The sequence below is a fragment of the Chthonomonas calidirosea T49 genome (genome assembly GCF_000427095.1).
Taxonomy (GTDB): Bacteria; Armatimonadota; Chthonomonadetes; order Chthonomonadales; family Chthonomonadaceae; genus Chthonomonas; species Chthonomonas calidirosea.
This window is the reverse complement of sequence record NC_021487.1, coordinates 1,516,616-1,631,958: the sequence shown is the minus strand read 5'-3', so window position 1 is coordinate 1,631,958 and position 115,343 is coordinate 1,516,616. Positions and strand designations below refer to the sequence as shown.

The 115,343-nt window shown below is 54.0% G+C and carries 93 protein-coding genes, 1 tRNA gene and 1 pseudogene (2 of these 95 running past the window's edge); 49 read left to right on the top strand and 46 right to left on the bottom strand.

Annotation, left to right across the window (positions count from 1 at the left end):
* A protein-coding gene (locus CCALI_RS06800) for an MFS transporter (RefSeq protein ID WP_044948962.1) crosses the window boundary here: on the top strand, positions 1-520 show its 3' end. 1,955 nt of this gene lie to the left of the window's left edge; the window shows 520 of its 2,475 coding nt (coding positions 1,956-2,475); its start codon lies beyond the left edge, outside the window; it ends in the stop codon at positions 518-520.
* Here CCALI_RS06800 and CCALI_RS06795 read toward each other — a convergent pair.
* The gene (locus CCALI_RS06795) at positions 517-1,005 is read right to left on the bottom strand and encodes a DUF1854 domain-containing protein (protein WP_016482734.1); all 489 of its coding nucleotides are present in this window, start codon (positions 1,003-1,005) and stop codon (positions 517-519) included. The genes CCALI_RS06800 and CCALI_RS06795 overlap by 4 nt on opposite strands.
* A 9-nt stretch (positions 1,006-1,014) precedes the next feature.
* Positions 1,015-3,204: an ABC transporter ATP-binding protein gene (locus CCALI_RS06790; RefSeq protein WP_016482733.1), complete on the bottom strand. Its 2,190-nt coding sequence runs from the start codon at positions 3,202-3,204 to the stop codon at positions 1,015-1,017.
* Positions 3,205-3,736: 532 nt separating this feature from the next.
* Between CCALI_RS06790 and CCALI_RS06785 the strand changes: the two genes are divergently transcribed.
* On the top strand, positions 3,737-4,651 hold the full coding sequence (locus CCALI_RS06785) for a nucleoside hydrolase (protein WP_016482732.1): 915 nt from the start codon (positions 3,737-3,739) through the stop codon (positions 4,649-4,651).
* Positions 4,652-4,852: 201 nt separating this feature from the next.
* Here CCALI_RS06785 and CCALI_RS06780 read toward each other — a convergent pair whose 3' ends face one another.
* Complete coding sequence (locus CCALI_RS06780; RefSeq protein ID WP_016482731.1) at positions 4,853-5,884, bottom strand: 6-phosphofructokinase; 1,032 nt, start codon at positions 5,882-5,884, stop codon at positions 4,853-4,855.
* 316 nt (positions 5,885-6,200) lie between these two features.
* On the opposite strand from CCALI_RS06780, the gene CCALI_RS06775 reads away from it, so the two are divergent.
* On the top strand, positions 6,201-7,568 hold the full coding sequence (locus CCALI_RS06775) for a Gfo/Idh/MocA family protein (RefSeq protein WP_016482730.1): 1,368 nt from the start codon (positions 6,201-6,203) through the stop codon (positions 7,566-7,568).
* Positions 7,569-7,710: 142 nt separating this feature from the next.
* Here the strand turns inward: CCALI_RS06775 and CCALI_RS06770 are convergent, their stop codons facing one another.
* Positions 7,711-10,149 (bottom strand): alpha-L-arabinofuranosidase C-terminal domain-containing protein, encoded by a 2,439-nt coding sequence (locus CCALI_RS06770; protein WP_016482729.1) that lies wholly within the window; start codon positions 10,147-10,149, stop codon positions 7,711-7,713.
* 104 nt (positions 10,150-10,253) lie between these two features.
* Positions 10,254-10,325: transfer RNA gene (locus CCALI_RS06765), tRNA-Glu, on the bottom strand.
* Between the two features lie 262 nt (positions 10,326-10,587).
* On the opposite strand from CCALI_RS06765, the gene CCALI_RS06760 reads away from it, so the two are divergent.
* The 6 genes from CCALI_RS06760 (at position 10,588) to CCALI_RS15070 (ending at position 14,768) form a co-directional block, all read left to right on the top strand.
* Positions 10,588-11,295: a hypothetical protein gene (locus CCALI_RS06760; protein ID WP_016482728.1), complete on the top strand. Its 708-nt coding sequence runs from the start codon at positions 10,588-10,590 to the stop codon at positions 11,293-11,295.
* Between the two features lie 3 nt (positions 11,296-11,298).
* Complete coding sequence (locus CCALI_RS06755; protein WP_016482727.1) at positions 11,299-12,054, top strand: SDR family NAD(P)-dependent oxidoreductase; 756 nt, start codon at positions 11,299-11,301, stop codon at positions 12,052-12,054.
* 93 nt (positions 12,055-12,147) lie between these two features.
* The gene (locus CCALI_RS06750; RefSeq protein ID WP_016482726.1) at positions 12,148-12,969 is read left to right on the top strand and encodes a hypothetical protein; all 822 of its coding nucleotides are present in this window, start codon (positions 12,148-12,150) and stop codon (positions 12,967-12,969) included.
* Between the two features lie 186 nt (positions 12,970-13,155).
* Entirely contained in the window at positions 13,156-14,043 is an 888-nt protein-coding gene (locus tag CCALI_RS06745; RefSeq protein WP_016482725.1) for a DNA-methyltransferase, read from the top strand.
* The gene (locus CCALI_RS16920; RefSeq protein ID WP_052572350.1) at positions 14,036-14,332 is read left to right on the top strand and encodes a PmeII family type II restriction endonuclease; all 297 of its coding nucleotides are present in this window, start codon (positions 14,036-14,038) and stop codon (positions 14,330-14,332) included. Before CCALI_RS06745 ends, CCALI_RS16920 begins: the two co-directional genes overlap by 8 nt.
* Positions 14,271-14,768 (top strand): PmeII family type II restriction endonuclease, encoded by a 498-nt coding sequence (locus CCALI_RS15070; RefSeq protein WP_081648302.1) that lies wholly within the window; start codon positions 14,271-14,273, stop codon positions 14,766-14,768. The genes CCALI_RS16920 and CCALI_RS15070 overlap by 62 nt, the downstream gene beginning before the upstream one ends.
* An 81-nt stretch (positions 14,769-14,849) precedes the next feature.
* Here CCALI_RS15070 and CCALI_RS06735 read toward each other — a convergent pair whose 3' ends face one another.
* Positions 14,850-15,293: a hypothetical protein gene (locus CCALI_RS06735; RefSeq protein ID WP_016482724.1), complete on the bottom strand. Its 444-nt coding sequence runs from the start codon at positions 15,291-15,293 to the stop codon at positions 14,850-14,852.
* A 541-nt stretch (positions 15,294-15,834) separates the two neighbouring features.
* Between CCALI_RS06735 and CCALI_RS06730 the strand changes: the two genes are divergently transcribed.
* Positions 15,835-16,017 carry a hypothetical protein gene (locus CCALI_RS06730; protein ID WP_016482723.1) on the top strand — a complete coding sequence of 61 codons (183 nt, stop codon included), beginning with the start codon at positions 15,835-15,837 and terminating at the stop codon, positions 16,015-16,017.
* 346 nt (positions 16,018-16,363) lie between these two features.
* Positions 16,364-17,764, top strand: a complete 1,401-nt coding sequence (locus CCALI_RS06725) for an Nramp family divalent metal transporter (protein WP_016482722.1) — start codon at positions 16,364-16,366, stop codon at positions 17,762-17,764.
* Here CCALI_RS06725 and CCALI_RS06720 read toward each other — a convergent pair.
* Positions 17,745-18,815: a diacylglycerol/lipid kinase family protein gene (locus CCALI_RS06720; protein ID WP_016482721.1), complete on the bottom strand. Its 1,071-nt coding sequence runs from the start codon at positions 18,813-18,815 to the stop codon at positions 17,745-17,747. The genes CCALI_RS06725 and CCALI_RS06720 overlap by 20 nt on opposite strands.
* Before the next feature lie 120 nt (positions 18,816-18,935).
* The gene (locus tag CCALI_RS06715) at positions 18,936-20,015 is read right to left on the bottom strand and encodes a glycoside hydrolase family 99-like domain-containing protein (RefSeq protein WP_016482720.1); all 1,080 of its coding nucleotides are present in this window, start codon (positions 20,013-20,015) and stop codon (positions 18,936-18,938) included.
* Between the two features lie 342 nt (positions 20,016-20,357).
* Here CCALI_RS06715 and CCALI_RS06710 point away from each other — a divergent pair, with 342 nt between their 5' ends.
* The 6 genes from CCALI_RS06710 to aroA all read left to right on the top strand — a co-directional run bounded on the left by CCALI_RS06710 (position 20,358) and on the right by aroA (position 31,118).
* Entirely contained in the window at positions 20,358-21,131 is a 774-nt protein-coding gene (locus tag CCALI_RS06710) for a phytanoyl-CoA dioxygenase family protein (protein ID WP_016482719.1), read from the top strand.
* A complete protein-coding gene (locus CCALI_RS06705) occupies positions 21,131-21,568 on the top strand; it encodes a GNAT family N-acetyltransferase (RefSeq protein ID WP_016482718.1) in 438 nt (145 codons plus the stop codon). The genes CCALI_RS06710 and CCALI_RS06705 overlap by 1 nt, the downstream gene beginning before the upstream one ends.
* Before the next feature lie 653 nt (positions 21,569-22,221).
* Positions 22,222-25,485 carry an efflux RND transporter permease subunit gene (locus CCALI_RS06700; protein ID WP_016482716.1) on the top strand — a complete coding sequence of 1,088 codons (3,264 nt, stop codon included), beginning with the start codon at positions 22,222-22,224 and terminating at the stop codon, positions 25,483-25,485.
* Positions 25,486-25,546: 61 nt separating this feature from the next.
* A complete protein-coding gene (locus CCALI_RS15065) occupies positions 25,547-27,235 on the top strand; it encodes an efflux RND transporter periplasmic adaptor subunit (protein WP_016482715.1) in 1,689 nt (562 codons plus the stop codon).
* Between the two features lie 159 nt (positions 27,236-27,394).
* Positions 27,395-29,815 (top strand): FAD-dependent oxidoreductase, encoded by a 2,421-nt coding sequence (locus CCALI_RS06690; RefSeq protein ID WP_044948957.1) that lies wholly within the window; start codon positions 27,395-27,397, stop codon positions 29,813-29,815.
* A complete protein-coding gene (aroA, locus tag CCALI_RS06685; RefSeq protein WP_016482713.1) occupies positions 29,808-31,118 on the top strand; it encodes a 3-phosphoshikimate 1-carboxyvinyltransferase in 1,311 nt (436 codons plus the stop codon). The genes CCALI_RS06690 and aroA overlap by 8 nt, the downstream gene beginning before the upstream one ends.
* Here the strand turns inward: aroA and CCALI_RS06680 are convergent.
* The 16 genes and pseudogenes from CCALI_RS06680 to CCALI_RS06605 all read right to left on the bottom strand — a co-directional run bounded on the left by CCALI_RS06680 (position 31,115) and on the right by CCALI_RS06605 (position 48,025).
* Entirely contained in the window at positions 31,115-32,614 is a 1,500-nt protein-coding gene (locus CCALI_RS06680) for a hypothetical protein (protein ID WP_016482712.1), read from the bottom strand. The genes aroA and CCALI_RS06680 overlap by 4 nt on opposite strands.
* A gap of 45 nt (positions 32,615-32,659) precedes the next feature.
* Complete coding sequence (locus CCALI_RS06675; RefSeq protein WP_044948956.1) at positions 32,660-34,069, bottom strand: hypothetical protein; 1,410 nt, start codon at positions 34,067-34,069, stop codon at positions 32,660-32,662.
* A 63-nt stretch (positions 34,070-34,132) separates the two neighbouring features.
* Positions 34,133-35,230 carry a bifunctional phosphoglucose/phosphomannose isomerase gene (locus tag CCALI_RS06670; protein WP_016482710.1) on the bottom strand — a complete coding sequence of 366 codons (1,098 nt, stop codon included), beginning with the start codon at positions 35,228-35,230 and terminating at the stop codon, positions 34,133-34,135.
* A gap of 87 nt (positions 35,231-35,317) precedes the next feature.
* On the bottom strand, positions 35,318-35,521 hold the full coding sequence (gene rpsR / locus CCALI_RS16615) for a 30S ribosomal protein S18 (RefSeq protein ID WP_044949990.1): 204 nt from the start codon (positions 35,519-35,521) through the stop codon (positions 35,318-35,320).
* A gap of 193 nt (positions 35,522-35,714) precedes the next feature.
* Positions 35,715-36,176, bottom strand: coding sequence for a single-stranded DNA-binding protein (locus CCALI_RS06660; protein ID WP_016482708.1), 462 nt, complete (start codon positions 36,174-36,176; stop codon positions 35,715-35,717).
* 134 nt (positions 36,177-36,310) lie between these two features.
* Positions 36,311-36,613 (bottom strand): 30S ribosomal protein S6, encoded by a 303-nt coding sequence (rpsF, locus tag CCALI_RS06655; protein ID WP_016482707.1) that lies wholly within the window; start codon positions 36,611-36,613, stop codon positions 36,311-36,313.
* Positions 36,614-36,763: 150 nt separating this feature from the next.
* Positions 36,764-38,734: a TonB-dependent receptor plug domain-containing protein gene (locus CCALI_RS06650; RefSeq protein WP_016482706.1), complete on the bottom strand. Its 1,971-nt coding sequence runs from the start codon at positions 38,732-38,734 to the stop codon at positions 36,764-36,766.
* 125 nt (positions 38,735-38,859) lie between these two features.
* Entirely contained in the window at positions 38,860-40,266 is a 1,407-nt protein-coding gene (locus tag CCALI_RS16320; protein WP_242396611.1) for a TonB-dependent receptor plug domain-containing protein, read from the bottom strand.
* Between the two features lie 126 nt (positions 40,267-40,392).
* Positions 40,393-40,793 (bottom strand): annotated as a pseudogene (locus tag CCALI_RS06640) (TonB-dependent receptor); the annotation flags it as partial.
* 427 nt (positions 40,794-41,220) lie between these two features.
* Complete coding sequence (locus CCALI_RS06635; RefSeq protein WP_016482703.1) at positions 41,221-42,219, bottom strand: DHH family phosphoesterase; 999 nt, start codon at positions 42,217-42,219, stop codon at positions 41,221-41,223.
* Positions 42,216-42,626: a 30S ribosome-binding factor RbfA gene (gene rbfA / locus CCALI_RS06630; RefSeq protein WP_016482702.1), complete on the bottom strand. Its 411-nt coding sequence runs from the start codon at positions 42,624-42,626 to the stop codon at positions 42,216-42,218. The genes CCALI_RS06635 and rbfA overlap by 4 nt, the downstream gene beginning before the upstream one ends.
* 119 nt (positions 42,627-42,745) lie before the next feature.
* Entirely contained in the window at positions 42,746-43,027 is a 282-nt protein-coding gene (locus CCALI_RS06625) for a DUF503 domain-containing protein (protein ID WP_016482701.1), read from the bottom strand.
* Positions 43,028-43,045: 18 nt separating this feature from the next.
* Positions 43,046-45,013 (bottom strand): translation initiation factor IF-2, encoded by a 1,968-nt coding sequence (gene infB / locus CCALI_RS06620; RefSeq protein ID WP_016482700.1) that lies wholly within the window; start codon positions 45,011-45,013, stop codon positions 43,046-43,048.
* Between the two features lie 20 nt (positions 45,014-45,033).
* Complete coding sequence (gene rnpM, locus CCALI_RS06615; RefSeq protein WP_016482699.1) at positions 45,034-45,339, bottom strand: RNase P modulator RnpM; 306 nt, start codon at positions 45,337-45,339, stop codon at positions 45,034-45,036.
* Between the two features lie 259 nt (positions 45,340-45,598).
* Positions 45,599-46,780 (bottom strand): transcription termination factor NusA, encoded by a 1,182-nt coding sequence (gene nusA / locus CCALI_RS06610; protein WP_016482698.1) that lies wholly within the window; start codon positions 46,778-46,780, stop codon positions 45,599-45,601.
* Positions 46,781-47,053: 273 nt separating this feature from the next.
* A complete protein-coding gene (locus CCALI_RS06605; protein WP_016482697.1) occupies positions 47,054-48,025 on the bottom strand; it encodes a ribose-phosphate diphosphokinase in 972 nt (323 codons plus the stop codon).
* A gap of 276 nt (positions 48,026-48,301) precedes the next feature.
* Here CCALI_RS06605 and CCALI_RS06600 point away from each other — a divergent pair, with 276 nt between their 5' ends.
* Both CCALI_RS06600 and CCALI_RS06595 read left to right on the top strand, forming a co-directional pair.
* Positions 48,302-51,631 carry an ATP-binding protein gene (locus tag CCALI_RS06600; RefSeq protein ID WP_016482696.1) on the top strand — a complete coding sequence of 1,110 codons (3,330 nt, stop codon included), beginning with the start codon at positions 48,302-48,304 and terminating at the stop codon, positions 51,629-51,631.
* Between the two features lie 123 nt (positions 51,632-51,754).
* The gene (locus CCALI_RS06595; protein WP_016482695.1) at positions 51,755-52,093 is read left to right on the top strand and encodes an FmdB family zinc ribbon protein; all 339 of its coding nucleotides are present in this window, start codon (positions 51,755-51,757) and stop codon (positions 52,091-52,093) included.
* Positions 52,094-52,106: 13 nt separating this feature from the next.
* On the opposite strand, the gene CCALI_RS06590 is transcribed toward CCALI_RS06595, so the two are convergent.
* The 3 genes from CCALI_RS06590 to CCALI_RS06580 all read right to left on the bottom strand — a co-directional run bounded on the left by CCALI_RS06590 (position 52,107) and on the right by CCALI_RS06580 (position 54,687).
* Entirely contained in the window at positions 52,107-53,234 is a 1,128-nt protein-coding gene (locus CCALI_RS06590) for an endo-1,4-beta-xylanase (RefSeq protein WP_016482694.1), read from the bottom strand.
* A gap of 180 nt (positions 53,235-53,414) precedes the next feature.
* Entirely contained in the window at positions 53,415-53,849 is a 435-nt protein-coding gene (locus CCALI_RS06585) for a DUF1634 domain-containing protein (RefSeq protein ID WP_016482693.1), read from the bottom strand.
* A 1-nt stretch (position 53,850) separates the two neighbouring features.
* Positions 53,851-54,687 carry a sulfite exporter TauE/SafE family protein gene (locus tag CCALI_RS06580; RefSeq protein WP_044949986.1) on the bottom strand — a complete coding sequence of 279 codons (837 nt, stop codon included), beginning with the start codon at positions 54,685-54,687 and terminating at the stop codon, positions 53,851-53,853.
* A gap of 168 nt (positions 54,688-54,855) precedes the next feature.
* On the opposite strand from CCALI_RS06580, the gene CCALI_RS06575 reads away from it, so the two are divergent.
* Both CCALI_RS06575 and solA read left to right on the top strand, forming a co-directional pair.
* Positions 54,856-56,463: an alkaline phosphatase family protein gene (locus CCALI_RS06575; RefSeq protein ID WP_016482691.1), complete on the top strand. Its 1,608-nt coding sequence runs from the start codon at positions 54,856-54,858 to the stop codon at positions 56,461-56,463.
* A gap of 16 nt (positions 56,464-56,479) precedes the next feature.
* Positions 56,480-57,634 carry an N-methyl-L-tryptophan oxidase gene (solA, locus tag CCALI_RS06570; RefSeq protein ID WP_016482690.1) on the top strand — a complete coding sequence of 385 codons (1,155 nt, stop codon included), beginning with the start codon at positions 56,480-56,482 and terminating at the stop codon, positions 57,632-57,634.
* Between the two features lie 82 nt (positions 57,635-57,716).
* On the opposite strand, the gene CCALI_RS06565 is transcribed toward solA, so the two are convergent.
* Positions 57,717-57,908, bottom strand: a complete 192-nt coding sequence (locus tag CCALI_RS06565) for a hypothetical protein (protein ID WP_016482689.1) — start codon at positions 57,906-57,908, stop codon at positions 57,717-57,719.
* An 18-nt stretch (positions 57,909-57,926) separates the two neighbouring features.
* The gene (locus tag CCALI_RS15060) at positions 57,927-58,685 is read right to left on the bottom strand and encodes a DUF1559 family PulG-like putative transporter (protein WP_016482688.1); all 759 of its coding nucleotides are present in this window, start codon (positions 58,683-58,685) and stop codon (positions 57,927-57,929) included.
* A 405-nt stretch (positions 58,686-59,090) separates the two neighbouring features.
* Between CCALI_RS15060 and CCALI_RS06555 the strand changes: the two genes are divergently transcribed.
* Complete coding sequence (locus tag CCALI_RS06555) at positions 59,091-59,888, top strand: bestrophin-like domain (protein WP_016482687.1); 798 nt, start codon at positions 59,091-59,093, stop codon at positions 59,886-59,888.
* A gap of 190 nt (positions 59,889-60,078) precedes the next feature.
* Here the strand turns inward: CCALI_RS06555 and CCALI_RS16025 are convergent, their stop codons facing one another.
* Entirely contained in the window at positions 60,079-60,237 is a 159-nt protein-coding gene (locus tag CCALI_RS16025) for a hypothetical protein (protein ID WP_155850492.1), read from the bottom strand.
* A 103-nt stretch (positions 60,238-60,340) separates the two neighbouring features.
* On the opposite strand from CCALI_RS16025, the gene CCALI_RS06550 reads away from it, so the two are divergent.
* The 3 genes from CCALI_RS06550 to CCALI_RS06540 are packed head-to-tail and all read left to right on the top strand — an operon-like array spanning position 60,341 to position 63,905.
* Positions 60,341-62,743: an alpha-L-rhamnosidase-related protein gene (locus CCALI_RS06550; RefSeq protein ID WP_016482686.1), complete on the top strand. Its 2,403-nt coding sequence runs from the start codon at positions 60,341-60,343 to the stop codon at positions 62,741-62,743.
* Positions 62,744-62,769: 26 nt separating this feature from the next.
* Entirely contained in the window at positions 62,770-63,336 is a 567-nt protein-coding gene (locus CCALI_RS15705) for an FG-GAP-like repeat-containing protein (protein ID WP_081648300.1), read from the top strand.
* On the top strand, positions 63,222-63,905 hold the full coding sequence (locus CCALI_RS06540) for an FG-GAP repeat domain-containing protein (protein ID WP_044948951.1): 684 nt from the start codon (positions 63,222-63,224) through the stop codon (positions 63,903-63,905). The genes CCALI_RS15705 and CCALI_RS06540 overlap by 115 nt, the downstream gene beginning before the upstream one ends.
* A 4-nt stretch (positions 63,906-63,909) precedes the next feature.
* On the opposite strand, the gene CCALI_RS06535 is transcribed toward CCALI_RS06540, so the two are convergent.
* Together CCALI_RS06535 and CCALI_RS06530 are read right to left on the bottom strand one after the other, a co-directional pair.
* Positions 63,910-64,260, bottom strand: coding sequence for a YbjQ family protein (locus CCALI_RS06535; protein ID WP_016482685.1), 351 nt, complete (start codon positions 64,258-64,260; stop codon positions 63,910-63,912).
* Positions 64,261-64,297: 37 nt separating this feature from the next.
* Positions 64,298-67,243 carry a UPF0182 family membrane protein gene (locus tag CCALI_RS06530; protein WP_016482684.1) on the bottom strand — a complete coding sequence of 982 codons (2,946 nt, stop codon included), beginning with the start codon at positions 67,241-67,243 and terminating at the stop codon, positions 64,298-64,300.
* 225 nt (positions 67,244-67,468) lie between these two features.
* Between CCALI_RS06530 and CCALI_RS06525 the strand changes: the two genes are divergently transcribed.
* The 7 genes from CCALI_RS06525 (at position 67,469) to CCALI_RS06495 (ending at position 75,080) form a co-directional block, all read left to right on the top strand.
* Entirely contained in the window at positions 67,469-68,284 is an 816-nt protein-coding gene (locus tag CCALI_RS06525; protein ID WP_016482683.1) for an MlaE family ABC transporter permease, read from the top strand.
* A complete protein-coding gene (locus CCALI_RS06520) occupies positions 68,281-69,048 on the top strand; it encodes an ABC transporter ATP-binding protein (protein WP_016482682.1) in 768 nt (255 codons plus the stop codon). Before CCALI_RS06525 ends, CCALI_RS06520 begins: the two co-directional genes overlap by 4 nt.
* Before the next feature lie 44 nt (positions 69,049-69,092).
* Positions 69,093-70,559, top strand: coding sequence for an MlaD family protein (locus tag CCALI_RS06515; RefSeq protein ID WP_016482681.1), 1,467 nt, complete (start codon positions 69,093-69,095; stop codon positions 70,557-70,559).
* A 135-nt stretch (positions 70,560-70,694) separates the two neighbouring features.
* Positions 70,695-71,225, top strand: coding sequence for a 50S ribosomal protein L9 (rplI, locus tag CCALI_RS06510; RefSeq protein ID WP_016482680.1), 531 nt, complete (start codon positions 70,695-70,697; stop codon positions 71,223-71,225).
* Between the two features lie 80 nt (positions 71,226-71,305).
* Positions 71,306-72,682 carry a replicative DNA helicase gene (dnaB, locus tag CCALI_RS16020; RefSeq protein WP_016482679.1) on the top strand — a complete coding sequence of 459 codons (1,377 nt, stop codon included), beginning with the start codon at positions 71,306-71,308 and terminating at the stop codon, positions 72,680-72,682.
* A 6-nt stretch (positions 72,683-72,688) separates the two neighbouring features.
* Complete coding sequence (purD, locus tag CCALI_RS16015) at positions 72,689-73,972, top strand: phosphoribosylamine--glycine ligase (protein WP_016482678.1); 1,284 nt, start codon at positions 72,689-72,691, stop codon at positions 73,970-73,972.
* A 1-nt stretch (position 73,973) separates the two neighbouring features.
* On the top strand, positions 73,974-75,080 hold the full coding sequence (locus tag CCALI_RS06495; RefSeq protein WP_016482677.1) for a DNA polymerase III subunit: 1,107 nt from the start codon (positions 73,974-73,976) through the stop codon (positions 75,078-75,080).
* A 58-nt stretch (positions 75,081-75,138) separates the two neighbouring features.
* On the opposite strand, the gene CCALI_RS15055 is transcribed toward CCALI_RS06495, so the two are convergent.
* Both CCALI_RS15055 and hpnE read right to left on the bottom strand, forming a co-directional pair.
* On the bottom strand, positions 75,139-75,939 hold the full coding sequence (locus CCALI_RS15055; RefSeq protein WP_016482676.1) for an ankyrin repeat domain-containing protein: 801 nt from the start codon (positions 75,937-75,939) through the stop codon (positions 75,139-75,141).
* Between the two features lie 280 nt (positions 75,940-76,219).
* Positions 76,220-77,665 carry a hydroxysqualene dehydroxylase HpnE gene (gene hpnE, locus CCALI_RS06485; protein ID WP_016482675.1) on the bottom strand — a complete coding sequence of 482 codons (1,446 nt, stop codon included), beginning with the start codon at positions 77,663-77,665 and terminating at the stop codon, positions 76,220-76,222.
* A gap of 400 nt (positions 77,666-78,065) precedes the next feature.
* Here hpnE and CCALI_RS06475 point away from each other — a divergent pair, with 400 nt between their 5' ends.
* Complete coding sequence (locus CCALI_RS06475; RefSeq protein WP_016482673.1) at positions 78,066-79,931, top strand: CRTAC1 family protein; 1,866 nt, start codon at positions 78,066-78,068, stop codon at positions 79,929-79,931.
* A gap of 3 nt (positions 79,932-79,934) precedes the next feature.
* The gene (locus CCALI_RS06470) at positions 79,935-80,855 is read left to right on the top strand and encodes an RnfABCDGE type electron transport complex subunit D (RefSeq protein ID WP_016482672.1); all 921 of its coding nucleotides are present in this window, start codon (positions 79,935-79,937) and stop codon (positions 80,853-80,855) included.
* Positions 80,856-81,084: 229 nt separating this feature from the next.
* On the opposite strand, the gene CCALI_RS06465 is transcribed toward CCALI_RS06470, so the two are convergent.
* The 3 genes from CCALI_RS06465 to CCALI_RS06455 form a co-directional block, all read right to left on the bottom strand.
* A complete protein-coding gene (locus tag CCALI_RS06465) occupies positions 81,085-82,140 on the bottom strand; it encodes a Gfo/Idh/MocA family protein (RefSeq protein ID WP_016482671.1) in 1,056 nt (351 codons plus the stop codon).
* Positions 82,141-82,353: 213 nt separating this feature from the next.
* Positions 82,354-84,630 (bottom strand): 3-hydroxyacyl-CoA dehydrogenase/enoyl-CoA hydratase family protein, encoded by a 2,277-nt coding sequence (locus CCALI_RS06460; RefSeq protein ID WP_016482670.1) that lies wholly within the window; start codon positions 84,628-84,630, stop codon positions 82,354-82,356.
* Between the two features lie 8 nt (positions 84,631-84,638).
* Complete coding sequence (locus CCALI_RS06455) at positions 84,639-85,916, bottom strand: citrate/2-methylcitrate synthase (protein ID WP_016482669.1); 1,278 nt, start codon at positions 85,914-85,916, stop codon at positions 84,639-84,641.
* A gap of 81 nt (positions 85,917-85,997) precedes the next feature.
* Between CCALI_RS06455 and CCALI_RS06450 the strand changes: the two genes are divergently transcribed.
* The 10 genes from CCALI_RS06450 (at position 85,998) to CCALI_RS06405 (ending at position 98,762) form a co-directional block, all read left to right on the top strand.
* On the top strand, positions 85,998-87,518 hold the full coding sequence (locus tag CCALI_RS06450; RefSeq protein ID WP_016482668.1) for a fumarate hydratase: 1,521 nt from the start codon (positions 85,998-86,000) through the stop codon (positions 87,516-87,518).
* Positions 87,515-88,003, top strand: a complete 489-nt coding sequence (locus CCALI_RS15050; protein WP_016482667.1) for a sirohydrochlorin chelatase — start codon at positions 87,515-87,517, stop codon at positions 88,001-88,003. The genes CCALI_RS06450 and CCALI_RS15050 overlap by 4 nt, the downstream gene beginning before the upstream one ends.
* Positions 87,996-88,373: a sirohydrochlorin chelatase gene (locus CCALI_RS06440; RefSeq protein WP_016482666.1), complete on the top strand. Its 378-nt coding sequence runs from the start codon at positions 87,996-87,998 to the stop codon at positions 88,371-88,373. Before CCALI_RS15050 ends, CCALI_RS06440 begins: the two co-directional genes overlap by 8 nt.
* 96 nt (positions 88,374-88,469) lie before the next feature.
* Positions 88,470-91,226, top strand: coding sequence for a hypothetical protein (locus CCALI_RS06435; protein ID WP_016482665.1), 2,757 nt, complete (start codon positions 88,470-88,472; stop codon positions 91,224-91,226).
* 189 nt (positions 91,227-91,415) lie between these two features.
* Positions 91,416-92,927, top strand: a complete 1,512-nt coding sequence (gene pilM, locus CCALI_RS06430; protein ID WP_016482664.1) for a type IV pilus assembly protein PilM — start codon at positions 91,416-91,418, stop codon at positions 92,925-92,927.
* A 65-nt stretch (positions 92,928-92,992) separates the two neighbouring features.
* On the top strand, positions 92,993-94,012 hold the full coding sequence (locus CCALI_RS06425; protein ID WP_016482663.1) for a PilN domain-containing protein: 1,020 nt from the start codon (positions 92,993-92,995) through the stop codon (positions 94,010-94,012).
* 10 nt (positions 94,013-94,022) lie between these two features.
* Positions 94,023-94,904 carry a hypothetical protein gene (locus CCALI_RS06420; RefSeq protein WP_016482662.1) on the top strand — a complete coding sequence of 294 codons (882 nt, stop codon included), beginning with the start codon at positions 94,023-94,025 and terminating at the stop codon, positions 94,902-94,904.
* A 35-nt stretch (positions 94,905-94,939) separates the two neighbouring features.
* Entirely contained in the window at positions 94,940-95,764 is an 825-nt protein-coding gene (locus tag CCALI_RS06415; protein ID WP_044948947.1) for a hypothetical protein, read from the top strand.
* A gap of 36 nt (positions 95,765-95,800) precedes the next feature.
* Positions 95,801-96,607 (top strand): STN domain-containing protein, encoded by an 807-nt coding sequence (locus CCALI_RS16460; RefSeq protein ID WP_016482660.1) that lies wholly within the window; start codon positions 95,801-95,803, stop codon positions 96,605-96,607.
* A gap of 280 nt (positions 96,608-96,887) precedes the next feature.
* Entirely contained in the window at positions 96,888-98,762 is a 1,875-nt protein-coding gene (locus CCALI_RS06405) for a type II secretion system protein GspD (protein WP_016482659.1), read from the top strand.
* Between the two features lie 80 nt (positions 98,763-98,842).
* Here CCALI_RS06405 and CCALI_RS06400 read toward each other — a convergent pair whose 3' ends face one another.
* Entirely contained in the window at positions 98,843-99,349 is a 507-nt protein-coding gene (locus CCALI_RS06400) for a DUF421 domain-containing protein (RefSeq protein ID WP_016482658.1), read from the bottom strand.
* Positions 99,350-99,450: 101 nt separating this feature from the next.
* Between CCALI_RS06400 and CCALI_RS06395 the strand changes: the two genes are divergently transcribed.
* On the top strand, positions 99,451-99,990 hold the full coding sequence (locus CCALI_RS06395) for a DUF421 domain-containing protein (RefSeq protein ID WP_016482657.1): 540 nt from the start codon (positions 99,451-99,453) through the stop codon (positions 99,988-99,990).
* 15 nt (positions 99,991-100,005) lie between these two features.
* On the top strand, positions 100,006-100,488 hold the full coding sequence (locus CCALI_RS06390; RefSeq protein ID WP_016482656.1) for a DUF421 domain-containing protein: 483 nt from the start codon (positions 100,006-100,008) through the stop codon (positions 100,486-100,488).
* Here the strand turns inward: CCALI_RS06390 and CCALI_RS06385 are convergent, their stop codons facing one another.
* The 7 genes from CCALI_RS06385 to CCALI_RS06355 form a co-directional block, all read right to left on the bottom strand.
* On the bottom strand, positions 100,489-101,733 hold the full coding sequence (locus CCALI_RS06385) for a competence/damage-inducible protein A (protein ID WP_016482655.1): 1,245 nt from the start codon (positions 101,731-101,733) through the stop codon (positions 100,489-100,491).
* A gap of 14 nt (positions 101,734-101,747) precedes the next feature.
* Positions 101,748-102,674: a DUF4380 domain-containing protein gene (locus CCALI_RS06380; protein WP_016482654.1), complete on the bottom strand. Its 927-nt coding sequence runs from the start codon at positions 102,672-102,674 to the stop codon at positions 101,748-101,750.
* A 100-nt stretch (positions 102,675-102,774) separates the two neighbouring features.
* Entirely contained in the window at positions 102,775-103,866 is a 1,092-nt protein-coding gene (locus CCALI_RS06375) for a sigma-70 family RNA polymerase sigma factor (RefSeq protein WP_016482653.1), read from the bottom strand.
* Positions 103,867-104,305: 439 nt separating this feature from the next.
* Positions 104,306-105,466: a cysteine desulfurase family protein gene (locus tag CCALI_RS06370; protein ID WP_016482652.1), complete on the bottom strand. Its 1,161-nt coding sequence runs from the start codon at positions 105,464-105,466 to the stop codon at positions 104,306-104,308.
* A gap of 5 nt (positions 105,467-105,471) precedes the next feature.
* On the bottom strand, positions 105,472-105,771 hold the full coding sequence (locus CCALI_RS06365) for a 4a-hydroxytetrahydrobiopterin dehydratase (protein WP_016482651.1): 300 nt from the start codon (positions 105,769-105,771) through the stop codon (positions 105,472-105,474).
* A gap of 18 nt (positions 105,772-105,789) precedes the next feature.
* Positions 105,790-106,290 (bottom strand): hypothetical protein, encoded by a 501-nt coding sequence (locus CCALI_RS06360; RefSeq protein ID WP_016482650.1) that lies wholly within the window; start codon positions 106,288-106,290, stop codon positions 105,790-105,792.
* 45 nt (positions 106,291-106,335) lie between these two features.
* Positions 106,336-107,169: a PspA/IM30 family protein gene (locus tag CCALI_RS06355; RefSeq protein WP_016482649.1), complete on the bottom strand. Its 834-nt coding sequence runs from the start codon at positions 107,167-107,169 to the stop codon at positions 106,336-106,338.
* Between the two features lie 506 nt (positions 107,170-107,675).
* On the opposite strand from CCALI_RS06355, the gene CCALI_RS16610 reads away from it, so the two are divergent.
* Positions 107,676-108,527 carry a type II secretion system protein gene (locus tag CCALI_RS16610; RefSeq protein WP_016482648.1) on the top strand — a complete coding sequence of 284 codons (852 nt, stop codon included), beginning with the start codon at positions 107,676-107,678 and terminating at the stop codon, positions 108,525-108,527.
* Positions 108,528-108,858: 331 nt separating this feature from the next.
* Here the strand turns inward: CCALI_RS16610 and CCALI_RS06345 are convergent, their stop codons facing one another.
* Positions 108,859-111,366 carry an alpha-ketoacid dehydrogenase subunit alpha/beta gene (locus CCALI_RS06345; RefSeq protein ID WP_016482646.1) on the bottom strand — a complete coding sequence of 836 codons (2,508 nt, stop codon included), beginning with the start codon at positions 111,364-111,366 and terminating at the stop codon, positions 108,859-108,861.
* A gap of 217 nt (positions 111,367-111,583) precedes the next feature.
* On the opposite strand from CCALI_RS06345, the gene CCALI_RS06340 reads away from it, so the two are divergent.
* Together CCALI_RS06340 and CCALI_RS15035 are read left to right on the top strand one after the other, a co-directional pair.
* Positions 111,584-112,555, top strand: a complete 972-nt coding sequence (locus CCALI_RS06340; protein WP_197409327.1) for a phytoene/squalene synthase family protein — start codon at positions 111,584-111,586, stop codon at positions 112,553-112,555.
* Positions 112,552-115,343, top strand: the 5' portion of a protein-coding gene (locus tag CCALI_RS15035; RefSeq protein WP_016482644.1) for a beta-galactosidase. 265 nt of this gene lie beyond the right edge of the window; the window shows 2,792 of its 3,057 coding nt (coding positions 1-2,792); the start codon lies at positions 112,552-112,554; its stop codon lies off the right edge, out of view. The genes CCALI_RS06340 and CCALI_RS15035 overlap by 4 nt, the downstream gene beginning before the upstream one ends.

Sequence of the window (115,343 nt, the reverse complement as noted above, 5' to 3'; positions counted from 1 at the left end):
AGGGGAAAAAAGCGCGCTTCCTCTCCTCCGCTCCCTGCTCGAACAGCCAGATACGGAGCCATCGCTCATTCCTATTCTTGCCGATGCGCTCGTGCGGTTAACAGATACGGGAGCGACATTTGCACTTGCCAAGCAGCTTGCGCGCCTTCCCTCTCCCGTGGCACGTCGGCAGGTAGCCCATGCCGTTGGGCGTCTGTTGGGGATAGGGGATTGCGTCTACGGCCTGCTGTCGTATGCGGAGCGTGAAGGGGAAGGGGCGCTGCTGAAGGTGATCTCCGAGCTGCCGCGAAACTTTCCCATTGCCGACATTGAGGCCGCCTTGCTTCACAACGAGAATGCGACCGCGCTTGCCCTACTTCTTGCTGCGCCGCGCCACCTCTCAAAATCCCATGTAAAATCGGAAAAGCGTGTGCTTCTCGACTTTCTTGACAAAGCCAATACCTTGCCACCCACTGCGGAGCTCGTGCCGATTGTGCTGTGTGCGCTTCGTGCCCTCCATGGCAGAAGTGTGCAGAGCTAGAGCACGCTCTCTAGCAGCATCTGGCTACGAAGGTCAAGAGCACGGATATCGGGTATTTCAAAGCGGTTGCCGTCCACATCTATGAGTTGCAGATGTGTTGGGGAGAACCAGTGCACGTTCTCCTGCAGACTCTGAGTCACGAACTCGCGCTCTCCGCGATCTGTATGAACCGACCAGTAGGTAGCTCCATACTCCACGCGCACGTTGAGAATGCATTTCACAAAGGCGGTAAGGTAGCGCCTTCGTAGCTCCATCTGCACGGCCTGCCAAGAATCGGGCGGTAGGTCACGCGGGTTTTCGATCATGACGATCTCCTCTCCTCTCGCATCAAGGAGACAGAGATAGCGCCCCGGATGCGAAAGGGGTGCCGCCCATACCGGTTTCACGGTGAGGTAGGAGCGCTCCTCATCCACGGTAAGCCGAAGCTGGTCAGCGGGAGCGTAAAACAGTCTGAGGTTCGCAACCTTTGGGGGTTCGTGTTCCATTACGGCCTCCTATACTGTGCCGATCTCGATGATTTGAGTTACTTGAGACTGCGTCTGCACGAGGTTATAGAACACGCCCTGGCGCTCCATCAGCTCGGCGTGTGTGCCCGTTTCAACGATCTCGCCTTTTTCCAGTACGATGAGCCGATCGGCGTTTCGCAGCGTGGAGAGACGATGAGCGATGGCAAAGGTTGTGCGACCTTTCACCAAACGCTGTAGGGCCTCTTGAATCTGCTTTTCTGTCTCCACATCCACAGAGGAGGTGGCCTCATCGAGGATGAGGATACGAGGGTCGTGCAGGATCGCGCGGGCGATGGCGATGCGCTGCCTCTCACCACCGGAGAGCTTGGTTCCTCGCTCTCCTATCACGGTGTCGTAGCCGTCCGGTTTGGCGAGAATGAATTGATGGGCGTTAGCCGCCTTTGCGGCCTCCACGATCTCTTCAAAACGGGCATCTGGGCGTCCATAAGAGATGTTTTCGGCGATGGTGCCGTGGAAGAGAAAAGGCTCTTGGGGAACGATGCCAATTTGGCGCCTAAGATCTTCCAGGGCGATCTCCCGATAGTCTATGCCATCTATGCGGATGACGCCCGCATCCGGCTCGTAAAAACGGCAGATGAGATTGATGGTGGTAGATTTGCCGGCGCCCGATTTGCCCACTAGGCCGATCATCTCGCCCGGCTTCGCGGTGAAGGTAAGCCCTTTTAGCACCGGGTTCGACTTATCGTAACCGAAGCGCACATCGCAGAATGCCACCTCGCCCACGATCGCATGGCGAATGCCACCGCGCGCATGCGGTTCAGGCTCGGCATCTATCACCTCAAAGATGCGCTCTGCTCCTGCCATGGCGCGTGTAAACCACTGATTAAGGTCGCCAAACCACATGAGTGGGCCATAAACGAGCCCCAACAGGGAGTTCACCATCACGAAGTTGCCCAGTGACATCTGTCCGCGATAGACCATCCAGCCCCCGTAAACCCAGTTGATCAAGCCACCGGAGGCGATGAAGAACGTCATCGCGCCGAACACGGTGTACCAGCGGGTATCGGCCTGTATACCTGCATCGCGGAGCTCTCTGTTGCACGCCTGAAATTTGGCGAACTCGGTGTTTTCACGGGTGAATGCTTTTACGATGCGAATACCGGAGATCGACTCGTTGAGGTGCGTATGGAAGCGCGCCCATTTTTGCCCTACGCGAAAGAACATCTGGCTGATCGGCTTCCAAAAGACGGCACTTAGGATGACCACAATCGGCATCGGGGCTAAAATGGCGAGAGTGAGGCGCCAGTTAATCCAAAGCAGCACGCAGGCGATGCCCAGCAGCATGAGCGCGTTGGCGATCAGGAAGGGCATGCCATCCACCAAAAACCCCCAGATGCGATCGGTGTCTTGTGTGATGCGGCTAACGATAGCTCCCACCTGTTTCTTGTCGAAGTAGCTTACCTGCAGGAACTCGACGGCGCGGTAGACGGCAGCGCGCAGATCAGCGGCGATATGCCCCGCAAGATAGGCGATGAGACGGCCATTGAGGATCTGCACGAACGTGGCCGCCACAACGACCCCAAGCCAGATGCCGGCCATCTCAAGCAGAAAGGTGTAGTTGCGGTGGGTGCTGAACACATGGTCAATGATGAGCGCTTGAAGCTTGGGCGGCACGAGATTCAGTGTGGTGGTAAGAACCCCAAGCAGGGCAAGGCCCACCGCCTGCAGACGGTAGGGACGGAGGTAGCTGGCCACACGGCGTAGGGTGCGACCCCGATGGATACACGCTGGGCAGATGCCGTCTACCTCTGGGAGAAGGCGCCCGCATTTTGCGCAGCGCAGCCGCTTCTGTTCAAGATTGATCTGCAGAGGCTCTCCGCGTGCAAGCTGTTCGATGCCTCGTGCGGCTTCCGAGAAGCGCGAGGCCAGCGTAAGCGAATAGGTGATGATGGGAACGACCTCTCCATCTCGGGTGGTGATCTCCAGTTGCCCGCCTCCCACAAGGGGCTCATTACGGGCGCTTTTGATCTCGGCGATCGGAATGTGAAACGAGACGACGCCGTCGGCCTCCCGCACACGCACATCGGTGGCGGTGACCTCTAAAAACCTTTTCCCGAACTGCCCATCGGCGGCGAAGTCGCCCTCCAAATGAATGAGCAACCGTTCCTGTGGCGTATCTTCGCCCTCAATGGTTTGCACTATTTCCCCCTTTAACATCACTACCTCCTTTCGGTAGCGCAAGCCACGGCGGAGGGGCGCTGTGTTTGCGGGATACCCAACGGCCAAAAAGTAGTCTTTTGTCTACTCGTATAGGCGATATTATGGCAAATCGGGCACTGAAAAATCAAGGGCTTTTGCTTCTCTAATGTTCTTCTCTTGCTATATCGGTTATAAGGGGCCATTTGGTAAAAAGATTAGAGCTGGAACGCATGCATCTCATGCGCTGGTTGTTTGAAACTCGAAACCGATATCTAAAAGCTACCTCCCATAAAAACGCAGGACTTTACGGGTTAGAGGCACGCCCTCTGCCTTCAGGGGGGATATCTGAGGCTTTGCCAAGGGGGAGCAGGAAAGGGGAGAGCGCGCAACGAATAAAAATCACAACATGAGCAACAAGGGCCGATCGTCTTGCAGGGTAAGTCGCCGCGAATGGTTGCGGCAGGTCAGTTGGAGTGCGATAGCGCTCGGCATGGCCTCTGTGGAATCGGGTTCTGCTTTGTGTAAAATGCAACCACAAAAGGAGAATGTAATGGAGGAGCGCGTGCCTTTGCTTTTAGATACCGACATCGGTTCCGACATTGACGATGCGGTTGCTTTGGCCTATCTGTTATGCCATCCGCAGTGCGATCTGCTGGGAATCACCACGGTTACTGGGGAGCCGGACAAGCGCGCGAGTTTGGCCGATGCCATTTGCAGAGCGGCCGGACGGAACGATGTGCCGATACATGTAGGGGCACGCCTGCCTTTTCTCGGCACTCAGCGCCAACCGGAGGCCCCACAGGCGGAGGCACTTCGTCGGTGGCCGCATCGAAGCTTTTCTCAAGAAAATACGGCGGTGGCGTTTCTCCAGGAGACGATTCGCAAGCATCCTGGCGAGATCACACTGCTCACCATAGGGCCTCTCACCAACATCGGACTGCTCTTTGCTTTGGACCCCGAAGTTCCCGCTATGCTCAAGCAGTTGGTAATGATGGGCGGGCGTTTCTTTCCCGATGCACAAGGCCGTATAGGTTCTGAGTGGAACATTGTTTGCGACGCCTGGTCGGCTGCGCGCGTATTTACCTCAGCAGTGCCACAGCTACGCGCGATAGGGCTCGATGTAACCCTGCGATGCCGTATGCCGGCCGCGGAGTGCAAGGAGCGCTTCCAGGCTATTGGAGGCCCTCTAAAGCCGGTGGCCGACATGGCCGACGTGTGGTTTCGTCATGCGGACTCCATTACTTTTCACGACCCGCTGGCTGCAGCGGTGGTTTTTGAACCAACGCTGTGCCGCTTCGAGCCTGCCGATTATGTAAAAGTGAAACTCAGCAACGACGATTCGTTTGGGGAGACATCTATAAAACCCTCTGCTCTGGACTCGCCTATTCAGGTCGCAGCAGACGTCAACCCTGATGCCTTCTTTGCCCACTATTTCGACGTGGTGGGTCATCATCGGCATGTCTAGGAAAAAACAGGGGTGTGAAAAATTTCACACCCCTGTTGTGAAATAGGTTACAGCGAGGCTGCGGTGAAATGGCGTATCTTATATCTGCATTCACGCACTGCCTTCTGAAGGCGCGCAAATGCACCTTACAATCCATCCGTACAGACGCGGCTTTTTAGGGTATCGGAGTTTGGCTCTTCTACCGATACCCAACTTTTTTGCCTACTTGTTAAAAAGCGGTACGAGACTATCGTAAAGCGCTTTCGGCACGGTGCGTAGCGTCCCCACGGCGGCTTCTAGTGGCGCCACCACAATGTCGTTCCCATGGAGCGCCACCATTTTACCGAAGTCACGTTCATACACACATTGTGCTGCACGCACACCAAGGCGCGAAGCTAACACCCGGTCGAAGGCGCTCGGCGCTCCGCCTCGTTGAATGTGGCCTGTAACAGCGGAACGGGTCTCTAACCCAGTGCGCTTTTCGATCTCTTTGGCGACCCACTCGCCCACATTGCGTTCCCCAAGGACCACGTGTCCAAACGCATCCACCTTGGTCTCCTTGTGCTCCTCTTCCGGCAGCTCCACGCCCTCTGAGGCCACCACAAGAGCATAGCCTTTACGCGCATAGGCACGCTGAACCTGTGTACAAAGCTCTTCGACGTTGAGGGGTACCTCCGGCAGCAGAATGTAGTCGGCACCGCCGGCTACCCCTGTGTACAGGGCTACCCAGCCCGCATGGCGTCCCATGACCTCCAACACAATAACGCGGCTGTGCGAGCGCGCCGTATCCCGCAGGCGATCGAGGGCTTCCACATTTACCTGCACAGCGCTATCGAAGCCAAACGTATAATCTGTTTCACTTAAATCGTTATCCATGGTCTTGGGAACGCCTACGGTGTTGATACCCTCCTTATAAAGCTTGCTAGCAACACCCAGCGTATCTTCCCCACCTAACGCCACAATGGCTTCAAAACCGTGCTTCTGGATAGTGGTTTTCACAGCCTGAAGTTGGGCAGGGTCTTTGTAGGGGTTGGTGCGTGAAGAGCGCAGCACCGTGCCCCCTTTATCGATCAGCTCTTCGACATCGGCAATGGTGAGGGGCTCTTTGTCTACGAGGTCGTTGACCAAACCCTTCCATCCTTCGCGGATGCCATAAACAGCAAACCCATAATCGAGCGCTTTCATCACGAAACCACGAATTGCCGGGTTCAACCCCGGACAGTCACCACCACCGGTTAAGATACCAACTTTCATTGTAGGTCGGCCTCCTTCTGAGTTTTTTCTCGTCCTAAACGATAAATAGTCATGGTCCCTGCCTCGGTCACTCGCACCAAATACCCGAATAAAGGCTATGCGATGCCGAAGATGGGCTTCTATTTGAAGTTTACCTCACAGCTTGCACCAAAAGCTTCTATTTCTCTATTTATGCTACAGAAAATCTTTGGACGCATCTCTCGTCAAGGTGTGTCCGTATCTAGATGAGCCCCTGCGACCGGGGAGGCAGGAGAAGAGCGGCTTGGAGCGGAAATAGTATTTGATATCTGCCTGGAGAAGAAAGGAGGTTCTTTGTATGACCCGCATCACACGCAGAGATTTTTTACGGCGTACGGGCGGTGGCCTAACCACTTTGGGGCTCGTCGCACAAGCTCCCTCCGCCTTGGCTCAGCCGCGACCTCTCTCGCGGCGCGTTGCAGCAAACGATAAGATCGTGATCGCGCTCATCGGCTGTGGAGGCATGGGCAACGTAGACCTGGGTTGGGCCATGGATGAGCCAGATGTGGAGGTGGCCGCCCTGTGCGATGTGGATGAGCACCATTTGAACAACACGCTTCAAAACGTTATCAAGAAAAACCAACAGCGCACGGCCAAGGATGGCCAAAATCGCCCGGCACCAGATACCTACAAAGATTTTCGGCGCGTTTTAGAGCGAAAAGATATTGATGCCGTCTTAATCTGCACCCCAGATCACTGGCATGCGCTACCGCTCATCTACGCCTGTGAGGCCGGTAAAGATGCCTACTGTGAGAAACCTATCAGCCACGACATACTTGAAGCGAAGGCGATGGCCGGTGCCGTAAAGCATTTTCAGCGCGTGGTACAAGTGGGCACTTGGCAAAGAAGCACGCGCGAGTTTGTGAGCGCCGTGGCTTTTGTGCGGGCTGGCAAAATCGGGCGTATTACTTCGGTGCGGGCATGGAAAACAGACGATGCCCGTCTAGGTCATCATGTGTCGGTAGGAGGTCCTCCTGCTTATTTTGATTACGATTTCTGGACTGGCCCTGCGCAGATGGTGCCCTACATCCCCGAATATACCCACTACAACTGGCGTTGGTTCTACAACTACGCCTCCGGTGAGACGGGCGACTGGGGCGTGCATATGATGGATATCGGGCTTCTGGCGATGAGCAAGGATACCGATCTCGTAATGCCTGTAGAGATCTGCGGCATGGGAGGCAAGCTCGCGCATCCAGACGACGACCGCACCACACCCGATACGGTTTATGGCCTCATGCGGTTTAAGGACCCCGATTTTGTGATGATCTGGCGCACCGAACGCGATCATCCCGATCTGCCTGACCACGGCACGCAATTCGTAGGTGAGAGGGGCGATACGGTGACCGTGTGGCGCGGAGGGTGGCGAGTGCGCGATGCGGAGGGCCGTGAGCTTCCCAAAGAGGAAGCCCCACCTACCAATAGCCATATGCGTAACTGGCTCGACTGCATCAAAACGCGCGAACAGCCCCGCTCGAATCTCGCCTCTATGGCACAGACCACGATCGTGTGCCATCTCATCAATGCCTCTTACCTTGCTGGTGGGGAGACGGTGCATTGGGACAAAGAGCGTATGGACATCGTGGGGCGTGTGGGGCGAGAGACGCAGTCCTATGAACGGCCTTATCGTAAGCCGTGGACGCTGCCTATATATAAGGGGGACTGACGTCTTCCTGGTAAACGTGTGCAAATCCAAAGAGGGAGAGACGTTCTCGCTAAGAACGTCTCTCCCTCAACTTTAGAGTGGGGCACAACCTCTGCCGGACTTCCCGTTGTTAGTGCCTCAACGGGTAAGTTCGGCGAACTGCCTATCTCTGTTCGGCGGTTGTCGGTAAGTGGGTATGGAGACGTAGGATAACAATAGACCAGGGCGGACAGGTATAGGTGAACTGATCGGAGATGTTACGCACCGGATGCTCTATCGGCACAACCGCATGAGGGTTGACAAAGCTGTTTTCAGCGTTCGGTGAAGAGGCGGTCATGACCCATGCAGAGCCATCTGGGGCGACCTGCCCCACACCGTTGAGGCGGATATGTACATCGCGCGATTCGCCTTTGAGGTTCACCATTTTAATGATCACGTCGCCCGTTTTATCTTCTCGTGTCGTCACCACTCCGAGCGTTGGCAAATTGGGCAGGCGAATGTCGTACTCCAGCTTATTATCGAGATAACAGCGCACTCGGTTGCCTTGCACCTGCACGCGTAGGTCGTACCAGCGGCCTGTTTCGATATGGTTGGGTACGTTATAGGCCAACTCGGTGCTCGCCCCACCCACGATCTCCTCAATATTATCGTGGGTGTTGCCCCAGCCACCTACGTTCCACCAGTACCAGTTGTCCTGATCGCGCACGTGGAACATGATGAGAAAACCCTCTTTTCCGCCTAGTTTCCGAGCACGTAAGGAAAAGGTGTAGTCTGTCCAGCTAGGGTCGCCTCCTACAGCGCGCAGGTTGGTGCCAAGATCGGTTTGACGCGCCGTGCCATCGGCAATTGTCCATTGGCCGGTTTGCGGGGTGAGCGGAAACGCCCCAGGCGAATTCAACGTCCAAAGCACCTTATCTCCTTGGGTAACCTTCAGATCGGTGAACTCCGCCGAAGTAGCCCATGTTGCCACGCCGATTCCGCCTCGATCAAGCACCTTGTTGCTCGACGGTGGCTCTTCGACCGTGGTAGGCAGCACGACATCGCCTCGATTGCGCGAGAACATCCATTGTGCCCAGTAGGAGGGCGTGCCGTATGCATGAAGGCTGTCGAAGAGGATGGCGTCTGGGTTCCACACCATATTGTTGACATTTGCGAAGAGAGGGGCGTAGGAGGCCATTTTAATGACATCGGAGTTGCGTTCGATAGCCGTCATGAAGTAGGCCTCACCAAGGGCCGCATTTAGGTTCCCATGTCCGGCGCCGCGTGTAACGGCAAATTCCCCTATATAGACTGGGGTTGCGTTACGAGGATAGTTATCTAGAGCGGCAGCTTGTCGCACAAAGAAAAGGGTTGAGGCGTAGTAGTGATCGTCTACAAGGTCAGCGGGGCGGCTGTTCACGCGCGTGTCGGCGATCAGTTTGATATAAGGGTAGCGCGCCTTAATGGCATCATAGAACATAGCGAAACGCGCATCATAATCGTCAAACCCATCCTCATTGCCCACCTCGATGTACTGAAGGTGGAAGGGGGCTGGGTGCCCGTCTTTAGCGCGCTGGGCTCCCCACTTGCTTGTCACCGGGCCATTAGCGTATTCGATGGCATCGAGTGCGCTTTGAATATAGGGTTGGAGCTGATCGAGCGGCACATTCTGTTTATGGCTCATCCCGCAGTTGATAACAAAAATCGGCTCGGCATGCATCTCTTCGCACCATTCCAGATACTCCAAGTAGCCCAAGCCGTTGTCGCACTGATACCCCCAGAGGTCGTCGGTGGGGGTGCGATCCATAAGCGGGCCGATAGACCCGCGCCAACGAAAGCGATGGGCGAGGATGTCGCCTTCCACAAAGCAGCCGCCGGGGAAGCGCACGAAGGAGGGTTTAAGATCGGCCACCATTTGGGCGAGGTCGGCTCTGAGGCCGTTGGTTTGATGGTCGAAGGTATCAGTGGGGAAGAGAGAGACAAAGCGGAGATCAAAGGTAGCTGGGGCTTGCGTTGTAATGGTGAGAAAAGCGTGAGCATCCTCCTTTGGGGAGCGGAAAAGGTACTCTAACGTCTGATCGTTACCGCTTGCTGCAAGTTTTGTGAAGCGATGTTCGGCGAGCACCGTTCCATCGGCAGCACGGAGTGCCACCACGAGAGGCCCAACAAGTTTGGAACTCAGTTTCACGACGATCTGGCCGCGGAAGGTCTCCCCTTTGTGCGTCCCGATGCCCCAATATCCGGTGTTAGCGACTCCGCCCCAGGCATCTCCATTTGCAGCGCCACGTTCTACGCGGACCTCAAGGTAGTGGGCGGCGCTTTGGGGATTGGAGGTCGGTAGCAAGTTAAGGTGCACCACCGCGCCATTTTCCGTCCATGGCGTCCAAGCGACGATGCCGTTGGTGAAGGCGCGATTTTGAATCTTCTCGGCGTAGAGACCACCATCCCCGGCATGGTTGATCTCTTCAAAGAACACACCATGTTGTAAGGGGCTAAGGGCAGGGCCTGGGTGGTTTGCGTCCACGGTGAGAGTCAGAGTATCGGCTTTTGCAGAGATGTTCAAGAGGCCGATGTTCCACAAACAGAGAGCGGCAAAATAGGCATAAAGCCGGCTTCGTTGCATGGTAGGGCTCCTTAGTTAGAGTCTTTAGAGACGGTTCTATAATAACACCAAACCTTTGGTATGTCAATAACCCATTAAAAGCACTCTAACCGTAGGAGCAAAAATAGGGCTACGGGGATTCGAACCCCGGTTTACGGGCTGAGAACCCGCCGTCCTGACCCCTAGACGATAGCCCCTTAAAGAGGAACGCAGGTTATGATACCTACGGGACGAGGGTTTTGTCAAGGAGGTTCCGATGTCCGTTGTGCTTTGTTAGATGACTTTACAAGCTTCTAAGACATGCAAAAGTAAGACATGCAAAAGGACATGTGAGATCGGGCACCATGAAAGAAGGATTCTTAGAACCTGCCGTTGAACAAAAAACAAGAGTGTCGAAGAAAGGATGTCGGCATTCGTCATCGAGTCCCAACAGTTCATCCCTACCTAAGGAGAGAGAAAATGCCAGGACCCATCGTCGCGCTTACCGTAGACTGCACCTGTGCACTCAACGGAAAATGCTATGTCTCCGGCATCGTGGAGGCGACCGAACAAGCCATCGTGCCCTGCACATGGCTGCTTGGTGTCAGCGAGCATGACCCTATGAGCAACGTGAAGCTTTACCATAACGAGTACTTACATCGCATCCCGGCTTGGCACGAGATCGGGCTTTACCTCAGTTTCGATACCGGCGCTTCCAACACGGTCGATCGAGGCGATCTGATTCGTGTTGGAAAAGACATTCTTAAGCAGTTCTCCATCAAACCGACGGCCTTTCGAGCAGCCAACGGCGATTTGGAAGCTGGCGATATCAAGGCGCTCGAGGATATCGGGATTCTCGTCGACTCTACGCCCGGTTCCAGCGCCGAACTGCCGAAGGACGCCCCGCGCAGTCCCTATCATCCATCCTACACACATCCTTATCAGAAGGGGGAGGCCAAGCTGTGGATTGCACCGGTAGCCCATGTGAACGGTGTGCGCGGCTACATTGATCAGGGCTTCGATGTGCTCAAGGCAGTCATAGATGCTCACCTCACTCTCTCCGATATTTTGGTTTTGGGAATGACCGACTGCGTGGATAATCGCGAAAACCTCGCCCATGTTATCGCCTATCTAAAGCAGAAGGGAGCTCGTTTTACTACGCTCACACAGTTGGTATCTGAACTGTAGCTCATGGGAAACGAGACAGCACGTAGAGTAGCCGTCGTTACGGGAGCTAGTAGCGGAATAGGTGCCGCGACGGCCACGGCCTTACATCGGGCCGGTTTTGCGCTGATTTTGGGAGCACGACGTTTGGAAAGGTTGCGGCAGGTGGGAGAGCCACTGGGCGCACGCTGTTTTTATCTGGACGTTACTGACCTTCAAAGTATTCGTGAATTCTGTAGCCAGGTGGAGCAGGTTCACCTGCTGGTCAACAACGCCGGAGGTGCTTTAGGGCTGGATCCCATTGAAGCGGCGAAGGATGAGGATTGGGAACAGATGTTCCGAACTAACGTGCTCGGTTTGATGCGCATGACCCGCGAACTGTTGCCGAAGCTCGAAGCCAGCGGTGCCGGGCACGTTATCAATATCGGCAGCATCGCTGGGCGCGAACCCTATCCGGGCGGTGCGGGCTATAATGCAGCAAAGTTTGCTGTGCGTGCTATAACGCAGGTTATGCGGATGGAATGGCTTGGACGTCCTCTGCGAGTCACTGAGATCGCTCCGGGGCTTGTGGAAACGGAGTTCAGTCTCGTGCGTTTTAAGGGGGATGCTGAACGCGCTGCACGGGTCTATCAGGGCCTAAAGCCCCTAACGGCTGAGGACGTCGCCGACGCAGTTGTCTGGGCTGCGACACGCCCACCCCATGTCAACATTGATGAGATCGTGCTCAAACCGCTCGATCAGGCGACTGCCCTCATGGTAAAAAGAAGAGACAACACGACTTAAATTTCAGATTGTCACGTAGAGCGCAACCAGGCGTTTGAGGTAGTACTTAGCAACTACTCGCTCGGAAGATTCTCTGTGTAAGGAAACACGCCAATGAAAGTTCAAACGCTTCTCCTACTTGGTCTCGCTTCCTTTCTTTCTGCACCGCTCGCTTTGGCCGATCAGGGCATTGCGGCAACCCCTACGGTGGTTGTAAAAGGGCAGACTGTCAAGCTAGAGTGGTATATCACCGGAGATAAGGTGGTGCTTTCAGGCGGCCGCTTTGGCAAAGGGGTGGTCGTTACAGGAAAAACGCAGGCTATCGATCGGCCCCTTCAGACAACACGCTATGTGCTGGATGATTATTATCATGTAAACAATCCGCTTGGGTCTGGCAAACCGGCCGTTCAAAGACTGCATACCCGCTATTCTGTGGTGGTAAAGGTGTTTACTATGCCGCCATTAGCGGTGTATCATGCCGGAAAAGATTGGACGGTAGACTATGTAAAAGGCTGGAAAGCTTATCCGATAAAAACACCGGATGGGATCCCGCATGGTCTGGTCTTTTTCCAACCTGAAGAGGATAGCCTTGAGCGCCTAGGGGTTGCCATGTTGTCCGCGTCGAATAAAACAGCGGAAACGCTTATGGAGGATGTCGAAGCCGATATCCCCCAGCACTATAAGGATGTCAAAACGATCTCACGAGACTCGATCACTTTTTGCGGGGAACCGGCTGTAAGGCTTGTCTTCGAGGCGACAGACCCAGCGGGGCGCCGCATCGAATCGATCGTGCTTGCCTTTGTGCACGATGGTATGGGCTATGTGGTGAGTGGTCGCACATCCGATTCGGAGTTCGATGTGCGCCATCTCTTACTAGATAAGCTCGTCGAGAGCTTTAAGCCTGGAGATCAAAGAACAGCCTATTCCATAAAGTGATCGTGCCATACTCCAGGCTAACAATAGAATAGCCTACGCTCTCAGCTGTTTTTTAGCGTAGATAGTAAGTAAGCTTCGCTGCCTGCGCATCTATTACCTTGCCCCTAGCCGGAGGAAGGCAGTGCCAGGTGTTGGGGAGAGTACGTGTCACACGTCTAACGGATGTTGAAGGGTATACTCTGTAGCATGCAGCGTATTGATGAAGCTCAGCCCATTCCATTTCTAAACCAGATTCTACACGGTGACTGTTGTGAGATACTAAGGCAGTTGCCTGACGAAAGTGTTGATCTCATTATTACATCGCCACCCTATGCCGATCAGCGGAAGGAAGTATATGGTGGCATTCATCCAGACCACTACGTAGAGTGGTTTCTTCCTATTGCAGCGGAGCTGAGGCGTGCTCTGAAACCAACCGGTTCCTTTATCTTGAATATTAAGGAACGTGTGGTAAACGGTGAGCGTCACACGTATGTGTTAGAACTCATTCTGGCCATGCGTCAGCAGGGCTGGCTTTGGACGGAAGAGTATATTTGGCACAAAAAGAACTGTTATCCAGGCAAATGGCCTAATCGTTTTAGAGATGCATGGGAGCGCCTCCTCCATTTTACGAAACAACGGCAGTTCAAAATGTTTCAGGAAGCCGTGACGGTGCCGATGGGAGATTGGAGGCATGAACGGCTTAAGAGGCTTGGCGAAAACGATCTCACCCGATTCACCTCGCAGGTTGGCAGTGGTTTTGGCAAACGGGTCGCTAACTGGCTCGGACGTGAGCTAGCTTATCCTGATAATGTGCTTCACATGGCAACCGAGTGCTATAATCGTTATCATGCTGCCACGTTTCCTGTGGAATTGCCTACATGGTTCATCAAACTTTTTACTGAGCCTGGAGATGTGGTATTAGACCCTTTTATCGGCTCAGGTACAACGGCAGTAGCCTGCGTTCGTTTGGATCGCCGATACATCGGGATCGAAATCAAAGAGGAGTATGTGCATCTCGCCAAAGAGCGTATAGCCAAAGAGGCAGCAGAGCCAAATCTGTATACGATGGGAGAGAGCGAAGCCATTTATGGTTGAATTAAGTGAGCTAGAAGCTCTCGTTCGTAGATGTCTTGATGATTTCTATAGTAGGCGAATTTCGAACCTATCGAATCTTCGTTTGAAGGAGCTTCTTAAGCGCAAAAATCCTTACCTCTTGCGGGCCATGGGACTGCGTACTGCGGGTGAGTTGGTAGAGCACATTTTGCTACTCCATGCTCAGGCATCTGACGAGACCATCTTCGGAGATGCATTTGTAGGAGCCTATCGTTTTTGCAGTAAGCCGTGGAAGAAAGTTCGGTGCCAAAGGGATAGATATCGAAATTGAAGAGGAAAAGACCTACAAAGCGATTACTGTGAAATCAGAACCGAATATTTTCAACGCGAGTCAGACCGCTCGGATAAACGATGAATTTCAAGAGTTGCAAAATCGTCTCCGCCAGCCTTTAAGAAATCTTGGAAAGCAGTTTGATCCTATCCTAGGTTGCTCTTATGGCAAGTGCGTGATAGAGCCTTCCGCGAAAAGGCGTTATCGCGTTATTTCCGGTCAGGCCTTTTGGCAAGAGATAACAGGAGACCCCGATTTTTATCTCAAACTAATGCGTCTCATGTATGATTATCCCGACAGGCAACGGGAACGCTATCTGCAAGAGTGGGCAAATGCAGTAAATCGTTTTACTCGTGATATATTAAACGACTTTGCACGCGCTGATGGAACGTTAGATTGGGAAAAGATCGTGCAGTTTAACTCGAGCTGCGACTAGACAAGCCCTAGAATCTATCTACGAACCAAAAATGGGATGTCACATGATTGTGACATCCCTCGTGTGTTGTTAAAGAATAGACTAGATGCCGAAGCGACTTGGGGTCGGAGCGATGCGCGGAAGAACATGTGCCACTGAGGCTGCCCACTGTTTCGCCAAAGCGGTCACGCTTGTTCCTGCGGCACGCGCGTCCTGAGGCGTTACACGCATCAGCAGATAGCCGCGCACAAGCACGGCATTTCCTACCGCTTTGACATCGGAGGCGGTCAAGGGAGGAACTTGCGTGCGCGAGAGAATTTCTACCGTGCGTGCGTCGAACAGTTCAGTGCGCATGATGGGCGTTAGACGTCCCTCGCTTTGGGTAATATACACGATCTCATAACCGGAGATAGCCCACCAAGTAGGGGACTTGTCGGAGACTTCGGGGATGTTACCTACAGGTACCACGCGTTGGGCACGGCAGACCCATGTGCCCATGGTGAGCACAAGGGCTCCACACACCGCTGTCCATAGTGTCTTCTTCATTTGTCTACTCCTTTGCTTTGTGGTTTTGAAATGGCTAGTTTTATGACGGACGAGCTGTTGGGAATTGTTCCTGAAGCCGATGTCGCAACAGAATAGGATGTTGGGGTAGCTAAAAAGCGCCGTCTTCACACTTCTACCAATGCATTATAGCCCTTTCTTTGGAGAAAATCATCTTATGTAGAAGTTCCTGAAATGTGTGCTCAGAAACGCCGACATGAGCCGTACGGGGAAAGCGCACTCTCCTTTGTCGTTGGGGGTAGAGGTGCAAGGCGTTGCGTGCCTACAGCAAAAATTTAGGCACACTAGTGGCTTGTTTGTGAAACTTTTGTGCAGGAGTATCTGCTATCGGCAATCTATACTATAAAATGCATCAAGTGTAGCTTTGTATTCAATCCCGATAAGAATGCGGAAACTCTCTAATATAGCCCTACGCTCCCTTCCCTTCAAAGCCATGGGAACATAGGAAACCAGTTCAAATAAGCATGTCGTCCACCACGTAGACACTCGTAAATAGAAGTCTCACAGTCAAAAGGAGCAACCAATGTATCGCATACTAATGTTGATTGTCTCTATCGTGATCGCGATAGTGATCTGGAAGTTGGTGGTAGGTGTGTTTGCTGGCCTAGGAGGCATCCTCTTCCTGATTATCGAGGCAGCGCTGCTTCTATGGCTCATCTTCGAAATCTACCGCTTGCTGACCAACCGTAACACGGGAACCTACTAAAAACGAGCCTTCCACCCTGCTAACGCGCTTCATGCGAGGAGTGCGTTGGCGGGGTTTTCGGCTTCTAGGAGGATTCTGCAGCCGATACTCTCCAGCACTACACCCTCTTCGGGCACATCCGCGTCGTCCGATAGGTTAGCAAAGACCTATGCGATGCGTTGGAGGATGGCATGCGACGTTAGCTCTCTCAATGGTTTTCTGGCGTCATTCCGTCTATTGTTATGTGGAGAGGGCGTAAGCTGCACAATCCATTTCGGGTGTCTGGGGCGCATCCATTGCAAATAAAGGAAAGGAGGGAAGGCGCATTCTCCCTTGCTTGAAAGCGAGGGCTCTTGCGCCGAATTCTATGAGTGAGGAGTCAGTAAACCTGCCTGATACGGGCTTATCGGCAGAGGCCGAAACCCATGAAGAGCGTATAGCAGACCAGGAGGACGTAGCGAACGCGCGCGTGGAAGAGCCGGACATTCGCGTGAAAAAACCGTTTTGGAAAAGCCTCGGTCCTGGACTGATTACCGGTGCGGCCGATAACGACCCCGCGGGCATCGGCACCTATTCGGTTGTGGGGGCCCAGTTCGGCTACAAACTACTGTGGCCTACCCTCCTATGTCTCCCGCTCATGATCGCCGTTCAAGAGATGTGTGGGCGTGTGGCGCTGCTGACGGGGAAGGGGTTGGCAGCGGTGGTTAAGGAGCACTACCCGAAGTGGCTCTTGCTAGGGTGTGTTTTCCTGCTGATGGTCACCAATATCATCAATATCTACGCCGATCTCAACATCATGGCCTCTTCCGCCCAAATGCTCTTTCACGGTGTTTTTCTCTTATGGCTTAGCATCATCGCTCTTTTCATGATGCTGACCCAGATCTTCATGCCTTATGCGCACTATGCTCGATTCCTCAAATGGCTTTGCCTAACATTTATTGCCTATGCCATTACTGCTCTGATGCCATCGGTACATAACTCCTGGAGCCTCATTTTTAAGAACCTCGTGCTGCCGACGTGGCAATGGAAAACCGACTACTTGATGGCGCTAGTTGGCTCGCTTGGTACCACCATATCCCCCTACCTTTTCTTTTGGCAGGCGGGACAGCAGGTGGAAGAGCTTATTGCACAGCACGAGGCCGACGCTCCTGGAAAACGTAAGCGCTCTCCCAATGAGGCCGAGATGCATAACTTGCGCGCCGATACGGCTGCCGGCATGCTCGTCTCGCAACTTGTGACGTTTTTCATTATTATCTGCACCGCGGCTACGCTCCACGCAAAAGGGGTGACCAACATCAATACCGCTCAAGATGCTGCGAGGGCGCTGGCACCTCTCGGCGGTAAAATCGCCTATTGGCTTTTTGCATTGGGCATTTTGGGCGCGGGACTACTTGCTGTTCCCACACTAGCCGGCTCTGCAGCCTATGCGCTCTCCGAAACTTTAAGCTGGCGACACGGATTATATCGCCGTTTTCAAAGGGCGCGTGCCTTCTATCTTACCATTGCCGGTATGGTGCTGGTGGGCTACTTGCTCAACTTCTTTCGGAAAGTGAGTCCCATTAAAGCGCTCTTCTATGCCTCTGTGCTCAACGGTGTCGTCGCAGTGCCTCTGTTGGTGGTGCTTCTCTTTATTTGTAATAACTCCAAAGTGATGAAGGCCCGCACAAATCGCCCTCTAAGCAATCTCTTGGGAGGATTGGCCGTGCTGTTGTTAGGGGTTGCATCCTTGTTCATGCTGTGGGCGCTGGTCACGGGGCACTCTGCGTAGAGTCAGGTGCAACCACACAGAGGGCTTGAGGTATGACCTTGATCTTCACGGGAGTATGAGCTGCGATATGGTCATCGGCGTGGACGGGCAGAGGACGTTGTCGGTAGCGTACGCGGCTGATCTCGACCTCTCGCGCACGTAGGCAGGTAACTTTGGGGAGTTGGAGGGTGTTGCCAAATCGAAGCGCCAAGGCAAAACGGAGCAGTTCCCACCGCGAAAGCGCACCCACCATAACAACATCGAATAACCCATCGTCTAGCTTGGCGTCGGGAGCGACGGCAAAGCGGGCGCCAAGATAGATCGAGTTGCATATCGAAACCATCGTCGCCTCTTCTGCATAGGTGTTACCATCAAGCACAAGTTGAAGACGTCGGGCAGGCGGGTTTAGAAGAAGTGGTAGAAGCAGCTTCCAATCCCTTCCAAAGCGAAAAAGGTGCGGCCCATCAGGGCCAAACAGAGAGATAATCTGAGCGAAAAGCCCCACACCTGCTGCCTCTAGAAAATACTCCTCCCCGATGCAACCCACATCCACACGTCGCACAGGAGCGGTTGCCAATACCTGCATGGCCTCAGGAAGGGAGAAAGGAAGGCCCAGCGAATGGGCAAAGTTGTTATCGGTGCCTACCGGCAGGACACCGAGAACTAATGAAGTGCCAATAAGCGCTTGCGCTATGGGGCGAACAGTTCCGTCGCCACCGGCAGCCGCAACTACCTCATACCCTTCGGCTTGGGCTGCTAGAACGCGCTGGCGGAGAGCCTCCGGAGGCGGCGTCGGCTCGATGGTGGCATTCAACCCTACCGCTTTTGCGGCCTCGTGGAGGGCAGTCGCGCTCTCCTCCGGAGAGGGAACCCCATTTTTTGTTGGCTGGGCTTTGAGGCTGCCAGCCTTTGGATTATATAAAATCAGCGTACGACGGTCTAGAATAGGTGCTTCTCCTAGAACGGAATATCGGTTTCGTAAACGTCTCTTGCCTAAGGATAGAACGCGGTGCGATAACCGTTCTCTCGCTTGTCCGATGCGCTTTAAAGGGCGGGAAAGAAAAACCATCATGTTCTCGCCCCCTCTGAAAGCAGTGGCGCTATCTAGCTTCGAGGGCGCCTTCGCACTCTATTCATACGGAGGAAACCTTGTGGCATGACACGGCTGTTAAGGAGTGAGGTGGTAAGGAGACTATTTCAAAGCGCGTTTGAGAGCATCGAGGTAGGCAAAGCGATCGCCTTTGGTGGGTACAATGTAGCTGCCTTCACCTAACTCATTCCACGCTTCCACAAACAGTAGGGGTCGATCGGGCAGGACATGCATGTTGGGGTGCGCTAGCCACCACTCGCGTGCCATACGCACAAACAGCTCGAACTCCTGAGGGGTACGTGTATACCAAAAGTTGGTTTCATGCCAGGGCCGTGGGTCCCATCCATCGGTAATCACGGGAATATAGGGCTTTCTACCGTCGTTAGCGAAATCGTCCCAAATCTGTAAACTGCCATCTATTAGCAGGGCGTAGGGGTTTTCGCCCTCGTGAGTGCCCGGCACACCCAGATAGTTGTAGCCAGAGAAGGCATCGTAGCCCTCCTGCACCAACCGATTAAGGTCGTTCCAGCCATGCTGCGGCCCCGGCGTGGCGCATGCGACCAGATATACCCCCGGCAGGTTAGCCTGGCGCGCCAGTTCACGCAAGCGTTGCCATGCCTTCGCAACCCCCTCTGCACCACCCCAGGTCTTTTCCATATCGCTCACACTGAAGACCACGAGTAAGGGTTTGCCTTCGATTTTCACGTAGTTGGCATCAGAAAAATCCTCTTTAATCCAACGCGCACACTGTGCATCCCACTCTGAAGGAGGAATACTGAAGATTCCGTTGTTGACGTAGAGCAGAGCATATCGCATACCAAGCTTATTGGGATCGCTACGAAAGAGTTTCACGGCCGAATTCAGCGATTTGCGCTCATGTGCGTTTGTATCATGTGCGAGGTAGTACCAGTCGAAAATGAAGAAGTCAATACCAGCTTGACGTGCCCAGGCCACTTGTTGATGAACGAGAGGCAGAGTGTCGTCGTACCAGCCGCTCAGTGGCTCCCTTTGCGGATAGTTTTGAGGCATGCTGTCGAGATGAAAGTTATTGGCGGAGCGATCCGCCCAGCCGTCAAAATAGTAGCAGCCTACAAGCGGGGGAGGGGTTTTTAGCCCCTTCGCATAGGCGCCCTGAAGGCATATACAGAAAAAGGCAACTAAAAGGGAGCGACAACACTTCATCAATCTTAGCATACCCTAAAATAGGGCGTTTCTCCGCTCTTCCCGCACAGAAACGCGCAGGACGCAGTTAAGTTTGAGGCAAGTGCATTCTACTGCTCTATCGTTCGTGCAGTTCTTTCCGCAGAGAGAGTTGGGCATGCCTATTTGGATAAGCGGACATATCTGTCCGTGTAGGCCCTACATGTCTCGCTTGGAGCAATAGAATATAGAAAACAGAGAAACCAACAGGCAGGAAGGAAACGCGCTTGTGATGAACTAGATCTTTAGAAATGTACAAAACCCTACGACATCCTGGACGCGACGCATCTTGCTGGCCGGGGTCTGTAGAGAGGAGGGATAAGAATGCAGTTGAGCTATTTTCAGAAGAAGCAGTTTTACGAACAGGGCTACCTGGTGATACCTGGCGTGGTGCCTCCAATAATGGTACGAGAGGCTATGCGTGCGATTAACCATAGCATCGGTGAGGGCATGCCGCCCGATCTGATGGTCAAGTTCCGCGCGCAGTCCTTCTGTCCAGAGCTACAGGGGTCAGCAGTGATCACCGACCTGTTCAACCGTACACCAGCGTTGGCTCTTGCCGAATCGGCCATTGGAGAGGGCAAAATATGCCCCATAAAGGGGGGGCAGATCGCGTTAAGGTTTCCAGGAACGCAAGACCCACCTCCTGTGCCAAGACCGCATCTCGATGGCATGCACTCTCCTACAAATGGCGTGCCGGAAGGCGAAATTCACAACTTTACCGCGCTTGTGGGCATTCTGCTCAGCGACGTTACCGAAGAGTATGCTGGTAACTTCACGGTATGGCCCGGGTCGCATCATCTTCACGAAGCCTGGTTTCGCGAAAAAGGCCCCTTATCGTTGCTGGAGGGCATGCCGAAAGTCACCTTACCGGAACCGGTACAGGTAAAGGGAAAAGCAGGCGACATGATTCTTGCCCATTATCTGCTAGCTCATGGGGTGGCTCCAAACATCTCGCCCAACGTGCGCTATGCGATCTTCTTCCGCCTCCGCCATGTGAATCATGAGGAGCAACGCTTTGAAAGCATGACGGATGCGTGGTTGCAGTGGGAAGGGATGCGAGATGTGGTAGAGGCTATACGTGCTGCTAGGTCGTGATGGAGCTACAGATCAAGCACGTCCCCTACAATAGCCCTGATTATTGGCAGATGGTGGCACTTCGTAGGGCCATTCTGCGTGCGCCTCTTGGGCTAGACTTCACTCCGGAGCAGCTAGCTGTCGAGGGAGAAGATTACCACATTGGGGCGTGGGTAGGAGAGGATCTAATCGGTTGTTTAGTGCTTGAACCGCTCGCCAATGACATCCTAAAAATGCGCCAAGTGGCGGTCAGACCAGAGTGGCAGGGACAGGGAGTAGGCACGGCTTTGGTACGCTATGCCGAGACGTTTGCACTGCAACTAGGCTATCGGAAGTTGGTGCTTCATGCACGCGAAACAGCCGTATCTTTTTATCTTCGGCTGGGGTACACTGTGGAGGGCGAACCTTTTGAGGAGGTCACCATTCCGCACCGGCTAATGTATAAATGGCTGACTTAAACCCAATGGGCTACGCAGCAAAGAAAGGGAACTTCCTTTCAATGTCTAAAGTAACTTCAAGTATGAGGAGGAGAAGGGCACGGTTTTTGCGGTTCTGGACTCTGGTACTAGCTTTCATTGTGTTGCTAGTACCTAAAGTCTGGCTCCATGTTCTCTGCCTGGAAGCCGCAGCAGCACAAACGTCATCTGCGCAAACCGCTACTGCTGCACTGACCACGTCCCACACTGCGAGTTCCTGCCCATCCCTTCATGCGAAACGTGCGTTTGGCTGCGCTTATTGTCAAAAACACTGCTGTAATCCACGCAATCGTACAGATAGTTACTCCTTTGCCGCCCTTCTCACCGTCTATCGTTTTCCTTTCATCACTGAGAAGAGAAGGGTCCAACAGTTTCTATCCGATCAGATATTTCCTATCTCCCGTACCTCTCTTTCTCCTCCAGGACGATCGCCTCCTTTGTTATCGGTCACCTCGAAAATCTAATTGTTTCTCATGAGCACGACGTTAAACGTCGAAGCTGTTGCTGCTACCCTGCTGCGCCGTTACGCTAGGCGGTGTGAAGATGCTTTCTAACCATCTATCATCGCCTAGAGATGGGTAGCAAAGCACAATCCGTTTTCATAGGTCTAGCGTCATTTTTGGGAGGAGAAGACGATGTGGCTTGTTCGCCTAGCCCTCAGTCGTCCAAAAGCGGTCGGCGTATTGGTGATTCTAATCGGCATTCTTGGGGTACTTAGTGCCATTCAGGCACCGAAGGATATCTTCCCACCGATCAATATCCCCGTGGTTAGTGTCATTTGGAGCTATGGTGGGTTAGCTCCACAAGAGATGGAACAGCGCGTGGTGAATCTTAGCGAGAGAGCGTTCACCACGACTGTGGCCAATATTGACCACATCGAATCACAATCGTATTCGGGAGTGAGCGTTATTAAGGTCTACTTCCAACCCGGGGCCGACATAGGGCGCTCCATAGCGCAGATCTCGGCCACGGCGGAAACCATCTTGCGTATTATGCCCCCAGGGATGACAGCCCCGCTTATTCTGCAGTACGATGCAACCGATGTGCCTATCGTTCAAGTAAGCCTTAGTAGTAACACCTATAGTACCTTTCAACTCTTCGACTACGCCCAGAACTTCCTGCGTCCTCAACTGATCACGATTCGCGGGGCATCTATTTCGCTGCCCTACGGTGGCGCGGGACGTCAGATTATGGTCGATCTCGACCCCAAAAAGATGCTGGCACGAGGAGTTTCGGGGCCGGATGTGGCCAACGCTCTGGCCAATCAAAACCTCATTCTACCTGCCGGCGATGCGAAGATGGGGGTGCGTGATTACCTTGTGCGCATTAACAACAGCCCTTCCAGTGTAGAGGATTTCAACAAGATTCCTATAAAAATGGTAAATGGGACTGTTGTTACTGTCGGTGATGTTGCCTACGTGCACGACGGGCATAGTGTACAGACAAATATCGTTCGGGTGAACGGCGAACCTGCGGTTCTGCTTACGGTGTTTAAAAGCGGTAACGCCTCCACACTCGACGTGCTGAACCAGATACGCGCGAAGCTGCCTCAAATTCGTGCAGCCCTTCCCCCAGGAATGGAAGTGCATCTGTTGATGGATCAATCGCTCTTCGTGCGAGCTGCCATCTACGGAGTTGTAAGGGAAGCTACTATAGCTGCTGCCCTTACAGCCCTCATGATTCTCCTCTTCTTAGGCAGTTGGCGCAGTATGCTAATTGTAGCCAGTTCCATCCCACTCTCCATTCTTAGTTCTATCGCCTTGCTTCATGCGCTGGGCTATACGCTGAACACGCTCACGCTTGGAGGGCTAGCGCTGGCGGTAGGTATGCTTGTGGACGATGCCACCGTAGAGATCGAGAACTCTACCCGCCTGCTCCGCCTCGGCTATGGCCTGCGCGAAGCTATCCTCACGAGCGCACAGCAGGTGGCACTGCCGGCATTTGCGTCTACCCTCTCCATCTGCATTGTGTTTGTACCCATCAGCATGCTCTCTGGAGTGGCGCAATCTCTTTTTGCTCCTCTCGGACTGGCGGTCGTATTAGCGATGTTGCCCTCTTACCTGCTCTCGCGTACGCTCGTCACCACTATGATGCGCTCGCTGTTGGGCAAAGAGTTGGACATCTATCAGCATGATATGCTGGCAGAGCGAGAGGGAATGGTGACCAATCACGGCGAAGATATCATGGCGCGACGCAACGTTATAGAGCGGTTCCTATGGCGCCTGCACGAGCTTTTTGAGGGCTATTTCGATTCCCTACGCGAGCACTATCACAACGCACTGGATTGGGTGCTTCACCATCGGCCAGTTATCGCCATAGGAATGCCCCTCTTCTTCGTTGCCTCCACTCTGCTGATTCCAATCATCGGGCAGGATTTCTTCCCACAGGTAGATGCCGGCCAAATCCGCCTGCATGTTCGGGCGCCAGCAGGCACCCGACTCGAAGAGACCGCCAAGCTGTTCACGCAGGTGGAGCAGGTGGTACGGCAGGTTATTCCAAAGCAAGAGCTCAGTCTGCTGATAGACAACATCGGTATTTCAGGGGGTCTCAACTTTGCCTATAGCTCGGTGAGCACCATCAGCACGGACGATGGCGAAATCTATATTAGCCTTACCGAAAAGCATCATCCGGTGGCCATGTATCAACAGGAACTGCGCAAGGTGCTTGCCCAACGGTTTCCGCAATGTACCTTCTACTTTCAACCAGCCGACCTCGTAACACAAGTACTCGACTTCGGCACCTCTGCACCGATAGACATTCAGGTTACCGGCCCGTACTTCAATCAAGCCAAAAACTTGGCGCTGGCCAAAGAGATTTTACGAAGGGTATCGAAAGTCGAGGGAGTTGTTGACCCCTACCTTTACCAAGTAACCGACGCGCCCGAGCTTCGAGTGCATGTAGATAGAACGCGGGCGATGATGGTAGGGCTTACGCAACAGCGTGTTGCTGGTAGTGTACTCGATATGCTCTCGTCGAGCAGTCTCGTTTCACCGAGCTTCTACCTCGATCCTCACAACGGCGTGCAGTATACCGTTGTGGTGCAGACCCCACAATATCGAGTCAGCTCCATTCCCGATCTGCTCTCGGTGCCGATAACCAACGGCACAACAGAGGGTCAGCCCCAACTGTTAGCCAACCTTGCCACCGTAACGCGGGATACCACACCGGAAGTCATCAGTCACTACAATATTCAGCCTGTCTACGATGTGTTAGTAAGCGTCCAGGGCAGAGACTTAGGCAGCACGGTGGCAGATATTCAACATATTCTGGATGGGCTTAAAAAGCAGATACCGCGAGGTAGTCAGGTTCACATTGTGGGGCAAGCGCAAACTATGGTCAGCTCCTTCCACCAGTTGGGTTTTGGGCTTATTTTCGCCATCGTGCTGATCTATCTGCTGCTCACGGTGAACTTCGAGTCGTGGCTCGATCCGTTTATTGTGATGATGGCCGCACCCGGCGCGCTAGCCGGTGTGGTGTGGATGCTCTATGTTACCCAGACAACCTTCAATGTTCCTTCTCTGATGGGAACGATCATGGGCATTGGGGTGGCGACGGCAAACAGCATTCTGTTGGTTACATTTGCCAACGAGCAGCGTCAGGAGGGCAAAGATCCTGTGCAGGCCGCCCTTGCGGCAGGCACAACCCGTTTCCGCCCCGTTATCATGACGGCACTTGCCATGATCATCGGTATGCTGCCGATGGCACTTGGTATGGGCGAAGGCGGAGAGATGAACGCGCCGCTAGGAAGAGCCGCCATTGGTGGGCTGCTCTTGGCAACGGTTACCACACTCTTCTTCGTTCCTACTATCTATTCGGTAATACACCTTCGCCTAGAGCGTCATCGTGAAAAGCTGGAGGATGTCTTTGCAGCGCCTACCGATCCAGAAACAAGCGCCTAGTGTTCGTGTTGAGATCGTAAGTAAGAAAGAAATGTACTTTAGGATATAGAGGATAACCATCATGAAACCGTCGTCTGAAAACGCATCGCCTAAATCGGCGCATGATGATGGAGGGCGTTTTCCTATCATCGCGCCCATAATTGTTGTGCTCATTATTGGGGTGTTGCTGGTGGTGGGTGCTTTACCGCGCCTGCATCAGCGAGCCGTTTTGGCCCAAGAGGCGCAGCAGACCCGGGAAACCGTACCTCTAGTTATGGTAGCCACTCCCCATCTCGTGCCAGAGGGAGGGTTACAACTGCCAGCCAATATCGAGCCTATTCTTGAAACCGTGATCAACGCGCGTACACAGGGCTACCTCAGTAAGCTCTATGTGGATATCGGCTCTCACGTAAAGGCGGGACAGGTGTTGGCAGAAATCGAGGCGCCGGATACCGACCTGCAGGTGACGCAAGCAGAGGCCCAGCAGTCGCAGGCCATGGCAACGGTGGGACAATCCTTAGCCGACCTCGCACGCCTTAAAGCAAACCTCCAGCAAGCCCAAACGGCAGTGGTACAACAACAGGCCGTGGTGAAGGAGGCAGAGGCCTCGCTTGCTAGCACAAAGGCAAAGCTCATGCAGGCGAAAGCGGGGGAGGCTCAGTCGGAGGCCGCATTGAGCCAGGCGCAAGAGACCCTAAAAGAGAAGCAGGCTGCCCTCGAATCGGCAGAAGCGCAGCTTGCACTGGCGCGGGCGACCAACAATCGCTACCAACAGCTTCTGCAGAAGGGCTTCGTGTCGCAGCAGGAGGCCGATCAGACCGCGGCTACCCTGAAAACCAATGAAGCCGCGGTAACCTCTGCAAAAGCAGATATCCAGGTGGCTCAAAAAGGGGTGGAAGCAGCCCAGCATGCGGTGGATTCGAGTAAAGCCGCCGTTGAGGCCGCCCAGGCGGATGTGGAGGCTGCTCAGCAGAGCGTCCAAGCCGCCAAAGCCACCTTGCAGTCGTTGGAGGTGGCCGTGCAGGGAGCTAGAGCCGATCTGCTTGCCGGCGAATCGGCCGTGCAGGCCAACAAGGATGCTCTAACCGCCAGCCAAGCCAACACGAATCGGTATCGAGTCCTTCGAGGTTTCGAGAAGGTGGTAGCGCCTTTTGACGGCGTGATCACCAGTCGAAATGTGGATGTGGGATCGCTCATTACTCCTGGCACAACTACAGCCACCTTAAGTGCCAACTCCAGCCCAATGCCTACAACCGGCATGTTCGGCATTGCGCGCACTGATGTGGTGCGCGTACAGGTAAATGTACCTCAAGCCTACATTGATGCCGTGCGTCCTGGCAGTCTTGCTACGATTCAGGTTCGTGAACTTCCCGGGCACGTGTTTGTGGGAAAGGTGGTATCTAGCTCCCATGCGCTAGATACCGACACACGTACCTTCCTTGTAGAGATACATATTCCTAACCCGCAAGGGCTTCTCGTGCCTGGTATGTATGCGGAAGTAACCATTAAACCTGCCAAGCAAGTCTATCGCTTGCAGGTGCCTGCCACGGCGCTCATTTACGATTCTAAAGGAATGCGGGTGGCCGTACTTACTCCAGACTCGCGTGTTCATTTCCAGCCTGTCCAGATCGGGCGTGACTATGGTAAGGAGGTGGAGATCTCAAGCGGCCTTGCACCGAACGACCGTATTCTCCTCAATCCGTCAGATACTCTCGTGGAGGGAATGAAGGTTAAAGCCATTAACGCGAACAGCTCGAATCTCTCGCAGTAGGGAGCGGGCATATGCCCGCTCCCTGTTCATGAATGGCGTCTATCGGGTATGATTTGCTAAATGGATTGGAAGAAGAACAGACGAGCCTTCTATTTGTCGTTCCTACTCGCGTGGGGCATAGGAGGAATCAGCATACCGGCTTCTGCGCAGAATGCGGGTATGCCTGGCTCTTTCGAGGCACTTGCAGCCTCTCCTACTCAAATCAACTGTTATTGGCTTCCTGCTAAGGGTGCAACAGGCTATAAACTGTTGCGTAACGGACAGTTGATTGCGCAACTGCCATCAACTGCCACAGAGTATCACGACACGAACCTCCAGCCAAACACAAACTACACCTATGTTGTAGAGGCCGAACACGGTGTCGAGAAACCTGTCGCGGCACCAGCCTATCTGGAGCGGACCTTCCCCGTGTTTCCTGCAGGCAAAACATTGGATTTTGATGTCGTGGTGGTGCAGGCCTCTTCTGGTGGTGTGGCCGCTGCTATCGAGGCTGCTAAACGAGGGTGGAAAGTTGCTCTTGTGGAACCAACCACACGTCCCGGTGGAATGCCGGTAAACGGCCTTTGCGCTACCGATTTGCGCCGTCCATACCATGCCTGTAACTTCTTTGTTCGGTTTCAAGAGGAGGTCAAAAAGATATACGCGGCAGAGGGCATTGAAACCAACGGACTTTCTTATGAGCCTCATGTGGCCTTGCAGGCAATGAAGTCTCTGCTCTTTTCCACGCCGAACATTACCCTCTATCGCTTAGCTACTCTGGGCAAAGTCTATTCGGAGCCCTCGGACGCGGAGGGACATCGCAAAGTAACAGCGGTTCAAATCCGAGAGCTCACGTTAGATGGTGAGCCAACTGGCCGTACGGCGATTTTGCGGGCAAAGGTGTTTATTGATGCCACCGATTGTGGAGATCTCGCTGCCGCGGCTGGAGCGCCCTTTCGGCTTGGGCGTGAACCGCGTACCCCTCAAGAGCCGCATGCGGGAGTTATTTACTACGATCGCGCCACCGATACCCTGTTGCCGGGCAGTACAGGAAAAGGGGATAAGCGCATTCAGTCGTATGCCTATCTCCTTGTGGTAAAGGATTACGGGCCAGGCACCGACCACACTATTCCCAAACCCCCAGGCTATAACGAACAGGATTATATCCATACGCCGCCCTGGAAGCAGTCGTGGGCTTTTACCTCCGGTAGAATGCCGGGGCATAAGTTTGAGTTGAACCAGCACCCTCAGGGCAACGACTGGCAGGGGATCAACTACCGCTATCCGCTAGACGACTGGAAGCAGAGAGCGCACATCGCCGAACTTTATCGCAATCATGTATTGGGCTATCTCTACTACATCCAAACAGTGCAAGGGCAGAAACAGCTCGGGCTGCCAGATGATGAGTTTCGCGATAGCGGGGGCTTCCCTCCTCTGCTCTACGTTCGTGAAGGGCGACGCATTATGGGGCAACAGCTGCCTACAGAGGCCGATATCACCTATGCGCGCCATATCATACGTCCGGAATCGATAGGCATTGGGGATTATCCTATGGATTCCCATGCGGTTGAGCCAAAGCGCAATTGGAATCGTCCCGATTTAGGCGAGGGAGAGTTTTGGCTCTATCGCTATACGCCCTGGCATGAACTGCCTTTAGGTATCATTGTGCCAAAACGACTCGATAACGTCTGGGTGGTTATTGCCGTCTCCTCAACCCATGTAAGCTATGGAACCTATCGGTTGGAGCTGGTGCGCATGGCGTTTGGAGAGGCAGCTGGCATCGGAGCGGCGCTCAGTTTGGAGTTCCACCTTAAATCGCGCGAGGTGCCCGCACGCCAAATTCAGTTAGAGATGCTACCAGACCTTACCGCTCCCTACTCCGACCCGCATGCCGTTCTTTACTACTTCCCCGACGTGCCGCCTTCCTGTAAGAACTATATGCAGATTCAGTATCTGGCGGCTCGCGGTTTTGCCAATAGCATGACCTATTTTCATCCCGATGCTCCTACCACTTGGAGCGAGCTAACTCGTTGGCTTACCCGTTTAGCAGAACGAGCCGCACCGCCTCCCAAGGTGATCGGAGAGACTACCGATTCCCAAGGACATCCGGTTCAGATCGTTAAAAAGGCTTTTGCCCCTTATATGGGGCAACCGGTGAACCTGCAGGCTTTGAAGGAGCTGCAAGAAAAACCCCAAAGCGATCTTCCCGTAACGCGTGCCGAGATGGCGCATTGGCTGGTAAAAGTTATGGGCTGGAGCGAGGCGCCCGCCTACCTTGCCGGGCGCTATGTAGACCTCACAACTGAACAGGAAAAGCGAGACGTGGCCACGCTTTATCAACACGACATCAATTCGATGATGTGGGACGGATACAATGCCATAAGGCCGGATAACAAACTTGCTTTTCAACCCGATGCCCCGATAAGCCATGCCGATATGTTTGCCGTCCTCTATGTGGCTCAAATAGGCTTGGGGCCGCTCTTTTACGACAATCCTGTAGATGGCAGGAACGGCCGAAAAGTGCCTCCCATACCGTATGAGATCGTAACCGTGCCAAAATCCAACGAGAAATCCGCACCTAACCTGAGGACCTATGACTGAAACGCCCGTATACCCGGAAAAACTGACCATAGAGCCACTTGTTCGTTCTCCTGATACGACAATAACCGTGCCAGGCTCCAAAAGCATCACGAATAGGGCACTGATCATGGCCGCTCTGGCAGAGGGCCGCTCTGTGCTTTTAAATGCCCTCGAAAGCGAGGATACCGAGGTAATGGTCGAATCTCTTCGCCGCCTTGGTGTGGGGGTACATGCTGAGGGGAACCGATTCGTTGTAGAGGGGACGGGTGGTCAAATCGCTCCGGGGCCGAAAGAGCTTTTTGTGGCCAATTCGGGCACCTCCATGCGGTTCCTCACCGCACTTTGCGCGCTTGGAGTGGGACGCTATCGTTTAGATGGCGTGGAGCGCATGCGGCAGCGCCCTCAGGGTGATCTGTTGGCCGCGTTGCAGCAGATGGGCATCAATGCCTATTCGGAACGGGGAAACGATAGCCCTCCCCTGATCGTGGAAGCGAATGGGGTGCTCGCCGGTGGACGGGTGAAAATGAACGCGGAGGCGTCCAGCCAGTTTCTCACCGCTTTATTGATGGTCGCTCCTTATGCCTTGAAAGATATCACAGTTGACGTAACCGGTGCCTTGCGTCCCTTCTATGTGGAGCTAACCTGCCGAATGGCGGCACAGTGGGGGGTTACCATAGATGCGGAGCCAGATAAGCAGCGTTTTTATGTTCGTCATGGGCAAAGGTACAAACCCCAGCAAGCCTACTATGTGGAACCCGATGCCTCCGGTGCATCCTACTTTTTTGCGGCGGCCGCACTTACGGGGGGGCAGGTATGTGTGGCGGGCTTGAAAAGCGATGCCCTTCAAGGTGACGTGCGCTTTGCCACAGAGGTGCTCGCTGCCATGGGGTGCGCTGTTGAAGAGCGGGCTGAAGGGCTTTGTGTTCAGGGCCCGCCGCCAGGGCTGTTGCGCGGTGTTGTACGCGATATGAGCGCTATTTCAGATACCGCATTAACGCTAGCTGCCATAGCCCCTTTTGCCAACAGCCCAACCACTGTCTCAAATATCGCCCACTCACGCTACCAAGAGTGCGATCGCATTCATGCCGTCTGCACAGAACTCTCGAAGCTTGGAGTGCGCGTAGACGAGCATTTTGATGGCTACACGATTTGGCCGGCCGAGAAAATCCTTCCAGGGGAGATCGAAACCTATCGCGACCATCGAGTGGCGATGAGTTTCGCTCTCATAGGGCTGCGGGTGCCTGGTATTGTCATCCGTGATCCCGCTTGCGTGGCAAAGACGTTTCCTAACTACTGGCAGTGTTTGGAACAGCTATACACCTAAGATTGGAACGGAAATCGCACAACGATCTCGGACTCGGCGGAGCTGGGGTTTAAGGCGCGCGCGCCAGGACTGGCTAGAATAAACCCTCCTTGATGAGTCTTTTGATAGCGCATGGGACGGTCGGTGAAAGGGTCTATCACTTCGTTCAAAGGTAAGCCCTGTAAATTGTTTGGAAATTGGTGATTTTGAAGGCGATATTTCAGGAGATAGAGCAGCAGTTGGCGTTGAGTACGGTAGGTTTGGAGCTGAAGCAGGTTGGATGAGAACGATGTGTTGGGAGAGGAATCGAAAGAAAAGGGAGAGGCATCGAACGAAATGAGAAAATAGTCTCGGGGAGCCTTCTTCGCGGCCTGTGCAGTGGTAGCTTCTAGCTGATGGATCGCCAAGTAGTTTCGATACGGATCTTTGGCGTAAACACGGTTTATCTGATATAGACGATGCAGGTAAAGCAGTTCTAGCCCTATCATGCGCTCCGCTTGAGAACGTGTAAACGTGCTTGAAGGCGATCTCTCTCCAAGCCGGTTCCATACCTCGGTGACGAACGAGTCGAAAGAATCGCCCGATGGATGTGACGAAGTGTTGCCAATAGGATCTAAGGCGCGTAAGACTCTGGCAGGGCCTTCCTTTTTAATCAGTTCGTCTATCGATTCTGTAGTAAGTGTCGACCCCGCAAGATAGTAATTAAGATTAGGTGGAGGCTCCAACATCCGGCTAACTTTCGCGGCATAAGCTAGCACTTTAGGATCGTTTGGGTGCGACTCCACAATGCGTAACCAAGCGCAGTGAAGCAGGGTATCCAGGCTAGATTGCATCTGGAACGCGATATCAACGGGATCCGAGCCTAAATGTTGCGACATCTTCGCTCCGAGCTCAATCTGGTGGAGTGCCTCAAGGGGTTTGTCTTGGCGATTGAACAGATAGGCGCGAAGTACCAGAAGAGTATTTAAGTCACGCATCATGTAATACTCTGGAAAAGTGAGGGAGTAGCTATGTCTCCAGTTTCTAGGGAACTTGCAGTAGGGCCGCGAGGTTGCCTTTTCGAGCAACGGAATTAGCAGTGCAGTGTTTTGCATATATTGCTGCGCTGTTTGAAGTATAAGGGCATTATTGGCAGGCCGATTGGAGAGGTAAAAAAAGACAGTTCTGGGTAACGAGGGGGCTAACCAATCGAAAACGGCCCAATAAACACCGGGTTGCAACGCCCGCCACTTTGGGTGTTGCGTCATAATCGTCATGATCTGATCGTAGACAGGCGCTGCATTCTGATTGGCTGGCGGGTTGGGCACAAAGCGATCCATTTCACTGGGAGTTAGCGGCAGACCGTCGTGACGGATAAGGGTTTTCGCATGGGCAAGCAGACGTTGAGCCCTGACCTCTGCGAGGTAGTTTCTCGCTAATTCAAGGCCAATCGGCAGCAGGCAAAAAAGTACGAAGAGCGCAACGAGGCTTGCGATAAACACAAGCTCTCGGCGGTTCGAGGCGGGCTTGGTCGGCATAGATCTCTTCCCTCTATGGAATCATCTTTGCTAAGTATAAAGAACCTAAGGCGTATTTGAGATGGCTTTTGGTCTAGCATCCAAGTGGGTAGGTGCAGGGAATAGCGCATCGCGTACCTCTGGAGGCATACCCTTTAGCAGGGATAACAGCTTAGTATCCGAAGGAGTAACACCGTATTTACAGCGATACAGCCACTTCTGGGCGAGGCTTTCGCGAGCCCACCATCGGATCTCATGGGTAAATAGATGGTCTGTGATATAGGTAAATGGAGACAGAGTGACGATCTGTTGAATTAGGTATTGGCTAGGGGCCGCTTTGGCACGTGTATCGGTCTCGTTGTCCAACTGCTGAAGCGCTCGCTTGGTCTGAAGCATATCTTGTGGGGAGCGTTTCAGGATGCCGAATACTTTATGGAAGTAATCCAGCGCACGTGCTTCCACAACATCCAGCTGTTCAGGGGTCATCTCCTCTGCGATCGGCGCTCCGCGCCCGATAAGCCGTTCCCAAAGCTGTTTCCACCAAGGAATTTTGGCGGGTGATTTGGCGATTCCCTCTTGTTGCATGAGTTCGACGGCCTCTTTGGGGTGCCTTCTTAGTTCGTTGCCAAGTGCGACAGCTGTATAGACCTCTTCACGGATAGACCAGCAGAGATCGAAAGTTCGCGGTATCACATGGTTCACTTCAAGCGCGTGCTGTAATACCACGGGGTCGTTCGGATGATGCTGAACGATACGTAACCACTCTTTATGGATAATACCATAGATTGCACAAGAAACCAAGAGGGCGTTCTCGCTTGGGTCTTCCGCCACAACTTGTTTGGCCATTTTGGCTGCTAGCTCAAGCCTGTCCAACGCCTGAATAGGTTGGCCTTCATTATCAAGCAGATAGGCATCGAGATAGAGGAGTCGGGCTAGTTGGCGAAAACGGGCGTAGAACGGTTTCGAAGCGGCAACGACCCACTTCCATTCGTAATGAAAATCGCAGTAAGGGAAGGTCACCGCTTTCTCAATAAGTTTCACTTCCGGTTCCGTAGCGCGCATATAGTCCAAAGCGGCTTGGTGCGCGAGCGCGCTGTGTGGCTTGTTAGGAAAATCCAGCGCGGCCGCTTCTAACCCTCCCCAGTTTGGATTCGCGCGATAGTCGGCAAACACCTTGAGGTAAAACCTGGCGGCATTTTGCGAGTCAGGCACTTTAAAGGGAACCAAAGAATCCACGGTGAGGGGCAAGCCGTCCCGTTGAATCTCAGCTCTAGCTTGCGCATATAGCCTATGTGCGCGGGCGATCTCGCGGCGTTGTATGCTAAAAATAAGCCCGAATATCACCCCGCACGCCACGACAACGAAAACGATTATTTTCGATGCGAAGAGACGTTTCCAGGCGCACACAACCCTCTGAATTCCACCAACGGAATTCAGAGGGTTGGCATTAAGTTGCAAAACGGTCCTTTTGGTCATTCCTGCGCACTCGCGTTTTCAACACAAAAGAGCGCGGCGCAAACTCGTCCTCTTCTACAACACCTAGCCTAGCTTTGCTAGTTCCGCTTTGAGATAGTCTATGTAGGAGATATCAGTTGGGCAAACGCCGTAGAGATAGGCCAAATACACCGAGACAAAATCAGCGATGTAGACAAGGGAGAAGAGGCGTGCCAACAGCGATTCGCCCTCTGCGAGAACCTCATAGACAGGCGCAACGCGCCTAATAAGCTCTGTCGTCACCTCCACACGTCGCACGATGCGTGGGTTCTCAAATCGCTCATTGGGGTCACGCAGAAAGATGACAGCCCAGTTAGGAGCTTGCTTTTGGGCTTGAACCCAGGCCAAAATTTCGTTATGATTCTGTTCCGGTAAGACGTTAGAGAACGCGGCAATTTTGGTGTTTTCGTTGAACTGCGATTTCCAGCGGTAGGCCACCACACCGCGATACCCTTGTGAGCCGTAGATCACGGGAATTTTTCCATAGAGCGCTCGAGCCAACTGCTTCGCGGGGTTTTGATCGGTAGGAACATCTGGCCCCAGGCGTTTAGCTAAACTTTCTAGAATGGAGAGCGTCTCTTCGATGTCGTGTTCGAACTGATGTCGAAGAAGGCTGCGATGGGCTAGATAGGTGAGTTGAGGAAAAAACATGTAGCCGGTGGCCGAGCGGGGCGGTTGACCGCCCGGCACGAGGGCATAGGCATAACTAGCTTGTTTGGCGATATCGGCTAATTTCCCACCGCTTGTTACCACCGCGATCTGGGCTTCGGCACGGCTTGCATCGCGAATGGCCTGCAAGGTCTCTTCGGTATTGCCGGAGTAAGAGGCCGCGATGACGAGAGTATTACGGTTAACCCAATGGGGCAGGTGGTAGTCACGATTTACCAAAACCGGAATCGGGCCGTATTCATCGGCGAGGCATCGCAAGAAGTCTCCCCCAATGGCGGAGCCGCCAAGCCCGGTCACCACAATCCGTCGAATCTCTACCGCCTCTGAGGCGCCGACACCGTAGTGCCATGTTATGTTTGCAGCCTCTCGGCATTGAGCAGGAAACTTTAGCACAAGATCCAGCATACCGTGCGGGTCTCGTGAAGCCCGTTGCTCTGCCGACGCTATTGAGTCGAGAACGTTCTCTTCCAACATGGCTCACTTCCTTTAGGAAGGCGCATCCGCTAAAGGTCACCGAGTTTATGGTAAACAAAAGCGATGCGCCGTATAGGGAAACCGAAGCTATTTGACGACGAAGGGCAACAGTGCCATATGGCGGGCGCGTTTAATGGCGCGCGCCACCATACGCTGATGTTTGGCGCAAAGGCCGCGTGTTCGTCGCGGTACGATACGGCCGCGCTCGGTAAGCAGAAGGCGCGCATATTTCGGCTGCCATATCTGCTTATAGTCTATGGTCTCGGCCTTTTCCACGCAAAACAGACACACCTTGCGCCGTGGGCGGCGGAATCGGTTGGTCGTCTTGGCTTTTGCCGCAGGTGCGGCGGCGACACCGTTTTCCGCCGCGGGCGCTCCTTCTTCGGTTTCTGCGGTCAATTCCGCATCCGCTTCAGGCTTGTCTATGATCTCGTCGGATATTTCAGTTATCTCCTCGTTGATCTCTGGATTGTCGTCGGACATATCACTCCTCTGCAAATGGGTCTTCCTCGTATGGGTCTACATCTTCATGGGTTGGAGGCAGATCGGCCATCGCCTCTGTGGAGACGACGGAGACGGGAACCTCTGCAGGCTCGGCTCCTTGAACGTCGGCCTCATCGGGGCGTCGATCGAGCAGCTGGACGTTCTCACCTACGATCTCTACCACCGAACGCTTCTGCCCGCTGGTCTGGTCTATCCAAGAGCGGGTCTGCAAACGCCCATCCACGGCAATGAGGCGTCCTTTCTTGGCATACTGCGACACAAACTCCGCTGTTTTCCGCCAGACCACAATGTTGAAGAAGTCAACATCGTAATCCCCTTGCTCGTTGCGCGTGAAACGATTGACGGCTAGCCCAAACTGCGTTACCGGCACACCGGAGGGAGTGTAACGCATCTCTGGATCGCGCGTTAAGCGCCCCACAAGCACCACACGATTAACGGACATGGTATCTTCTCCTTTAACTTCGCGAAAAGTCTTCTAAGAGGGAGTTGACTCCCTCCATTATAGAACTGCCGTTTTCCCCATTAAAAGCGGAAAAACTAGTAGAAAAAATTTTACCATATGGGGAAAGCGCTAGGCTATTCCTCGTGCGGGTCTTGGCGGAGCACAATATGCCGTAGCACCACATCGTCAATGCGCAAGAGACGGTCAAGCTCTTTGGGCGTTTCCGCCTCCGCTTCAAACTGCATCAGAAGGTAGATCCCCTCTGTTTTTTTGCGGATTGGGTAGGCAAGCGGGCGACGGCCTTTTTCCCACAAACCGGCTTCATGAACCGTGCCCCCTTGATCTTGTATCACTTTTTGATAGCGACTAAGCGTCGCTTCCACCTGCTCGTCGTTCAGCTCCGGCGTAAGCAGGATCATCGCTTCGTAATGACGCATTGTTTCTCCCTCGGTCTTTGGCGTCCTCCCTTAGGGGACGCGGGATAAGCAACGCTCGAATTCTACCAATGGTCGCTTTTTACAGAATACGAGCTTCTCCTATAATACCTCTACTCAGGGTCGAAAAGCAAGCATCAAAGAGGTCTTATTTTAAAACTTACCCTCTAAAGCGATGTAGACTGCGGTGCCGATAGGAGCGACTTGAGCAGGTAGACCGCTTGCAGGAGGAGGTGGCTGCTCAATATGGCGGTTCCCGAACAGATTATGCGCTATGAGCGCTAAGGTCAATGGCTCCTTGCCCCCTCGTAGTTGGTAGCCTAGTCGGAGATCCATGTTTGCGTAGGCCGGTGCGTTCGTAAACACGCCAAAGGTACTCAAACGGCTAGCACCAACCGCATGAAAACCCACGAAGGCATCCCATTTTCCACCTAGGCGCGCATCCACGGCTGCATTAAAGATATGCTTCTGGGTAAAAGTACCTTGAAAAGCGCCGTGAGAGTTGGTCTGCTGATCGAGGAAGGTATAGTTAAGGAGGCCTCTTAATCGCCTTGTGAGCTGCAGTTCGCTCTCAATCTCAACGCCGTAGAGGGTGGCGCCGCCCACGTTTTCATACATCAGTTTTGTCGGCGTGCCCGGCGGATAGGGAGGGGAAGGAGCAAAACTGATAGGCTGCAGCCCTATAAGGTTGTTGATGGAGTTATAGAAGCCGTTAACCTCTAAATAACCCTTTGACAGCTCCTTGCGCCAGTCAATCTCCAAGCCGTTTAGAGTCACGGTTTTGAGCTTGGCGTTCCCTAAACCCCAGCCAGTTAGCCCAGGAGCGAGCGGAACGGGCGTGTTAAGGTAGGTTTCAAGCAGAGTTGGCGCTTGAAAGGAAGCCCCATAGGCTACTCTCAACACTTGATCGCTTCCCAACCTCTTAAGGAGGCTGATGCGCGGCGAGAAGTTGGAGCCATAAACCGTGGCATTATCGAAGCGAACCCCCAGATAGGCCAGCCAATTTTGAGGCAGTTGCCATTCATCCTGGGCGTACACCCCGAAAAGGTCTTGAACATGTCGGCCTGGAAAGATATCGTCTCCATGAAACGTGGTATGGTTCCAAGTAAAACCATACACCAGAGTATGGTGTTTCGCGATCTGGTTTTGTTTTTGAACTTCACCTTCAAAGCTATGGGTCTGCTCGATCAGTATGCTCTGCGAAACGGCTTTGAAATTGTTGTAGCTCAATCGTAGCGAAAGCGGGTTCTTGGAGCTAGGCTCATCGTAGCGTAAAACCGTGTAGGTAGTATGTGTGTGCAGACCGATGAGATAGAGAATTTCGTAGAAATTCCCTGCATACTCCAGATCGCCCGCTTGAAGGCGCAACATGCCGGATGCCATTTTGTGCTGGGCATCGAGGCTAATGAAGGGAACGGCCTCATTATCGTGTACTCCTAAGGCTCCGCCGGCGCCGAATCCGCCGGTATGGGTGTAGCCGAAACCCAGTGTGAAAGCGTTGCCATAGCGATCGGCTGCGGAGGCCATAAGCTCATCATAGTCGCTTTTATAGCCTCCAAGCACGGTTCGAAACTGGAGGTTCGAACCAGCTTTGGCCAAGTCCTGAGGGGTTTTTGTAATAATGTTGATAACCCCATTGTAGGCGTTCGCCCCATAGAGCACCGAGCCAGGTCCGCGAACGACCTCAATGCGTTTGATCTGACTCACCAAAATAGGCACAAGTTGCCAAAACACTCCCCCAGTAAACTGCTCGTTGACCGGCCGGTTATCTATCATGACGAGTAGAGTGTTGGCGTACTGAGAATTTAGGCCACGGATAGTTACGTTGGCCACACCTGCGTTTGCCTCGGCCACATGGACTCCGGGCACATAGCGCAGCGCATCTAAAAGAGTTACAGCACCATAACTTTGCAACTGCTCTCCCGTGATAACGGTAACGACAGCAGGAGCCTGAACGAGTGGCTGTTTCGAGCGAGATGCGGTTACTACGGTTTGGTTTCCGGCAAAGAGCAGCTCGTTATTGAAGGCGTTTTGTGTGAGAGGACTAGAAGCAAAAACCTTAAATGCGGGAAGCAGTAAGATAACGCTGGTGAACGCGGGGAGTGCATGAAGCAAGCGAAGCATGGCTACTCCTCTCAGAAAAAAGAGAATATAAGGAATGCCCGTGCTGACGAGGGCACCGCCTTCCTTTCACATTATCGGTAGTTTTGCCAGTCCGTTATAGTTCGTTTTCCCTTTTATGGTTGGCTTCAGAACTTTCCTGATAGGGTGATATAGACAACGGTGCGAAGGGGAGTGACTTGCGCCGGCAAACCGTTAGTGGGAGGCGGTGGCAGCTCGATATGATGATCTGCGAAGAGATTGTGCACCACGAGAGCAAGCGTAAGGGGCTCTTTGCCCTCCCGCAGGCGGTAGCCGAGACGAATGTCCATGTTGATGTAGGCGGGGGCGGAAGTGATAACACCGTTGGAGTTCACTGAGGTTGTGCCCACCAGATGAGCTCCTAGAAACGCTTCCCAACGGCGCCCCAAGTCGGCGTCGAACGCCATGTTGAGCATATGGTTTGGGGCAAAAGCACCAGCAATGGCCACATTCTGAAGGTGCTCGTAGTTATAGGCATAGTTGAAGTGGGCATCTAGATTTCTGGCTAGTTTCAAAGCGCTATCTACCTCTAGGCCGTACGAGGTGGCATCGGAAAGGTTGACATACGAGAGCGTGGCCGGGGTTCCTGGTGGGTAGGGCGGAGATGGTTGAAAGGCAGTGGGGATAGGCCCAATGATATTAGATATGGAGTTGTAGTAGCTGTTGATCTGCACGTATCCTTTAGATAGCTCCTGGCGCCAATCTAATTCAAAACCATCTAACGTAATAGACTTTAGTTTCGGATTACCTAAAGCGCTAGCCGTCAGCCCTGGAGCGAGAGGAAAAACTGTATCTATATAGGAGTTCACGAACGGCGGCGATTGGTAGGAGGTTCCGTAAGCAAAACGCAGCGTTTGTCGGTTCCCTAAATTTTTGAGGATGCTAATGCGCGGCGAAAAACTTGTGCCCAGTAGGGTGGCATCATCTATACGGAAACCTAAATAGCCTATCCAACGCTGAGGTAACTTCCACTCATCTTGGAAATAAGCACCAAATACGTCTTGATAGTGTTCCCCAGGATAAGAGATATCGGAGTGAAGTACGGTATGGCTCCAGCTTAGCCCGTAAACAAGCGTATGCCGGTTGCCAAGATGATTTTGTTTTTGAACTTCGCCCTCAAAAGTATGCGTCTCGTCTGGAGTGGTACTCATAGAGGTAAGCTTAAAGTTGGTATAACTCATTCTCGCCATGAGAGGGTCTTGAACGTCTGGCTGCTCATAGCGTAAGGACACAGAGGAGGTAGTCACATGGCTGCCCATTAAATAGAGCACCTGAAAGAGGTTTTCCGCGCTTTGGGCGTAGTCGGCCTGGAGGCGTAGCCTGCCCTGAGCAAGTTTATGTTCGCCGTCGAAGGTAAGCAGTGTGACCGCATAGTTATCTAACATACCGGTAGCACCTGCTGTGCCAAAGCCACCCGTATGGTTGTAGCCAAATCCGAAAGCGAAGGCGTTTCCATGATCGTCCTTTCCGCTAGCGAGAAGCTCATCATAATCGCTTTTATAGCCGCCAAGCACCGTGCGAAAACTTAGATTCGATCGGGTTGTCGTGAGGGCATCCGGTGCTTTCGTAATGATATTGATCACGCCGTTATAGGCATCTGCGCCGTAGAGGGCGGAGCCGGGGCCGCGAACGATCTCAATGCGATCGATTTGAGTAAGAAGAACCGGCAGAGTTTCCCAAAAAAGCCCACCCGTAAACTGCTCGTTGATAGGGCGATTATCTATCATAATAAGTAGCGTGTTGGCGTATTGTGAGTTGAAGCCCGAAGCGTGACGTTGTAGATGTTGGCACCCGCTTCGGAAACGTTCATTCCTACCACATAGCGTAGGGCATCGGGCAGGGTCACGACTCCGTAGCGCTCCAGTTGATCGGCAGTAATGACGGTAACGGCCGCAGGGGCTTGATTGAGAGGTTGTTTTGAGCATGCAGCGGTGACGACGGTCTGAGTTCCAGCAAAAAGCAGCTCATTTCCTAGCGATGATTCGGTAAGTGATGCGGTAGGTGCTGCCCATGCACTTCCACAACAGAACCAAAAAACCATACAGAGTATACCGAATTTCATTTTAGGCACTTTTCCTCCTTGGGGTAGGCGCCCTAGGACGAGCGGCGATGAAGTGGTAAACGTTTCAGCAGGGAAACGTAACGTTTTCTCGTAGAAACATAAAGAAGTATCGGTATTTTTACCAGGTTCTGTAGATCACGTTGTAAGTGGCAAGGTATCTGTCAGGAGCGTGTTCGCTTTTTTAAAAGGAGGAGGTGTATAGGGGCGATACTAAAGGCAGCGGGAAAGCACTTAAGCTTTGTGGAAACGTGTTGCCCTCAGTCTGGAATAGCAAAAGCCCCCCTACGAAGTGGAGGGGGGCTTGCACTGTGGTGGTCAAGCAACTCTGGGAAGGGTTCTGCTTTTCGATAGGCTTCTATCGAAGCGAGCTTGACTCATTGCGGTGTTCTGCTTATGGCGCTCGTTTCTAACCTTCGCCGGCCGTCTGTTCTTTTAGCTGGCGAATGGCTTCAGCAACCACAAGCTCTTCAGCCTTTTCTAGGGGGGGCGAAAGCGAGCAACCGGCTGCAAGGCGATGCCCGCCACCGCCGAACACCTGTGCAATGCGATGGACGTCGGCGCCTTCTCGCGCACGAAGGCTTACCCGCACCTTTTTCCCGGGTATCTCGCGGAAGAGAATGCCAATGAGAACCCCTCGGATCGAACGCACATGGTTGACGATTCCTTCGGTGTCGGCATCTACGGCATGCAGCTCCTCATAGTCTTTCGCCGTTACGTGAACCCAAGCCACTTTTCCATCCGGTGAAATCTGCAAGGTGCTTAGGGCTCGGCCCAACAATTCAACGCTTTCGCGCGAGCGATTTTCAAATACAAGCTCGTTGATACGGGAAGGAGCGGCGCCGAGGCGCTGCAGCTTGGCGGCAATAAGGAACGTGCGCGGTGTTACGCTAGGAAACTGAAAAGAGCCGGTATCGGTGATAATGCCGGTAAGCAGACATTCCGCGATCGCACGGTTTGCCAAACGCTTGCCACTCACCTTCTCCAAGGCTAACACAAGTTCCCACCCAAGCTCGCAAGCCGCCGCGGCGTCGGCATCTACCAACAATAGATTTCCAAACACCCCGTCGGCAAGGTGGTGATCTACATCTACCAAGAGCGGAGCCGACAGAACGGCTTCTTGAGCCGAGCCTATTCTATCAATCCGCCCAGCATCACAGACCACCGCGACATCGAAGTCTCGACGTTCGGTGCTTATCTGGACAGCGTCGGCGCCGGGCATCCAGGTGTAAATGCAGGGCACGCCATCGGACGAGAGAACAACTACCTCTTTACCCAAGGCTTTCAGCGCGTGCATCAAGGCCAGCGTGCAGCCAAGGGTATCTCCATCAGGGTTAACGTGGGCAGCAAGGACCACGCGTTCTGTGCTACAGAGCGCTCTTGCCACAGCCAGAGCCGCTTTTCTCATGAATCGGTACTGCTATCTCCTTTCACTTCTTTAGGCCCATCACTGGTTTCAAGCTCGTGTGGTTTCAGGTCGTTTTCTACGGAACGGAGCAACTCCGCGATCTGCAGCCCGCGTTCAATGCCGTGATCAAGGCGGAATTCGAGCTCTGGGGCTACCCGCAGATGGGCTCGACGAGCAAACTCTCCGCGGAGAAGCCCGGCGGCTCCGTTAAGGGCTTTGAGACACTGCCGCTGTGCCTCCTCGTCTCCTAGAACGCTTACATAGACTTTGGCATGGCGCAGGTCTCGTGAGATTTCGGCGGCGGTGAGCGTTACAAAACCAAGACGCGGATCACGCAGCTCTTTATGGAGGATATCACTTATCTCATGCAACAGTTGCTCTTGCACTCTTTGCTGACGTACGCTCATGGTTTTTTCTCTCTTTCTATGTAGACGCGCTACGATCTAAAAAATATTCGGAAACTTTTGCTAAATCCTTATCATTTCTACTTGGCATGATATAAAACACGAACAGTTTGTACGACCACTTACCATATCTCGCGCTCGATCGGGCCTACATCAATGTTGGGGTTGGCCTCCAACGCGTTCAGAAGGCTATCGAGGACACGTTGGAGGTGCCGGTTATCGTTAGAGACGCAGGCCACTCCTAGAACCGCCTCTTGCCAGACATCAAGTCCATCAACCTCTGCAATAGATACGTTATATTTGCGTCGCATCGTGTCTATAAGGCTCTGTACGATCTGACGTTTCTCTTTTAGCGAGCGCACCTCATGAAGGTAGATGGTGAGCGTTAAAGTGGCGACATGCATGGCGCGATCTCCTCTAAGTTAGCTGCGGGCGACCTCCTGCATCTCATAGCACTCGATGATATCGTCTGGCTGAACATCGGTCCAGTTCTCGATAACCATTCCGCACTCATAGCCTTGCAACACTTCACGCACATCGTCTTTAAGGCGGCGTAGGCTTTCGATGCGGCTTGTAAAAATCTTCTCCTTGTTGCGAATGATTCGCACTTCGGCACCACGTACCACTTTACCTTCAATAACCGAACAGCCAGCGATCACCAAGCCTTTCGGAGTTTGGAAGCGTTGAAGCACACGTGCCCGACCCAGTACAACCTCTTCGTAGACTGGGGTCAACAGGCCCTTTACAGCCTTTTGCAGGTCTTCCGTAAGGTCGTAGATGATGTTGTAGAGACGGATATCCACGCCATCGCGCTCGGCGGCTTTTTGGGCGGCAGCGTCCGCACGCACGTTAAAGCCGATAATAACCGATTCGGTGGCCACTGCAAGGCTAACATCGCTTTCGGTAACGGCGCCGATGCCGCTGTGTTTCACCGACACATGAATGCCATTGCTTTGAGCCTCCTGAGCGATCTTGTTGATCTGTCCGAGCACCGCTTCGAGGCTACCCTGTACATCGGCTTTAACAATGAGGTTGAAGTCTTTCGTAGCCTCTTCAGCCACCTGGCGAGAAAGGTCTGCAAGAGAGATGCGGCGTGTGGCGCTGGTGAGGCGCTCGGCACGAACCTTCTCTTGGCGTTTTTCAGCGATCTGGCGTGCCTCTTTTTCGTTTTTCACCACTTCTACCACATCGCCGGCCATGGGGACGCTGTTCAATCCCAGTACTTCGACAGGGGTAGAAGGCGACGCTTTTTGTAGGCGCTCGCCGCGTTCGTTGGTCATCGCGCGAACTTTTCCGTAGGTTAGCCCAGCCACGATGCTATCGCCAACCCGCAGGGTTCCAGATTGAACCAGCACGGTAGTCACCGGCCCACGCCCCGGTTCAATTTTTGCCTCGATGATGGTGCCACGAACAGGGCCGTTTGGGTCGGCTTTGAGGTCATGTAGTTCGGCCAGTAACAAGATGTATTCGAGGAGGTCTTGAATGCCCTGCCCTGTTTTCGCGGAGACCTCCACCACCGGCACGTCGCCACCATACTCTTCTACCAAGAGATTATGTTCAGCAAGCTGCTGCTTCACACGGTCGGGGCGGGCATCGGGTTTGTCTATTTTATTAATAGCCACGATCAGAGGTACCTCAGCAGCTTGGGCATGGTGGATGGCCTCCACCGTTTGAGGCATCACGCCGTCGTCTGCCGCTACCACAAGAACCACAATGTCGGTGACGCTGGCCCCACGCGCGCGCATTTGGGTGAAGGCCTCATGCCCCGGGGTATCTAGAAAGGTGATGCGCGCTGGCTGCCCATTATGTTGTATCTCAACCTGATACGCGCCGATATGCTGGGTAATGCCGCCAAACTCCCCTTCGGCCACGTGGGTTTTGCGAATGGCATCTAAGAGAGAGGTCTTGCCATGGTCTACATGCCCCATAACGGTGACTACGGGCGGGCGAGGTTGTAGGGTGCCTGTACCGGGCTTATATCGTGCATTTTTCGGTGCGGAGGTCGCTGGGGCGGATGGCGGCGATTTCACGCGCAATTTAAACCCGTAGGCTGCTGCAAGTCTCTCGGCTAATGCGTTGCTAAGCCGTTGATGAGGGCCTATCAGCTCGCCAAGCTCCATCATTTTCTTCGTTGCTTCGGTGGGACTTATGCCGATGGCCTCAGCCACCTCCTTCAAGGTGGCATTGGCCGGCACCTCAATCTCACGGGCGCTGGTGACTGTTTGCCCTAGCATCTCCTGCACGGCCGTTGCGGTTTCATGATCAAGCACCGTGCTGTTGGGGTCGGAAACGGCAATACCTAAGTCCTGCAGAGCGGACGTTAGCTCCGCTACCGTAATATTTAGCGTTTTGGCAAGCTCTGTTACGCGAATTCCTCTAGCCTCTATCATTCTGTTCTCCTATTCTCCATTTACTGTGCCGGTGGTGGTTCTGCAGGCGCGTTTGCATTGTTTTGCGAAACCATTTGAAGCAGCTCTTGAAATAGTTCAGGCGCGATCCTTTCTACCTTAAGAGAGCGCTCAAGCTTTTTGTGCTTTCGTGCCTGCTCTATGCATTCTACGCGTGCGCACACATAAGCACCTCGCCCCGACATTTTGCCTTTGGCATCGTAACAGACGGTGCCGTCAGGCTGACGCACCACGCGCAAAAGAGCGCGCTTGGCGTCCGTTGTTCTGCAGGCAACACAGGTACGTATGGGCACACGGCGCGGTCTCATACCGGCTTTAAATCCTTCTTTTGCTAAGATTTGAAGGCTCTTGAGGGAACAGGAGGTTAGGAGGAGCACGCAACCGAGGAAAACACGTTGCGTTTTGGGGACGGATGAACGCACACCTATGCTCTCTTCATCGCGTCTCCTCCGTTGACAGGCTTATCGAAGCCACGTCCTGTTTTTCCTCACAGGCCTTGCGGGCATAGAATCGAGAAAACAGCCCGCTCATTTGGTAAATTTCCCGATCGTTTTCACGAGCATGCCCTCAAGATACAGGCTTTGGCGCGGCGATCGAAGCCGTGCCGGTGTTGTCTGGTTCCAGGTTATCCAAAGCGTTATGTTCCCCTAATGGAGGGCTCTGTGTAGGCTCGCTATCGCCCTCTCTCTGCTGGGCAGCTTTGGCAAGCTGCGACTCACTGCGAATGTCAATGCGCCACCCAGTAAGGCGGGCGGCCAACCGAACATTTTGGCCGGACTTGCCGATAGCTAAGGAGAGCTGGTTATCGGGCACCACCACCAGCGCGCTCTTTTTTTCGGGATCAAGTTCTACCTTTGTAACTTTAGCAGGAGAGAGCGACTCGGCGATATAGGCCGTATCGTCTGCACTCCATCGCACGATATCAATTTTCTCATTGTAAAGCTCGTTTACAATGTTCTGAACGCGAATACCCCGTGGACCAATGCAAGCCCCTTGCGCATCCACCTTCTCATCGCGGCTCATCACGGCCACTTTGGAGCGCGCGCCTGGCTCTCGCACCACGCTTTTAATGATCACCGTGCCGTCCTCAATTTCAGGAACTTCGAGCTCAAAGAGCCGACGAATAAGCCCCGGATGCGTTCGGGAAACAATGACCTGAGGGCCTCGTGGCGTCTCTCTTACTTCTAATACGTAGACCTTGATGCGATCGTTGAGATCGTAAGGCTCGGTCTCTACCTGCTCTTGAGGCGGCAAAATGGCATCTACTTTGCCTAGATGAACGATCACGTTGCGCCCTTCACGGCGCTGTACCGTGCCGGTGACTACCGTGTCTACCTTCTCTGCGAACTCCTCATAGGTCTTATGCCGTTCGGCCTCACGAATACGCTGGAGCACAACGTTTCGAGCCGTTTGAGCCGCAATGCGCCCCATCTCCTCCATAGAGCTGGGCAGATCGATCTCAATCTGGTCTCCAACGTTGACCCCTGGACGGATCTTACGGGCCTCCTGTAAAGAGATCTCGTTGGGGGAGGTCGTTGGGTGGTCTACCACCGTTTTCTCCATGTAGACCCGATAGCTCACACGATTGCCTTTTTCCTGAAGAATTTTCACCTTCACCTCGCCGCTCAAGAAATGGCTGCGACGGTAAGCTGTAGCCAAAGCAACCTCTACCATCTCAATAAGTTCTTGTAGCGGTATCTCTTTATCACGAGCTATCTGTTGTAAAACGTCTAAAAACTCCCCATTCATCACTCAATCTCCCGAAGCCACTTGGGCTTACCTCAAAGAAGTACCAACCTTTTTGAAACAAAAGAGTGGGCCTCAGCCCACTCTTTATGAGCGCCGTCTGCCTTCTTGTTTTCAAATTATACCACACCGTGCCGCAGAAGGCAAGAGAGATAAGCAAAGTTGCTATTTCTCCCCTGTTTTTTACCACCGTTGCCTAAAGAGGAAATACGTTGGTTCTCCTCAACTGATGGACGACACTCTGCGGCTCCTACACTGCCTGGAGGGCAAAGGCTGCTAATCGAAAAGCGAAGTGATCGATTCGTTGCTATTGGCTCTTCTTATCGCCTCCGCAAAGAGATTTGCTACGGAAAGCACTTTGAGTTTTGGATGGTGCTTTTCTGCGGGCAAAGCCACCGAATCGGTCACGATAAGCGCGGCGATTTCAGGACGATCGCAGATACGCGCTACCGCTGAGCCTACCAACACTCCGTGGGTGGCCGCCACATAGATTTGACGGCGACATCCATGACTTAAGAGGGCCTCCACGGCCTGTAAGATGCTGCTTCCGGTGGTTATCATATCCTCTACAATGATGGGTATTTTGTTGTTTACGTTTCCGGCAAGGTGGGTGACCTCTGGCGAGAGCGTATCGGGCCGATGTTTGTAGCCGACGGCAAGCTCTACTTGAAGCGCCTGAGCCACTTGCCGCACTTTTTTTACACGCCCCTCATCTGGTGATACAACGACAACTTCCGGTAGAAGGGGTTGTAGTTCTGAGGCGAAGTAGTCAATAAAAAGGTTTACCGCGGTAAGGTGGTCTAACGGTATGTTGAAAAACCCTTGAATGGCGTCGGCATGGAGGTCGAGGCACATAATGCGGTGGGCGCCTGCCGCGACCAACATATCCGCGACGAGTTTCGCCATGATCGGCTCTCGAGGCAAAGCTCTTTTTTCTTGGCGGGCATACCCATAGTAGGGAATAACAGGGGTAATACGTCGGGCGGAAGCGCGGCGTAGAGCATCTATGGCGGCAAGCAGCGCCATGAGATTGGTATCTACCGGCGGGCTGGTAGGTTGAATGATGTAGGCATCGGTTCCTCGCACGCTCTCTTCAAAGCGTACATAGCTCTCTCCATCGGGGAACTGCCGATAGATCATTTTCCCGGCGGGCACGCCTAACTGCTCTATCACGGCGTAGGCAAGCTCTGGGTTTCCTGGCCCAGCGAATACTTTTAACTCAAACTCGGATAGCAAAGGGTTTTGCAACGCTCTGGTCTCTCCTGGCATAAGAAGTGCGAATCGTTATACCGCTATTGGGCGCCTTATCGTCAAGAAAAAAGCAAACATACTAAAATGGAGAAGGTGCTTTTCCTAGTTGTGTTGAATAGTACATAATAAAATTCATATGAGCTTCTTGTCGGAAGGCGATTTACATCGTCTCCAACTCTAAGTTCGTTTTTAATGCGCTTCGCTTTGTAAAAACCCTCGCGGCCCTATCGAGGTCTGGAGTGGTTCGGATAGGGCTACTGGAAACTGAAAGCTATGTGGCGAATACAGATGTTTGGTGCTCTACAGGCGGAGTTTGGACGTTATCGCATAGAGCGTTTCGCCACCAAAAAAGCGAGCGTGCTTTTGGTCTATCTTGCGCTTCATGTAGGCAGCCTTTTCCCACGCGAGGAGTTGGCCACTTTGCTGTGGCCGGATGCGGATGAAGAGACGGGCCGACACAATCTCCGCATGGCGCTTAGCACGCTGCGCAAACTATTTCGTATCCCCTCTATCAGTACCGAAAGCCTTTTTATTGCCAATCGGGACTATGTGGGGCTGCGCAAACAGGCGGTTGTTACGGATGTGGCGGAGTTTGATGCCTTGCTTGCGGAAGCACAGGCCACGAAAGAGGCCGGTCGGCTTGAGCTGCTATCGCGTGCCGTAAGCCTCTACCAAGGCGACCTACTGCCCGGCTTCTATGAGGATTTTATCCTTTTGGAACGGCAACGTCTTGCCGATAAATGGCAGCAGGCCTTGCGCGAACTGATCGTGCTGCTTCAAAAACAAGAGGCGTTTGGCCAGGCCACCGAGTATGCTTATCGCGTTTTGGCCTACGACCCACTCGACGAATCGGTGCAATATCTGCTGTTACAGCTTCTAGCCGCTCAAGGACAGCACGAGCGCGCGCTCCAGCGCTATCAAGAGATAGAACGTCTCTTCCAGGAGCAGTTGCAATCTTCTCCACCCGATTCGCTCCAGAAACTGGCCGAAGATATCAAGAAGCAGCTCGCCGGCAGCTCTTTTTCAGCTCCTCCGCTGCGCGCTCTGGCTCCAACGACAACAGCTCCACTTAGCAATACGCTACCTCTCTATTTAACGAGCTTTTTCGGTCGTGAACAGGAGCTTCAAATCGCTCTTGAGCAACTCCAGCCCGATCGTCAAGCGGTGCGTTTAGTCTCGATAACAGGCCCAGGAGGGGTTGGTAAAACTCGCTTTGCTGTGGAGATCGCACATCTGTTAAGGCAGGTGTATTCCGAACAGATCGCTTTTGTGCCCCTAGCGGAGCTTTCTCGCAAAGATCAGCTTGTGGAAGCTATCCTTGCTGTGCTCAAAGTGCCCTCTGATACCTCTCTGATGGTAGAGGAACGACTCAGACTGGTTCTATCAAACCGGAAGCTGCTGTTGGTGCTCGACAATTTTGAACAAATGGAGGAAGCCTGTGCGCTCTTCTTACGTCAGCTTTTGGAATGGCATGCGAATCTTCGTTTGTTGGTTACCTCGCGCCGTCGCCTCAATCTCGAAATAGAGCACGAGATCCCTCTAAGTCCTCTACAGGTACCTGACCAGCCGGTAAACCAAGACCAGCTGCTTGAGTGCGCCGCAATTCAAACATTTTTGGAGCGTGCTAAACGCAAGAGGCCCGACTTTACACTAACGGAGCGCAATGCGGAAGCCGTTCGGCTGTTATGCCATCGTCTGGACGGTCTGCCGCTCGCCATCGAGCTGGCCGCAGCTTGGGTACCGGTAATGAGCCCATCGCAGATGCTGCCTCGCCTAGAGCACCGCTTTGAGCTATTGGTCAATCGCCAGCGAGATACGGTGCAGCGACACCGTACGCTTAAGGAGACGGTTTCCTGGAGCTATCAAATGCTACCGGAAAACCTTCAGAAACTATTGAGAAGTCTTAGCGTTTTTCGAGGAGGGTGGACTACGGAGGCAGCTACATGGGTTTGTGGAAAGGAGGCTGTAGAAGGGCTTCTTACACTGCTCGACCACTCGCTCGTTGCGAGCTACCCGGCCGGCGCGGAGATGCAGCGCTGGCGCATGCTAGAGACGATCCGCGAGTTCGCCTACGAGCAGCTCTCTCCCGAAGAACGCACCACCTTGTGCCATCGTCATGCGCTCTACTATGATGGGCTGTTAGAACAAGCAAAGGCAGACGGTTCGCCAGGTGTACCACGATGGATGCCGATTATCGAAATGGAGCGGGAAAATATACGGGCTGCCGTCGAATGGTGTTTAACAGGGAGTGAACCGCAGTTGGGGGTACGGATCGGCAAAGCGTCGGATGCGTTTTGGCGCGGTTTGGGCTATCGTTTGGAGCGGCTCCATTGGCGTGAGCTGGCCTTCCAACGTATGGCCGATCTGCCACCCGATTTACAGGCCACTGTTTTGGAGAACGTTGCCATAACAGGCCGCCCCGATGCCATCGCGTTGCTTGAAAGAGCTTTGGAGATCTACCGTGCGCTTGACGATAAAAGTGGTATCGGCGGCGTTTTTGACCTGATGGCACAGTTCTACACGGATAACGCGCAGCATGATAGGGCGATAGAGCTCTATCAGCGCGCACTGGAACTTCGAAAGCAGATAGGGGATAAGGAAAACTACCGCATCACTCTGGCCAATCTAACCGGTCATTATACTGCTTTAGGCCGCTATCACGAATCGCTTCCTCAACTTGCGCTCTGTTTACGCCTTAACGAGGAGCACAATGACGCCGGTACGGAAGCCGTGCTCCGTCGCGCTATCGGTGAGATCAAGCGGCAGCAGGGCGCTCTTACCGAAGCCTACGAGCAGCTTTCAACCGCTCAGCGGATTTTTGAAATACGTGGCGAGCACACACAGATCATCAGAAACCTCTATGCTTTGGCTTTAGTGGAAGCGATGCGGGGAGATTATGAAAGTGCGTTGGCTTGGATGGAGCAGCAGCAGCGGTTGATAAGGGAGATCGCCAAAAGGTCGCAGAGTAGGGTAAATTTTCGGTTGCGCCTCGAGTTGTTATGGCAGATGGGGCGCTGGGAAGAGTTTGCGGAGGTCTATCGAGAAGCGCGAGAACAGCAGCAGGCCTCTATTGATAGCGTCACCCCCGTGGATCAGTTCTCTCTTCTGTTTGCACAAGCCATGTTAGCAGAGAGAGAGGGGCGTGAGGAGGTAATGGTAGAACTGCTTCAAGAGATGTCGAAAATTTCACAAGATACCGAAACCGTCGTCTGGGATGAGGTCGCTCGCGCCAAAACGCTACAAGGAATGCTGCTATGGCGTTTAGGACATACCGATGCTGCGCGTGAAGCCATTCTGCATTCTATGGCCCTTTGTGACAGAAGCGGGCTTTTGCCAGAACAAGAGCGCTTGCTACGGCGTATGGGACAGCAACTCGTAAAGTTAGGTCGCTATGAAGAGGCTCATCCGCTGTTAGCGACCGCCGAAACCCTGCGCATAACCGGGGGTTGGGTGATCCCACCGATAGAGAGAGGCGATTATGACCAAGCCATCCAACGTTTAAGGGAAGCTTTAGGTCTAACATCGGTGTCACTGAAATCGGCGAACATGCCACAAGAGGATTGGCGGGAAGTATGGCACCGGTTACCGGCGCTGCTAGAGTAGAGGGCGCGATTTCCATCTATACAGGAGGCTGCGGCCCTTGACAGAGATACATTTGGTAGGTTAGAACGTGATAAGACTTGCAGCTTTCGGAAGTCTTTAGTCTTGAAGATAAGGGATGGGTTTATGCCTATTTATGAATACTTTTGCCTACAATGTCGCCGGCGCTTTCGCAAGTTGGTGGGAATGGTGGCGGGACAGACCGCTGTGGCCTGTCCCCGATGTGGTGGCTCTGAGGTTTCTCGGCTTATCAGCCGCTTCTCCCGTTTGCGGGGAGAAGATGAAACCCTCGATGCGATGGCTGAAGAGCTCGAAGGCCTCGATGAGAACGACCCCAAAGCGGTACGCCGCATGATGCGCACTCTTAGCAGAGAGATGGGAGAGGATATGGACGAAGAGGAGCTAGAGCAGGCGCTCCTTGAAGCGGAAGAGGGAGAGGCTGAGGAGGCGCCTGATATGAAGTAAAAATAATCGTGCGCTACTCTCTACCGCTTGTCGGGTGAGCGCGAATATAGGCTGCATAAGCGTGGAGAGAAGGACGGGGGCGTAAAACACCATGCCTTCCGACATGGGAGCGCACCACAGCATAAAGCCCCCAGGTATATTCCACAGGGCCGTGTGTACGACTAGGTCCGTCAAAAGGAAACGTCCAGAAAACCTTCTTTACTTGAGGGTCGGCAAAGTTTACCGCGAGGGTATCGGTTAAATATTTTGCCTGTGACTCCTCACCGTCCTTATAGCCGGCATCATTCTGTTCGGATGGTGAGGCCGGATAGGCTACTTCATCCACCCAAATTGGCAACTCTTTGCCAGCATCGCGTCGCATCACCCGATGCAGATCGACCAGCCATTTTGCCTGGGCTTTGGGCGGAATATCGTTATAGTGTAGGTTCATTATATCTATATTCTTGTAAAGTGGGTAGGTGGGGTCGGTAACGAGAGCATGGTAGTATTGGGAGTTGGGCATAGTCGCCGGATCATCCCACCACACGCAGCCCGACATGACAGCGGCATCCGGATCTTCACGGTGCACGGCTCGATATGCTAACCCAAGAGCTCTTGCATAGGTAGAGGCTGGCCATGCGCCGCCCACACGCCTATTTAACAGTACCGGCTCATTTAGAACCTTCCAAGCCATCACCATACCATGATACCGACGTGCTAATTGGGTTACATAGGCGCTCCAGTCGTTCCAATTTTGTGGAGGATAGTCCCACGGATTCAAAGCCGTAGCGGGAGCAGTGGATGCCCAACGGGGTGTGCCGCCTAATTCGGCCAACACACGCATATGGTAGCGCGCCGCTGTCTGAACGATTCGGTCGGTTTGCGTAAAATTCCACACACCCGGTTGCGGTTCAACAGCACTCCAATCTAGCCCAATACGCACATAACCAATACCGGCCTGCGAAAGCCCAGCAAGCAAAACTGGCAACTGTTTTAAGCCTAGTTCGTTGCGCACTAAAATGAGATTCATGTCCACACCATAGGGGCTATCAGGAGGAGGTGGACCGATGCGTTGCTCATGGGTTTGTGGCTGTGCATAACTATGGATTGCAGAGAGGATAAAGCCACAAAGAGCAAGAAAAAAGGAGTTGATTTTTCTCATCTTTTTCTCCTATTGTTCGTTTGTGTGTTTATAGTCGGTCAAACGATCGGATTCCTTCATAGTGACGCACAAGAGGGTACATTGTTCACATTGAAAACACACAAAATAACGGGTTTTAGAACCTAGAAAAAAGCGCTCTGCAAGTGAAAACAAAACGGATTAGGCAGGATGAGAGACGGCTTAGAAATGGCCCCAGATCAGACTGTAAAGCAGTATGGCCAAAACAATGAGCGTGACCACGACGTACAGCCTGTCTTTCTCACGGATAAAGGCATAGATCGAGAAAATAACGCGGGCGATGGGGGTGGCAACGAGAAGTAGAAGGCCGAGCTGAATGATACCACGGCCATGCCCCTGAAGAGCATAGTGGATAACGCCGGTAACGCTGCGTAGTTCCGGTGGCTCTCCCCGAAAGGTGTGATAGTGGATTTTTTGGTTACCGTACTCAAACAGGTAGATAATGCCTCCTATAAAAACGACGGCGGCGGAGAAAAGTACGCCGATCCGAAGCAGATTACCGATAACGATCTCTACCTGTTCATCGCGCCAGTCTTGGTTAGGAGCCCTGGTCTTCTCTACGGGTTTTGGTGGCAACGTTTCTTGACCCTCTTTCACGCTAAAGCCTCCCCGTAATTCCATTGAAGATCATCTCGAGCGCAAGAGCAAGGATCACCAAGCTAAAGATGGTGCGCAGCATCTTAACTCGTGCGAGCACGAGGAGACGCGCTCCCACCAGAGAACCAAGGAGCACGCCCAACATTACCGGCATTGCAAGCCCTGGATCAATGTAGCCTCGGTTGAGATAAATGCCTGCACTGGCCGCTGCGGTGACCCCAATCATAAAGTTGCTCGTGGTGGTAGAGACCTTGAAGGGAATGGCCATGGCCTGATCCATCGCCAACACTTTAACCGCTCCCGAACCAATGCCTAAAAGCCCCGAGAGCGCACCGGCCACGAACATGAGGCTAAAACCGGTCGGCACATGGTAAACGTTATAGCTTTTCATACCCTCTGGAGTGGGGTAGGTGCCGTTCATACGAAGGCGGGTAGCTAGAGGGTCAGGCGGCGCTTCCACCACATGGTCTTCTTTTGGCTTACTCGATAGATAAGAGGAGTAAAGTAGGACCAGACCGAAGATAATGGCGATAGTACTTGTGTGAACATGGGCGGCGATAAACGCTCCTACAATAGCTCCTGAAGTTGTGGCAACCTCTAGAAACATGCCGATCCGAATGTTGGAGTAACCTTCTTTAACGTAAGCTGCAGCCGCGCCAGATGAGGTTGCAATGACGGAGATAAGCGAGGCGCCTATCGCATAGCGGATGTCAACATGAAACACAAGCGCCAGAAGCGGCACGATAACGACCCCACCCCCTAAGCCGGTGAGCGCGCCGAGAAGCCCCGCGAGAAAAGAGCCGATCCAGATCAGTATGGTGAATGAAAGGACGGTCAAGGCTGTTCTATTTCTTTTATGAAGAAGAAAGAGCGTATAGCAGGGAACGAACCCCACCTTAATACGTTTCTGCACGCCGAATTGTTACCTTCATTTTAGCCTATTTTGAGGGGGGTTAGATCACCTCTGCACGCAAGAGGCCTATGGATGCCGAAAGGAGCTTGGTAAATGGGGCTAAAAGCGGATAAACTAACTACTCGACAGAACGTTGGAGAGGGAAGGCGTATGGGCTACGAAAAGGTTTGTATTCTTGGGCTTGATTGTGCGGAGCCAAGCCTGGTTTTCGATAGGTATCGTGCGGAGCTTCCTTTTCTCGCACGGCTAATGGCAAGAGGGTGCTACGGTCCTTTGGAGAGCACGGTACCTCCTATTACCGTACCTGCCTGGATGTGCATGATGACAGGCCAGGACCCTGGCACCTTGGGCATCTACGGTTTTCGGAATCGTCGTGACCGTTCTTACGAGGCTCTAGAGTTTGCCAATAGCCACATGGTACAGGCACCAGCACTATGGGATATTCTTGGAGAGTACGGTAAAGAGAGCCTTATTGTGGGGGTACCGCTAACCTACCCGCCTAAACCCCTCAAAGGGGTGCTCGTGAGCGATTTTCTAGCCCCTAGCACACAAGAGGAGTATACCTACCCACCAGAGTTCCGCCATGAGATCGCGCAGGTGGTTGGAGACTATTTGCTAGATGCACGTGGGTTTCGTGAAAAAGACCGTGATACCCTTCTTACCGAAATCTATGAGATGACCAAGAGGCGTTTTGCTCTCGCAAAGCATCTGCTTACGACGCGCCCCTGGAACCTCTTTGTGATGGTAGAGATGGGCCCCGATCGCATGCACCACGCTTTTTGGCGCTATATGGATGCGCACCATCCCTTCTATGAGCCAGGACACCGCTTTGTCAATGCCATTCGGGACTACTATCGCTATCTCGATAGCCAGATAGAGGCTTTCGTACAACTCCTCGACGGAGATACCTTGCTGTTGGTGGTATCCGACCATGGGGCCAAGCCTATGGTTGGCGGCTTCTGCTTCAATGAGTGGTTGATACGGGAGGGGTATCTTGTGCTCAAAACCGTGCCCGAGGCCCCTACCAAATTCTCCCCAAAGATGGTAGACTGGAGCCGTACACGCGCTTGGGGGGATGGCGGCTACTACGGCCGACTTTTTCTCAACGTACGTGGCCGCGAACCGCAGGGAACAGTGCCTCCTGAAGAGGTGGAGGCGTTGAAGCAGGAGCTTATTCAGCGCATCGAGGCGCTTACTGACGATAAGGGGCAACCCATGGGCAATCGCGTATTTCGGCCGGAGGAGGTCTATACATCCTGCCAAGGGGTACCCCCCGATCTTATCGTCTACTTTGGCGACCTGCATTGGCGTTCTGTTGGCAGCGTAGGGCATAACTCCTTGTGGACTCATACCAACGACACTGGCCCCGATGACGCCAATCATGCACCCTTTGGCATCTTTCTTATGGCCGATGTCAAAGCGCTTCGTGATGCCGAAGCGCCTGTAAAGACGTTCGATACGACAGATGCTCTTAAGGGCCTCTCCCTGTACGACATTGCACCCACGGTGTTAAATGCGTTTGATCTCCCCATCCCTGCAAATATGCGAGGAAAGGTCATCCAAAGGGACTGGACTGGCGCATCTCCCTCAGGCCGAGAGCAGATATCCTCTCTATCCACACCTATGCAAGCGGAACGCGCCTACACGGAGCAGGAGGAAGAGGAGTTGGCGCGTCGGCTAGAGGAGCTGGGCTACATCTGATGAAAAGGACGAGAAGATGCGTGTTGCCGTGATCGGGTTGGGCGGCACGGGAAGTGCCGCCTGTAGGTATCTGGCAAAGAGGGGCCATACGGTGGTCGGTTATGAGCAGTTTCGTGTGGGGAACGATAAGGGAAGTTCCTACGGTGAGTCGCGTGCGATCCGCTATGGCTACGCCGATTCGTTTTATACCCATCTGATGAAGCTCGCCTACCGATGTTGGGATGAGTTGGAGGCGGAGGCTAACGAAGAGCTACGAGTACGTTGTGGAAGCCTCTTCTTTGGAGAGGAGGGCAATGCCTTTCTCCGCAAAACAATCCAGGCTCTCGATGCTGAAGATATCCCCTATGAACTTCTCCATAAAGTGGAGGTGGAGAGGCGCTTTCCAGCTATTCGGCTTGCAGAAAACGAGCTGGCCTGCTATCAAGCGGAGGGTGGCTTTTTGCGTGCGACGCGGTGTGTGTTAGCCAACATTCGGTTAGCGCGAGAGTATGGGGCGCAAATTCGAGAGCATACCTCCGTTCAACGGCTTATTATGAGTCGCGAGCAACCGATAGTTGTTACTGCCCATGGAGAGGAGGCCTATGATAGGGTTATCGTTACGGCCGGGCCGTGGATAAGTAAACTCTTTCCCGAGTTACATCTGCCTTTAGAGGTAACTCGACAACAGGTGGTCTATCTTCAGATCGCACGGCACCCAGAGCGTTTCTTGCCCGGAGCGTTTCCGGTTTGGATTGATACAGATCGGTTGATCTATGGCTTTCCCCAGGACGGCCGGGTCGAAGGGGTAAAACTCGCCGATCATCATCTGGGTGAGTCGGTAGACCCCCATTCTGTAAATCGTGTGGTGGACGAGAGCTATCAGCTAGAGATGGTGGCCTATGCCCTGAAGCGCTTCCCCGATCTATGTGACCATGTCACTTACTCACAGGTATGTCTCTATACCAACACTCCAAACGAGGATTTCATTTTGGATTCGGTTCCGAACAGCCCTGCGGTCTGGTTGGTAAGCGGTTGTTCCGGACATGGCTTCAAATTTACGGCGTTATTAGGAAAACTGGTTGCCCTGCTGGCCACCGATTCGGCAGAGATAGAGCCGACCCTTGCGGCAGAGCTACGTGCGATAAGGCGTCGTTTTGCCTTGAAACGGTTTTTGAAGCCATTCAGCGAGTAATGCGATAAAGAAAAGCACTAAGGAGGTAGGACGATAGGTAAGTGCATTCCGCCTACGCTCCTTAGTTCACGTTTTTTGCTTTTTATGGAGTGCCGTACACTCTTTGTGCTCCAGCAAAAGGCTGGCCAGGCTTCTGTGTGGTCACATGCACAGCACTGGGACCGCTTCTTCCGAATGTACGCCATCCGATGAAACCGATGATAGCCAGTAAAACAACGATGACTACAATTCCTACGATAGGGTTGACATCGCTGGATTTAAGCTTATCTAGCATGACGCTTTATCTCCTCGGTTAGTTTGGACCGGTATTGGGGTCGCTAGGTGTCGGATCCCACATGGTCTCTTTGCAAAGATGCCACCAGTCCACATTGCCACCAGAGGGAATCTGAGACTGATGCATGGTCTGCTCGATGCGCATCCATTTAACATGTCCGTCCATGAGGGTCCAGTTGTATCCCCCATTATGTCGTGGAGTTTGCCCAGGACAGATAAGCCGGTCATAGTTCGTTCCCGTGTTGTTAGCACCACAGGCATATTGGCTACAACATTGGTCAGGTTCTGGCGGGCAGTACATCTCCGGCCAAGGCTCTGTGGGTTTAGACCCCTTTTCCGTGAACACGATAAACGAGGCTGGTTGTTCAACAGCAGCATCTTTACCTCCGGTGTTACCCATGGCGGATGCGCCTACGTAGAGCATGTAACTTCTCAGCAGGTTCTGGGGGTTATCTTGCGGCCATACAAAGGCAGCGCCGTAGGGATCGGAGGGGCAGCGAAAAAGGCCTTGGTTTTTGATATACGGATAGACAAAGGTAGGCCAGAAGGCCTGAGTCCACCACCATAGTGGTGGGGCGGTCTCGTCATAGTCTTGGGAGTACATCATGTAGGCGAGACCCAGTTGCTTCATGTTGCTAAGACAAGCGGCAGCACGAGCTTTTTCACGAGCTTGGGCAAAAACGGGGAATAGAATGGCTGCCAATATCGCTATTATAGCGATAACGACAAGAAGCTCGATGAGTGTGAAACCTTTGCGATGTAACGATGTGCGTTGCATTTTCCCTTTCCTTTCTATAGGTCGAAGATGCGGTTAAATTATATATCAAAAAGCGACGGTATGCAAGATAAAAAGCTAGAGATCAAATAATTCGATGCTCAGAATCAAAGTCAGCGATCGCCGCCGAATCGGGAAAAGCAGCGCTGGCTCTTGCGGCAGAGCTACGTGCGATAAGGCGTCGTTTTGCCTTGAAACGGTTTTTGAAGACCTCTACGTAAAGCACGAGAGAAGCAGAAGTCCAACTTCAAGGCTGTTGTGACTATTTGGGATAGCTATTGACGAAGGACGTTATCTCGCCTATAATAGCCCCTATACTTTTGCGCGCATAGAGATCCGTTGTCCTCATCCCTCCACGTGCTGTGTGCCGACGCTCTGAGACGCGGAAAAGAGAAAGGAGGTTCGTACGTGGAACCCCTGCTTTACAACCAGAGCATCCTCCTCATCGTGGCGATCTTAATAGGCCTTATGGGGCTAGGAGTAGAAGCGGGCTTTCGATTCGGTAGGCGATGGCAACTCGATGCCACCGAGGCGTTCAAAGCGCATGTAGGCGTGATATTGGCCTCCACAATCGGGCTTTTATCTCTTTTACTTAGCTTTACCTTTTCGTGGACCCTGCAACGCTATGAAGACCGCAGCGAGGCTCTTGTGACGGAAGCAAACGCCATTGGAACGACCTACCTTCGAACTCAACTCCTGCCAGAGGCGATGCGCGCGAAGGTTCAGTCCCTGCTAAGCCAGTATGTCAATGTGCGGCTGCAAGAGGTCAGTCTTCCTCTGGCAAACCAACAGGAGCGTCAGCGCCGAATAGAACAGGCCAACCAACTCGCTGCGCAGCTTTGGGGTGAGGCTATGTTGGCTGTGCAAAAGGATGCAAGACCGGTAACGAGCGGTCTCTTTGTTCAATCGCTCAATCAACTTATTGACTCTGCGAGCAGCACACAGGCTGCCTTTCAAAGACGTGTGCCGGAAATTGTATTTTTTACGATATTTGCCCTATCTATTCTAATAGCTATTCTGTTTGGCTATATATCGGGCCTCTCGGGACACCGTGTCCGCTCCTCAACCTTTCTGTTGTTAGGGAGCGTTGCCTTGACCATTTTTTTGATCGTTGACCTCGATAGACCACGCAGTGGGGTGATCCAAGTTAATCGGGAGACGCTGCAGAGCCTTCAAAAAGGGATCGCCCCAACAAAATTGCCTTGATCAAAGGCTAGACGCGTGGCACAAAGAGGTTTCTAATGTCCAAGCGACATTAGGTTGAAACGCCGCCACAATGTCAAAAGACACCATTACTTGGAGGCTCTATCTCTCCTAAGCTTCACTGGTTCATCATAAGGCAAGAGAGAAGCAAGAGCCAAACACCAGGGCAGTTGTCTCTCTCTTGCGAGGGCGTTTAAGGACCACCACGGTAGACACGTTTGGCTCCAGGAAACGCCTGGCCAGGTTGGGGTGGTACCACCTTAATATTTGAGGATGCCCCCGGAGAACCAAGGGTACGCCAACCGATAAAGCCCACGACGAGTAGAACTATCGCGAGCACAACTACGATCATGAACAGATACTCTGCACCTGTGACCGAAAGCGGCGACGGCAGGAATTCCTGCTCATGATATCGAAAACAGTAACAAAAGCTGCCTGGCTATAAGGAGGAAACGGTGAAAACCCTGCGACATTGCATCTGTCTGAAGCTGTGTGTGCTCGGAGGCATTCTGCAAATAACCGCCGCTCAAGCCCGGCGACCTCCGACACCCGACCCTACTTACGGTCTACCCATCCCTAAGTCCGTTCAATTTGTCTCCTCCACCACTCAGCCCGTGAAATGGATATGGACCAATCATGTGGCTGATAACCAGACTATCTACGCACGCCGCGTTTTCACTTTAGAACGCTTACCCAGAAAGGCCGTGCTCTACATAACGGCCGACGACCTCTTTACGCTTTATGTGAACGGCCAAGAGCTCGATCACTCCTCTCCACAAACCGGCGACGGTTTCGTATGGCAGCATGTCCATGCCGTCCCGCTAACATCGCACCTGCATATGGGGAAAAACGTGATCGCGGTGCGCGCTGTCAATGGAGGAGGCCCAGCAGGGCTCATCGCTATGCTCGATGCCGACGGGAAAACGCTTCTTTGTACCGATAAAAACTGGCGGGTTACCGAGCAAGCGGAATCATCAGATAACTGGACAACGCTAGATTATGACGATAGTTCTTGGTCTGCTGCCACTGTAGAAGCCTCGCTGGGAGATGCACCTTGGAACGAGCTCATCGGATGGCCTGGATACGATTCAGTAGATGTGCCCTATCTAGCGCATATCACCTTGCCCGTCGTAGGTATACTGGACGTGCAGGCGGGGGCGGGCAAGATTACGGTGGATTCGCATCATCCAGGACATATAGAAGTTGTAGCCCCTCCTCAGAATTCCGGTCGAACGCCGCCCTCGTTTGTTGTGGATTTTGGCAAAGAGGTGGCTGGACGCGTACGTCTTCTCGTGAAGGGTGATGGCATTATTGAAGTTGGAACCGGTGAGTCGGAAGACGAGGCGGTGATGAAACCGTGGGGTGGCATCCACACTTTCGATACCCGCTCCACGTCCTCTCCGCTCTACACACCCTATAGTGCCTTCCATTACGCCAAAATCACCTGCTATGCGCCTCCTGGAACCTCCGATACCCCGCTGACCGTGGACGTATCTCTCGATTTTAAGTACTATCCCGTTCAATACAAAGGCTCGTTCGACTGCTCCGACCCCCTCCTCACACGCATCTGGTATGTAGGGGCCTACACAGCCCACCTCTGCATGCAGGAGGATATTTGGGATGCTCCCAAACGCGACCGGGCGCGTTGGATGGGCGATCTGCAGGTTTCAGGCCGGGTTATTGACACCGTTTTTGCCGATAAGTTCTTGATGGAGCAGACCATGCAGCGCCTCCGCGATGATGCACAAGGAGGCAATCCACCTGCCGATCTGCCTAAAAACCACGTGAACGGTATTCCCGGCTACTCCGCCGCCTGGGTTGTGGGACTCACCGATTTCTATAAGCACATCGGTGACAAGGACTACCTGATGAAACAGCACGACCTGCTGGCTTCGATGATCGCCTATATGGAGGGCGATCTCGATGACCAAGGGCTTTTCGCAAATAAACATGGTGCATGGGATTATGTGGACTGGTCGCCCGACTTCAACGGTGATAGCCCACTCGCTCGCATCGCCACCCAGATGTACTACATCAAAGCCGCAAAAGATGCGGCCTTCCTCTTCCGCGAGATGGGCGATATGTCCAACGCTGAGCATTGCCAACAGCTCGCCGATCGGCTCACCCAAGCGGCACACCAGCATTGGCTCTCGCCACAAACCGATACGTTTGGGCTTCGGCGTCAAGAGAACGCCATGGCCATTTTCGCCGGCGCCACCACACCAGCCGAGACAACAGCCATCTATCAAGCGGTTTTCGCTCCTGAGAGCCCGGCATGGTCTTACATCGCCACACCCTATTACAATAACTATGTTATCTATGCGATGAGCCTAGCTGGTCATACCCAGGCGGCGCTTAATTTTATTCGGCGCTATTGGGGCGGCATGATCGCCGAAGGAGCCACCACCTTTTGGGAGGGCTATGACCCCTCTTGGCCTAAAAAGCACTTCCATCTCTATCTCCAGGCGGATAACGGCATGGGCACCTTTGTGAGCCTTTGTCACGGGTGGTCTTCCGGTCCAACAAGCTTTCTCACAGAGCGCGTGCTCGGCGTGCGTCCCACAGGTGCCGGCTACGCCACGGCGGTTATCGCCCCCGATCTCGCCGGCCTTCAATGGGCCGAGGGGAATGTGCCTACGCCGCATGGTCTCCTTCATATCCGGGTGCAGGCCCTCAAGAACGGAGGGGAACGCGTAGACCTCATGCTGCCACCCGACGTGAAGGCCGATGTGCAACTTCATGGGAAGGCGAGACTGGTAGGAAGTTCGATGCAGCCGCAGTTCCAGGCCGATGAGAACGTTTCTCATTTCACCCTCGATCGAGCTGGCCACTACGTCTTCGAGAGTACGGAGGGATAGATCTCCTTGCTCTATAAAGGTTAACCATGTCGTTTTTCCAACCTCGTGTCGTGAGATGGAGACATCTTTCGAGCCGTAATGGGGATCTACCTACCCCTCCAGGCTCGAATCAACAGACCGGATGCCTCGTGGCCGATTTCGATCGCGATGGGTATAAGGATTTTATCATCACTTGCAGGGGCAAGGCACCTGCCATCGCGTGGTATCGCCGGGTGATGCAGGGTTGGGCGATCTACGTGATCGAAGATGAGGCCATCCCCATTGAGGCGGGCTGTGCCTGCTACGACATTGATGGGGATGGCGATCTCGATATCGTGGCCGGTAACGATTATCAAGGCGGTGCGCTCTACTGGTGGGAGAATCCATGGCCCCACTATGCGCCGGGCACTCCGTGGAAACGCCACGTTATTAAGCCGGACGGCGCCCACCAACATCACGATCAGCTCTTTGGCGATTTCGATGGCGATGGGCAAGCCGAGTGGTTTTTTGGAACCAAGGAGCCGAAAAGCTCTACTATGCCCCTATCCCATCCGATCCCTATGTTGAGCCGTGGCCCTACTATGACATTTGGTCGGGCGCGGGAGAGGGGCTAGCTGCTGGCGATATAGATGGCGATGGCAAGCCTGAGCTTTTGGCAGGGGGCAAGTGGTTTCGCTATGAGGGCCAAAATCGGTTCTCTGCTTATGTCATTGCTGCAGATCAGACGCATCCGCGCATAGCGGTAGGCGATCTCAACGGTGACAAGCAGCTTGAAGTGGTGATGGTCAATGGTGATGCTATTGGCCAACTACGCTGGTATGCCTATCATGGCGATCCGCGTGTCACAGCAAACTGGACGGCACACGACCTCCTTGAGCGAAATGTGGTGCATGGCCACACACTCGCCGTAGCCGATTTCAACCGCGATGGCCATCTCGATATCTTTTGTGCCGAGATGGCTAAGTGGACAGAAAGCCGCACCGATCCCGATAATCCCCAATGCAAAATGTGGATTTTCTACGGAGATGGCAGAGGCGGTTTCACCAAAACCGAGATCGCTACGGGTATTGGTGTGCATGAAGGCAAAGTGGCCGATCTCGATGGCGATGGCCGACCCGATCTCGTCTGCAAGCCCTATAACTGGGATGCGCCCCGAGTGGACTTATGGCTGAACTTAGGTTAAAACGTTACGCGCTCAACGGCTCTACCACAACAGCGGTTCCATAGGCTAACACCTCGGTAATGCCTGCAGCGATCTCCGTCGCATCGTAGCGCACCCCGATCACGGCGTTGGCGCCTTTTTCTACGGCGTGCTGTATCATGATCTCATAGGCTTCCTCGCGTGCATGCTCGCAGAGATTGGTATAGAGCGTGATGTTGCCACCGAAGAAAGCCTGTATTCCCGCTCCAATGTTTCCGAGAACGCTGCGCGATCGCACGGTGATGCCGCGCACTACTCCTAGGGTGCGCACAATGCGGTGGCCGGGCAGTTCGAAGGCGGTCGTCACTAGGTTATGATCCATCAAGGCAGATGGCATCCTTTTGCTCCTTATTTTATGAAAGTCACTGTAGGCCTTAGGGAACACCCACGGTGCGCTTCAGCTGTGTCAGTGTCTCCTGCAACTGCTTCATCGTCTGGCCGTAGCCGGCAAAATCCCCCTGGCGTAACTGCTGTTGGGAGGTGTTGAAGAGAGCGCTTGCTTTCTGGATAAGTAAACGCACCTCTGGTGCAAGGTTGCCTGCTGGTTTGATAGGTGTCGTACCTGTAGATGCATTTGAGGATGGGGCAGAGGGCATGGGTCTGCTTTCCGCACTGTAGCTGGGGAAGAGAAGCGCCAACCCCTGGTCGAGGCTATTGGCCATCACCTCCTGATCGCCGTAAGCCACAACCACTTTGGCCAATTTAGGCAGGCGGTTCACGTTGCTGGTGGCTTCCACATAGAGGGGGGCAATGTAAAGCAACGAGTGGTCTATGGGAATCACTAAAAGGTTACCAAACTCCGCTGTAGAGCCCCCGGCGCGCAGCAAAGAGAGCTGAGGTGAAATAACCGGGTCGCTGTTGATGCGCTGTAAAACTTGGGTGGGGCCAAGCACCGATACCTGTTGTGGGAACCGATAGAGCACAAGCTGTCCATAGTGCGGTGGGTCGCATCGGGCGCACATCCATCCGAGAATGTTCTGGTCTTCTCTGCGAATAGGTGAAAGCGGGCTCATCAGCACAAACTCCTCACCACGAGAGGACTGCGTTGGTTTGGTAGATCGGTTGCCCGCGCCCAAGTCAGGCAGATGCATCACCACATAGTAGGGCTCCATCTCGCGCGGCTGTTGATCCATGGTGGAGAGAGGCTCGTCTGGCACCGCCCACACATCCTCACGAAGGTAGAACACGCGCGGGTCGTCCACATGATACACGGCGTAGATGGCTCGTTGAATGCGGAACAGGTCTTCCGGATAGCGCAGGTGTGCTCGCATTGCCGGCGACAGGTCGGAAAGTGGGTGGAAAATGCCAGGAAAGATGCGGCTGTAGGCCTGTGCAATGGGATCGGAGGGATCGGCTAGGTAGAGGTTCACGCGGCCGCTATAGGCATCTACCGTGGCTTTCACGCTGTTGCGAATGTAGTTCAGCGTTTCGGTGGTCAGCGGGTTGACTGCAAGCTGGCGAGGGGTGGCATAAGGGTAGCGATCGGAAAGCGTATAGCCATCAATAACCCAAACAAGATGGCCGTTGTCGGGGTCAATGACGAGGTAGGGATCGGTATCCTGCTGAAGGAAGGGAGCTACCAGCTGCACCCGCTCACGAATATCTCTTCGCCAGAGCACGCGCGTGTTCGGAGTGAGACTATGGATAAGGAGCAGATTCCAATCGTTGAGGCGGTAGGCAAAGAGCAGTTTACGAAATAGGGAATTACCGATGCGAATCCCTCCATGTCCCTGATAAAAAGCGTAGTGATCTTGGTCATCGTTTCCGGTTGCCGGATAGTCGAACTCTGGCTGTTGGGTATCTACGTAGACGGGACGATAGTCCAACATACCATAGTAGATCTGGGGATGGGCGATGGTCAATCCTGCCGCTTCTCCAGTAGCTTTAGGCGGAAATCCTTCGATGAGATAGACAGGGTCACCATCTACCGCTTGGTTGACGGGGGACATCACCACGCCATAGCCATGGGTATAGCTCAGCCGGCGATTCTGCCAAGTTTGGGCCGATTCGGGTAGGGCATCTACATCCATCTCACGGGCGGCAAGCATCACCTGGCGGAGATGCCCTTGGAAGAGATAGCGATCAATATCAATGTTGGGCACGCGGTCGCCGTTGGGCAGCAGGGCTTCGAAGCGATAGTAGGGCTTGATCGCCTGTATCTGCTGGTAAACCTTGGCAAGATATTTGTAGTCCCAAAGACGCACGTTATCGAGAGTGGCACGGTTCTTCTCTAGAACGGACGCGTTGAGGCTAAGGGCGGCAGGAAAGTTGTTCACTTGGAGCACGTGCTCTAACCCATAGGCCGAGCGAGTGAACTGGATGTTGCGTTGAATGTAGGGGCGTTCAAGACCAAACTGGTTTGGGGCTACTTGCAGCGTTTGAGCCGCCTGCGGTACCACGCCACCCAAAAGGATGGTGGCAGCGAGCCAGGCCCCACCGCTCCAAATGGCCGGCTTAAGACGCCATGTTTTCAAGGCCATCAAGCAGGTAACGGCGGTAATAATCAGCAAGACTATCTCGACATGAATGGCAAAAAGGCGGTAGTGTACGTCCACGTAGTCGGCGCCCACGAAGATGCCGTTGTCGTGCTGTAGAAGGCCATAGGCTCCGAGTTGCGTGCCAAACGCCTGGGTGAGCGCAAGTAGGGCAATAAGCACGATGGCAGGCCGTAGAGCGCTTTGCGGTAGACCCCCTTCGGGGCGGGCATTAAGCGCGCGCTCCAAGTAGCCAATGCCGATAACCGCTGCTAGCGCAACCAGAAAGGTGATCATAAAAAAGCCTTGAAGATAGCTCAAAAATGGCAGTTGGAACACATAGAAACCGATATCTTTGTGATATAACGGGTCGAGCTGATGAAACGGCATGCCGTGAGTAAACAGCAACCAATCGTTCCACTCATCCGAAGCCGATCGTCCTGCCCACAAACAGAGGATAAGAGCCACAACGAAAGCGATGCGCCGAAGGAGGCGCGGCAAAACCGGCTTCTGGCTGCTTCCGAGCCGTTGAACCAGTTGGCTCCAAAAGACGTCGGGGGTGCTATTGATCGTAACAACAACACTGGTGAAGAAGATAACAAAAAAGAGGAAGGCCGCTGCAAAGTAGAGCAGCGATTTCGAGATCACCTCGGTGAAGAAAACCTGCGGATAGCCCACCTCTCTAAACCAAAGCCAATCGGTATAGATCGGCACAAAGTTGTGCAACACGAGAAAGAGACCAAAAAGCACAAGAAAGGCGATGAGGAAGATAAGTCCGAGGCGGCGTGGGAAGGCGGAGGGCTGCTCATGTAACACTATGATCTCGGGTTCGTGCGGTCTAGCCATCGGTTCCTCCAAAGAGCAAACGCCATCGTTAGTCTTTTGTACAAAAGCACTTCGCTTTAGTATAGCATACGGAAGTGGGCGCGTTTCGGTTTAGTAAAAAATGGGGAACGACTCGTCTCCTCCGAAGCCGGTTTCCTGCTGCCACCAAACAGGCTGCTGAGGCGTAAAACTCGATAGGTGGCTTTCCAACGGCCATTGCCGCATCCTGCAGGGTATACTTGCGTCATGCAGAGGGCAATAACCAAGGAAGAGGGTACCCCAACAAAACCGTCACGCATTCTTTCTCTGTTGCAAGCAGGGCTTGCCTTTGTCGGTGACAACGCTACCCTTGCGGCCGAATCGGCGCGGGCGCTGCTAGGAGGGGGGCTTGCCTTGCGTGACCTGGTAGTGCAGATGGCCTCGCTCGGCTCCGACTCGATCTGGATCGTTGTGGTGATCGCGTCGGCCACCGGCGCCGTGTTTGCCTACTATGTGGCCAATATCTCCCTTTCTGTGGGTTATACCGGGTTTGTGGGAGGATCTATTGCCTACGCCTTCCTCAACGAGCTGGGGCCGGTGCTCGGCAGCGTGGCTTTTGCTGCTCGTGTGGGAGCTGCCATTGCCGCCGAAATTGGCACCATGGTGGTGACCGAACAGGTGGATGCACTGCGGGCCATGGCCGTTTCACCCGTGCGCTACCTTGTTTTGCCACGTTTGCTTGCTTGTATCACCATGCTGCCGTTACTAATCGTTTTCGCCGATGGGGCAGGTATCTATGGGGGGTATCTGTTCGCCGGTCTGCGTGGCGTACCTCATGTAGACTACATCAACTCGATTTATACCTACGTTAAGCCCTTTGACCTTATCAATGGCCTTATCAAATCGATCTGTTTTGGAGCCATTGTGGGGCTGGTGGCCTGCCAGCAGGGGTTGCGGACTCAAGGGGGAGCGACCGGAGTAGGGCGAGCAACCACCTCTTCGGTGGTCTGGTGCGTACTGCTCATCTTCGTGGCCGATGTGTTTCTTACTCCACTTCTTACCGGTCGTGTGCAGCTACCATGAGCGCCATCATCTTGAAAGACCTGGTCTATGAGGTGGATGGAAAGCGCATTCTCGACCAAATCCACCTAGAGGTGCCCCGAGGCGAAATTCTCTCGATTATGGGGCAGAGTGGCAGTGGAAAGACAACCCTTCTGCGCATCATGACAGGGCTGCGAAGGGCTACGAGTGGGCAAGTGCTCATTGATGGAGAGGACATCACGAAGATGCCGGAGCGTGAACTCGACCGGGTGCGATTGAAAATGGGGCTTGTGTTTCAATATGCGGCTCTCTTCGACTCGCTCACGGTGTACGACAACATCGTCTTCGGGGTAGTGCGTCATAAGAAGAGGATCTCCCGAGAAGACCTAGACGCTCTTGTGAAGGAGTTGCTAGAGGCCGTTGGGTTGGAGGAGAGCGTAAAAAACCTCTATCCTGCGCAGCTTTCCGGAGGAATGCAAAAACGTGTGGGGTTGGCAAGAGCGCTGGCGATGCGCCCCTCCTTTCTCTTCTACGACGAGCCCACCAGCGGGCTAGACCCCATTACGGCACACACCATCGATCAGCTCATCGTGCAGACATGTAAACGCAGAGGGGTTACCTCGGTGGTCGTGTCGCACCATCTTCCTTCCATCTTTACCATTTCGGATCGCATTGCCATGCTTCATGAAGGGCGTATCGTCGCCATCGGTACCCCAAACGAAATACGGCACTCGGATAACCCGGTTGTTCAGGCGTTCATTGCGCCGGAAAAAGACCTGCTGCTCAGCGCACAAGGGTTATCCTGAAGGGAAAGCAAAGACCGCTGCCAAAGGCCAGTGGGAGGATAAGAATGGAGTCGAAATCGTTAGTAAAAGTGGGATTGCTGACCCTCATTGGGCTAGCACTTGGCTTCTTGGGGCTGCTCTATCTATCTCATACCCACACCGACGTCTATCTTGTGACGGTCTATTTCGACGATACTTTAGGGCTGGCGCCACAATCTATTGTCCGCATGCAGGGCGTGCCTATCGGCGATGTCAAAAGCATCTCCATAGATACCCACCATGTGCCATTTCGTCCAAAGGTGGTTTTGGAGATAGAGCGTAAATATAGCATTCCCTCCAACTATCAGTTCGTCATTCTCTCCGGCATCCTCATCACGACCCCTCAGATCGAGGTGGTTCCCCCGCCCCAAGTGCAGGCTCTGGCCCCGCCCTTGCCGAAGGATAACACGGCCGTGGTGCAAGGCGCTCCCCCGCAAAGTCCCTTGGCCGCTCTCAGCCCACATTTTGACGAAACGCTACAAAATCTAAACAGCACCCTCACCGCCATACAAGGTCATCTTGGCAAATTAAGCGATAAACTTCAGCTTCTCATCACCGACACCGACCAGCTTGTCCGCACCTCTAATCAGACAGTGGCCTCGGCCAACCGACTTATTGGTGACCCGCGCACACAGGCCGATCTCAAACAGACGGTGGAGAACTTTCGCATTGTTTCTCAGCAGGCTGCTGTTACTGCCCAGCATGTTAGCCGGGAGCTTGAGGCGTTTATTCAGACCGGGCAGGTTAAGTTCAATGCCCTCTCCGATGCAACGACCGACCTTGTTACAAAGCTTGGCAATACCATTGATGATGCCCGTGAGGTCGTGCGAAAACTAACCGAACAGGCCAGTAGCCCCCAGCTGCAACGCTCTATTCAAGAAACGGTAGACCTTGCCCGCTCTACCCTGGCCAGCGTCCGCCAGATCACGGCCGACATTCACCAGATCGCAGGTGACCCCGAGCTCGCTGCCGGCATTCATCAGACCATCCAAAACCTCTCCGACACCACGGCCAAGGCCGACACCGCCATGCAAAAGGTCAACGATATCCTCGATAATCTTCAGGGCAAGATAAAAAAGGCTAAAACGGTGAAGTTTCCTCAAACCAGCCTGCGCATAGACGCAACGCGCGACTTTCGCCCTGGCTACACCCGTGTGGATGTGAACGGCTTTCTCAATTTGGGTCGCCATGATGTCCTAAACCTCGGTCTCTACGACTTGGGGGAGACCAATCGGCTCGATCTCCAGCTCGGTCAACGCCTTACGAGCGCCGATCTCCTACGCTACGGCATCTACGCTGGGCGACTGGGAGTAGGGTTCGACTACATGCCCAACAACCCATTTGGACTCCGTTTCGACCTTTACGATCTAAATCATACGCGGCTTGACGCCAAGGCGCTCTATCGGGTAAATAGTGACCTGTGGCTGTGGGCCGGCGCAGAGGGCATTTTCCGTCGCACGGTTCCGGCCGTTGGAATAGAGTGGAACCGGTGAGAAGTTGCCGGCGGGCAGGCAAAAGTCTGCCCGCCAACCTGTGCGTAACCGATGTAGGGTAGGTTCGAAACCTACCCCGACTGTAGATAGGTTCGGAACTATCCTTACCGATTGAATTTGAGGAGAGATTTTTCCATGAAAGTCATCTTAACACGGGACGTGCCAAAACTTGGGCAGGACGGAGACATCGTTAACGTCGCCGATGGCTATGCCCGCAACTATCTGTTTCCACGGCGCCTCGCGGTGCTAGCGCATGGGGCCGCGTTGAAACAGCATCAGGCGCGCTTAGCACGCGAGAAAGAACGCGGTGCACAGGCGTTGGAGGAGGCCAAGCGTCAAGCCGAAAAGCTGAACGGTGCGGAGCTTGAGATCATCGTAAAGACGAGCCCAAACTCGACAAGGCTCTTTGGTTCCGTTACCGAGGCCGATGTGGCCGAACAGATCCAGCAAAAATTTGGCATCACGGTGGATAAGCGCAAGATCGGCTTGGTAGACCCCATCCGCACCACGGGGCGATATGAGATCGGGGTGCGCCTACACCCTGAGGTGCGTGCCCAGTTCGTTCTTTATGTGTTGACCGAGGAGCAGCGTGCTGAGCGTGAGAAAGAACGTCAGGCTGCTGCTTCTGGCGAAACGGCCAACGCGGAAACCGCTGCCGCAAACTAGCTAAAACCCTTTAAGATACAGAGGGAGAGCGCACACCGCTTGCCCTCTGTCATCTTTTTATCAACCCTACAGGCTTCAAGATGACTCTCGACCGCATCCCTCCGAACAATTTGGAGGCCGAACAGGCTGTTCTCGGATCCATGCTCCTGGAACGTAGTGCGGTGGAGCGGGCCGCCGAGATCCTTCGGCCCGACGATTTCTATCGCGACGCGCATCGCTTTATCTTCGAGGCCATGCTTGCCCTCACCGAACGCAACGAGCCGGTAGATCTCGTCACCCTTACCGATGAACTCCGATCGCGTCAACAGCTCGATCTGGTGGGAGGGCTGCTCTATTTGCAAAACATCATGGACGCTCCAGCAACGGCGGCGAACGTAGAGCACTATGCCCGCCTCGTGGAGGAGAAGGCCGTTTTACGGCGGCTCTTGGATGCTGGAACACGGGTTCAGGGGCTGGCCTATAGCGATTTCGAGAGCATCGAGGAGCTGGTGGATCAGGCAGAGCAGATCATTTTTGAGGTGGGGCAGCGTCGAATGGGGCGCTATTTCTACGAGTTGCGCCCCCTTTTGAATGCCGAACTCGACCGCATTGAGAAGCGCTACGAAAACCGTGGAGCTCCCACCGGCCGCCTAACCCCCTTCGACGATCTAAACTACAAAACGGCAGGTCTACAGCCCTCCGATCTCATCATTATTGCGGCAAGGCCCGGCATGGGCAAAACCACGCTGAGCCTTCAACTGGCTCAGCACGTCGCTTTAGAAGAGCGCCTGCCGGTGGCCATCTTCAGCCTGGAGATGTCGAAAGAGCAGCTTGTGACTCGTCTTATCTGCTCCGAATCGCGTGTGGATGCCCATCGTTTGCGCACAGGCAACCTGCAGCCAGAGGATTGGCAGCGCGTGGGCGAGGGAATCAGTCGGCTAGCGGAGGCACCCATCTTTATTGACGATACGCCCGACATCTCCATTATCGAGATCCGCGCAAAATGCCGGCGGTTAAAGGCCGAAAGAGGCCTTGGCCTGGTGCTGATAGACTATCTACAGCTCATGCGCTCGCATCGCCGCACCGAAAACCGCAACCAGGAGATCTCCGAGATCGCCCGCGCGTGCAAAAGCCTTGCACGCGAGCTTGACGTGCCGGTTATTGCGCTCTCACAGCTCTCGAGAGCGGTGGAGTCGCGCCCTGATAAACGTCCTCTGCTCTCCGACCTGCGCGAGTCCGGTTCTATAGAGGCCGAGGCCGATATCGTGATCTTCATCTATCGTGAAGCCTACTATAAGATGCGCGAGGAGGAAGAGGAGGAGGGCCCGCGCTCGTATGGAGCCGAGCGTCAAGAGGAGGCTGAGCTGATCATCGCGAAACACCGCAGCGGCCCTACCGGTAAAGTGATCGTGGGTTTCCAGCCGCAGTACACTCGCTTTGTGAACATTGACCGGGTGCATGAAATTGAGGAGGGATAGCCTAACATGAAAGTCTTAGTGGTGGGGGGTGGGGGACGCGAACATGCCCTTGTTTGGAAACTGGCCCAAAGTCCGCGCGTGGAGAAGATCTACTGCGCCCCAGGCAATGCTGGCATTGCACAACAGGCTGAATGCGTTCCTCTAAAACCCACCGACCTCGAAGCCCTAGCCAACTTTGCGGCCGCTCAGAAGCTGGCGCTGACCGTGGTCGGGCCCGAAGCCCCTCTCATAGCCGGGATCGTTGACCTCTTTGAAGCGCGCGGCTTGCCCATTTTCGGCCCCTCAAAAGACCCCGCTCGCATTGAGGGCAGTAAAGCCTTCGCAAAGCGCCTCATGCAGACCTCCGGCATTCCTACAGCGTCCTTTTGGGTGTGCGATTCGCCCACCGTGGCGCGTGCCCGCATTGCGGATTACTATGCCCAACATGGCGCCGACGCTCGAATCGTGGTGAAGGCCGATGGCCTTGCTGCGGGTAAAGGGGTAACGGTTGCCACCTCGCGTCAGGAGGCCGAGGAGGCCGTCCACCGCCTGATGGAAGAGAAGGTTTTCGGAGAGGCCGGCGCTCATGTGATTATCGAGGAGTGCCTTACTGGGGAAGAGGCCTCCATCATGGCGATTACCGATGGCAGCCATATTGTGCCCCTTCTGCCCTCTCAGGATCATAAGCGGGTCTACGATAACGATCAAGGCCCTAACACCGGCGGCATGGGGGCTGTCTGCCCTGTGCCCATTCTTCCACCCGATCTCACTCAGCAGGCTGTAGAACGCATTTTGCGCCCGGCCATCGAGGCCATTCGCGCGCTTGGCATTCCCTATCGCGGAACGCTCTATGCCGGAGTGATGGTGACACCGGAAGGACCAAAGTGCATCGAGTTTAACTGCCGATTTGGCGACCCTGAAACCCAAGCGGTGCTGCCTCTACTTGAAAGCGATCTGCTAGATCTGCTGCTAGGCGCGGTTGAGTGTACGCTCGACCAAGTGGAAGTATGTTGGAAGCAGGGAGCAGCCGTCAATGTGGTGGCGGCCTCCGCAGGCTATCCGGGCAGCTATGAAACCGGCAAGCCCATTTACGGTATTGAGGAGGCGGAGGCCGAAGGGTGTTTAGTGTTTCATGCGGGAACGCGCAGAGAGGGAGACCAGCTCGTGACGGATGGGGGGCGTGTGCTGAGCGTTACCGGTCTAGGAGCCGATATTCACGAGGCGATGGCGCAGGCCTATCGCGGCATTGCGCGCATCTCTTTTGAGGGCATGCACTACCGGCGCGATATCGGTGCAAGGAACCTGCGTTGATATGCCCCGTTTCGCCGATCTTGTGGGTCAAGAACCAGCTATAAACGCGCTACGCAAGGCAATAACCCAAGGGCGCTTTCATGGTACTTGGCTGATGGTGGGCAGCCCCGGTGTGGGGCGCGGCACTTTGGCGCGCACGTTGGCACAGGTGGTTGCCTGCCAGACTCCTCAAAGAGACCCGCTTGATGCTTGCGGCGTCTGCGTCTCCTGTCGCTATGCCGATGCCGGCTCTCACCCCGAGATCCTTACGATTCGTCCGGCCGGTGAGCAGATTCAGATCTGGCAGCTTTGGGATCGCAATGGACGCCCTCCCGGCGCTTTATCGCATACGCTCTCCTTTGCCCCAGTTATCGGGCGAAAGCGAGTCTACATTTTAGAGCAGGTCGAGCGACTTACGGAGGCCGCTGCCAACAGCCTCCTCAAAGTGCTAGAGGAGCCGCCTCCCTACGCACTCTTTATACTCACCGCACCCCATCCATCACGCGTTTTGCCCACTATCGTTTCGCGTAGTCAGGTGCTGCGGTTGCTTCCCCTCCCGCAAACCGCTCTGGCCGACTACCTCAGACAACGCTTTGCGCTAGAGCCAGCTCAGGCCTACCAAGTTGCGGCGATATCGGAGGGACGCATCGGACAAGGGATACGGCTCGCAAGCAACCCACAAGCGCTTCGGGAAATAGAGAACGTGTTTGAACTGATCGAGATGATCGCTGTGGCACCTAAAGGACGCGCTCTTCGACTCGGCGAACAGATGCGGCGGCTTGCCGGTGAGCTGAAGTCCTTCTTTGAGGAGGAGGCAGCCAACTCGGAATCGGAGGAGGGTGAGCCAAGCGTTCAACGAGAGCAGGCCGCACGGCGCCAGTTTGCCGCTCTTTTCGATTTGATGGTTATCTTCTATCGTGATCTCTTCCTGTTGTCCACATGTGGCCCAGAGGCGGCCATCGTAAATGTTCATCGGCGCTCTGCTCTGGCCCACATCGCCCAGAAAGCCTCCCCACAACGTTGGCAACACGCCATCGCCGCCATTCTTTTAGCCCGTCGGCGACTCGATTTCAACGCCAACATCCCCCTCCTCACCGACACCCTCCTCATGCAGCTGCTTGCAGACTAGAGGCCATCCTTTGTCCGTCGGCAATGAATAGGAGAGTACGGTAGCCCGCCATCTAGCGCTAGCCTTGAAACATCGCTCCCTTCTCTGTCTGGAGAAAAGGCGCGAAAAGTTGCTGCAACTCGCGATCCCCTCGATGACGCACGAGGTCAAGAACAGTCCATCCGTGGAATGAGAGACTTGGGATCGCGTTGTAATGGAGAAGGGCTTGGATAGACTTTTTGTCCTTCAAGAGAGTGGCCAAGTATAGCACTGGACGACCATCCATATCCAACGCGTTTGGGTTTGCACCGTGAGACAGCAGAAGGGGAACGTCATCGCTATCTCCTACCTCAATGGCCCATGCGATAGGGGGAATATCCAGATCGTTTTGAGCGTTGGGGTCGGCCCCATGTACGAGCAACAGGCGTACGATGGCATGTTGATGCAGCGACAAGGCCATGAACAGTGGGGTAAAGCGATATTCGTCACGCGCATCTACGAAGGCGCCGTGTGCTAGCAGCTCCTCCACCATGTCGGGGCGTTTATGGATAACAGCCAACATAAGTGGCGTCGTAACGGGAACGCGTGGGGCACGCAAAGGCCCGTGCAATGCGTTTTTTAAGTAGGTGGCCGGCGTAGGCTTAGGGTTCTCATAATCAAGAGGAAAATTGGGGTCGGCACCAGCGTTTAGAAGGCGAAGGAGCATGGCATTATCGCCGCGTTCGATGGCGACGGCGAGGGAGCGATCGTTATACAGCTGGTAGAGGCGTGCCAAAAGAGGCTCGCCACCTGCAAAGCTCCCTACAAAAAGTAGGGCAGCAAAAAGCCACAAAATAACTTTTCGACGTACGCCTCTTTGCGCTTTACGATTGTGAGGCATATCCTCCTCCCATTCTGACGATAGGGTGCCGTTTTAAATACCGTATAGCGATCGAACTTTGTCTCAGCCGCTATTAGAATGGTTCCCCCTCTATTATGGAGAAAAGAGGGTAACAAATCGCGATAGATTTTACCCTCCTTGCCGCTTCCCCACAGAGAGCGATCCCGCGGTCATAACAGATGAAGGTGCCCTGCCAGATTCCGGTTTGATGAGCGCGGGGAGGGGTTGTAGAGGTTCTAGAGACACTAGTTGCAGCTTTTCTTAGTTCCCCATTCGCCCTTCACCTTTTCGTTCTCTCTCGCAGAAGCCACCTAGCCAAGCCGGTTTTGGGCAGGTCGGGAACCGGTAGGGAGCAGGGCAAACCCTCCTGGTTTAAAATGATACGTGCTGCTAAATAACCGCTTCGAGCAGCACCCTCCATGGTGGAGGGCCAACCGGTCTGAGTCCACTCTCCGGCAACAACCAGATTGGAAAGGGGGCTTTTTTGGGGGGGGCGCAGAGCCTCTATCCCTGGTGCTGGTGAGAGGGTGGCTTTGGGCCAACGCACCAACGTCCAATGCACAAGTTGCGCCTTTGCCACATCTGGCAGGCAGGCGGCGAGGTCTTCTAGCAGCAGCGATTTCAAGTGCTCCTTCTCCATCGTCTCGTAAGGATAGGAGGCGCTGATCACTATGCTAAGGCAAGAGCCTTCTTGGGGGTCTTTGCCGAGATTGTGCGAGCGATGAAAAATCCACTCGATGCGCCGATCGAGCACGGCAACGGCTTTCGGGCAGGCGATGGGCCGATCAAACCAAAAATGCGCTCCTAAGATGGGCACGAGGGGAATCTGTAGCACCTTCTGCCAGTAGGTATCGCTGTCAATAACATCCCTAGGAAGCAGATGCCCTAGCTGGTCGCACTGAACTGCCGAAACGTACCAGTCGGCACACAAGCGTTCACCGTCGGCTAGTACAACTTCTTTAACGCGCTGGCCTTCGACCTCTATGCTTTTGACGGTGGTCTTCGTGCGCACGCAGCCACCTCGCTGGCGAAGGTAGTCTAGCGTCGGCTCGGTATAAAGTGAGGCTAGAGGAACTTTGGGAATGCCAAAATGAAACGCCTTAGGATGTGCCAAAAACCCTGTCTGAAAAAGGAAGAAGGCATGAGCACAGGAGATGCGCTCTAGCTCCTCATTGCAGGCGCTCACGAGAATGGGGCGCCAGAACCGCCGAATAGCGGTTGGGGTCTGGTGAGTCGAAGTAAGCCATGCGGCAAAGCTCTGTTGCTCCCACAGCGGGCGATGCGGGTTCGTGCCCAGGATTTTTAGAAGGGCATAAGAAATGCCCAGCTTATCGCGTAGAGAGAGCGCACGAAACCGAAGGAAGGAGGGCAACGTGTGCAGCGGGGCTGGAAGCGGGCTGCCGCGTAGAACGGAGCGTCTGCCGTTCGGCTCCAGAAACTCCAGTGTGTCGCAGTAGTCTATCTGTTGATGCACTCCAAGGCGTTCGAGGAGATCGGCCAGATTCGTGCAGCATCGCATAGTGCCGTGCTGGCACTCATCTACCCGTTCGCCCACAATGGGGTCTACGAAGGAGGAGGCTCTACCTCCCAACAACGGGCGTTTTTCCAGCAGCAGCACGCGAAAACCGGCATCGGCCAGAACAACGGAGGCCGCGATGCCAGCTACCCCTCCACCGATAACCAAAACCGATTTTGCCCGACTGTGCGAATCGCCACTATCGTGCAACCGAGACCTCCTCGACATTGCGTCAGTAGGATATGTTCATTATGCAACAAATAGCGGCTTGCTGCGCGATTCGGTGTTTTCTACCGTTCCTGTGGAACGTCATCGCCGTGACTAGGCCAAATGGACCTTGGAATCGAGCACACTTGTCTGCGCCAAGATTATGAGAATGATGTTGAGACAACTCAGCGCTACGAGAAACGGCATGAAGGGCAAGGTGGCTCGCCAAACTGAAAAAAGAAAAGAGAAGAGTAACAGACAAGAGCGAACTCCTTGCTTTCCTTTCAGCAAAGGGATGCCTCTCATTCTCACTTTTCCAAAAAGTTTGGTACAATATCGGTGAGGGATTATTCCTTCCTATTCTCTTAAAGTAGGGCGAACGCTTGCTCTTTTGGTGATCATTATGGGACTTTCGGAACCGGTGAAAGAACAGCCTTCTGTAACCGTATCGCGGCGAGTGGCCATCGGTATGTTTTTAGCTCTTGTTGGGGGCGTTCCCTTAGCACGTTGGTTAAGCAGTCGGGGGAGAGATGTCTCGGTGGAAGGTGCCTCCATGCAGCTGCCTCGCGCCCTCTCACCCCAAGATTCGCTGCGACGCTACGGTTTTTATCTCACCGAGTGCGCGCAACAGTGCGGCATCCACTTCGTGCATCAGGCTCCGCAGTTCGATCCGAAACTGAACAACATTATGCCTGAAGTGGCCTCCTTCGGAGCTTCCGTCTCCATTGTGGATTTCGACCGGGATGGTTGGGCGGATATTTTTGTAACCAACAGTGGAGTCGGCACTCAGTGTGCCCTCTATCGGAATAACCACGACGGCACCTTTACCGACGTCACCGAGGAGGTCGGCTTACGCGATCTCAACGCGCCTGGAACCGGCGTCTGCCAAGGTGCTGTGTGGGGAGACTACGACAACGATGGCTTTGAAGACCTACTGGTCTATAAGTGGAGCGGCCCTACTCTTCTGTTTCATAACGAAGGGGGCAAGCACTTCACCAACGTAACCTCCGGCAGTGGGCTACCTGCAAAGGCCAACATCTCCAACGCGATTTGGCTCGACTATAACAACGACGGTAACATTGACCTCCTCTTATGCGGCTATTTCCCCGACGATATAGACCTGTTTCACCTCACCACCACGAAGATCATGACCAACAACTTCGAGTACGGCAGCAATGGAGGCCGCCTGTATCTGCTAGAGAACCTTGGCGGGGGGCGTTTTGAGGACGTTACCGAGCCGATGGGTTTAGGAGGGCGCTATTGGGCGCTGGCGGCTGCTGCCGCCGATCTGTGCGGTAACGGTTACCCTGATATCGTGATCGCCGGCGACTATGGGGCCTCCCTGTTCTTCTATAACGACCGCGGGAGACGGTTTATCCCTATTGCCAAAAGCGCCATCTACTCGTTTACTGAAGGCCCAAAGAGCGGTATGAATGTAAGCTTTGGCGATATTCTTAATCAGGGACGACCCTGCATCTATATCAGCAATATCTCGGAGCCAGGTGAGCTGATGCAGGGTAATAACCTGTGGGTGCCGCAACCAGGCACGACAGGGAAGGCGATTAAGTACGACGAGATGGGGGCCGAGATGGGGGTGGCCATGGGTGGCTGGAGCTTTGGTGCGCAGTTTGGAGACCTCAATAACGATGGCTATCTCGATCTCTATCTTACCAACGGCTTCTATTCGGGCAAACGCGACCAAAGCTACTGGCACGATTTCAATAAGGTGGCTGGGGCGAATAGCGCCATTATCTCCGATGCGGCTAATTGGCCCCCGTTTAACGGTCGAAGCCTCTCCGGCTATGAAAAGAAGTGCGTCTGGCTTGGCGATGGTACCGGCCACTTTACCGAGGTGGCTCAGCAAGTTGGGGCCACCGACCTCTATGATGGACGAGCCGTTGCCTTGGCCGACCTGTGGAACAACGGAGCTCTCGACGTGATTGTGGCCAATCAACGAGGCCCTCTGCTGATCTATCGCAACACCGTGGACCCCAAAAATAGGTGGATTGAGTTTCATTTGGAGGGCACGCGAAGCAATCGCAGCGCTATCGGCGCTGCGGTAACCTTGTACTGGAATCATCAGCAACAGCTACAGTTTGTGCTGGGCGGTTGTGGATTTGCAGCGGAAAACCAACGCCGTCTTCATTTTGGCCTTGGCCCGGAGCCTCAAATCGAGAAACTCATGATCCGATGGCCCTCAGGCCTTATTCAAACGCTCCCTGCTTCTTCTCTTCGAATCAATGCAATTAATAACATTAAGGAGCCCTAATCTATGAGTAATCTCTCTATATTAAAAAATGCGGCAGAGCGAGTGCGACCCAAGGGCCTCGCTTTGCGAATCGATCCGCGTTATATTGCGCCTCTGCTCGTTACCTTCATCCTGCTGATGGCACAGCTCTCCGCGCGTGTTCTTGTGAACCCGTTCTATACACTGGCCGCCATCCTCACCAGTATGGCGACCGAGCTAGTTCTAGGGCGCCTCACCTATGGCAAATGGCCTCATCTTGCCAGCGCCTATGTCAGCGGCATTAGCGTGGGCATTCTGCTGCGTTCAGACTTCATTTGGCCCTATATGCTCTGCAGTGCCATCTCCATTACCTCTAAATATGCCATTCGAGTGAATGGACGTCACCTTTGGAACCCCTCCAATCTCGGCATTGTGGCCACCCTCTTCATTGTGCCCAACGCCGTTTCAACTTTGATGAATCAGTTCAGCAACGGACTGCTCCCCATGATTGTGGTATGGATCATCGGTTCGATGGTGATCTATCGTCTCAAACGTTTTCATATCTGCCTCACCTACGTGCTAAGCTTCTGCTTCTATGCCTTTATCCGAAGCCTGATCCTGCACGACTCGTTTTTAACGGAGGTAGCCCCCATCACGGGGCCCATGTATCAGCTCTTCACTTTCTTTATGATCACCGACCCAAAGACCACCGTCCACTCGAAACGAGGACAGATGTTGGTGGCCTTCCTAGTAGCGACGGTGGAAAACTTCCTGTGGCTCTACGGCTCGCTTGCCTCTCCGCCGGCCGAATCGTTCGGCGGTATCATTGCCTCTCATCCACCTTACTTGGCTTTGACATTGGTTGGGCCACCCGCCAATCTTATCGAGATACTGCGCGAGAAACGCCGAAATGCCGCGCAGCAGGCCAACTCCGCTCCGGCTCTCCAGGTGGCTATAGGCAAATAGGCTCGCGAGTTAGATTTACAGGTCTAGGGTAAGTCGGAAGGCGGCGCGAAAACGCGCCGCCTTGCTTACAGCAGCGGACTGTAAAGCTTCACGATATGCCCAACCCCGTTTGGAGAACGCGCGGCCTGTGCTTCTCCTCTATCCTCCGTTGTGTCTTGAAGGGCTAGGTGATTAGAGGGGAAGAGTAGTCTTCGGTCCTCTCTCAGAGGAAGCCAAAACGGAGAAGCCCCTAGTTACAGCCGATGAGACGCAAGTAGTCGCGAGCGATTTTGAGATCTTCTAACGCCTCGAAAGCGTCGCAAGGGGGGCGAGCCTCGCCCTTTAGGGCCCGAACAAAGTTGATGGCCTGTTGGCGCATGGAGTGAACCCAAGGCAGCGTAGGACTAACGCGTCTTGGCTCGGTTTGGCCCCCTGGGTCGTAGTAAACCTCAACATGCCCTGGACGATGAGAGGCGAGAGGAGCCGGCAGAGAGATATGTACATAGCCATGTTCAAATGCCACCAGGGCGGTCTCTTCCCAAGCCCGCGTGGTGGTGTAGGGCTGCATCTCGATGGTCGCTGCAACGCCACTGGCGCTTTCCGCCACCAGAAGCGTTCTGGAGGGATGGGCATAGGTGAGCTTATAAGGCTCGCCAAGTAGGTGGCGAAGAAGGTTGACTTGATGAATGTAGTAGTTCACGAACTCAATGTAGGTGCGAGCGCCCTCTGTACTGAGGTCGGTGGGTGGTGGATCGTGTGGAAGATTGGGATACGGCTCGTCGGTGGTGATGAGGTCGGTAAACCCTCCGGCAACCCAATCGCCGGGCGGCATCGTGATGCGTACATAGCGCAGTTTGCCGATCTCACCGGTCTGCTTTAGGCGCTCGATCTCCGCTTTCGCCCACATAACAGCAGGGTCGCTCCGCTTGTTGTAGCCCACCATATGCCATGTTCCGCTCTCCTTTAAAGCGTTTATCATCTGCTCGCCCACGGCCAGACTACCGGCAAGCGGCTTTTCAGTGAAGATGGGGATTCGCGCTGCATAGAGAGGAATAACCACCTGCCCGTGCCGCGTGAAGGGTTGAGACACCACAAGGCCGTCGAGCGACTCTTTAGCGAGCATCTCCTCCGCAGATAGGTAGACATGGGGAACTCCGTAGCGCTGAGCCACCTTTTGCCCGAGTTGAGGGCGTAGCTCAGCGATGGCCACTACCTGACAATCAGGCAAGGTGATGTAGTTTTTTAGATGGGCACATTGGCCCATACTGCCCACCCCTACAAAGCCGATTCGTACCTGTTGCGACATGTTCCTCTCCTCAAAGGGTATCGTGCTGTTGGGGGATATATCCTTGGAACGAGGCCTCGAATCCTGCCTTCGCTTTGCGAAGAGAGGCGTCTGTGCCTTCTTAACTTGCTAAGCGATTTCCTTAACGCTCTCTAGAGACGGCTTTTTAGCGCGCTTGGAGGTGCTTCCGCTTAGCGCGGAAGGAAGATGTGGTGTTCTTAAAGGGGATCTCGCTTAGTTTCGTAGATGTTTGCCTGTATTTAGCACATGCTGAACACGCTCTAGGCTTTTTGGATGCTTAGCCACCTCAACAAACGCCTCGCGTTCAAGCTGTAGAAGCTCTTCCTCCGTGCACGAGCGTTGCGTTTCAGCATCTCCATAGAGGACGCGAGCGAGCTGACCGGCAACGAAACGGTCGTGCTCGGTGATGAGCCCTTCAGAGAACCACTGTTCAAGCGCGTGATGCAGTCGCTCTTTTGCCGCGCGCCCGAAGGTAGGAATAGGTTGAGGGGAGGGAGGACGATAGTTTGCCTCTCGAAGGCGTTTTGCATGGCACTTGGCTTCGTAGAGCAGACGGTCGGCGTTTGGGGTAGTGCCATCGGTAGAGCGAAGGAGGCCGTTCTTCCTTGCCTCATCGGCACTGGTCGTTATGGAGGGGATCGTAAGCCGCTTGAAAAGACTCTCCAATGCGTCAAGCGGAGAGCCCTGTGTCTGACTCATCGTACGCGCCAACATCTCTTTGGTGCCGCCACCTGCCGGTATAAGCCCAACACGCACCTCTGGTAAACCCATTGCTAGCTCGCGGGCGGCCTGCACATAAGCGCAATGCAGTGTGCCTTCGCAACCAGCTCCGAGCGTGTAGCCGTGCGGGGCTGCCACCGTGGGAAACGAAGCATATTTCAGGCGTAGAAAAGCAAACTGTAGCTCCTTCAGCATGATGTCGAGCGCCCGCCACTTTTTGGCTTCAATAGCTTCTAAGAAAAGACGCAGGTTATAACCTGCCGAAAAATGAGCAGCCTGATTGCCGATGACCAGGGCCCACCCTTCTTTCTCGACAAGCTGACAAACCTGCTCGATAAAGCGAACGAGAGCCGGCTCAAAGGTGTTCATTTTGGTGTGGAACTCGAGGCAAACCACATCGTCATCCAGCGTGATGAGAGATGCGGTAGCATCTGCAAGCAACGTTCCACGTTCCTGTTTTAGCTCGGACAGAGAGATATACTCTGGCTCTTTCGGAGCAGGAAGATATTTGCCTTCTAGAAAGGAGAGATAGGTGCGCTGGTTGTCAGTGTTTCTGTAGTAGGGACGCTTGTTTTGCGGCTGCATAAGATCGGCTATGGCTCCAGGGCCGAGCTCCCACTGAAACCCCCACTGCATAACGCGGTCTATGGTGAGAATATCGTCGGCGATCTCCGGCCCAACAGCGGCTACATAGTCTACAAATCGGGAGAGAAGGGTGTGCAGAAACTGCGCTTCAGGGGAAGGAGCTTGGGCTGCTTGGCCGATGACGGCCAAGCGTTGCGGCAACGAAAGTGTTTGGAGATGTTCCGCAAACGGCAGGGGCTCAGTTCGACGAGGCCGATAGGCCTGTAGGTTAGGATCGAACACCTCAATATGCTCGTTTTGACGCCGATAGAAGCCACTCCCCCGTTTTTCGCCAAGCAAACCCCGTTCCAAAAGGTACTGTAGGGCCTTAGGAGGGGTGAGGAGTGGTCGCTTGGGGTCGTTTGGAAGCAGTTCATATTGATGACGTGCGACGGCAGCGACGATGTCTAACCCAACGATGTCGGCCATACGAAACGTCGCGCTGCGCGGACGACCGATGAGCGAGCCAGTTAATCTGTCCACCGTCTCAACCGATAGACCGAACTCCTCGGCAAGGTGCATCGTTTCCAGCAGATGCTCAATCCAAAGCCGTGTGGATATGAAGCCTGGGGTATCGCGGGCGAAGGCCACACGATGGCCAAGCACTTGCTCGGCAAATCGAGCAAACCCTGCAACGAGACTGGGGTCGGTTGTGGACAGTGGAACGATCTCGAGAAGCTTAAGATAGCGAGGGGGGTTAAGAAAGTGGGTCCCAAAGAAGTGGCCACGAAACGAATCGCTCCTCCCTTCGCTCATTGCATGGAGGCTCAAGCCGCTGGTATTGCTGGTGATAAGCGTTTGAGCGCCCCTATATTCATCGGCAAGGGCGAGCACATGGCGTTTGGTTTCTAGGTCTTCCACGACGGCCTCGACGATCCAATCGGCCTCTTTGAGGGGATGAATGTCGTCCTCTATATTGCCTGCATGGATGCGCTCAGCATATTCCGGGAGTGCCAGCAAGGGGGGGCGGGCATTTTGGAGACGACGGATGCGCTCTTCAGCTAACTGGTTGCGTTGGTGAGGCGAAGGGAGATCGAGCAACCAGACCATCCAACCGGCATTGGCAAGCTGGGCGGCGATGCCGCCGCCCATGGTTCCTGCCCCAAGCACCACCGCAATACCCGTGGTTTTTGACTCGTCTATCATGTCCGCACTCAGGGACGCTGTGACAACGGCAGCACAGGGCGTTCGCTCGGCCCGATGTATTCGCTTTCGGGACGTATGAGCCGGTTATTCTCCAGCTGCTCGATGATGTGGGCGCACCAGCCGGTGATGCGACTCATCATGAAGATGGGGGTATAGAGCGGAATGGGGATATCCATGAGATAGTAAAGGAGACCGATGGGGAAGTCCACGTTGGGGTAAAGTCCTTTGGCCTGCATCATCTCGCGCTCGATGATATCCGCCATTTCGAGCCAATGCGTTGCCCCCTTGCTGTTGACCAGCTCAATGACGTACTGTTTTGCAATGCGAGCGCGCTCATCGCCATGTTTATATTCGCGATGTCCAAACCCCATGATCCGTTGTTTCCGCGCAAGAGCCTCGCGAACCCACTCCGCAGCACGCTCCGGCGAGCCGATTTCGAGGAGCATCTGCATGCTCGCTTCGTTGGCGCCGCCGTGCAGAGGCCCTTTCAGCGTTCCAATGGCCGATACCACCCCAGAGTAGATGTCGGATAGTGTGGAGACGGTGACGCGGGCCGCAAAAGTGGAAGCATTATAGCCGTGCTCGGCATAGAGGATTTGGCTTACATTAAAGGCACGGCCGATGAGATCGGAGGGTTCGTGGCCTGTAAGCATCCAGAAAAAGTTGGCGTTATGGTTGAGGTCGGCCCGTGGCGTGGCCGGCTCTTGCCCTTGACTTAGGCGGTAGCTGTTGACAATAATGGTGGGCAGTTGAGCATAGAGTCGAACGGCCACGGCGCGATAGGTCTCCGCAGTTCTTTCCTCACGCTGTGGGTCGAAAAGAGCGAGCGCAGCCACGGCGGCCTTCACGCGATCCATTTGGGAGGCCGCAGGGGGTAGGGTGCGCAGCAGGGAGATAACCTCGGAGGGAACCCCACGATGGGCGCCGACGGTCTTGCAGAAAGCGTCGAGTTGGCTTTGGTTGGGCAGATCACCGTAGATAAGCAGATAGGCGACCTCATCAAAGCTGCAGTGATCTACCAGGTCGTGGATGTCGTAGCCACGGTAGCTTAGCCGGTTCCGTTCAGCATCTATTTTTGAGATGGCGGTAAGCCCGGCGACATGCCCTCTAGTCCAGGGCTGTAGGATGCGCTTGGCATGGAAAGGCTCCTCTGAAAATTCTTGCTTTATGAAAATCTTCTTTTTCCCAAAGAGAAAATCCTTCTCTTTTCTTCTACGTGTGGGAGCCGAAAAGCGTTGTGAACTCGCGAGGTACAACGCAACGGGTCGCAGCTGCTTCTGAACCATCTGCGGAGATGACAGGTATAATGAAAGGTAGTGAGGAAATCTACCTCCGCAGCGTTGCGGAAGATTTGGAGTTTGCTGACCATGGAACAGTTGTCACAGAGTTTGCTGGAGCTGATCACTCAGACCGCTACCAACATGCCTGCCGATGTACGCCGTGCCCTTAAGCGTGTCCTAACAATGGAGGATAAAAACAACCGTTCGGGACAGGCGCTTCAGATCATCGGGTTAAACATTGATATGGCCTGCGAGCGCGAGCAGCCCATTTGTCAGGATACAGGCATGCCCACCTTCTTCATTCACACGCCGGTGGGGGTAAACCAGATCGCCATGAAGCGGGCCATTCACGAGGCCATTGTGGAGGCCACGAAGCTAGGTAAGTTAAGACCGAACTCTGTAGATAGCGTTACTGGTAAAAATGCTGGCAACAATATCGGCCCAGGAACTCCCATCATCCATTTTGAGCAGTGGGAGGAGGATGAGATCGAAGTGCTTCTCTTATTAAAGGGAGGCGGCTGCGAAAACAAAAACATTCAGTACTCTCTTCCTTGCGAGTTAGAGCATTTAGGACGGGCCGACCGTAACCTGGAAGGCGTCTATAAGTGCATCCTTCATGCGATTTGGCAAGCCCAGGGACAGGGGTGTAGTGTGGGTTGCTTGGGAGTCTGTATTGGGGGCGATCGCACGAGTGGCTATCATCATGCCAAAGAGCAGCTGTTACGCCCTCTGGACGATGTGAACCCTAACCCAGTTTTGGCGGAGCTAGAGGAGCGGGTTATGGCGCATGCGAACGACTTGGGCATCGGCACCATGGGTTTTGGAGGCAAGGTGACTCTCTTTGGCTGCAAAATCGGGGCGCTGAATCGGCTTCCTGCCTCCTTTTTTGTCTCGGTGGCCTACGATTGCTGGGCTTTTCGGCGCCTAGGGGTGCGACTTGACCCGCAGACGGGGGCTATCCGCCGATGGCTGTTCCGCGAAGAGAGGCCACAGCGTTTGGCCGATCAGGAGAACCTTCCACTTACGGGCCGCGAGCTCCATCTCACAACGCCGTTAAGCGAGGAGGACGTGAGGAAGCTTAGGGTGGGCGATGTCGTATTGCTTTCTGGGGTGATCTACACGGGTCGCGATGCTCTTCATAAGTATCTCATGGAGCACGATAGCCCTGTGGACCTTCGCGGACAGGTGATCTACCATTGCGGCCCTGTGGCGATCAAAGATGCGCAAGGACGTTGGAAAATCACTGCGGCTGGGCCTACGACCAGCATGCGCGAGGAGCCTTATCAGGCCGATATCATCCGGCGGTTCGGCATAAGGGCTGTTATTGGCAAAGGCGGGATGGGCGAAAAGACCCTTCAAGCCCTGAAAGACTACGGTGCTGTCTATTTGAACGCTATTGGCGGAGCGGCGCAGTTCTATGCCGAGTGCGTGACGGAGGTGGAGGGGGTAGACTTTCTCGAGGAGTTCGGGATACCTGAAGCCATGTGGCATCTACGTGTAAAAGACCTGTTGGCGGTAGTCACGATGGATAGCCATGGCAACAGTCTGCATGAGGTTGTGGAGGAGGAGAGCGGGAAGAACCTAGAGCTCATAGCCCCACGAAGATGAAGCCCGATGCGATCCTTCTGTTTGCCCATGGCTCGCTGCTTTGTGGCGCCGGAGAGGCTTTGCAAGCCCATGCGGAGCGACTGCGCACCAAAGGGCTTGCTGCCAAAGTGGAAGTAGGCTATTTGAACTATAGCGAGCCGCTATTTGGGGAAGTGGTGGCGCGTTTGGCACAAGAGGGAGTACGCCGTATTTTGGTGCTGCCCTATTTTTTGGTTCCTGGGAAATTTGTAAAAACCGATATTCCCAAAGCGTTGGAAGAGGTAAAGGCGCGTTATCCCGAAATGGAGTTTGTTGTGGCCGAACCGATTGGCTATGATGAAAACCTGGCCGATGCGCTTATCGCAAGCGCTTTTGCCGCCGTAGGGCCTGAGGCATGGCGTGAAGACCTCGAGCGTGCAGCGCGCTTCTGTCGCGCTTCGCCCGATTGCCCGCTCTATGGAACGGCAAAATGCCCTGCGACCTCGGGAGTGAAACAGAATGGCTAAACGAGCTCTGCTAGTGCTGGTTCATGGCAGCCCGCGCCCTGCCGCTAACGAAGCGATGTATCGCGTGGTTAATGAGGTAAAGCGACGCGATATCTTCCCCATTGTGGAGGTCGGTTTTCTGGAGTGCAATAGCCCCTCTATTCCAGAGGCCATCGCCCTTTGCGTGCAACAGGGCGCCACGGAGATCGTGGGCGTTCCCTATTTTCTGCATACGGGTACCCATGTAGCCGAGGACCTGCCTTCGCTGTTTGAGGAGGCCCAAAAGCGCTACCCACAAGTGCATTTCCGACTTGGCCCCTACTTAGGGCGTTCCTCCCAGTTAACAGAGGTGTTGGCCAAACGTGCTGTGGAGGCTGGCAATTTCGAGTAGATGGTTGGTTTCTAAGAGCAGACGCCGCTAGAGGTCAACAGCTTCTGTTGTGTGTTCATCTACGACAAACTCCTCATAAGGGGTATGGTGTGCCTTATGCATCCTCGAAAATCTTTGGAAGTAAAGCGACAGTGGGTGACCCTTCGCTGTTTTTGTTTGTTCGTCATGCTGAGCAGTCTGTTAGGCCCTCTTTGGGCAAGAGGGCAGGATCGCGTGGCCAACCTTGTGCGTAATGGAGGCTTCGAGGGGGGGAGTGGGCCGGATGGCAAAGGAGGCGGTGTGCCCGAATGGCTGCCTTACGGCCAGGGCTATGACATTGACCGACGATTTATGCATGGGGGAGAACAGTGCATCCGATGTGATAGCACCGATACGAGCAGCCTGCATGGGGCCATGCAGACAATCGAGCTCAACCAACAAAGTCCCGTTCCCATCGTTGTGGTTGGCTGGAGCCGTGCCGATTCAGTGGAGGGTAACAACCCAGCCGACTACGCGATCTATGTGGACCTAACCTATAACGATGGCACCCCGCTATGGGGGCAGGTTGCTGCCTTCTCGGCGGGAACACACGATTGGGAGCGAGAACAGCTCGTTATCTATCCGGAAAAGCCGGTAAAAAGCCTTACTCTCTATATGCTTTTTCGTTATCATCGAGGCACCGTCTGGTTTGATGACGTTTCTCTCTATCTGCTAAGAGGCCCGCATATTTTTGATGGCCAGCTGCTGGATGTGCCCACTCGCCCCCAGACAGCGGCTCCTTGGCAAACGCTGACGTCCGAGGATCGCTCTCTCTCACTGACCTTTGATGCTCGCGGTACGTTAGCTGCCGTGCGCGTGAGAGGAAGAAAGATGAATGGAGCTGCAGTAGGCGGGTTTCTACTGCGCGATGTTGGAAATGACGGCCCTTTAATTCCGCTGGAGGGCCGTTTTACTCCAAGACAGGCGGGTGGAGTGAACTTCAATGGGGTGGTTAGCGCTTTGCATGTTGTGTTCAGCATTGCGCTCTACCCTAAAGGAAATGGAATCGGGGTGGACGGCACCCTGATAGATAAGACCGGCCAAGACCGCGCCCTAAGTCTCTATCTCACGGTTCCCTTCGCTGGGTCTGACCTTGTGTGGGGAGAAGACATTCAGCGTGCGTTTCCTGTGGAGGCCGATGAGGAGTACGAAAACCAAGTGCAGATATCGGTAGGTACCACCGGAGGGCTTTCACGCTATCCCTTTGCCTGCGTAGCGGGGCGGGCGGGCGGTTTTATGATGGCGGAAGATATTCAATGGCCTGCCGTGTTTCGCATTTTCTATAACGCCCCTCATCATCTTCTTGTTATTGGGTGGGACGTGGCCCTCACCGGTAAAAGCCAAGTCTGGCCTACCCACACGGCACGTGTGCGCTGTGAGCTGTTCTCTCTGCCGCCCCTTCCCGTGGAACAGGTAGGGGGGAGGGAGCTCGCGTTGACCACCATGCCGTTTCGAGAGGCGGCGATGCAGTTTTATCGCGCCAACGCCCTCTTCTATCCGGAACAGCACAAACCTTACGGCATCTGGATGCCTTTTACCGCCCCGGAGAGTGTGGAGGGGTGGCCGGATTTCGGCTTTGCTTTTCATGAGGGCGACAACAGCATAAAACAGGATAACGCAGCAGGCATCCTCTGTTTTCGATATATCGAGCCCTCCTCTTACTGGATGCCCATGGCCGACAACCTTCCGCGCACCTATGAGGAGGCAATGAGTTTGATTCAGGCGCGGGCGAAAGAGGCCATGCCACCACGTCCTCTGGATGCGTTGCACGATCCAACGCCGCAGGAGTGGGCGCGGGCTGTTCTGAACAGCGGCGTGCAAGACTCGAATGGCCGTTTCTACGTGCAGTTCAGTAAGGTGCCTTGGAACGATGGGGCGCTCTTCATCTTAAATCCTAGCCCCGGTCTGCCGGCCACGCCCGAGCAGCCCACCAAGGCTTCGCTAAGCTATACTGTGGAGGGGGCCGATCGTCTCTTTGGCGCGGAAAACACGCAAAAAAACGGTCGGCTTGATGGCATCTATCTGGATTCTTTGGAGAGTTGGGCGGATACGTGCGACTATCGGCTGTCCGATCTGCAGGCGTGTCCTTACCCTTTAACGTTTGATAGCGGCTTCCGAAAACCCTGTGTGCCCCAGTGGTATTGGGTACACGACTTTACTCGTTTTATCAGTGCGGACTTGCACAACCGAGGGCGCCTGCTGATGGCCAATAGTACACCGGAACGCTTCTGCATTTTTGCACCGCTGCTGGATGTGATGGGTTCAGAAGTAAATTGGCTGTATGAGGGGCGCTTCTTCCCTGATTCCGACGCTCTCCTCTGTTATCGCAGGACTCTTTGCTATCAGAAGCCGTTTCTTATGCTGATGGACACTAACTTCGACCGCTTCGACCACAGCATGGTAGAGCAGTATTTTCAGCGTTGCCTCTTCTACGATCTGTTTCCAAGTATGTTCAGTGCGGATGCATCCACCCACCCCTATTGGGAGACGCCAAAGTGGTACAATCGAGATCGCGACCTGTTCAAGCGCTATATTCCCCTTTTTCAACAGCTGTCCGCAGCGGGTTGGCAACCCCTTACCTGGGCGATCGCAGATAATCCTTCGCTAAGAATCGAGCGCTACGGCGACCGTTTCTTCACCATCTCTAACACCACGGCGCGCCCTCAAGACGGCAGCGTGTATGTGTTTATCGCGCGGGTTCCCTCGTTGGCAGGTGCGCGCAAGGCGGTGGAACGTTTAGCTCAGAAGGAAATACCTCTTCAAAACCAAAACGGTGCGCTTCTCTTTCCAATAGCGCTAGGGCCGCATGCGACGGAGGTTGTGGAACTCCGCTAATTGAACCTTTTTGGCGGGAGACACGACAAAAGAAGATGAACAAAGCGAAGCAGTATTGACAGTCGGCGGCAAATCTGATACAATGCTGAAGACGTATCTAATAAATGAAGGATCGTGACGAGGTCGCAAGCCTCTCGTAGTGGGGTAGTGTGTCCGCAGATTACGGATTTGAGCAGGGAGTAGTCTAAGATGGCTGGAGCCTATCTCGGGCTGGATATAGGGTCGAAATATATTAAGGTCGTCGAGGCACGCGGCGGAGGTGGGCGTGTCGAGGTAACGGGCATGGCCATTGCGCCGACGCCTCCCGACACTTTTGATGGCGGGGTGATCCTCGATGCACAACGACTAGGACAGGCCATTCGTCAGATGCTGCGCGATGCCGGCATCGGCACAAAACAGGTGATCAGTGCGGCGGCGAGCAATACATCGGTGGTGGTTCGAGTCGTTGAGGTGCCGGCGGTATCCGACGATAAAGAGCTGGCCACGCAGATGCAGTGGGAGATAGAGCGCCAGATTCCTTTTGCTGCCGCCCAAACGATCATGGACTATGCCCGCATCGAGCGACCGGAGGGAGTTGACCCCTCGCAGCAGAACATAGAGGTGCTGCTGGCCGTAGCCCAGCAGGACTTCATCGATCAGCATGTTGAAGTGCTTTTTGCCGCCGGTCTTAACCCCAAAGCTATAGATGTGGTGCCGTTAGCCATGGGACGCGCTCTGCTCGATATCGGCGAGCCAGCGCAGTCGGCAGGACATACGGCTCTTATCGCAAACATCGGGGCGGGCACCACGGATATCGGCGTGTTTCGCGATAATCTTCCTGCGTTCCTGCGTACGCTGCCCGTTGGAGGAGATAACTTTACCCGTGCCATTGCCGAAGCCCTACAGGTAGATATGGATACGGCGGAGCGGTATAAACGAGACCTCGCCGAAGTGATGTTTGAGCAGCTGCCACAGACCGGTTTTGGGGTTTCAGGAGCGCTGCCTGGAGAGTCGGGAGGCTTTATAGATTTCACCGAGCCGCCGCCCATGTCGGCCTCTGGGCCGATCAGCTCTCCTTCAGGGCGAATGCCTTTCGATTTTTCCGGTGCCGCTACAGAATCCACTGAGTTCTCTTCGCCATCAGGCGGCTTGGCGCCCTCTTCAGAGGAGTTAGGAGGTGGTTCCGGTGGCTTGGCACCCTCCTCAGGCGAACTTGGGGGGGCATCTGGCGGCTTAGCCAATCCCTCACAGGAGTTGAACCCACCCTCCACTCCCTTCGATTTTAGCGCCCAACAGACGGAAGGGGAGGCACCGGGGTTTGTGCCTCCAGCATCGGATGTTCCGCCGGCTTTTGGCGAGGCGACGCCGCAACCTCAGGACGCCCTAAAAATTCAGATATTTAACGCGATAGCTCCCCATGTGACCGATCTTGTCCAGGAGCTGCGACGCTCTCTGGACTTCTATCGATCCCGTAGCGGCGATGCGCCCGTCCACGAAATTCTCCTGTGCGGCGGTATGGCGCGTCTGCCGAAACTGGCCGAGTTCATCGAGCACGAGCTCGGCATCTCGACCCGGGTAGTGAACCCACTGCGCCACGTACAGATAAGTATCAAAAAACAGAACTACGATATGGACGAGGTCGGCCCGCTTTTTGCCGTGAGCTTGGGGCTTGCTGCTTACGACCTGCTGCCGGAACCGGCCAAGCGAGGAAAGAAAAAGTAGTTTCGTGCCCACAGGAAACGGGTATGTTCCTAAAGAAATGCCTGTAGTAGGAGAAGCTTTGGAAGATGCTGCGCATCGATCTTTTACCACCCTATGTTCATGAGCGCCGTGCACGCCCTGTGTTCTTTGGCTTTGCAACGGCCCTAGTGGCTGCGGTCATCATCGCTTTTGTGGCTTGGTACATAGGCCTGAAGGGACAGCTTGACCAAGCAAAGCAACAGCTTGATAACGCCAATAACTTGCAGTCGCAATATCAGGACTATCAGTCGAAGGTACAGCAAGTAAACAGTAGTATCGCCGATATTAAGAGCAAACAAGACTTCATCGCGAGCGCTCAAAAATACAACGATTCATGGTGGAAAGCCTACACGGCCGTTGCATCGGATACGAGCCCCTACATTCTGCTCCATTCTATGGAAATAGATCCAAGAAATCATAACCTTGTGCACCTTACTGGCTTTTGCCCCAACGAAATGGAACTAGCCCGCTGGTGGATATTTTTGCGCAACGATACGGCAAAGTTTCAAAGCGTCTATATCACCATGCCGGCCCATCCCTATCCTCCGGAGGCTGCCAATGGCCAGAATGGGAATCAGGCCTACGGTGGCTTCGGTTCCTACGGCCCTCCGAAAGGCATGTATGGAGCGGGTGGATCCATGGGGCCCATGACAAGCTCTCCTATGTCCAGCTCTCCGTATGGGATGGGAGGAGGGCCTCCTGGCATGCCTCCTGGCATGCCCTACGGTATGTCGGGCATGCCAGGCTCACCGTACGGTGGGTATGGTACAGGGGGCGGTAGCCAGAATAATGGGGTTGCGACCCCCACCGAAATTGAGGGACGAAAAGGCCTCGATTTTTCTGCGGACTTGGTGCTACAAGATAGCTTAGCGCCGCCCGCAACACCGCCCACATGGCCGCCCGCAGCACAGGCAGGTGGAGCTGGCGCTGCCGGGTTTGGTGGTTACGGCATGCCGCCGGGTATGCCCGGTATGCCTGGGTTCGGACCAGGCGGCCCTATGGGGTCGCAACCGCCTACTGGTAGTAGGCCTGGAGGTGGAGCGACAGCGCCAGGTAGCTCGGATTAGGAGGGAGTCGATGCTGAGTAAACTCACGAAATGGCATATTTTGGGGATCGGAGTCGGGGTTGCGCTTGTACTGGGGATCGTTCTCTACTTTGCCCTCATTAACCCGATGCGCAACCGCATTAACGACACCAACTCGCAGATCGCCTCTGTTGAGCAGAATGGCGGTACCCAAGAGCAGGTAGAACAGGAAAAACGCTTGCTTGAGACCACGCAAAAGCAAGCGCTGCAGGCCCAAGAGTCGTGGCAGATCAACCAAGCACGCTATATGCCAGCCCTCCCGTTCCATAAGAACGATAATAGTAGCGACCTGATCGCGATCTATGCCTTACGCGGGTTCGATAAGATTCCGCAAGAGTGGGGCCGCTGGCTGCAACACTGGTATGACGCACAGATGAACGATGGGATTACCCTGCTGACCGTGTTTCAGATTCCAGCCTTCCCCACCGATCCAAACGCCATAGCGAACTACAGCAAAGGGATTACGCTGCCAGAGCAAGGGAAAAGTTGGACGGTAACCGTAATGTGTAAAAGCTTTCAGGCAGCTATGAACCACCTGAAACGAATCAATACCGATCTGCTAGGGCATGGTATGCCGGTTGTAGATAATGTGAGCTTAAAAGGGCAAAGTCCTGCGCTGATGTTGACCTACTCGCTGACTCTCTATATCATTCCTAATAATCCGCCACCGCCGCCGGATGCACGCCTGCAAGTGACTTCTGGCCAAAATGCGGCTGGAGGTATGGGCATGATGGGAGGAATGCCCTATGGTATGGGTATGAGCATGTATTCTGGAGCCGCGATGGGCGGCATGGGAGGACCAAAGGCCGGGAGGCCAATGCCTCCAACACCCAGTGGTGGGGCAGGCGGAACCTCTGCTGGTGCAGCAGAATGAGAAAAACAGGTATATCTATTGTGGGGAAAACGGAAATGAAAAGAGGCAGCCAACTCTGGGAACCTGCTGTTGGAAAGATCGCCCTCGTCGGCCTAGGATTGATCCTACTAGCCGGTTGCGGTGGAGGGCAATCGTCTTCGGATACCGGTGGGACTGCGGCAACGACACCGACAACAACTCCTCCTACCATGCCCGGTGGGATGGGTAAGTTTGGGCCCGGAGGGCCGGCGGCGGCGATGGGCGGAGCGCCTTTTGGTGGGATGGGTGGTGCTGCTCTTGGAAGACAGCAGACATCTGGTAGCACAGGAAATCAGCAGGTCGCATCGGTAATCACCGGAAAGTATCACCAAGACCCCTTCTTGGTAACCTGGAAGAAGAAGCCGTTGCCTCCCGATGTTTTCGCTGAGGTACAGCCGCTTCAGGTTGCTGATACCACCGTGCAAGCCCCACCTGAGAAACCGGTTGTTGTCCAGCAGGTGCCGGATAGGCGCGTTGCAGGTATTATGCGAGGCAACGGTATTTATGCTATTTTAGAGCAAAATGGCCAGAGCGAGATCGTAAAACCGGGAAGCCTTACCTCCGATAACTATCGTGTTCTGACCATTACCGATGATGCGGTGAAGCTTGAAAAGCGCGAAGGTAACCTTATTCTCGTGGAAAACGTCAAACTATCGGACCTTCAGACCGCGGCGCAAACGATGGGCACCACCCCCTATCCAGGATATAGGGGTTACCCAGGATATGGGGGCTACCCGGGCTACCCCGGCGCCCCGGGAGGAATGGGGCGGCCTGGTTTACCGCGCCCCGGTGCCCCTTCATTTGGCGGCGGTGGGGGAAATGTTCCCGGTGGTTCCGATTAGTATTAAGTACAATCTTTAGTGAGGAGGAATCCAGCGATGCTGGCAAAGAAGTGGACAATTGTGGCGTTGAGTGGGCTGTTGGCGTTGGGTTTGGCAACCGTGCCGGCACACTGTTATGCGCAGGGAGACCAAGGTGGCACCACAACCGGTGCAGCTGCCGATCAAAACGCGAATAAACCCGTGACTTTAGACTTGGAAGATGTTGATCTGTATACGGCCCTGAAGCTGCTGTTCCGCCAAACTGGAGCTGACTACACTCTCGATCCAAACCTGCGGGGTATTCGTGTTACTCTGCATCTACGAGATAAGCCCTTCACAACCGCTCTAGATGCATTGCTAAGAGCCGCCGGCGATAACCCTCCGCTTACTTACACCTATCAGGATGGCATCTATAGCATCATTCCGAAGGTTGAAAATGAGAACACAAGTACGACCACAGAAACAACAACCGAAGAGAATAATCCTACAGGTTACCAACTGCCCGTGAAGCTGCAGGGCGCGTCGGATTTCATTATGAGCTCCGATTTCTTCGCCGGCCTGTTCGGTGCCCGCAGTTTCAGCGCGCTGGGCTATTCGGTCCAGCCCGGACTGGTTATGCGACCTAACCCCGTTGGTGGTGGCGGCTTCGGCGGTGGTTTTGGCGGCGGCCTAGGCGGCTTCGGTGGTGGCATGATGGGCGGCTTTGGTGGCCTAGGTGGTTTTGGCGGCGGCCTAGGCGGCTTCGGTGGTGGCATGATGGGCGGCTTTGGTGGCCTAGGTGGTTTTGGCGGCATCGGTGGCGGCCTAGGTGGCTTTGGTGGTGGCGGCTTCGGCGGCATCGGTGGTGGGGGCTATATCCCCTAGGCAACTCCACAGCCACAAAGCTTACGACCAAATTTGGAGGAGAGGTGTCCTAATCTCCTCTCCTCCTTCATGATCTCCCTGGAATATTAGTGGAATATTAGGAAGGGAGCCATCGCCGATAGACTATGTCGCAAAAGATTTTTTTCTTGTACCTCGAGTAAAGCAGGAAAAGGAAACTCCTGTGTCGAAATAAAAACTTCAGAAATTCCGCATAAACGCTATCGCCGCAGATCTCCACACCTTCATGCGGCGGTACTATGTCTCAAGGGGGGCATTTAGCATGAGCTTGCACAGGCAAGTGCGACCAAGAATCACTCTCTCCGTCGCTGCGGTGTTGGGAGCGACGTTTTTGTGTGGAGGTGGATGCATTGTAAAGGCCCAGTCGGTGCCCAACGATGATGGAGCCTCCACCCAAGTGACGCTTCCACCCGGCTCCGACACCGAATCGCGGATCACCTTCCAGGTTCAGAATGTTACATTAGAATCCGCCGTTAACCTCTTGGAAAAAGAGACCGGGCTCCAAGTGGTGCTCACTACAGACCCAGAACGGCCTTTCTCGCCTGTCAACGTCAGTTTAGTAAAACAGCCTATAGACGTGATCATGAAGGCGATAGCACAATCCGCCGGCGCCGATCTATGGGTTGAAGACGGTATCTACCATATTGGGCCGAAAGGGAGCGCGCCAAAGCCTAAGAAGGAAGAGACAACACAACCGGTGTTACCTCCTCAGCCGGAGGAAAAGCACATCGTTAAAATTAAACTTCAGTACACGGCGCCTTCCACCATCCTACGTATTCTCGGCATCAACAATCCTGATGAACCCGACTTTTTAGAGTACGTGCGTCGGCTAGGGTTAAAATACCTTCTCCACCAAGAGATGCCAGACTACTCCAGTCCCGTGCCTTCCGGCAATCGGCCGGTGTTCATCACACCCTATGGACCCGCTGTTTCTGTAGGTCCCTCGGCGCCCATTCAGGGCTATAACGGAACGGCCGATTTCACGCCTCCTGCCGTAAGTAACATGCCACTCACAAGCGATCAGAGCGCCCATCGCAGCGATGACAGCGATTTCTTCGGGCGTGGGCAAGGATTCCCTGGCGGTGGATTCCCCGGTGGTGGATTCCCCGGTGGAGGCCAGTTTGGACCGGGAGGTCAGTTTGGTGCTGGGGGGCAAGCTCCTGGCGCTCCCGGTGCTCCCGGCGCTCCCGGTGCGGGTGGCCAGATTGGCACCGGTGGAAACCTCTCTAACCTCTTGCCAAACGGTATGACGCCTGGCGACATTAGCGCCCTTGATGCAGATAACTCCCTGTTGGTACGTGGTACTCCAGCGCAAATTCAGGAGCTACGTCAGCTTATCCGCTTGTTGGATGTAAAGCCAAAACAGATTCTGATAAGCGCACAGTTTGTTACCGTTACCGAAAATGCGCTAAATGCCTTCGGCATTAACTGGAGTTTGGCGAAGGGGCAGTTTATCAGTGGAGCCAACCTCAACTTCTCGGCGTCGAACACGGCTTTCATTCAGTACGCAGCTGGTAATGTTCAAACGCAGTTGAGCTGGATACTGACCCAAGGACAAGGTAAGGTCTTGACCTCGCCAACAGCAAGTACGCTGAATGGGGTTCCCGCCGTTTTCGAAAATGTGCAAGAGGTGCCTGTTATTACGCAAACGCCGGTGATTGGGCCAAATGGTACCGTTGTGGTTACCACATCTTACACGCTTTTCCCCGTCACCGTCGAGCTTATTGTGACGCCCTACATCAATAACGATAACTCCATCACGCTGCTAGGACAGCTCGTCTCCTCCAACATTCTTGGTTCCGTTACGAACCCTGCTGGTGGAAGTATTCCGATTATTGGCTTTCAACAGGCCATCGTTACCCGAATCGTCTACAATGGCCAATCTATGGTTATCAACGGGCTTACCAACAAACAAGACAACACCTCCATCAGCAAGGTGCCGCTGCTAGGAGATCTTCCACTCATTGGAACGCTCTTTCGCTCGCGCTCCACTACCAACAATGATTCGGACCTTCTGGTGTTCATTACACCAAAAATCATTCCGGATAACCCCCCGGCCATTCAAGCGCTTAACGGGGCCGTTCCTACGGAGCAAGGTGGAGCGGCTACAGGAGGAGCAGGTGGCTTGCTGCCATAAACCCGGTAGTTCTAAAAAACTTGAAAGCCGGAGAGGACACTCTCCGGCTTTCGCGCGTATACAGGCAAAAGGAGGGTTTGTTAGGTCGTCTCTTTGGGCGTTCGGGAACTACGGTGAACCTTTGCATGACGTGGTATCACGGTGATGCTGCCGTTGACTTCCATAATCGCATACTTCGCCTCGCTTACGTCTGCTATGCCACGTGCGCGCAACGCTTGCAATATGTCTTCGTGGGTTAAACCCACTCGCCGAAGATTCTCTTCCACAAAACGACCCTGATTCACCAACGTGATCGGATCACCGTTAATTTCGCGATTGAGTGGGGCAATGCGATGAACGATCCATGCAGCTAGACGATTGAGCAGTAAAAGCGTTGCCGAGCAGACAAGGCCTGCCGCCAAACTTGTATCCCCATTGACCATAGCGGTTTCTACCGCACTACCGAGTAAAATAAGAACAACGAGGTCAATGACGCTAAGCTGTCCTATTTGATGCCGACCAGCGATGCGTAGCGCAATCATCAAAAAAAGATAGATGACAACAGTGTGCTCTATAACGGGTAGTAGCTCTGAAATGAGTTTCGGCATGCTTTCGATGACGCTCTTATGTTTGTTGCGTACTAATATACTCGAAAAGAGGCACAAAGACAAACTCTCAGATGTGCACAGAACGATAGGGGTATATCTTTATGATCAAGTGGCTTGTGGATGTGTTCTCGCACCCCGACCTTTACGGGTGCTTAGTTATCGCCGGTAAAACCACCGTCATCTATTTCTTTCTTGTGATCGGTTTGCGCCTAATGGGCAAGCGCGAGCTTGGTCAGATGAATATCTACGACCTTGTGCTGATCATCGTTCTTGCTAACGCTGTGCAAAACGCGATGGTCGGCAACGATAACTCTCTACTAGGCGGCATTGTGGCAGCGACAACGTTGCTGTTTTGGAATAGGCTTTTCACTCTCTTAATGGCGCGCTCGGCGAAGTTAGAGCACCATCTGGTTGGAGAACCTACCCTTTTAGTGAATGACGGTGAGTTTGTAGAAGGACATCTTAAAAGGGAGGGAATAACCCATGAACAGGTGATGGCGGCACTTCGCGAGCACGGCATTGAGAGCCTCGAGGAGGTTCACATGGCCGTTTTGGAGGTGGATGGTACGATCAGTGTGGTGCCGAACAGGTCGGTTGTGCATAAAACGCGTAGACATTATAAAGCTTTGCGACTGCCTTAAAGAGGGGGAGATCAGATGACACCTGCCTATCGCTACTTTCTTAGCTTGTTAGCTGCCCGTACCCTCGTAGTAGCGCTGTTTCTCATTATTGGATTGAGATTGGTTGGAAAGCGAAGTTTTGGACAGTACAACATCTACGATCTTGCGATGATCATGGCGGTGGCCAATGCGGTACAAAATGCTATGACACATGGCGCAGGGGACCTTTCTGCCGGCATCGTCTGCTCTGGAACGTTGATCTTGTTAGGATGGTTGTTTGCTAAACTATTTGCTCATTTGCCCAAATTGGAGGCGCGTATTGTTGGCGTTCCTACTCCATTGATTTTAAATGGAGAGGTACTGCAACAGAACATGCGCCGAGAGAAGGTTACCGAAGCGGAGTTGTTGGCTGCAATTCGCCAGCACGGTCTGGAGGGTTTCGAGGAGGTGCGATTAGCTCAACTGGAGGTAGATGGCTCGATAAGCGTCGTGCCGGTGAAGGGAATAGAGGTAGGTTGATCAGCTTTCAAGCGCGCGCAACCGAAGGAGATTGAGAGCTGTTTGCGTAGCGCGATGGCGTACAATGGCGCGCGAACCGATAAACTCACACCGTTCCACAATAGGGGCTCGACCTCGTTGGCTGAGCCCAATGTAGACTAACCCAACAGGCTTTTCCGGCGTACCGCCCTCTGGCCCTGCAATGCCTGTGATGCCGATGCCGTAGGTGGTGCCAAAGCGTTGTTGCGCGCCCTCCGCCATAGAGCGGGCCACCTCTTCGCTGACGGCACCGAATCGCGCAAGCAGCGCAGAATCTACCCCAAGAAAATCCGTCTTTGCCGCATTGCTATAGGCAACAATACCACCCAAAAATACTTTGGAGCTACCGGGCACGTCGGTTATTCGGCTCGAAAGCAGCCCGCCCGTGCAGCTCTCACCGGTAGCGACCGTCTGTTGTTTTTGTTGGAGGAGACTCACAACGACCTGTTCTAGAGTCTCCTCATTTTCACCATAGATGGCATGACCAAGACGCTGGCGAATAAGAGCCGCTCGATCAGAGATAATGCGGTCGGCCTCAGCAGGGGTTTCGGCAAAAGCGGTGATACGTAGATGCACTTCGCCAACCTTGGCATAGGGAGCAACGGTCGGGTTGGCATCCTGCATAAGGTCTTTAATGCGATCTTCGGCAAAGCTCTCGCCAACACCGACCACTCGTAACACCAACGAGCGAATAACGCCCTTGCCTCCCGTGCGTGTGCGGAGATAGGGCACCACAAAATCGTTGACCATTGGGATGAATTCGTTAGGAGGGCCGGGCAGTGCGATGGCGATCTTGCCGTTTCTACCCTCAAACAGCAGCCCGGGGGCCGTTCCGTTGGGATTAGGGATTGCGCGACCGGCGCTTGGTACCAAGGCTTGGCGCAGGTTGCTTTCCAAGATGGGCATGCCGCGCTGTTCAAAGAAGCGGCGGAGCTGAGCGGCGATCTGCTCATCCGGATGAAGGGTATCGCCCATGGCTTCGGCCAGAACGTCGCGGGTGATGTCATCCATGGTAGGGCCAAGGCCGCCAATAGTAAACACCACGTCGGAGGAGGTCAACGCCTCTGTTAAGGCTGCGAGAAGTCGCTCTCGATTGTCTCCCACCGTAACACGACGGTAGAGGGCAATGCCCAGTTCAGACAGTACGCGAGCAAGATAGGCCGCGTTCGTATCCACAATTTGGCCAAGTAGTAGCTCGGTACCAACGGAGACGATCTCTGCACGCACTTCTCACTCTCTCCTTAGGGCCCTTGGGGTGGGCCAAGATGCCATTGGGTGATGAATCGGGTCTGTTCTCCAGGGCGAAGCTCCACGATAGGAGCGAGTAGCTCCATTTCCATATAGGGAGCAGCATCCGGATTGGAATAGACCTCCATAGTGCAACCACCATCAGGGTAAGTGCCCTTTAAAAGTTTCGCTGTTAAAGACACCGTGTAGCCCGAAACAAGGGCACGAAGCAGAATATCCGGCGCATCAGAGCCTACTTTATAGCTCATGGTGTGGGAGCGAGAAAGAACAAGTTGTCCATGAATGCGGTCTACAGGAGGGAGGGCATCCGACATCTTCAAATAGCCTTCGGCGAAGTGGCCGGAGATATTAGTAGGTAGATAGACGCGCAGCGGATCGTTCGCCTGGAAAATCTCCCAAATAGCCCACTTAACCGGCTTTGAGGAAGTATTGATCATGATGTTGACGAGGGTAACTTCATCGCCTTTGGGGGCGAGGGCGATTTCACGCTCGAAGCGGATGCCGCTTTGCGGGCTGGCTTGGCCTATAACAAGAAGGTGATGGTTAGGCAGCACCCGTACGGTTTGGGGAGCCGAGTCGAGATAAGGATCGGGAGGCCAATTCCACACCGACTGGGGAGCTGGCCAGAGCTTATCGCCGCCGAAGTTAGGCCACTCCTTGGCTGCGGCCTCAAGAGAGGCTGTTTTGCCAAGCATCGTGGGGTTATTCCACAGCATATTGGGGCCTCCAACCGGCCCGTAGCGCATGATGCGCCCGATTTGAGGTACAACCACAAGCTCCACGTCTCCATTGCTAAGTTGGTAAGCGTTTTGCCAGCCTGCATAGGTTATCTGACGGACGCTGACATCGCAGTAGGCCGAGGCGGAGGCCATGAAAAACAGAAGCAAAAAGACACCGAACTCGCGATAGAGACTTCGCATAGCTTGTCGCACCTGTAAAAGATAATGAAATGATAGCTCTATAAAACAGCCGCTGACGATCGCTTAAAGCACCGTCAGCGGCTAGGTTGCGAGCAAAAGATTACTGTCGCATGAGGGATTCGGAGCCGAGATGGCGCAGCTTCTTCAGGGCACGTAGCTCTATTTGGCGTACCCGTTCACGCGTAACATGCAGTCGCATTCCCACCTCTTCAAGGGTACGTGCATAGCCATCGTCGAGGCCATAACGCATCCGTAGCACCTCTTTCTCCCTCGGAGTAAGCTTATTGAGAACTTCCTCGATCTGCTCTCTTCGGATGAGGTTTAGCGTGGCTTCAGAGGGAGAAACCGCCGTCTGCGACTGAATGAAGTCGGCAAGTTGGCTGTTATCCTTTTCGCCGACGGGGGTTTCCAAAGAGAGAGGCTCAAGGGCGATGCGCATGATCTCGTTCACGCGCTCAACCGGAATCTCAAGCTCACGTGCGATCTCCTCCACGGTGGGATCGCGCATAAGCTGTTGACGGAGTCGGCTCGACGCCTTGACGATTTTATGAATGATCTCCGCAACGTAGACGGGAATGCGAATGGTGCGCCCTTGGTTAATGATGGCGCGCGCGATGGCGCGGCGTATCCACCAGGTGGCATAGGTGCTGAATCGGTAGCCTTTATCCGGGTCGAACTTTTCGACCGCACGGATAAGGCCGATGTTCCCCTCTTGAATGAGGTCGGGTAGGGGGATTCCGCGAACGCTGTACTTTTTAGCGATGGAGACGACCAGGCGCAGATTGGCTTCTGTCAGTTTATCTTTGGCCTGCTTGTCGCCTCGTTGCACGGCGCGCGCTAGCTGAACCTCTTCTTCTGCAGTCAGCAACTGCGCACCACGTGCGCGGCTCATCCAAAGTTGCACGGTTTCATCGTGATGCAAGGTCTCTTCGACCGGATCGAGCGCAACACCGACCTCTTGATCGACTAGGTGAGGGGCAGGAATGGCTTCGGTCTCTTCCTCATCCGGGAAGAGGGGATCGGTTTTTGCAATCGCCTTTTCCGAGTCGTAAAGCCGAATTAGCTCATCGTTAGGCTCACGCTCCAAGGCATCCTCTTCGGAAAACAGCTCTTCGGTATCGTTGGGGCGGGCAGACGATTCTTGCGAAACGGAGGCATCCGATCGCACCGGAACAACAGCGTAATCATTCATTGAGGCCACTCCTCGCTAGGTTCCTTTCACTCTCTCTACGGCACGCTTGTCGAAAAAGAATGTGCATTTTTTCACAGAACGACTTCAGCGCATTCATGCTTTCAGAAGCACCGGAAAAACGTAACTACTGTGTTACCCTTATAGAGGGAAACGCTACTTTAGGCGCCCTTTTCCACGACGCCAATCCAAGTATGAGAACGTTCTTTAGGGTAAAGCATTCCACCCTATAAAACAGCCCTCATACACTCATACGATTCGGTTTCATGGGTATTCCGAGCGACCCTACTCCGAACCTATTTTGTATTATAAAGCATCTTAGGCCATTTGTCAAGTTATTTTTTAGGCCTTCCTCGCGCCATCTTGATTACGGTTGCGTTAAAGCGCACAGTTCCCAACGCTTGAAAGCTGTAACAAAGAAGACATCCATTTGCGACGTACCCTAGGTTTGCACGCGCTGTTTTTGACGTAGGGCTCCTACGGCCTTCTGGAGGACATGCAAACAGTACTCCAATGCCTCTTCGGTGGTAGCGCGACCTAGGCTGAGGCGTAGAGCGCCGCGTAGGCGATCGGGCGGCACGCCGATAGCCTGTAGCACATGGCTGGGCTCATGAGAGCCTGCCGAGCAGGCCGCGCCAGCCGAAGCGCAGATTCCTTCGGCATCCAAACTCAACAGTAGCGATTCGCCTTCAATGCCTTTAAAGCAGAAGTGAACGTTATTAGGCAAGCGGTATTGGCGATGGCCGGTGAGTGTGGCTTCAGGAATGGCCTGTTCAACCGCCGCGATAAAGTGGTCACGAAGCCGTTGGAGCCTTGCGCTCTCTCCCTCACGCTGTTCCATTACCATAGTCACGGCTTTGCCCAACCCCACAATGCCGGGCACGTTGAGGGTGCCACCGCGTCGTCCATTCTCTTGTCCGCCGCCTTTTTGATACGGCTCGAAAGGGATACCCGATCGCACATAGAGGACGCCGATGCCTTTAGGGCCATAAAATTTATGGGCGGTAAGGCTCAGGAGATCGATGTTCATTTTGCGCACATCTATAGGTAGATAGCCGAAGCTTTGTACGGCGTCGGTATGAAACAGCACTCCCTTTTCCCGGCAGATCGCCCCAATGGCCTCAATGGGCTGCACGGTGCCGATCTCGTTGTTAGCGTGCATGACGCTGACCAGGACGGTATCGTTACGAATGCGACGCGCGACCTCTTCAGGAGCAACGAGGCCTTCTGAGGAAACGGGCAGCATCTCTATTTCCCATCCGCGCTGTGCAAGGTACTGGAGCGGTTCGAGAACGGCATGGTGCTCGATGGGGCTTGAAAGGATATGGCGTCCGCGGTTTTCAAGAGCGTAGGCAACCCCATAGATGGCTGCGTTATCCGATTCGGTGCCGCCTGAAGTAAACACGATCTCGTCAGGGTAAGCGTGAATGGCTTCAGCCACGATCCCCCGCGCCTCCTCCACCGCATGGCGTGCCTCGATCCCTAGTGCATGGGCGGCGGAGGGGTTCGCGTAGGTTTGGACCAGGAAAGGCATCATGGCCTCTGCGACTTCGGGAAGGACGGGAGTTGTGGCAGCATGGTCGAGGTAGATCGGCAGTTGCATGGTTCTTAGCCTCGTTCCGCATAGAAGCGATTCATGTGGCGAGCCAGCTGGAGGTCAAGTTCGGTGACACCTCCGGCATCATGGGTGCTGAGCGCCACATTCACGGTGTTGTAAACGTTAGACCAGTCGGGGTGGTGGTCCATTTTTTCGGCCATAAGGGCCACGCGGCTCATGAACCCCCAGGCCTGAGAGAAATCGGTAAATTTGAAGGTGCGCTGTAACTTATCGTCTTGATAGCGCCACTCAGGTAACTCCGCAAGAGCCTGTTGAATCTGCGCTTCGGTCAGTTTAGCAGGTCGCGCCATGGTAGTTGCGCTCTCCTTTCAGGAATTTTCTTCTTTTTGGGGAGCTGAGGAGGTATCGAACTCAAGCAGCTCGAAACGACGCAAGGTGGGATCGAGAGCTTCACAAAGGGTTTTGTAGGAGAGGTCGAGCTTTTTACGGAGGTCGCGTGCAATGGCCTCTTCTGGCGAGCCGGGAGGAAAGCGAGCTGGGTTGGCGCGTTCGGCGTAGCGTTTATAGGCCGCTTGCACGGCCGTTAGATCGGCACCGGGCTGCAGACCGAGCAGACGATAGTGGTAGTAGAGCGGATCGGTTTCTGCAGCTGGCGAGGTCGCTTTCTGGGGAGAGCGTGGGGTCGATGAGGAAAAAGCAGGCGAAGCGGGAGGAGGGGAATGGAGAGCCGCGTCGAGCTCCTCTGCGGCAAGCTCTTCGGGACTACGAAGGGAGTCGCTCGTGCGCTCTTCTTCCACACGATCGAACCACTCCTTTAATTCGTTTAGCTTGCTACGTGCAATGCGATAGAGGCGATTTGATAAACTCATGAACGCTATTGGCTTTCAGGCTCCTCGAAATAGGCAGAGGACGAACTACTGTTTATTCTGGTTGTTCAGTTTAGCTTCGAGTTCGGCCAACTGCCTATCCAGTTCACTTTCAGGGGCGGCAGAACCGTTGGCGCCGCTTCCACCAGTTCCCACTGTCTGCACCTGCTGTTGATTTGTAGATACGTAGTTATTGGCCGTACTGGTGCCAAGAGAGAGTTTGGCTTCGAGTTGTGCCAGCTCTTGTTCCGCTTGCGCATCCATTTGAGAAGCTTCCAACTCGCGGACGCGCGCATCAATGCTGGTGTTAGCGACCTCCGCTCTTGCGGCAGCCTCCGACTGCATGGAGCGAATGCGCTCCTCCACCGCACCCCACTGCTGCTCGTTGTTGCTAAACTGAAACTGATCGAGCGCTTTGTTGATCTTTATCTCGATCTGCGCCTGTTTCATTTTAGCTTTAAGCGCGAGGGCCTGCGCTGTCTTTTGGCGGATGCGGTCTTCCTCTAATTTAATGGCCGTCTTCACCTTTTCTGCAGCCTCAATGGCCTGTGCAAGGCTGGCACGCATCTGCTCAAGCGTCTGTTCATGCTGAAGCTTTTCGCGCAGGAACTGCAGAGCTAGTTCCCTATTACCTCCTTGAAGAGCGATTGCCGCTTTCTTTTCCAGATCGGCAACCAAACGCTCCTCTTTTTCCACCTCAGCCTGCAGGTTATTCTTCTGCGTAATGGCTTGAACGGCCAGTTCGCGATTTTTGATCTGGTTTTCACGCATCTCGCGAACGGCCTCATTAATAATGACCTCCGGGTCTTCCCACTGGTCAAGTTTGCCGCTTAGAAGAGCCATTAGATAGCGCCAAAATCGTTTGAACGGGTTCGATGCCATAGCAAACCATCTCCTTCCTGGGGCCTCTCGCAAAAGGCGATCCCAGGCGCTTTATGCAAGACAAGAAGCTCAGGGCAACGCTGCGGTTCTAAACCAACATACGTACGAGGCCACGAAACGTTTCATGCAGATTCTAACGGACATGCTGCTCTCTTGCCCCGATGCTCCTGCTTCCTTTTATTATCACATGTTTTGGCACGATTGTCAACTGTGTGTCAGGCAAGGTTTTGTGGACGAAGCGGTCAGCAGGAGGAGATGTATTCCTATCTGTTCCACAATTCCCCTTGTCCATGCAAAGCAAAAAAACTTACCCATCTACACAAAAATAGGAACTTTTTCCTGTGCGCCCTCGTAAGCCCCTGCAAGGGTATAATACTAAAGAGGTACCTAACCCAAAGCTGCCCGGTATTCGCTATGAGTAGGGGGCACCAGGCGCTTATTGTTTGCTTTCGGCCAAAAGCCGAACTTTACTCTATATCTCAAAAAAGTACTAGGAGGCTATATAAATGAAACGATCCCATCTCAAAGCATTTACGCTCATCGAGTTACTTGTGGTTATAGCGATTATCGCTATTTTGGCTGCTATCCTCTTTCCCGTCTTCGCCCAAGCCCGCGAACAGGCAAGGAAAATCTCCTGTTTGTCAAATATCAAGCAGCTTGGAACCGCTATAGCGATGTATACGCAAGATTACGATGAAAATATCGTTCTTGATTGCACAACCGATAATCAAACGTTCTTTGATACTTGGCAAGATCTTGTACAGCCTTATGCTAAGAACTACGCAATTGTCATCTGTCCAGACTCGCCTTATCAAGATAGTGCGAATGTGCAAACAGATTTTCAGTACTGGATGTCCTATGGAATATTTCCAACTGCGGCCTCGCTAGGCTATCCCTACTTTCTCACTCGTCAAGCCGCCTGGTTCCAGAACTATGCTTTGCCAAATGAGAAGTATGATGGTCTTGCTGGGGCTGGTATCTCTAATGGTTCGGCTTATGGTTGGCCTCAAGGTAGTTTCCCAAGCGCAACTCTTGCTCGTGTGGCAAGACCTGCTGAGTATGCCTTGCTGTTCGATAGCAATAACTTCGATGGCTGGCAAGGCGTTTATGGGATGCAAGTCGGTTTAGGATATTGTGGGGGTTGGGTTGGATATGACTATAGCTTCTTTGGGCCTCAACCTCGGCATACCGGTGGATCCGACGTCTGTGATATTAATACCAGAGCGACGGCCTATGGACAGGGAATGTTCAACGTAGGCTTTCTTGATGGACATGCTAAATCCTTCAAGCCGGGTCAGTTCTTACAAAACAATCCTGCGCAACCCGATACCCTGCTCTATCTATGGCCGAATAACTGAGTAGAGGACGCTGATGAAAAAAGAGGTGAATCCAGTTATCGCGGTTATTGTAATAGTCGTTGTTATCCTCGTATTAGGCGGTATATATTACTACCTAAACCGACCGAAAGGTGGCAGTCTGCCTTCTCCTACCCAAGCCCAACAAGGCCGCCGAATAGGTGGCAAGATACTTCCCGGTGCTGTAGGAGGACCAGGGAAACCACAGTGATCGTGCCTCGATGCTAAGCTGAAACCTATTTGAGTTGAACCGGAGTTCTCTACCAGAGAACTCCGGTTCTGTTCCAAGTTTTACTTTTTCTTCTGTTGGTGTGGATAAGAGCCTGAGATTTCTCTACACCCCTTCTCGGCTGCGCCATAGTAGATCGCTCTTATCGCACACACGCTTGGGTGTGTAGCCCGGAAGCGGGAGAATATGGGTATGGATAGCGTCGAGAATATCGGAGGGGTAGGGAAAGAAGCTCTCCTCGATCTCGTCAGGGGGCGTTATCCAGTTGCGTGCACCCACCACTATCGGAGGGGCATCGAGATCGTCAAAGGCAAAGTGAGCTATCTTGGCCGCAAACGTTTGTAAAATGCTGCCCCGCTCGCACGCATCGCTCGTTAGCAGAATGCGACCGGTCTTCTTTACGCTTTCCAGCACAGGAGCATAGTCGAAGGGCACAAGCGATCGCGCATCTATGATCTCGGCTTTGAGGTTATACTCCTTCTCCAAAATATCTGCGGCCTCTAAAGCACGGTAAAGCGTGGCTCCCACGGAAAGAATCGTGATGTCTTCGCCGGTTCGTTTCACATCTGGCTGGCCAATGGGCACCATATACCGACCCTCGGGCACGCCCTCCGCTCCATGAAACAGCTCCGGCTGGTCGTAGATGCGCTGGCTTTCGAAGAAGATAACCGGATCAGTGCCCGTAAGGGCAGCGTACATAAGTCCCTTCGCATCGTAGGGAGTGGCCGGAAACACCACCTTCAGCCCCGGTATATGGGCGCAGAGGGAGGTCCAGTCTTGACTGTGCTGAGCCCCGTATTTGCTGCCCACGGAGACCCTCACCACCACGGGCATTCGCAACAGTCCGCCCGACATCGCTTGCCACTTGGCCAGCTGGTTGAAAATTTCATCGCCGGCGCGGCCAATAAAATCACAGTACATGATCTCGACGAGAGCGCGACCTCCTTCAAGAGCGTAGCCCACGGCCGTGCCCACAATCGCGCCCTCGGCAATAGGCGCATTAAAGAGACGATGATAGGGCAGACTCTCTGTCAATCCTTGATAGACGCCAAAGGCGCCTCCCCAGTCGCGATTCTCCTCCCCATAGGCGATAAGAGTGGGGTCGGTTTCGAAGCAGTCGAGAATGGCCTCAAAAAGCGCGTCCCGAATGCCAATACAGCGCGATTTCGGGAGGGGGGTGCCATCAGGGCCGATGCCGGAGCGACTTCGGGAGGCAAGCCGCTGCACACGCGGGTTTTCCTGATGCGGAAGAAGCGTTACCGGTTTGCGTGTGTTATCTAGCGATTCCACGTGCTGATTGGAAAACATGGTCTGCTCGAGCAAGCAGCCTGGTTGAAAAAGATTGGCGCGCGGGGAGATATCGAGGTCAATTGCTTTTAAGTAAGCGCGCAGAATGGCGGTCTCAACGGCCTGTTGCATCGTCTCCAATTCGCTTTCAGTGATGAGGCCGGCCTCGAGAAGTTCGCGCCGGTAGGTGATTAGAGAGTCGATACGTTGCCACTCTTCCACCTCGCTTTTCTCGCGATAAGAGGAGGCATCGGAGGGGGAGTGACCACTGTAACGGTAGGTTACCGTATCGAGTAGCACCGGCCCTTCACCCTTCGCCAATATCTCCTTCTTGCGGGCAATGGCATCAATAACGGCAAGCGGGTTGTAGCCGTCTATGCGCTCGGCATGCATTTGGCTGGCGTTGAGGCCGGCGCCCACACGCGCTAGGATGCCAAATCCACCGGTCTCTCCAACGAGCTGACCGCCCATGCCATAGAAGTTATTAACAAAGTTAAAGATGATGGGCAAGCCTCCACGATAGGGCTCCTCAAAAAGTGTCTTGAACTGGTCCATATTGGCAAAACACATGGCCTCCCATGTGGGGCCGCAGGTGATGGCTGCGTCGCCGATATTGCAAATGACGATGCCCGGCTTACGCTGCACCCGTTTGTAGAGGGCAGCCCCTACCGAGATGTCGGCGGAGCCTCCCACAATGGCGTTGTTAGGATAGATGCCAAAGGGAGGGAAGAAGGCGTGCATCGAGCCACCCATCCCTTTATTGAAGCCCGTTTCTCTTCCAAATATCTCAGCCAAGGCGCCGTACAGCAGATAATCAATGGCTAGATTTCTAACTTCCGACTCCTTGTGAAGCGGAGGGCCTTCCGGAGCCTGCTCTATCCTCTTCTCCACCACTCGTAAGGTGGCTCCATCCCAATAGCGCTCCATGATCTGTTGGAGAGTCTCTTCCGGCAGCTTTTCTATAGCAGAAAGCCCTTTCGCCAAGATTTCTCCATGGCTGCGATGGCTGCCGAAAATATGGTCGTTCACATCCAGTAAAAAGGCTTGGCCTACGGCGGCAGCCTCTTGACCTATGGAGAGATGGGCAGGCCCTCGGTGGTTGTACGCGATTCCACGATAGCCTCCCGTTTTCTTAACGCTATCGAGCATGCTCTCAAAAGTGCGAATGATCAGCATGTCCCGATAGATGCGCACCAAATCTTCACGGGCAAACCGATCAAGCTCCTCTTTAAGCGTACGGCGGTACTGGTTTAGGGGGATAGGTGTAAACTCTATTTGACCCGCACGTCGCATTTCGTCGGGCAGAATCTTCAGCGATTTAGGCATCTTTTAGAACTCTATTTCCGTGGTATTCTCGATCGTTCTGATCGTCCTTGAAGAGAGAATACTTCATAGAGAAGGTCAAAATCAAGCTTTGTGGACGGAGAACGACTTAAGGGGAGCGAAAGCGCACAGTTTTGGTAGAGCAAGCGACATTGTTCATCTCCTGCGATGGAGGGGCGACCTGCTCATCTGTTAGGAATCTCTCTAAAACAGGGGCTTTATGCTGGATCGGGTAAACTTATTCAGCAATTTTCGGAGTTTTTGGGAAGCGATGCCTCAGCTCGATAGGCCTTCTCACCAGTTTATGCAAGATCGTCTCAGAGCCTCTTATCGCTATTGCGAACGGATCGCGCGGTCGCAAGCTCGCAACTTCTACTACTCCTTTGTGGCGCTACCACCGGAGCAACGAGCTGCCATGTGCGCGGTCTATGCGTTCATGCGCTACAGTGACGACGTTTCCGATGAGGCCGCTATCACAGACAGGTTCGATGCCATTCAGAGTTGGCGTGCTGCTCTGGATCGCGCTCTTGATGGGGATTACGGAGACAGCCTCATCCTTCCAGCCTTTCACGATACGGTCTGTCGTTATCGCATCCCCGCCCAGTTTTTCTACGAGCTTATCGAGGGCACAGCTATGGACCTTACCCATACCCGTTACGAAACTTGGGACGATCTTTACCTCTACTGTTACCGTGTGGCCTCGGTGGTGGGGTTTGTGTGTCTCCACATTTGGGGCTTCGATGCGGCAGAGGGTAAGGCCCTACGTTACGCCGAGGCTTGCGGCATTGCCTTTCAACTCACGAATATCCTACGCGACATCGGTGAGGATTACGATCGTGGGCGAATCTATCTGCCCCAGGAGGACATGCGACGCTTTTGCGTTTCTGAGGCCGATATTGGAAGCCGCTCTCTTTCCAAGGCCTTTCAGGCCCTCATGCGCTTCGAGGTGGAGCGTGCCCGTTCCTATTACGCCGAGGCCAAAAAGCTTCTGCCTCTCTTGTCGAAGGAGGCGCAACCGACGTTCGCCATCATGTACCGTATCTATAGAGGGATCTTGGATGCGATCGAACGCAACAACTACGATGTCTTTTCGCGTCGTGCGCGCGTGAGCACATGGAGAAAAGTGAGGTACGTGCTAGAGGCCTGGGTTCGTCAACACCGCTCTTTGGAGCTTGATAAGGAGAAAGAATGAATCGGTTTTTGGGGATCGGTTTAGGTCTTTTCATGGCGCTTTTTCCACTAATCGCCTCCGCAAACGACTCGATGTTTCCACCGGCTCCGGCCGCGAAACCTTTCATTGACATAGATGGAAAAGGTTTTCTTATTGACGGCAAGCGCACGTTTATTGTTTCCGGTAGCATGCACTATGCTCGTGTGCCGCGTGCTCTCTGGGCCGATCGCCTGCTCCGGATGAAACGCGCGGGGTTCAACACGGTGCAAAGCTACCTTTTCTGGAACGTGCACGAACCGGAAAAAGGGGTTTGGAATTTTGAGGGTCGAGCCGATCTCGACGCTTTTCTTAAACTGGTTAAGAAGATGGGCATGTATGCCACATGCCGTGTCGGCCCTTACTATTGTGCTGAGTGGGATAGCGGAGGCTACCCAGTTTGGCTGCGCTTTGTGCCAGGCCTGCGCGTGCGTGAGCCGAATGCGCCCTTTGAGAAAGAGGTTGGTACCTTTTTTGATAAAATTCTACCTATTGTGGCGAGAAACCAGATCAATCATGGCGGGCCTGTTATCCTCGTGCAGTTGGAAAATGAGCATCCGTTGGGGTGGGGTACCGACATGCCAAACTCCTATTTCCGGTTTTTGTATAACAAAGCTATTCAAGATGGGATTCAGGTACCGTTCTTTTTTAGCGGTCTTCATCACTCCTCTGATCCTGCCGGTGATAGGCCATGGAGCAGTGCCGGACGCACGAGCCCATGGTACTGTACGGAGTTTTGGCCGGGCTGGTACAACCTCTACGGCGCTCTGCCGCCCGATAGAGACCGGTATTTCACACGCGGCACATGGAAGATCATCGCCTATGGAGGGAACGGCTACAACTACTACATGCTACACGGCGGCTCGAACTTTGGCTATACCAACAACGATGAGGATGCAGCTAGTTATGACTACGCCGCCGCCATTGGGCAAGCGGGCGATCTGCGGCCTATCTACTATCACTTTAAGCGGGCCGCTTGGTTTGCAAGGAGCTTTGCTTCTGTCCTAGAAGACAGCGACAACACCACGGAAAACTACGCCCAATGTGTAGGTAACCCGACCATTCATGCCACGGCGCGAACGGCACCTGCCGGTACCCTCCTCTTTCTGGATAATCCTGGCAATACGGTGCAAACCACAGCGCTGTCTCTAGATGGGAAGGAGGTTGCGGCAAATTTGAAGGTAGAGCCGGGAGAAATTCGGCCTATTGTCCTCCATTACACACTGCTACCGCACATCATTCTCGAACTAGGCCTGGCGCGCATCTACGCTATCTGCCAACAGGCCAATATCACAACAATAGTGGTTAATGGCCCTATTGGAGATGGGGCAGATGAACCTTTGATATTTCGAACATCGGGGGCACCTGTTCGGCTCATTGTAGGCGAGCAGGCCATGAAAGTATCTGGAGACACCCTAACCCTCATACCGCGCTACCCAGAGGCAGGCGCCGCTGAGTATGCCTTTCAGGTGGGTAAGCAGATCGTTCGTGTTTTAGCTGTGAATGAGCAGGCGGCCGATCGCACCTGGTTTGTGGAAGCCAACGGGCGTCATTATGTGATAGTGGGGCCACGCTATGTCGGCGACGTCTTCTTAAAGCATGGGCACCTTTTCGTGAACGCAGAGCGTCCGGCCGACGTAGCTCCAGATGCTCTCGATGCCGCAAGTTGTGTGTATGGCCCCTATCTGCTCCCAAACAGGCTAACGCCGCTAGCGGTGTCATCATCCTCTTTAAACTTTCAAAAGGCACCCAAACTCTCCGGATGGCAGGCTTCATTGGCTGATCAAGAGGCGGCCACGGGCTACCCAGCAAAGGGGTGGCTTCAGAGCCGCGACCCGGTGGAGATGGGGGCGGACGGCTATAATGGGGCTTACGCCTGGTATCGTACGACGTTGGAAGTGCCGAAAGCCGGGGTGTATACGCTGCACTTTAGCGACGGAGGGGATTGGCTTGATGTCTTTGTAAACGGACACAAAGCTGCTGAAAGTCGCATCGTGCCGCGCAACGATCACCAAGTTGCCCGCGATATCACCCTAACCCTGCCGGCAGGTCGGGTTACTTTGGCGGTGCTCACCGCACATTATGGAAGGCCAAAACTGTTTTCTTATCTCGGCGCATTAGATACTGTAGATGTCAAGGGGCTAAAGGGGCCGGTGACTCTGATGGCTGGCGCTTTCCGTGGGACGCCTATCGAACAGTGGTACTGGCAGCCGACCGATGCCCACAGCGCCGTCCCTGAATCGCTGATGGGCGAGGGATGGCAGGAGGCGAAGGTAGGAGAGGATCTGTTTCATGGACGTCGCGGCTACGCTTGGGTCGTTACCTCCTTACCCAACCTTCCCGGAGCACATCATCTATTGCATTTTGAGAATGTAGACGACAATGGAACTGTCTTTCTCAACGGTAAGCTCTTGTTTCGCCATGAGGGGTGGGGCTCGCCGTTTGATGTCAATTTAGACGCAGCTTGGAATAAGCAGGGAACCAACCTATTGGCGGTTCGAGTGCAAAACACGGATGGGCCTGGAGGAATTATGGGGCCGGTGACGCTGCGGGTGCTACAGAACGATGAGGTTTGGCCGGTAGAGCACTGGGCGATGCATGGTGGCGTAGGAGAAGGAAGGTTGTCTCGCGCTCATTGGCAAACGTGGCCGGCAACGCAAGCAACCCACGTGCCAACGTTTTACCGGACGACTTTTATCACCACGCCACCTCAGGGGCTTGGCCCACATCCCATCCTGCGTTTTTCCACGCGCGGGCTTTCGCGTGGTTTCGT

Bases quoted from the DNA above. Each gene is read 5' to 3' on its own strand.
- CCALI_RS06795 (WP_016482734.1), bottom strand. From the start codon at position 1,005: ATGGAACACGAACCCCCAAAGGTTGCGAACCTCAGACTGTTTTACGCT.
- CCALI_RS06790 (WP_016482733.1), bottom strand. From the start codon at position 3,204: ATGTTAAAGGGGGAAATAGTGCAAACCATTGAGGGCGAAGATACGCCA.
- CCALI_RS06785 (WP_016482732.1), top strand. From the start codon at position 3,737: ATGGAGGAGCGCGTGCCTTTGCTTTTAGATACCGACATCGGTTCCGAC.
- CCALI_RS06780 (WP_016482731.1), bottom strand. From the start codon at position 5,884: ATGAAAGTTGGTATCTTAACCGGTGGTGGTGACTGTCCGGGGTTGAAC.
- CCALI_RS06775 (WP_016482730.1), top strand. From the start codon at position 6,201: ATGACCCGCATCACACGCAGAGATTTTTTACGGCGTACGGGCGGTGGC.
- CCALI_RS06770 (WP_016482729.1), bottom strand. From the start codon at position 10,149: ATGCAACGAAGCCGGCTTTATGCCTATTTTGCCGCTCTCTGTTTGTGG.
- CCALI_RS06760 (WP_016482728.1), top strand. From the start codon at position 10,588: ATGCCAGGACCCATCGTCGCGCTTACCGTAGACTGCACCTGTGCACTC.
- CCALI_RS06755 (WP_016482727.1), top strand. From the start codon at position 11,299: ATGGGAAACGAGACAGCACGTAGAGTAGCCGTCGTTACGGGAGCTAGT.
- CCALI_RS06750 (WP_016482726.1), top strand. From the start codon at position 12,148: ATGAAAGTTCAAACGCTTCTCCTACTTGGTCTCGCTTCCTTTCTTTCT.
- CCALI_RS06745 (WP_016482725.1), top strand. From the start codon at position 13,156: ATGCAGCGTATTGATGAAGCTCAGCCCATTCCATTTCTAAACCAGATT.
- CCALI_RS16920 (WP_052572350.1), top strand. From the start codon at position 14,036: ATGGTTGAATTAAGTGAGCTAGAAGCTCTCGTTCGTAGATGTCTTGAT.
- CCALI_RS06735 (WP_016482724.1), bottom strand. From the start codon at position 15,293: ATGAAGAAGACACTATGGACAGCGGTGTGTGGAGCCCTTGTGCTCACC.
- CCALI_RS06730 (WP_016482723.1), top strand. From the start codon at position 15,835: ATGTATCGCATACTAATGTTGATTGTCTCTATCGTGATCGCGATAGTG.
- CCALI_RS06725 (WP_016482722.1), top strand. From the start codon at position 16,364: ATGAGTGAGGAGTCAGTAAACCTGCCTGATACGGGCTTATCGGCAGAG.
- CCALI_RS06720 (WP_016482721.1), bottom strand. From the start codon at position 18,815: ATGATGGTTTTTCTTTCCCGCCCTTTAAAGCGCATCGGACAAGCGAGA.
- CCALI_RS06715 (WP_016482720.1), bottom strand. From the start codon at position 20,015: ATGAAGTGTTGTCGCTCCCTTTTAGTTGCCTTTTTCTGTATATGCCTT.
- CCALI_RS06710 (WP_016482719.1), top strand. From the start codon at position 20,358: ATGCAGTTGAGCTATTTTCAGAAGAAGCAGTTTTACGAACAGGGCTAC.
- CCALI_RS06705 (WP_016482718.1), top strand. From the start codon at position 21,131: ATGGAGCTACAGATCAAGCACGTCCCCTACAATAGCCCTGATTATTGG.
- CCALI_RS06700 (WP_016482716.1), top strand. From the start codon at position 22,222: ATGTGGCTTGTTCGCCTAGCCCTCAGTCGTCCAAAAGCGGTCGGCGTA.
- CCALI_RS15065 (WP_016482715.1), top strand. From the start codon at position 25,547: ATGAAACCGTCGTCTGAAAACGCATCGCCTAAATCGGCGCATGATGAT.
- CCALI_RS06690 (WP_044948957.1), top strand. From the start codon at position 27,395: ATGCCTGGCTCTTTCGAGGCACTTGCAGCCTCTCCTACTCAAATCAAC.
- aroA (WP_016482713.1), top strand. From the start codon at position 29,808: ATGACTGAAACGCCCGTATACCCGGAAAAACTGACCATAGAGCCACTT.
- CCALI_RS06680 (WP_016482712.1), bottom strand. From the start codon at position 32,614: ATGCCGACCAAGCCCGCCTCGAACCGCCGAGAGCTTGTGTTTATCGCA.
- CCALI_RS06675 (WP_044948956.1), bottom strand. From the start codon at position 34,069: ATGACCAAAAGGACCGTTTTGCAACTTAATGCCAACCCTCTGAATTCC.
- CCALI_RS06670 (WP_016482710.1), bottom strand. From the start codon at position 35,230: ATGTTGGAAGAGAACGTTCTCGACTCAATAGCGTCGGCAGAGCAACGG.
- CCALI_RS06660 (WP_016482708.1), bottom strand. From the start codon at position 36,176: ATGTCCGTTAATCGTGTGGTGCTTGTGGGGCGCTTAACGCGCGATCCA.
- rpsF (WP_016482707.1), bottom strand. From the start codon at position 36,613: ATGCGTCATTACGAAGCGATGATCCTGCTTACGCCGGAGCTGAACGAC.
- CCALI_RS06650 (WP_016482706.1), bottom strand. From the start codon at position 38,734: ATGCTTCGCTTGCTTCATGCACTCCCCGCGTTCACCAGCGTTATCTTA.
- CCALI_RS06635 (WP_016482703.1), bottom strand. From the start codon at position 42,219: ATGAGAAAAGCGGCTCTGGCTGTGGCAAGAGCGCTCTGTAGCACAGAA.
- rbfA (WP_016482702.1), bottom strand. From the start codon at position 42,626: ATGAGCGTACGTCAGCAAAGAGTGCAAGAGCAACTGTTGCATGAGATA.
- CCALI_RS06625 (WP_016482701.1), bottom strand. From the start codon at position 43,027: ATGCATGTCGCCACTTTAACGCTCACCATCTACCTTCATGAGGTGCGC.
- infB (WP_016482700.1), bottom strand. From the start codon at position 45,013: ATGATAGAGGCTAGAGGAATTCGCGTAACAGAGCTTGCCAAAACGCTA.
- rnpM (WP_016482699.1), bottom strand. From the start codon at position 45,339: ATGAGACCGCGCCGTGTGCCCATACGTACCTGTGTTGCCTGCAGAACA.
- nusA (WP_016482698.1), bottom strand. From the start codon at position 46,780: ATGAATGGGGAGTTTTTAGACGTTTTACAACAGATAGCTCGTGATAAA.
- CCALI_RS06600 (WP_016482696.1), top strand. From the start codon at position 48,302: ATGTGGCGAATACAGATGTTTGGTGCTCTACAGGCGGAGTTTGGACGT.
- CCALI_RS06595 (WP_016482695.1), top strand. From the start codon at position 51,755: ATGCCTATTTATGAATACTTTTGCCTACAATGTCGCCGGCGCTTTCGC.
- CCALI_RS06590 (WP_016482694.1), bottom strand. From the start codon at position 53,234: ATGAGAAAAATCAACTCCTTTTTTCTTGCTCTTTGTGGCTTTATCCTC.
- CCALI_RS06575 (WP_016482691.1), top strand. From the start codon at position 54,856: ATGGGGCTAAAAGCGGATAAACTAACTACTCGACAGAACGTTGGAGAG.
- solA (WP_016482690.1), top strand. From the start codon at position 56,480: ATGCGTGTTGCCGTGATCGGGTTGGGCGGCACGGGAAGTGCCGCCTGT.
- CCALI_RS06565 (WP_016482689.1), bottom strand. From the start codon at position 57,908: ATGCTAGATAAGCTTAAATCCAGCGATGTCAACCCTATCGTAGGAATT.
- CCALI_RS15060 (WP_016482688.1), bottom strand. From the start codon at position 58,685: ATGCAACGCACATCGTTACATCGCAAAGGTTTCACACTCATCGAGCTT.
- CCALI_RS16025 (WP_155850492.1), bottom strand. From the start codon at position 60,237: ATGATCGTAGTTGTGCTCGCGATAGTTCTACTCGTCGTGGGCTTTATC.
- CCALI_RS15705 (WP_081648300.1), top strand. From the start codon at position 62,770: ATGTCGTTTTTCCAACCTCGTGTCGTGAGATGGAGACATCTTTCGAGC.
- CCALI_RS06535 (WP_016482685.1), bottom strand. From the start codon at position 64,260: ATGCCATCTGCCTTGATGGATCATAACCTAGTGACGACCGCCTTCGAA.
- CCALI_RS06530 (WP_016482684.1), bottom strand. From the start codon at position 67,243: ATGGCTAGACCGCACGAACCCGAGATCATAGTGTTACATGAGCAGCCC.
- CCALI_RS06525 (WP_016482683.1), top strand. From the start codon at position 67,469: ATGCAGAGGGCAATAACCAAGGAAGAGGGTACCCCAACAAAACCGTCA.
- CCALI_RS06520 (WP_016482682.1), top strand. From the start codon at position 68,281: ATGAGCGCCATCATCTTGAAAGACCTGGTCTATGAGGTGGATGGAAAG.
- CCALI_RS06515 (WP_016482681.1), top strand. From the start codon at position 69,093: ATGGAGTCGAAATCGTTAGTAAAAGTGGGATTGCTGACCCTCATTGGG.
- rplI (WP_016482680.1), top strand. From the start codon at position 70,695: ATGAAAGTCATCTTAACACGGGACGTGCCAAAACTTGGGCAGGACGGA.
- dnaB (WP_016482679.1), top strand. From the start codon at position 71,306: ATGACTCTCGACCGCATCCCTCCGAACAATTTGGAGGCCGAACAGGCT.
- purD (WP_016482678.1), top strand. From the start codon at position 72,689: ATGAAAGTCTTAGTGGTGGGGGGTGGGGGACGCGAACATGCCCTTGTT.
- CCALI_RS06495 (WP_016482677.1), top strand. From the start codon at position 73,974: ATGCCCCGTTTCGCCGATCTTGTGGGTCAAGAACCAGCTATAAACGCG.
- CCALI_RS15055 (WP_016482676.1), bottom strand. From the start codon at position 75,939: ATGCCTCACAATCGTAAAGCGCAAAGAGGCGTACGTCGAAAAGTTATT.
- CCALI_RS06475 (WP_016482673.1), top strand. From the start codon at position 78,066: ATGGGACTTTCGGAACCGGTGAAAGAACAGCCTTCTGTAACCGTATCG.
- CCALI_RS06470 (WP_016482672.1), top strand. From the start codon at position 79,935: ATGAGTAATCTCTCTATATTAAAAAATGCGGCAGAGCGAGTGCGACCC.
- CCALI_RS06465 (WP_016482671.1), bottom strand. From the start codon at position 82,140: ATGTCGCAACAGGTACGAATCGGCTTTGTAGGGGTGGGCAGTATGGGC.
- CCALI_RS06460 (WP_016482670.1), bottom strand. From the start codon at position 84,630: ATGATAGACGAGTCAAAAACCACGGGTATTGCGGTGGTGCTTGGGGCA.
- CCALI_RS06455 (WP_016482669.1), bottom strand. From the start codon at position 85,916: ATGGTTCAGAAGCAGCTGCGACCCGTTGCGTTGTACCTCGCGAGTTCA.
- CCALI_RS06450 (WP_016482668.1), top strand. From the start codon at position 85,998: ATGGAACAGTTGTCACAGAGTTTGCTGGAGCTGATCACTCAGACCGCT.
- CCALI_RS15050 (WP_016482667.1), top strand. From the start codon at position 87,515: ATGAAGCCCGATGCGATCCTTCTGTTTGCCCATGGCTCGCTGCTTTGT.
- CCALI_RS06440 (WP_016482666.1), top strand. From the start codon at position 87,996: ATGGCTAAACGAGCTCTGCTAGTGCTGGTTCATGGCAGCCCGCGCCCT.
- CCALI_RS06435 (WP_016482665.1), top strand. From the start codon at position 88,470: ATGCATCCTCGAAAATCTTTGGAAGTAAAGCGACAGTGGGTGACCCTT.
- pilM (WP_016482664.1), top strand. From the start codon at position 91,416: ATGGCTGGAGCCTATCTCGGGCTGGATATAGGGTCGAAATATATTAAG.
- CCALI_RS06425 (WP_016482663.1), top strand. From the start codon at position 92,993: ATGCTGCGCATCGATCTTTTACCACCCTATGTTCATGAGCGCCGTGCA.
- CCALI_RS06420 (WP_016482662.1), top strand. From the start codon at position 94,023: ATGCTGAGTAAACTCACGAAATGGCATATTTTGGGGATCGGAGTCGGG.
- CCALI_RS06415 (WP_044948947.1), top strand. From the start codon at position 94,940: ATGAAAAGAGGCAGCCAACTCTGGGAACCTGCTGTTGGAAAGATCGCC.
- CCALI_RS16460 (WP_016482660.1), top strand. From the start codon at position 95,801: ATGCTGGCAAAGAAGTGGACAATTGTGGCGTTGAGTGGGCTGTTGGCG.
- CCALI_RS06405 (WP_016482659.1), top strand. From the start codon at position 96,888: ATGAGCTTGCACAGGCAAGTGCGACCAAGAATCACTCTCTCCGTCGCT.
- CCALI_RS06400 (WP_016482658.1), bottom strand. From the start codon at position 99,349: ATGCCGAAACTCATTTCAGAGCTACTACCCGTTATAGAGCACACTGTT.
- CCALI_RS06395 (WP_016482657.1), top strand. From the start codon at position 99,451: ATGATCAAGTGGCTTGTGGATGTGTTCTCGCACCCCGACCTTTACGGG.
- CCALI_RS06390 (WP_016482656.1), top strand. From the start codon at position 100,006: ATGACACCTGCCTATCGCTACTTTCTTAGCTTGTTAGCTGCCCGTACC.
- CCALI_RS06380 (WP_016482654.1), bottom strand. From the start codon at position 102,674: ATGCGAAGTCTCTATCGCGAGTTCGGTGTCTTTTTGCTTCTGTTTTTC.
- CCALI_RS06375 (WP_016482653.1), bottom strand. From the start codon at position 103,866: ATGAATGATTACGCTGTTGTTCCGGTGCGATCGGATGCCTCCGTTTCG.
- CCALI_RS06370 (WP_016482652.1), bottom strand. From the start codon at position 105,466: ATGCAACTGCCGATCTACCTCGACCATGCTGCCACAACTCCCGTCCTT.
- CCALI_RS06365 (WP_016482651.1), bottom strand. From the start codon at position 105,771: ATGGCGCGACCTGCTAAACTGACCGAAGCGCAGATTCAACAGGCTCTT.
- CCALI_RS06360 (WP_016482650.1), bottom strand. From the start codon at position 106,290: ATGAGTTTATCAAATCGCCTCTATCGCATTGCACGTAGCAAGCTAAAC.
- CCALI_RS06355 (WP_016482649.1), bottom strand. From the start codon at position 107,169: ATGGCATCGAACCCGTTCAAACGATTTTGGCGCTATCTAATGGCTCTT.
- CCALI_RS16610 (WP_016482648.1), top strand. From the start codon at position 107,676: ATGAAACGATCCCATCTCAAAGCATTTACGCTCATCGAGTTACTTGTG.
- CCALI_RS06345 (WP_016482646.1), bottom strand. From the start codon at position 111,366: ATGCCTAAATCGCTGAAGATTCTGCCCGACGAAATGCGACGTGCGGGT.
- CCALI_RS06340 (WP_197409327.1), top strand. From the start codon at position 111,584: ATGCTGGATCGGGTAAACTTATTCAGCAATTTTCGGAGTTTTTGGGAA.